We start from the raw sequence: 115,343 nt of genomic DNA, 5'->3' as shown, positions 1-115,343 counted from the left end.
GAGTCAAAATCCTTCCTGAAGAATTACAGCCTCAGGAAGAAGCTTCTACAACACCTACTGAAAAGGCAGCGCATCAAGGTGCTATCCCCGAAGGCACTGTCATTGGTGATGGCAAACTTAAAATTAACCTTGCACGTGTTGATACACGGCTTTTGCATGGACAAGTTGCGACTAACTGGACGCCGGCTTCTAAAGCTGACCGTATCATTGTTGCATCTGACACAGTTGCTAAGGATGAATTACGTAAAGGATTAATCAAGCAAGCTGCACCTGGCGGTGTCAAAGCCAATGTTGTACCCATTAAAAAATTAATTGAAGCAGCAAAAGATCCGCGTTTTGGAAATACACATGCACTGATCTTATTTGAAACACCGCAAGAAGCTCTTGAAGCAATTGAAGGCGGTGTTCCAATCACAGAATTAAACATTGGCTCAATGGCTCACTCAACTGGTAAAACCATGGTTAACAATGTAATATCTATGGATAAAGATGATGTTGCAACTTTTGAAAAGCTACGTGATCTCGGAGTTAAATTCGATGTCCGTAAAGTGCCAAACGATTCTCAAAAAGACTTGTTTGATTTAATCGAAAAAGCGCATGTGCAATAACTTTATTTATTAAACAACGAAAGGAACTATAATAATGTCAGTTATTTCTATTATTTTGATCCTTATCATCGCCTTCCTTGCAGGTCTTGATGGTATCTTGGATCAATTTCAATTCCACCAACCACTTGTATCTTGTACCTTGATTGGTTTAGCATCTGGTCACACAGTTGCAGGTATCATGCTTGGGGGAACCTTGCAGTTTCTTGCTCTTGGTTGGGCAAATATCGGTGCTGCTGTCGCTCCTGATGTCGCACTCGCTTCAACCGCAGCGGCAGTCATTATGATTAAAGGAGGAGATTTTTCACAAAAAGGTATTACCATTGCCTATGGTGTTGCAGTCCCTCTTGCTATTGCTGGTCTTGCACTAACAATGGTGGTACGCGCTATTTCAATTGGTATCGTCCATGGAGCCGATGCTGCTGCTAAGAATGGCAATATTCGTGCTGTTGAACGTTCACATTATTTTGCTCTTCTTCTTCAAGGTCTTCGTATCGTTTTCCCTATTGCCTTACTTCTTGCTCTCCCTGCTAATCATGTTAAATCAATACTGGAAGCTATCCCTAGTTGGCTATCTGATGGTATGACTATTGGCGGTGGTATGGTAGTCGCCGTAGGTTATGCAATGATCCTTAACATGATGGCTACAAGAGAGGTCTGGCCTTTCTTTATTATCGGTTTTGTTCTCGCCGCTATCCCAGATACACAAATTACTTTGTTTGGACTTGGTATGGTAGGTGTAGCACTTGCTATGATTTATATCGCCCTTACTAATCAAACTGGTAGAAACAGTAGTAATGGACAAGCGTCTTCCAGTTCAAACGATCCAATTGGCGATATCTTAGAGGACTACTAGAAGGGAGCATTATAATGTCAGAAAGAATTCAATTATCAAAATCTGATCGTCATAAAGTATGGTGGCGTTCAACCTTCTTGCAAGGTTCTTGGAACTATGAACGGATGCAAAATTTAGGTTGGGCATATGCTTTGATTCCAGCTATCAAAAAACTTTACAAAAACAAGGAAGACCGTGCTGCCGCCCTTGAGCGTCATTTGGAATTTTTCAATACTCATCCATATATTGCTGCTCCTATCTTAGGAGTAACACTTGCTTTAGAAGAAGAAAAATCAAACGGTACTAAAGTGGATGATGCTGCTATTCAGGGAATTAAAATCGGTATGATGGGACCATTAGCCGGTATCGGAGATCCCGTTTTCTGGTTTGTTCTTCGTCCAACACTGGGTGCCCTTGGGGCTTCTCTTGCAATATCAGGAAACATTCTGGGACCAATCATCTTCTTCTTTGCTTGGAATATTATCCGTATGGCTTTCCTATGGTATACACAAGAGTTTGGCTATAAAGCAGGTACAGAAATCACTAAAGATCTCTCAGGAGGGATTCTCAAAAATATTACTAAAGGGGCTTCAATCCTTGGTATGTTTGTTATTGGGGCACTCGTTCAGCGTTGGGTAACGATTAATTTCGCGCTGAAACTCCCATCAACTAAATTAACGAATGATAATGGAGCCACTTATATACAATTCCCTAAAGACAGCGAAGTTATTCATAGCGGTCAGCTTCAAAAGATACTTCAAGGTGTTAAAGATAATTTGAGCTTAACAAATGTAAAAGTGGAAACTTTACAAGATCAATTGGATAAATTACTTCCAGGTTTGATGGCTCTTCTACTTACACTTCTTTGTATGTGGTTGCTTAAGAAAAAAGTTTCTCCAATTGTAATGATTCTGGGACTGTTCGTTGTAGGTATTGTTGCTCACGTCATTGGATTGATGTAAATAAAAAATTAGAATTTTCCATATCTGATTTCAAAAAAATTGGGTATGGTTTTTTTGATATTTCCTAGTGAATGATACAAAAAATAAAATGCATCCCAACAATTAGAAAAAATCTAACAATTAGGATTGCACTTCACATTTGTGTAAAAGTTAACATTCAATTCTCCATTTATGAAGTAAGTTATCCTTGCCCACCTTGAGAGATGATAGAGAGCTCTTTCTTGATAAAACAGAGAAAAGCTTTAATGAAAATAATCAAAACAAGTACCAAGTACAACCAACACTGTCGGAAAATCATGGCAGCGGCGGTATGGTGTATTTCGGATAATTTTAAATTCATGATAATATTTCCCTTAGTTAAATAGCTTGTAGTAGAAGCCTTTATTATCCAAGAGTTCTTTATGGCTGCCTTCTTCCACAATCTTACCTTGATTCATAACAATAATCCGGTCTGTCCGTTGAGCAATACTCAAACGGTGAGCCACAAAAACAATAGTCTTATTGGTCATAGCCATAAGGTTATTGACGATTTTCTTTTCAGTCAGGACATCCAAACTGCTGGTGGCCTCATCCAAAATCAAAACTGGAGCTTGAGTTAAGAGAGCACGAGCCAGAGCAATCCGCTGCTTCTGACCGCCGGAAACTCCATAACTGTCAGATAACTCAGTTTGGTACCCCAGCGGCATTTGCTCAATGTCTGAATGAATCTCAGCAATTTTACAGGCTCGAATAATATCTTCCTGAATAGTGTCTTCCTTGGCTCCCAAGGTCAGATTATCCATAATGGTACCACTAAAGACATAAGCTTGTTGGGGGAGATAGTTAATATGCTGGCGTAAAACAGTCTTATCTATATCTTTTAGGTCATAGCCATTAAGACGGATAAGACCCTGTATAGGTTCATAAAAATTGACAATCATCTTGGCAAGAGTCGTTTTACCAGAACCAGAGGCTCCGACCAGACTGACCTTTGAACCTTTTTTAATAGTTAGATTGATATCTGACAGAGTATCACGACCATAACCATACTTGTAAGATAACTTTTCAAAAGAGATATCCCCATCCAAAAAGCTGGCTTCTGAAAGCTCCCCATTATTTTCAAACTCAGAATCGACCAGATAGACTTCATTGAGACGCGTATTAGCTATGCGGGCTGATTGGAGCTTAATTTGTAAATTAATCATATTTTCAATTGGGCTTGAAAAATATCCTAAAAGCACATTAAAAGCAATCATTTGACCCACTGAAATTTTTCCAATCATAACCAATCGTGCTCCATACCATAGAATAACGATATTCAAAATTAGCTTTGCAGCAGTTTTAATTGAGGCTTGAATCGCTCCATACTTATGCAGCCTAAAAGATTTCTCTAAAAAATCAACAAATTCCTTGTCAATTCTCTGATAGCTAACTTCTTCACTCGTCAAAGATTTGATAGTTTCTATTCCATTAATATCCTCAATAACAGATGAAGACATTATCGCATTACTTTCCATTACCTCATAGTTTAAGTAACCAAACATTTTCATAAATGCAAAAACAATGATAATGTAGATAGGAACGCAGAGCAAGGCTAGGAAAAATAAAACGACATTTTGAATTAATAATACTCCACCAACTATAAATACCATCGAAATGTCTAAGAAAATAGAAAAAATTGTTGACGCCACAGCATCAATAATTTGATTGGCATCAGTGAAGCGAGATGTGATTTCTCCCGTTCGTCTTGTCGAAAAAAAAGACATCGGAAGAATAAAAATGTGCTTAATATAAGTAAGTATAACATCAATTACCAGCCTTTGTCCTAATATAATTAATAAGTACTCTTTTGCAAAAGCTATTATTTGTTGGGCAACATAAGTTATTATCAATCCTAAAGTGATAAAGCCTAAAGTTGAAATTTTTTGACTGGGAATATACTCATCCAGCATTACTTGGAGATAAAAAGCTCCAATAATTTCTATTAAAGTAATGATTAAACTCGCCATTACAATATAGAACAAGAGGCTCTTTTGCTTTAAAAAGAAGGTATGAAACTTGTTAGTCCTCTTCTTTTATCTTTTTGAGGCTGATAATCATCCTTTGGAGAAAAGAAGATAGCTACACCCGTCCATTCATGTTGAAATCTCTCCTTAGACATGCGAATAACTTTGACAGAAGGATCTGGATCTCCGATGATTAGACTATCTCCTTCATCGTCATAAACAACATAGTAATGTTGAAGTCGTTTATTTTTAACAACATGAACAATAAAAGGATAAATAAGGTCATCATAATTAAATAAAGACATATCAGCATCTAGCGAGTAAGTTTCAAATCCAATATTTTTGGCAGCTTCAATGATGCCTAATGCTGTGGTGCCTTGTCGATCTGTCTTTGTAAGTTCACGCAGATGAACCATAATGTTTAGCGATAGAGGCTAGAGCAGCCGGGCCACAGTCTCTATTATCGACTTGTGGTACAAATTTAAAACGTCTAGTTCGACTCCACAAAAAAATTGAAGATTTCTTAGAATTTTCCTTATTCATTGCTGGAGTTGTTTTAAAAAAGTATTTTATAAATTCTAAGAATAAATTGACTAATAATACTAAAACTACAGTCAAAAGAAGATAAGAAAATATGTTCATATATTATTCCTTCTAATCAAAGGCACCTAGAAAACTCAAAAATTTCTTCTGCTTAACATTCGTAAACGTTGTTAAATCAAGCTTCTGATTAAAAAAGAGTTTTTAGAGGTGCCCTTAACAAACTATTCACAAAAAGCCTGACATCTGTATAGTCAGGCTAGTGCTCATATTAGAACTGATGTATTGTTAGTTAACCACCATTGCAGACTCGTTATGGATTATACTGCTCATGTTCAGAAACTCCTGAACATGAGGAACAAACCATCTGATGAAATTCCTGTTACGCTATATCCACAATTATTAAATCTAAGTTAAAATGATAGGAGGGGGACCACCTGTACCAGAAAACCTGCTAACGATACGCTCCATAATTTTTTCACATGAACTTTGAACAATTCCTCAGGTATAAATTACAGCATTTCCTATATACATAAGCCCAATTTTATGTATATACCTGCATCAACCTGAAAATAATTGTCATATTAGACTTTAGCCACTTGCACAGGTAAAATTATCAAGCGCTAATTATTCTATTAAAAAGAACTCCTCATCATGATAAAATCTGCTTGATTTAACTTTACCATCCAGAATTGAAACTCTGGTTATAATTAACGTAACCACCTGTCAGATTACTTGAACTACTGCTATTATCTGAATCCATAGAAACATCGTATGGATAATTACTAAATCCTCTATTACCTTGAGCTGAGTATCCTATAGAACTATTATAACCACCAATACCCCAAGACATGAGTGAATTCACCCAGCCATTTTGAATAATGTTCCAAGTATACATAGTAATTTCGCCCTTAGTAGCTTTACCTTGTAACATCCGATTAGCTATAATTTCACCATCAGTAGCTCCACCTGTCGTATAAGACAGCTTATTCAAACTTGTAGCTTTAAAATCTTCAAACGCTTGACATTTCATAATATTTCTCTCTTTCCATTTTTGCATACTAGTCTAACATAAAAATAACTTATAGTTTGATTCAATGGTTATTTTAGTCTTTTTTAGCATTACTGAAATATTATAATAAATATTCTGTTATTTTGATTATTTTCTTAGTATCTACTCACTATTATTTTTTTACTCAAGATAAATATGGCATAATCAATCAATAACAAGGTAGATTTGATATACTCCCCTAATGGCAATAGTGAATAATGTCATTGAGCCCACAGAGGAAGTTTTTTATGTCTAAAGGCTGTGCAGAGCTAGGGAACCTCAACTGTATAGCTGACTTCGCTAATTTTGCTATCTAAAATAGCGCAGCCCTCCGTTTTTTGATATAATAAAATATATTTAATCAGGAGTAAATTTATGGCACAGTCAATTAATACAAAAGTTGAATACACAGGCAAAGGTGTATCATATTTAGGCGTAGGTGGCAAAGTTGGAAAATTTCTTCTTGGCGATCGTAGCTTTGAATTTTATAACGATGCTAATGTGGAACACTTTATCCAAATCCCTTGGTCTAGTATTATTGAAATAGGAGCCAATGTCAATCGAAAAAAAGTCAGCCGACACTTTGAAATTGTTACGGATAAAGGAAAATTCCTCTTTGCCTCATCTGATTCTGGTAAAATTCTAAAAATTGCAAGACAGCATGTTGGCAACGATAAAGTGGTTCGCTACCCTAGTTTACTTCAAAAGATTGCTGGCTTCTTTAAACGAAAAACAAGGATTAGGATAAGAAATTGTAGAATGTTAAGTTAGACCAATCATCTAACAGCACATCCTGTTTCAATATTCTAATCTTTTTTTCTTCAGTTTTTTGTTATTTTAATTGCAAATCGAAAAGATCTAGTCAATTTCCTCTATAAATTCGCATAGGATATGCTGAAAATAAATAATATTCAACAGTTTCTAGACAACTTCATCAAAACCGAACCGTTATCAAGATAAAAGGTCATTAAACCTTTTAATTGTCAAATGGCAGATAAGTATCCAATTTAAGAATAAGGTGTCTGACCTTAAGATAAGCAAATAGTTTTATCCGTAAAAGCTCAACTAGAGTCGAAAGGAGGTAAATAAGGAGAGCCGTCCCTAAAATCAAAAAAGGAAAAAGCCATATAGGAGCAGTCACAAATGACTCAAAACCATCTTTCAAAAGAAATTTAACCAAAAGGGGATTTAGGTGAAAAAGATAAACTCCTAATGTTGCCGGTGCCATTCGTTGAATGATTCTAAACAATCTACCAGTCTTTTTAATATCTAAAGTGACAAAAAAGATAAAAATAGTCACTGCTTCACAAAGAAGAGTGGGAGAGGTATACCAGTACCAGATATCTCCAATAAATACTTTAGCTATAAAAGTCACTGCTATTGCCATTAAGCACAGAAAAAGCAAAAATTTACGACTGAATAAACGCTTCAAGTCAAGCCGCTTCAAATAAGCTCCAATAATGTAAAGTACACTCAGCCAATTCATACTAAAACCCTTAGCAAATGAAAATTCATCTACTTTGGTATTCAATAATGCAGGAAGAACAGAAAAGAAGATAATCGCTAAAAGGACAATATGTTTCAAATCCTTGGTATTAACTTTCTTAAAGCCAGATTCAAAATAGGCATAAAAATCAAGAGTCCAAAATAAGCCGTTACATACCAATATTGACCTGTGATAATAGGGAAGAAAGCCTGTATCCAGTCATGGTATGTTATAGGCTTTTGCAAAAAGTAAAAATAAGATAAATAATAAAGTATAGAAGAAGACCTGCAACCACAATGAGAGACATTTTGAATAACGATAAGGTGAATCAACACCGACATAACCACTAATCAAAGCATAGCAATTAACCGCACTATAGGCAGATACTTGAATTCCCCAGGTCACAAAATAATAAAGGTCAAAATTCTCTTTTACCGTTGAGCGAATGCCGCCTTTCCCCAAAACATGCGTCACCACAATCATAAACATAGCAAAAATACGTAAGCAATCTATTCCAGCATTATAAGGTAAACTTTTTATTTTTTCATTCTTCTTATTCATAATGCTTTATTTTAACATAGGAAAAAAGCGAGCGAGAAAATGTTTTCATTTTGAGAAACTTTGTTAATTGTCTTTCATAAATTGAAATTTTCCAATATCATTTTCTAAACAATCCTTATTTACATTCTTTTTTAATCCTGTATAATAAAGACAACGGATAAGTAAGTCCTTTTCTTTTGCAGAAAGTCTGCGGCAGCTGTGAGCAGATAGAGTGATTGACCGAAATTCTACCGTTATAGATGATTCCATCCAGTTTGCAAGGCTGAATGAGACAATCTTTATTAAGTGATTATCATAATTAAGAGCACAGTCATTGTGAAGCTGGATGGAACCGCGCCTAAGCTAAGCGCTCCAGCAAATCATAAACTGTGTTTTTTATAAAAAATAGAAAGGAAGGTTTGGTTAAGTAAGAGAACTTAACTGAACCTGCTCTATAAGCTGTGCAAAAAATAGTTTTTCCTAGAACGTAAGCGTTCGTTGCCAAAACTCCTATTTTGCTATGCTTGTTTGGGGCTTGGTATCTTAATTTATGTTAGACATTAAACGTATTCGTAACGATTTCGACCAAATTGCTGAAAAATTAGCAAAACGTGGGGTTGACGAAAAGATACTTCACAATCTGAAAGAACTTGATCTTAAACGCCGCCAATTACTAATCCAATCAGAGGAAGCTAAAGCTAAACGCAACACTGCCTCTGCTGCTATTGCGCAAGCTAAACGTAGTCAAGAAGATGTAACAGCGCAGATTGCTGATATGCAAACATTATCTGCTGAAATCAAAGCACTTGATACCCAACTAATCAAAATTGATGAGCAATTAAAGACACTTACAACAACTCTTCCAAATATTCCAGCAGATGACGTTCCTATTGGAGCTGACGAAGACGAGAATGTTGAAGTTCGCCGCTGGGGAAAACCACGTCAATTTGATTTTGATATCAAAGCGCACTGGGATCTTGGCGAAGAGCTTAATATTCTTGATTGGGAACGCGGTTCTAAAGTAACTGGCTCTCGTTTTCTCTTTTACAAAGGTTTGGGAGCCCGCCTAGAACGTGCTATCTATAATTTCATGCTAGATGAACATACTAAAGAAGGTTATACAGAAGTTATTCCACCTTATATGGTCAATCATGATTCTATGTTTGGCACAGGACAGTATCCAAAATTTAAAGAAGATACCTTTGAATTGGCTGACAATGATTATGTCTTGATTCCAACTGCTGAGGTGCCGCTAACCAACTACTACCGTGGTGAAATCATCGATGGCAAAGAGCTTCCTATTTACTTTACAGCCATGAGCCCTTCTTTTCGTTCGGAGGCTGGTTCTGCTGGTCGTGATACACGTGGACTTATCCGTCTCCATCAATTTCACAAAGTCGAAATGGTCAAATTTGCCAAGCCAGAAGATTCTTATAATGAATTGGAAAAAATGACAGCCAATGCTGAAAATATCCTGCAAAAATTAGAACTGCCATATCGGGTTATTACCTTATGTACTGGCGACATGGGCTTTTCAGCTGCCAAGACCTATGACTTGGAAGTCTGGATTCCCGCACAAAATACTTATCGTGAAATTTCATCTTGTTCCAATACAGAAGATTTCCAAGCACGTCGTGCGCAAATTCGTTACCGTGATGAAGCCGATGGCAGGGTGAAACTTCTTCACACCCTAAACGGTTCAGGATTAGCTGTTGGTCGTACCGTTGCTGCCATTCTTGAAAACTACCAAAATGCAGATGGTTCCGTGACGATTCCTGAAGTACTTCGTCCTTATATGGGCGGCACTGAGATGATTGTTCCTTAACTGGTCACAAAAAGAAAGTAACTGATTGCAACAATCTTATTAAGTTAATCCTTAATACTATATATAAAACATCATCTGAATGAACATCAGCAACATTCGTTCATTCAGATGATTTATTTTTTAGCGTGCTAAACAATAATCAAATTATAGGATTGCTATCTACTTATTATGAGGATTTTGTGGTATACATACATCACTCCCATTTGTGGCTACTCATAGTATAGAAAGTAGAAATTAAATATAAGAGATGAACTCTTTACAAGGGGCATAAAAGGCCTCAGTTTTTATCTGATAATACCTTTTGACAAAAGCAACATTAGAAATAGAAAGATTGAAGCCCAATAGTTCTTTGAATAAAGAAATCTCTTCTATGAGTAATAATAACCTGAATGCTATGTGAGAGACGTTAGGTTATTAGATGTAATATACAGTCATCTCCTTAAAGATAATTTAACACACAAAAAAGGACATCTACCATTTAGTGTAAATAGTAGATGTCCTTACCTTAATTGTACAAGCAACTTCTTCTTGTATTCAAAAATAAAGGTTTAACGAGTACTGCAGTTGAGAATCAACCAAATCTGCCAGTTTTATTCACAAGCAGTTGCACCTTGAAGGATACCACCAATTGCACCATAGGTTCCACCAAGTAAAGCAACTGATGCTGCACTAAGACCCCAGTAAGCTACTGCTCCCCAACCAATTGGACCGGTAGCCATACAAACAGCCCTAGTTGCAGCACCATAAACCGTAGCGCCAGCAAAAACACGATCCCAATTGACTCCGCCTTCTATACCGGCAAGCATATCATCTAACTTTTTATTTATAGTTACTATATTAAGTAATTTTAAGAAAAAATCAAGAAAATTTAAGGTTCAGTATAGATGTTTAATATATTTGAAACATCTAGAGCATTTTTCTTTAAATTAAAGTAAAATATAATTCTGATAACACTAAAATTAAATTTAAAACAGTTCAACTTCCTTTTCTTTCGACTCTAAAACTAACAGAGAAAGAACATGCTCTTGTTTCCCACAGATTTAACGAGACTTTACGATTAATCACAAAGAATCAAAATAGAGCTTACTATGAAAAATAAGGTGCAGATGAATGCAGCCTTTTTATAAATTAAATAAAGTAATGATATCAGTAAACGACGACTACAGGATTAAAGTATTTTAATACTTGATAAATAGCATATACCAAATCAATAAAAAGATAGAGTAATTAGACATGTTAATCACTACCATAAAATGATATTGTATGCACCTAATCTGAGAGCTTCATGAACAGGATTACCGCCAGTTCCAGAAAATATCACCCAATTTATCGCTAAAGACAGATTCGTCTGCACTTGGCCAGCCACAGCTTCCACCTTCAACACCAGAAAATAGATCCTTATTCATAAAACCCTTTTCATTTTTAGTTTCTTGCCTAGTTGCGCAATTAACATATCTAGTATAACAACTTGTTTTTGAAATGGAGTAAAGTATCCTAAATGATAAAGAAAAGAATAAAATACGTTATAAGATTTTGAACTACTGAGCAACAAGTATCATGCAATGCGTCACGTCATATCTAACCTTTTAAACGTTTAACTTTAATAAGGCATCGCGAATAAGTGATAATATTTGTGTGATAATCTTATTGAGTGTGAGTGACTTTTTACTTGTTTTGTCAGCTATCGTTTGAGAAAAATCTGATTTTTTTGCTATTGGAGCAGGTGTTCCCCCTCCTTTTTGGTTAGGTGCAGGTTCACCGCTTCCTGGAACAGCTTTAACCTTCTCGTCAATAACTTTGGTGTTCTCTTTATCTGTATTTGGTGCTTCTGCAGGAGCGATCCCATTATTTTCAGATTCAGGTTCTTTTTTCTGGATTGTATGACTATATAACTTGTTATACAGGTTTTGTTCCGTAATACCGCTACCTACCCAACCAGATATTAACTGACCTTTATCAATATATAAAGTAGTTGGAGTAGCAAACATACCTACCTTTTTAGTGAGAAATTCCTTGGCTGCAACCGTAAAATCGTCCCTATCTGTATTATAATAATAAAGTTGAGAACCTATTAAACCATTAAATTCTTTTAAAATTGGAGAAAAATCCCGACAGTAGTGACAGGTGGGACGACCGATATACAAAGTGTAATCGTTCTCTGAATCATCAAACATGTGATAAACATCTGCCATACTGACAGCTTTGAAATTAGCAACATTTGCTTCGTATTCTTCAACGGAAACTCCTTCTGATACTGTATTCTTGCTATCTGATGTTTTTTCAGTTGATGAGCTGGTATCCACCTCTTGTTGAGGCGGCTGAGAATTTTCTATAACTTGGTCAGATATCTCCAAAGAAGTTTCGCGAACACTATTTTCATCACTGCGTTCGCTCTTATTCTCAGAAGAAGTAACTGTCGAAGCAGTCGTTGCTGCTGGTGCTACTGTTTCCTGAACAACAGTAGCATCAGCACTTTGAGTTTCTGTTGTGACTGCAGGTGCAGACACTTCCGTTTTTTCTATTCCCTGAGGAGTTTCCTCCTCTGCATAAGCAACACCAGCTGCTAGTAATAATAGCGAGACCGAACATAATAATAGTGTTTTATAATATTTCATTGTTTCCTATTCTCCTTTTATGATTAGATTTAGCTTTAGCTTTATTCTTTAAATGTTAGAAACTAGCTCAATCTGTTATTTCCTAGAATCCAAAAAAGTTCAATTAATTATCATATTCCCAAACAATAGCTTCATACTATTCCAAAGAATTATTTTATAGGTCTTTTATTTTCGTTTTTGCCTTAATATTTCTAAAACAATTACTACTAATCATATGTATTTTTCCTAATGATAGCTGCTGATATAATAACGTATCAATATAAAAGTAAAATGTCGCAAAGGTAATAAGCAATCAAGTATATTTCTTTAATTTTAGAATAGATATTATCGTTATTTGGAAGAATCCCGAAAAAATAAATACAGAAGATAGAACTCTGCGCAAATCAAGGTTAAACTTACAAAAATATCAGTACTGCGAAAAATTCCAACTATCCCTAATATCATAAAAATAGCTAAACCTACTTTAGTTCTCATTGCTCTAACCTTTATCAGCAAAAACTAACTTCCCGCTGGCAATTGCACCGGCTGTCATGACAACTCCAACTCCAACAGAAATCTCCAACTGCTGCTAAGCCACCATAAATACTTGCTCCCACAAGGGTAACACACCTAGGATCTCGACCGACTTCTTGGATATTTCCCAATGCATCATTATTCAATATTTTAAAATTATTATATTGTTTTTCCATAGTAAGAGCCCCTTAATTATTTACATAAAGCAAAGCTCCATAATATCGAAAGTGGGTTGACCTACTATAGATATTATAGAGCCGTTTTTTCATTTTTTCTTCCAAAGACTATAAGCTAAACCAATAGCTAGACCAATCAAAAGGTATAATATATTAGACATATTAATTACCTCCAACAAATTTATCGTATGCATCTAAGCCACCAGCTATTCCAAGGACTCCACCAACGGGGTTACCACCTGCACCAATGAGACCACCTACGCCACCTGAAAAACCAGCTTTATCGGCTCCTTTCCAACTACATCCCCCACCTTCAATAGCTGAAGGTACTTGACTATCCATGACGTCAAATTGTTCCAATACGTGTGTATCCATATGATAAACACCCCTTTTTCATTTTAAATATTGTCTAGTTGTGCAACCAACATCTTTAGTATAACAATTTATTTTCAAAATGGAGCAAAAATATCCTAAATGGTAGCTATTTTGTCCTAAACGGTAAAAAATGCCAAATTTCTATCAGAAATTGACAAATTGCCCCTTCCTGACAAATTAGCAGCTTTGCCTGTACCGCATCAAGTTAGATATCTATGAAAAACGAAGTTTTTTTAGTTCTCATCTACTTTAATCAGCTTCTTTCAAAATTAAAATGATAAACAGGAAAAGAAAGACTAAAATGAATCTTAGACAAAAAATAGTTTTAGAAGATAGCAAAGCTTTTATCCCGAATAAAAGTAAGATTAGCAGAATCTTTAGTATTATCAACAAAATGTACCTATCCTTATTTTGTTTTTATCTTGCTGTATTCTCTAAAAACGCCAAATAAAAACAATAGCATACCGATAGATGCAAACACCATCTGCCAAATGTTATTTGAAGTCAAAAGAACCTTAACTCCTAAAAATATGATTATCAAAGCAAAAGGTACTACTAAATACTTTTTCATGGCTTACCTCCAAACATATTTTCTATAATTTTTCAATCAATTTACTAAAAGCAGAAAACTACTGCTCCGATCAGCGCCTCATTAATTATTCTTCATGGATCACCTACAAGAGGTATATTCTAATGCTATAGCGGTAACAACGCCCATAGGAGAACTACTCTATTAGTAATAATATCAAATTTAAAAATAATAATATTGACTTAAAAATTTTATTGTTCTCCTTTTATTATAGAGCGTAGATTTACTTTTTAATAAGTAATCCTGTTACTTAAACTTTAGAAGTTAGATTAATCAGTTATTTCTAAAATCGAGAATAAAACCAATCAATCATCATATTCCAAACAATAGAATAATACTATTCCAAAGAATTATTTTACAGATCTTCTGACCTGCACCCAAAAAGTTGGACAGAAAATCTAACGATTGGGGTGTATTTGATGAAATTAACGTACGAAAATAAACTCAAAATATATGAGCTGAAAAAGAATGGGATGTCGTGGTCCCAACTTAATCAAAAGTGTGGTGTGAGTCTGTCTAATCTCAAATATATGGTAAAACTCATGGATCCGTATGATCTTGAAAGAGTTAGAAAAGGCAACAACACTTACTATCCCCAGAATTAAAGCAGGAAATGATTGATACACTCCTGAAAGTCCAATTAATTAAAGTAAACTCTAATCAGTGGATACTTCAAGAAAATTACTTTACATTAATAATAATTTTTAACAATTGTTCCTATTCATCATTATATTGCCTGAAAGTAAAAACTGTTTAGCGTCTCTTATGCAGTTTAATAAGTTCAATTAGATTCCAGATGATAACAATAACTAAGAGTATATTTACAATAATTAAAGCAGTGCGCTGAGTCGTATCATTAGTTGTAACTGCTCGGTAAGAGCACACTAATAGAACTAAAAACGAAAAGACAGTCACGGCGGTTTGAGTTTGATACTGAGTAAATTGCTGTTCTGCTATAGGGCGTTGGTTTAGTTCTTTATAGGCAAGATAAGATACTAGGAAAACCAATAAAGACAGTATTCCAAGCGGAAACCAGAGCCAAATAGAACTTTTACTATCTATCATATGGAAACAAAGATCAAGAGTCAAAAAACCACTAAGAACAGCACCTAACCTAAGAAAACGTAATACTCTAGAACTGCATTTTGATAATCTCATTAACTTACCTTTCTACGATAGTTTATGCTAAACTAGTTCCCATATAAGGGTAAATATGCGACCTATAATTATTCTGAATTTTTTATTAGTGCGGAAAAGCGATATTTAAACCTGCACCAACTACTCCACAAGCTACAAGAGCAGCTGGAACAACGTAGACCCCCGTACTTGCGCACGCAGTTACACCCTTTGCTGCACCATAAGCACCTGAAAGGAATGTATCAGCAGCTTAACGGCTTCCACCAATTGTTTGAGATAATTCATCTTTTGTTAAATCATTATAACCATTCACATCAAAATTCATAATATTTTCCTCCACATTCATTTTGCTTTATCGCCTTAAAACTCCCCAACCAGCAGTGCAATACTGAGCCCCTAAGATAGCTCCCCCAACTGTTCCAACAACTGGAAAAGCTGAACCAATCATTGCTCCCGATCCTGTACAAATGGCTAGAGCTGAAGCAAATTCACCAAAACCTGGTTTACTTCCACCTTCAACAGCTGAAAGTGCTTCATTATCCATTACGTCAAATTGTTCAAATGTTTGTGTATTCATATGATAAATACCCCTTTTCCATTTTTAGTTTTTTGTCTGGCTGCGCAACCGACATCTTTAGTATAACAATTTATTTTCAAAATGGGGCGAAATATCCTAAACGGTAGCTATTTTGTCCTAAACGGTCATTTTTGATGTTCTGAAACTACCATTACCAGCTAATTTTACATTATGTGTCCTAAGGAAAAGATTACTTTTTCAAGAAAATCCATGATTTTTTCATAAAAAATAGTATACTAATTATAGTCAAAAAAAGGAGATATAAAATGAAAGAAACACTACCATTAAAAAATGACTTTAAAGAAATTAAGACTGATGAATTAGAGATTAGCATTGGCGGAAGCGGAAGCCTACCAACATTTTCCGACTGTTTAACAGAAGTTTTACACAAGCTTTGGGAAAATAAGATAGACTAACATTAGAATAAAACAAGGCTGGATTTGTTATTCCAGCCTTTTTAAATGTAAAATAAGAATACAGGGTTAAATAATCAAGTGTGCTGTCGTGGATGAAAGGATAAAACTATCTCTTAGAGAATAGGCCTCCTCTATTTCATTATTAGGATTTGCTTGAATAAATGATGATGACTGCTTGTTTGTAAACTGGTTTTGGGATAATGTTCAAGAATATGATTCACCTTTGCTAAACCAATACCGCGATTGGAGCCCTTAGTGGAATAGTTTTCTTTAAAAATGTTACTCACATCTATTTGTTTTTCTTTGGTGGAATTCTGAATGATAAAGACTATGTTGCCATTTTTCTTAAAAAAGGCTAACTGAACTTTAGGTTTTGGTGATTCGAGAGCGGCCTCAATAGCATTATCGCACAAGATAGAAAGTATGGTAATGAAATCAAGCAACTGCAACTCCATCTCAGGCAGCTGTATTTGACTTGAGACTTCTACATTGACAGCAATTTTTTTATTCTGAGCTTCTAAGATTTTTGCTGACAAGATACCCTTGACAGCATCGTTTTGGATATTAGCTAGATGGCCGATATTATAACGGGTATCCTGCAATTGAGGTCTTGTTTTTTCTAAAACCTGATGGTAAATCTTTTCAATACTAGCTAAATCTTTATTTTCAATGCCTAATCTGAGGCTAGTTAAAATATTCAGATAATCATGGCGGAAACTTCGAATATCCTTGTAAAGAGATTCTATCTGCTGACTATACTGGGTGATATTTCGAATCTGAGCTTCCTTTTGTGCCATTATCTCATTTTGAACCTTTTGTTTGGTATATTGGCTTAAAAATGAGATCAGAATCAAAAATAAAATAAGATAGACAATAACGACAAATTTACAAAATTTTAAAGTCGGTATCACATTATAACTCTCTATAACATACAATGCCTGTATTAAAAGGTAGTATAGAAGCATAGTAATATTCATTGGGATCAAGCGTTTTTTGACCTTCATCTTGGTCAAACTATCTTTAAGTCGACCAATATCAACATTGAACACACTTAGAAAGAGGTAACTTAGCGCTATTCCTGCAAACTCGATCATATAGGTGGTTATAATGCTACTGCCCATTACAATTCCTTGATTTCCATCCAAGATAAAGAATATGATTGCCCGTCTAAACAAGTCAGAACTGGCAACAGGCAGCAGACCATAAAATATATTTAGAGAAAGACTATTCTGTCTATTAAGATAAATTGATAAAACTATAAAATAAAGAGGCTCTGCAGGATAAAACAGGTTTACATTTACCATCGTAACAGCAATCATTATCAGAAAATTGCTTATCGAAAAAAGAGTTAATTCCTTTTTCGATAAAGTGACATTACTTACCTTAGAAAATAGAAACAAGAGAAATAGAACGGTTAGATAAGTTAATAAACCATTTGAAAGTATCATTAAGGCTTCATTCATTTTGCTCTCCTTTGATCAGCAATCACAGCTCTCAGTTTTGTTAACTTAGTTCGTGAAATAAGACAAGACTTATTATTTCGAAAATAGGCCAAGCGTTTTTTCCGATCAATACGGGTAATATTGGCAGGATTGACAATAAAAGAGCGATGGCACTGAAAAAGTCTCTTATCCATTTTAATAATGTCAGACATACTACCATAAAATTCAATCCGTTCATCATAAGTATAAAGGCAGAGCTTATGGGCTGTTGAAGATGTTTCAAAATACAGAATCTCAGCAAAAGGGACCTGAAACTGAGTTTCAGATGAATGGAAAATAAAAAGTTCCTCTGATTGACCATTCTTCTGGCTGTTTTCCATAGCATAATACAGCGCTGATACAATGCGGCTGGAGAACTCCTCAGGATTCAAAGATTTATCAATAAAATCCAAAGCAGATACCTGATACTGAAAAGTGAGGGGCATAAACTCAGAATGTGTCGTGACAAAGACAATAACCGCACTAGGATTATGCTGTCTAATCTGATTAGCTACTTCCAGTCCTTTCTTTTCCTCTTTTTTGATTTCAATATCCAAAAAGAAAATCTGGTGACTGCCCTTTTCTGGGATAGTATCAATAAGTTGTTGTGGTTTTCCAAAAATAGTCAATTCTTTATAAGACCAGTTTTTTTCTTCCATAATAGCTGCAATGGTGGTTTCAAGACGTCCTTGCTGTAAAAAATCATCTTCCAATACAAAAATAGAAATCATTATTTCTCCTTTAACTTCTGTTTATGTTAACTGATTAACACTATACACAGAAAAAGGTATAAAAAAAATATCACTCAATAAAATCTACTAACTTAATAACCCTACCCTACTTATCTATTCGCAATACAATCAGGTGATTAAGCATTTTTCATTCATTCTAGTGATAATAAACATTTTGCTAACCGCAAAAAAAGAAAAGTTTCTTCTATAAATATGAACCACTGTAAATTATGTTTGATTATATCACAGTTCTCTAAAACTGTTAACCACTTTGCCTCACCTATACTATTTTCAAAAAAGTGATAAGCAATAGATATAGTCTTAAGCCCTTGAAGATAACAAATCAATCCTAAAGAAGATTTTTTTGATCATGTTCAGCTCTTTCGAAATGTTTTATGCAGCAAAAAACGACTGATTAACAGCATTACTGCTTTTTTTCTGTTAATCAGCCGTTGTCAATTGATTTTATAATTATTTTCTCTTTCTGCTGGATTTGACGACAGTAATAATACTTGGTAGTAAAGTCACAAAAACAATGGCCAAGATAATAGCAGAAAAATGTGTTTTAACAAAGGGAATGTTACCAAAAAGATAGCCAGATCCTGCAGCAATCACTGTCCAAGACAAAGCAGCTATAAAACTGCGTTTAATAAAAGAAAGCACAGGGAATTGACTAAGACCAGCTACAAAAGGAACAAAAGTTCTGATAATCGGGATATAACGTCCTAAAATGATAGAAGTTGAACCGTATTTTTCAAAATAAAGCTCAGCATCTTTGATATTATCTTCCTTAATAAATTGACTGAAAAATTTGTGGTGAACCAAACGATGACCAGCCGTACGACCGATAAAGAAATTACAGGTATCTCCAACAAAAGCAGCTATGAAAAATAAAATACCAAAAAACAAAACACTAAAATGCATCTTAGGATTGGCCGCTAAAGCACCTGCTGCAAATAAGAGGCTGTCTCCCGGCAGAAAAGGAAGAATGACGGCACCCGTTTCCACAAAGATTACTAAAAAGAGAATTAGGTAAGTCCACGGGCCAACGGCATTAGCAATACTATAAATATAGTTGTCAATATGTAAAATAAAATCAATAAAAAACATCACTTTTTCTAATAATCCTAAATCCTTTTAGACTGCTGTTTAATACCTATGAGTTAGCTGCTCGATAATATGGCAGCAATTTATCAAAGCCATGAGCCAATTGATCAGTCAGTGTAACTAGATCTAATCCCTCTAATATAGGTATGTCATACTTGACCAAAACTTTTCGAACCCGACCGCTGGCAACTTTTTGCCGTAACATCTGACGATAAGCTTCTGTTCCTGAAACCCGATGACTTTCACCTTTCTCTTGAGAAAAATAATAAAGCGGTTCAGCAATCGGTATATCTAAAACTTTATGCTGTTTAGCCAGAGTCGCCTTTGATTTTTTACGTTCAATAAAACTGACCTCTACTGAAATACCAAAATCAGCTGAATTCCCATAAAGCCTGATGGCAAGCCCAACATCGTCCTGACTGTCTTCAGGTTGTTTATAGTAACACCAAAAATGCGGTCTGGCAACCTGTGCCTGATTAGCCCAATTACTAACACGTATCATCTCAAAAGGAGCAACTTTAAGAGCAAGCATCTTAGCTATCTCTGTAAATTCAGCACGCGCAGATTGTCCTAAGGTTTTCAAAGCTATCATTTCTTCAGCCAAGGGACCAGCCTTTTCTGGTTTAATATACTTAAAACCTTGCTGTGTCAAATAAGCTTTTAGATTTTCAAACATTTTTTCCTTTCCATACAGCTTATCTATGCTTACCTTATTGTTAAAAGCCTAAAAGAAAAGTAAGAAAGCAAAGACTGCTTTATTTTCGTTTCCTTGCAATCAAGCGGATAGGGGTTCCCTCAAAGACAAAAGCTTGGCGAATTTGATTTTCCAAAAAACGCAAATAAGAAAAATGCATCAGCTCTTCTTCATTAACAAAAATAACAAAGGTTGGCGGCTTGACCGAAACCTGTGTTGCATAAAAAATTTTGAGGCGCTTTCCCTTATCTGTCGGTGTGGGATTGATTGCCACAGCATCCATAACAACATCATTTAAAACAGCTGATGGAATACGGGTATTTTGACTTTGGCTAATTTGTTTAATCATGTCTGGCAATTTATGCAGTCGTTGTTTGGTAACTGCTGACACAAAAACAATGGGGGCATAGGGGATATATTGAAAATTGTCACGAATATCTGCTTCCCATTGCGCAACAGTACGTTTATCTTTCTTAATCGCATCCCACTTATTCACAACGATAACGATCCCTTTACCAGCTTCATGAGCAAAACCAGCGATGCGCTTATCATATTCACGAATACCTTCTTCGGCATTCAACACCATCAAAACAATATCTGAACGATCAATCGCACGCATGGCACGCATAACAGAATATTTCTCTGTATTTTCATAAACTTTACCTGACTTACGCATCCCAGCTGTATCAATCATGGTAAATTCTTGGCCTTCTTCATCCGTGAAGGTTGTATCAATCGCATCACGGGTCGTACCAGCTACTGGTGATGCTATAACACGATCTTCTCCTAAAATAGCATTGATTAAACTGGATTTACCAACATTGGGGCGTCCGATCAAACTAAACTTAATAATGTCTGAATTCTCTTCTTGCGCTTCTGTCGGTAAATTGTCAACGATAACATCAAGAATATCTCCTGTACCAATACCATGAGCAGAAGAAACAGGATAAGGATCTCCCAGTCCCAAGGCATAGAAATCATAAATAGCACTGCGCATTTCAGGATTATCAACTTTATTAACAGCTAAAATAACCGGCTTGTGTGTCCGATAAAGAATCTTCGCCACATATTCATCGGCATCTGTGATACCTTCTTTAGCAGATACCACAAAAACAATCACATCGGCCTCTGTCATAGCAATATCAGCTTGATGCTTAATCTGTTCCATAAAAGGGGCATCAACATCGTCAATACCACCTGTATCAATGATTGAAAATTGGCGATTAAGCCATTCCGCATTTGTATAAATGCGGTCTCTTGTTACTCCTTCAACATCCTCAACGATGGAAATACGCTCACCAGCTATACGATTAAAAAGCGCTGACTTGCCGACATTTGGACGTCCGACAATAGCAACTGTTGGTAAAGCCATTATTTCTCCTTCTTATCTTCTATTTTCACCTTCAAGGTGAATTTCTTTTGCTAAATAACGAATACGCTCCATCACACGCTTAGCCTGCCAAGTTTCATCGCTCCCTTTTATATTCGCTAATTTCGCCTCTAAATCCTTAAAACTATAATTAGAGGTAAAAAAGGTTGGCAATTCTTCTAACATCCGATATTGTAAAATAACCTGCAGAACTTCATCACGAATCCAAGAAGTGCTTTGTTCAGCACCAATATCGTCAAGAATCAGAATATCAGCCGTCTTGACAGCATCAATTTCTTCCTTAACCGTTCCTGTGTTGATGGCATTCTTGACATCAATCGTAAAACTCGGAAAATGCAGCAGCGTCGTTGCAGCTCCTCTTTGTTCTGACAATTCATGAGCCATGGCTGCCATGAGGTAAGACTTGCCAATTCCCATATCACCATAAAGATAAAGTCCTTTTTGCTCAGGATTTGGATACTGCTCCACAAAATCAGCTACCATTTTAAAGACATCTAGTCGCTTGACATCATCAAGATTGATATCATCAAAGGAGATGTTCTTATAAGATCTCGGTAAACTAACCACATTAATCCGGTCAGAAATCGCTTGAGTCTTCCTGGCAGCAATCAGTTCTTTGGTCTCTTTATAGGCGACATCTGCATAACCTTCATTCATCACAAGAAGCGGCTGGTAGCCCTTGGCAATATAGGCTTGATCATGATTTTCAAAGCGAGTACGCTCTAAGCGATATTGATTAAATTTAGGTAAACTAATTTTAATTTGTTCTTTCGACAGGTGGTAAGCAGCAATAAAATCAGCAATTTCCTGATCTGATAAAATGGCCTGAGTCATTTTTTCTGTATCATACTTATGGTTATCTTTTTTAGCCAATGTCTGTCCAATTGTTTCCACTTACTCACCACCCTTTCTCAATCTTGCTAAAGTTTTGCGTTTAATCTCGTCTAAACGAGCCTGCTCATCTGCAGTTGTTTTATTTTGATAGTCTTGATTGCTCCATTCAGGAACATTGCTTCTTGAGCTTTCTTTTATTTTTTTCTGATTTTGCTTTGTTTTACGTTCGGCAAAACTACGTAGTTTAAGGACTGCTTTTTCTGCACTGTCTATCTTTTGAAAAGCAAAATCATTCGCAATTTTCATGATATAAGTCTTGTTAATATTAGCTGTACTTGTTTTATCAAGAGTATACAGCAGCATAATATTAATAACTTCATCCAAAAAGCCCATCTCTGCAAGCTCTGCTAACAGGCTGCGTTCATCCTTTGTAATAGCAGCATGTTTTGTTTTTTTTATTTTAGCAAGGAAAACTTCAGCTTTGTCAGCTTTAGCCTCTTCTATAATAATTTGTTCCTTTTTAGAAAAAGAGTTATCTGCATCAATATGGTCCCTTTGTTCTTGTTTAGTCTGCATACGTTTTAGAGAAATTCTATAATTGCTAGCAGTTTCTTTAGCTAAAAGATAGGTCTCATACCAAGTAAGCTGATATTTCTCAGAAAGGATGTACAGCGCAATAACATCTGTTTGTTCATCAGTAAATTGCAAGTTATCTCGTATCATTAAATCCTTAAAATGATCTAAGTCAAAATCCGTCTTACTCTTGGGTATTTTCAAATCGAGTTGACCTGCAGCAGTAAAAACTTCAGAAAATTGTTTAGAAAGGTCTTGAGCTTCTCGGGGAAGATATAAATCCAAATGTTCAACTGCAACTTGTCCAATTTTTTGTTTTAAAAGATTGCGATAAACAGCATTTTTTAGAAAAGTTTCTGCATTTAAAGGAGCTTTTAGTTTAATGTAATAAAGATTTTCTTGCCGATAAAAAGCTAACAAGTCCATAGCCGTCAGTACAGATAAAGCTTTCTCAAAACAAACCATTCCAAATTGAGTATGATTGAGAATCTCACTAAATTTGTGTTTCTTTTCACCGTTATCAAAAAAACTGACAAAATATTGATAAAGCCCAGCAGCATCACTGCCAATAATTGGAAAATAAAGGCGCATCAAACTATTTGTATCAGAAGTCAAATAATTTTGCTTGACATAGAGAAATTCATCAATCGGTTTCATCTGCTTTTCTCTTTTTCTTACTTCTTACACGATTTGTGATTTGCTGCAGGAGAGCTTCAATCTCATCAACATCTTTGAAACTGCGGTAAACACTAGCAAAACGAACATAGGTAATTTCATCAAGTTCTGCCAACTCATCCATAACTAAATTCCCAATGACAACGCTAGATACCTCACTATCATAATCACTGCGAATTTTTTGTTCAATATCATTGACAACTTTTTCAATAGCACTACTAGATACTGGACGTTTTTGAGCACTTCTGATAATACCATTGAAAATTTTATCACGAGAAAATTGCTCTCTAGTGCCATCTTTTTTTACAACTAAAAGCGGTAATTCCTCAATTCTTTCAAAAGTTGTAAAGCGGGTATGACAATTTTCACATTCCCGACGGCGTCTAATGGTGTTTCCTTCCTCAGCTTGACGGCTATCAACAACACTGGATTTTAGATAATTACATTTTGGACAACGCATGAAAACACCTCAATTCTAAGACTCAATTAATACTTTATTTTACCATATTTTTCATCATAACAAAAGAAAATGAAATGAGTCTTTATATTCGCTACAAAAGCTTGACTGAGGTGAAAAAATGTAACTAATCGTGAATTCATATAGTCTTTTATGTCTATTTGAAATAAAAACTTAAGCAACGGCTAAAATCGTTGCTTAATCATTCATTTTTAATGATACCTATGAGATCCAATTTCTAATCTTACCGCACATCATGGTTGTAACCGTTCGCCTTAAGCAGTCCAGAACAGACTTAACTTGTTGAACCATTTAACAAAAGTTAGCCCCTATTTAAAATAGCAATTGAACCACTTCAACAGACCTAGACATTAATTATTTTCGCGAATGATATACCCCATGCCGCGGACAGTCTGAATATAACTTTCTTTACCGGGAACATCAATTTTCCCACGAAGATAGCGAATATAAACATCGACAACATTAGTTTCAGCTTCTTGATCATACTTCCAAACACGGGCCAAAAGCTCTTCTCTAGTCATGACTTGATTGACATTTTCTACAAGAGCATTTAATAAATCAAATTCACGCTTAGTTAAAGGAATTGTCTCACCATTTCTAATGGCAGCTCGGTTATGAACATCTAATTTCAAATCACGGTAGGTAGTGTCATTGTTAGAAGAATGCTTAGCTTTCTCAATATCTTGACGACGAAATATGGCACGAACACGAGCTAGTAATTCTTCAATAGCAAATGGTTTAACGATATAGCCATCCGCTCCACGATCAAGACCAGTCACAATATCCATAATGGAGTCACGAGCAGTGATAATAATAACATAAGTTGTCTTTTCCAATTGTAAACGACGAATCACTTCATAACCATCCATCTCTGGTAACATTAAATCAAGAAGGATGAGATCGAAATCTTTTTCAAGTGCCCTTTCCAGTCCAGAACGCCCATCATATGTCACTTCAACCTCATATCCTTCATGCTGTAATTCTAAAGAAACAAACTTTGCAAGTTTTTTTCATCTTCAATAATTAAAATGTCCTTAGCCATATACTCCTCAACAAAACTCTAACATTTTCTATAATAATTTTTAATTAAATAAAACTTTTATAATCAAACTATAAATTCTAAGCAACAAACTTATTACAGTTCTATAACATCATTGTTTTTTATTATTATAATGGGAAACTCCTTATGTTACCAAGGAAAAACAAAATCTATCAAAATCTTTTAGGTATTTTATTTTTCAAAATAACCCATTAGTTTTTTCATTATACTATTTCTAGTTTCATTTTTCAATGGGTAGAGGACATCTTTCTATACTTTTTCTAAGAAAAAAATTTGATTTATCGAACAATTTGAAGCTTTGAAGCTATTTTTAACATCACTTAAAAAGAAGGTCTATTTCTCATCAAATAGACCTTCTAAAGCTGCAAAAGGGCTGCTTTTTTCTTTCTTTTCTTTTTGTAAATTTTGATATTGCTCTTCACTAAGAAGACTCCAATTTTGCCCAGAAGGTAAACTTTGTTCCTCTTCCTCTTCTTTAGTCAAGACTTTTAGAGGAATATTGAGTAAAATATTATCAATAACACTTTCTTCAAGGTCAATCCCATCATCTTCTAAAATTAAAATAAGATCCTCATCCATGAAATCTTTTTTGACTTCTAGCTGACTATTTTCGACAAAAACTTCATTAATGAAAAAAGTTTTCTTTTGTGCAACAGGTTTCATAGAACGGCTAGAAGGTAAAGTGATGATGTAGCTTAACTCGTAGTTTAATAAATAAAAGCCATCATCATAAGTCACTTTTCCTTTAGCAAAGACATCTTTTAGAGCCAATACGTCGGGATTTCGTTGTTGCACAGCTTCCTCAATGTCTAATTTCTCATTAAAGGAAATACCTTGTGCCTGCTTTTTGATATCAATAACATTAAACATTGACTTTTTCTCCTATTAATTCTACTGGTGATAAAAACGCGTTTGAATTATTATATCAATAATCTCTTGACTTGTCCGAGGAGTTTCTTCATCAAACCAAGTATAGATAATAGAAACGACACTCATCGTCAACAAATCTAAAATGTAATCTTTAGGAATATTAAAATGTTGATCATTTTTGTCAATATTTCCAACAATAAATTGTTTGATGAGATTAATCAAACGTTGTTCAAAATTTTTGTCTCCGTTTTTTCCAATTAAAATTTGAAAGATAGCATAATTTTTTTCAACATAAGCAATAAGATAACGAAGTTTACTTAAACCACTGTCATAAAAAAGGTCATCTTGCAAATTTTCTTCAATGACTAAAAATAAGTTCTCTTCTATTGTCCTAATAAAATCGTTTATATCCAAATAATGCAGGTAAAATGTCCCTCTAGAAACTCCTGCCTTTTGAGTTAGAGCAGACACGGTCAGTTGACTCAATGGCGTCTCTTTTAAAAGGTCCGCTAAGGCCTCCAGAAGATAAGATTTCGTATTTTCTTTTTGGTTTCATAACTAGACATATTAACCTCTTGCCAAATAAACAGAATATTTATTTTTGTTCATTGAAATTGATATACTGTATAGTATAATCTACTGCATCAATAAATTAACATAAAGGAGAAAGAAATGTCAAACCTTATTAGCTTAAAAGATGTTTATAAAATATATAATGAAAATAAAGAAGACGAGGTCCGTGCCAATAATAAAATCAACTTTACGATTAAAAAGGGGGAATTAACGATTATCGTCGGTAATAGCGGTGCTGGGAAATCAACCCTGCTCAACATTTTAGGCGGTATGGATCAAGCGACTCGCGGACAAGTTCAGGTAGGAGAGAAAAATTTAACAGACTTATCAGAAAGAGAACTTACAACTTATCGCCGCTTGGATGTTGGTTTTGTGTTTCAATTTTATAATTTAGTTCCCAATTTAACAGCTCTTGAAAATGTTGAACTAGCCAGCGAAGTTGTTAAAGATGCCCTTGATCCAAAAGACGTCTTAGACAATGTTGGCCTTGCCAAACGAACAAACAACTTCCCAGCTCAATTGTCCGGTGGTGAACAGCAGCGTGTTTCCATTGCCCGGGCAATGGCCAAGAATCCTAAATTACTATTAGCAGATGAGCCAACTGGTGCCTTGGATTATAAAACAGGTAAACAGATTTTACAACTCTTTCAAGAGTACGTCCGTACAACTGAGAAAAATGTTATTATCGTGACTCATAATTCAATGATTAAGCCGATGGCTGATCATGTTCTTGAAGTATCTGACGGGCAAATCAAGGCAGACTATTACAATAAGAAGCCAATTCCTATTAAAGATTTGGAGTGGTAATATGAAAACATTAACAAAAAATATCTTCCGTACATTTAGACGGACTTGGACACGTTTTTTATCGGTAAGCTTATTGATTGGTCTTGCTATTTTTGTTTTTGTTGGGCTCTTCTCAGCTGGGCCTGATATGCGGCAAACCGTCATCAGTCAATTTAAAAAAGAGAATTTAGCTGATGTTCAGGTTATAGCCAGTGATAAATTTACCGATGCTGATAAAAAGACACTTAATCATATCCATGGTATTCGTGCAATTTCCTATGGTAAGCAGACTGATGCTGAACTGGCTGACAAGGGTATTCATATCATCAGCAATCCTAAAAATATCTCAACTTTAACAGTTATCAAAGGGCGGCTAGCAAAATCTAACGATGAGATCGCCATTGGCGAACAATTCCATAAAAACATTGGTGAGTACATTACGCTTAAAACGAATAACTTGAAGATAAAAAAAGTGAAAATTGTCGGTATTGTCCGTACATCTGAATTTATGTCTAAAACTAAGTTAGGACAAACAAATGTTGCCGATGGAACCTTAAGTTACTTTGCTGTTATACCTGACTCCAACTTTACGATTTCAGACAATCTTGCACGTGTCACTTTTAAAAATACCAAACACAAGAGAGCCTATACCAAAAACTATTCAGATACTGTCTCTGAAAATATCGAAAAATTGGAACGCGTCACGCAAAAGCTGACTAAAAAGAATCAAGAACAAGCTTTAGCAGATATTTCAAAACAAGAAGAAAACCTTAAAATGGCTGAGGTAACGCTCAAACAAAAAGAACTTCAACTTAAAGAAATTGAGGTTCAACTCAATGCAACTGCCCACACTGCAGCTTCTTATCAAGCTCAACTTCAAATAGCTAGTCAAAGCGCTCAGCTTCAACAAGAAAAGGATAAATTAAAAAAGCTTAAGACAGATTTAGCTCAAAAGAAAATAAACTTGAATAAGGCAAAAAAACAAGTTAGCCTTTTGAACATTACTGTTCAAGAACGCTCTCAGTTTGCTCATGGTTACTCTGATTACGGCAGTTCAGCAACACGAATGGATGCCTTGGCACTCGTACTTCCCGTTATTTTCTTTGCTATTTCGCTTATGGTATCCTTTACCACCATGAGACGCATGGTAACAGAAAAACGTATTGAATTGGGGACACTGAGAGCTCTTGGTTTTACTAGAAAAGAGGTCATGAGGGAGTATATTCTCTATAGCACAGCAACAGCGATTTTGGGCACATTCTTTGGAAGTTTATTGGGAACCTTCTTCCTACCAAGCAGAATCTACAATATTTTTGCCGATGGTTCTTATCAGCTAGGTAACATAACCTTTGTCTATAACCTCCCTCTTCTTCTAATTTCACTGGCGCTTTCTCTTATGAGTACACTCTTTGCAGCCTACTGGGCAGCCAGACAAGAGCTCAAGGAAAAACCAAGTAGTCTTATGCTAGCTAAACCACCAGCGATCACCAATAAAATTTTTCTGGAACGTCTTACCTTTATTTGGAAAAAACTTTCCTTCTCAAATAAAGTGACACTTCGTAATGCCTTTCGTTATAAATCGCGTATGTTTATGACTATTTTTGGCGTTATGGGGTCTATTTCCCTACTGATTTTAGGAATCGGCATCAGGGATAGTTTGATAGGACTTGTCCCCAGCCAATACGAGCATATTTCAGCTTATGACATGATTGCAGTTTACAATCCTAGTTCTTCTGATGTGCCTTCTTACCAAAAGATTATTAAGAATAATGCCAATCATGAGCTTGCTATTGGCTATGAGACCTTTTACGCTAACTCCAAAGATCTTCTTGATAGCCAATCTATCCAAGTTTTCACTGCTAATAACTTTAAAGACTATATCAAGTTAGATAAAGAGCCAACGGCAGACGGTGCTATCTTGTCACAAAAATTAGCACATGCCTTTCATTTAAAAGTAGGTGACAAACTGACTGTCAAAAATAGTGAAGGGAAATCGTATCACATTAAAGTCGCAGGCTTTACAACAAACTATGTTGGCCATATGATTTATATGAAACCAAGTTACCATGAAAAAGTCTTTCATGAAAAGTATGAAAACAATGCCTATTTGATTAGAACCAAAAAGAATATCGAAAACCTAGCAAAAAAATCAATAAAAACAAGGCGAGTCTAACCATTGTTAAAAGCAAAGTTCTTCGTCAAACAATCAGTGACTTCCTAAACGGCTTAACTAACATTATCTTAATTATTATTTTTGTTTCTATTATGCTAGCTTTTATCGTTCTTTACACTCTAACAAGTATCAATGTCGCTGAGCGGGAAAAGGAATTAGCAACCATCAAAGTTTTAGGCTTTTATCAAAAAGAAGCCCTCATGTATATCTTTAAAGAAACCTTCCTTCTGACAGCTATCGGTATTTTATCTGGTTTAGCTCTAGGTTACTTCATTCATAAATACGTTATGACTGTTATTCCTCCTGAATATGTCATGTCAATTCCCGGTATCACTTGGACTAATATCCTTATCTCATCTGGATCTGTTCTCTTCTTTACTGTTATTGTTATGATTATTATGAATCGACACATTAGAAAAATTGATATGTTAGAGGCTTTAAAATCAGTTGATTAACAAGAAAAAACAAACTGGGAGCAATTGTTTCCAGTTTGTTTAATGATAAAGCTTTAGCAAAGACTCTAATATGAGAAACCTTCTCATCCAAAGTTAAAACTTATAGAGTCCCTGATTTTGAACACTGATTTCTCTCTACACTTGTTCCAAACGTCTAATTCTATCAGCAATTGGCGGATGAGTATAAAAAAGGTGCTTTAAACCCGATTTTTTCTTAGGATCATTGATATACAGCGCAGCACTGGCATCATCAACAGGGTGAGCCATGGGCTGAGACTGTTCTAATTTTTGCAGAGCCCTAATCATTCCTTGCGGATTGCGCGTTAGTTCAACAGAACTGGCATCTGCCAAATATTCTCGCTGACGTGAAATCGCTAATTGAACCAGACTGGCTGCCAAAGGAGCTAAGATAATGGCCAGAAGAGAAAAAATAAGAAGGATAATCTGCAGGTAACCGCCGCCTTCATTATCATTAGAACGACGGCTTCTGCCACCGCCAAACCACAACATTCGACCGCCTATACTCGAAATCAAGGTGACAGCACTAGCAAGAGCAACAGCAATAGTTGAAATGCGAATGTCATAATTTCTGATATGACTAACCTCATGCCCAATAACGCCTTCTAATTCTTCACGATTCATAATAGCTAAGAGTCCAGTGGTTGCAGCCACTGCAGCATTTTGGGGACTGGATCCTGTAGCAAAAGCATTGAGCGAAGGATCGTCAATCACATAAACACGAGGCATAGGGATTTGTGCCACCATAGCCATATCCTCAACAATATGATAATAGTCTGGCATTTCATCTACTGTAATCTCTTTGGCATTATTCATAGCCATGACAATATTGGTTGACTGAAAAATCATACTAAAAGCATAAATAAAGCCGATAATCAAAGCAATAATCATTCCGCCTACCAAACTATCCAACCAGAGATAACCGACTGCCGCACCAATGGCAGCTAAAAGCATAAAGAAAACAATCAGAAGAACGATTGTTTTTCTTTTATTGCTAGCAATTTGATTAAATAGCATGACACACTCCTAAGCCATATCTCCAAAGTCCACTTTTGGCACTGATTTTTCTTCTTCAGGTGCTTCTAAAAATTCCTTAGCCTTAAAACCAAATAAACCAGCAATAAGATTACTTGGAAAGGTTTCTAACTTAACATTGTAGTTAGCTGTGGTGGAATTGAAAAGTTGACGTGAATAAGAAATTTTATTTTCTGTATTTGTCAGTTCTTCTTGCAACTTAAGAAAATTTTGGTTTGCTTTGAGATCAGGATAACTTTCTGCAACTGCTAAAATACTAGCCATTTGTTTTCCGAGAGCATCACTAGCTTTCATAGCTTCATTAGGCGTACTGGCATTGGCTACCTTACTGCGCAGTTCGGTTACTTTTTCTAAAGTGCTTTGTTCATACTTAGCGTAACCTTTGACTGTTTCAAGCAAATTAGGAATCAAATCATTGCGGCGTTTCAACTGAACATCAATCTGACTCCAAGCCTCTTGCGTTTGCATACGGCTTCTTACAAGGCCGTTATAACCGACAATCACCCAAATCACAAGAAGGATGACAATAACTAAAATAATCCAAATCAACATGTATTATTCTCCTTAAAAATTCTTCTTACTATTATATCAGAAAAAGAAGATTTATGTTAGAATAAATGATGATATAAAGGAGACATCATGACCCCTGAAGAATTTTACCAAGCTTTGGCCAAACTTCACATCAATTTATCTGATAAACAAAAAGAGCAATTTGACCTTTATTTTAAATTATTGGTGGAATGGAATAATAAAATCAATCTTACTGCCATTACTGAGGAAAAAGAAGTCTATCTTAAACATTTCTATGACTCTATCGCACCACTTTTAGCAGGTTATATTCCTAACAAACCTTTGAAGATTTTGGACATCGGAGCAGGAGCTGGTTTTCCCAGCCTGCCAATGAAAATTATTTATCCCCAGTTAGATATCACTATCATTGACTCACTGAATAAGCGTATCAAATTTCTTAATTTATTAGCGGATGCTTTAGGACTTGACAAGGTTCATTTTTACCATGGCAGGGCTGAAGATTTTGGACAAGATAAGAATTTTCGAGCTCAATTTGACCTTGTTACGGCCAGAGCTGTTGCTCGTTTGCAAGTGTTATCCGAACTGACCATCCCTTTTTTAAAAGTCGGCGGTCAATTGTTGGCCCTTAAGGCTAGTGCTGCTGACGAAGAATTAAAGGCTGCTCAAAATGCCCTAAATTTATTGTTTAGTCAAACGGTCAATAGTGACAACTATCAGCTTCCCAATGGAGATGGACGTAATCTCACTATTATCACTAAAAAGAAAGAAACACCGAATAAATATCCACGTAAGGCCGGAATACCTAACAAAAAACCCTTGTAGTTCGTCTTGTAATCAATTTCTGAAATAAAAAGGCTCTAGAATGTCTATAGTGGGACAATCCACTTGGATTATAGAGCTTTTTGATTATATAAAAAGATTCTTAAAAAGACGATGACAAATGAACTGACCTCAAAAAATTGAACAGAAAAATTAACTTCGAGAAGGCAATTCACATGAATCATCTTTTTGTTTTTATCTATTGAGAAGAAAGTGTTTTCTCACACTTAACTTGCCCATGGGTTATAAAATCGGCCTTTATTAAGAGCAAATAAACTTAGACTGATGAGTAAAATCAAACAGGCTAGAAATATAGTAAGAAAGTCATTTTTTCTAAAAGGCTGATAAGTATACCAAGTTCTCTTCTTATTTTTACCAAAGCGACGAAGTTCCATGGCAGTGGAAATGGTATCTATCCTATCCAAAGAGCTGAAAATAAGCGGAACAATAATTTGAACATTGCCCTTAATACGACTCATTAATCTGGCCTTTTTTGATAATTCCAATCCACGCGCTTCCTGTGACGTTCGAATCATGTAAAATTCTTCCTGAACATCAGGAATATAACGCAGTGTTAAACTAACAGCATAGGCTATTTTATAAGGAACTCCAATTTGATTAAGACTAGAGGCAAACTGACTTGGATGAGTCGTCATCAAAAATAAAATAGCCAGAGGTACTGTACAGAAATACTTGAGAACCAAATTTAAAAGATAAAAGATTTCCTGACTGCTTAAGTAAAACCTGCCAACCCCTTCAAATAATAAGGTCTTTGCTCCATAAATTTTTTCTCCATAATCAGGTGCAAAAAGATAAACCATGACAACATTCAAAACCGCAAATACGGTTATGAACTTCATGACGAAAGAAATATCCTGCCAATGAATATCTGCCATTTTAAAGAGAAAAATCGAAAGGATACTTACTGCTGCAATCAAACGCGTATCATAGGTTGTCATACAGGCAATAGAAACAAGGAGAAAGAAAAGTAATTTACTAGCACCTGATAGCTTGTAGAGAAAACCTTGACCATCATGATAGCCAATTAAGTGTTTATTCATCTTCTCCTCCTTGCTGGTCAATATAGTAATGCGTCAGAGCAATTGGATCACAACCCAATCTTTGAGCCAAATCAAAAATGCTAGTTTGTTTAAGATTGGCCATTCTTAGTATGTCCGGTTGGCTAAAGAGGGTAATGGGACTTTGATCAGCTAAAATGTGACCATCACTAATAACCAAGGCTCGATCAGAATATTCCAACATGAGTTGCATATCATGTGTAATCATGATAATAGTATGCCCCAAAGCATGCAAATCATTTAAGAAAGACATCATTTCTGTATAATGCTTCTTGTCTTGTCCTGCTGTCGGTTCATCTAAAAGAATCACCTCTGGATTCAATACCAAAATAGACGCAATGGTCACACGTTTTTTCTGTCCGAAGGAAAGAGCTGAAATGGGCCACTTGCGAAACTCATAAAGACCGCAAATCTTTAAAACCTTCAAAACGCACTCTTCGATCTGACCGTCATCAATACCGCGTAAACGCAGACCCAGAGCGACTTCATCAAAAATCATCGTTTGACTAATCATTTGATTAGGATTTTGGAGAACATAGCCAATACGCTCAGAGCGTTCCTTGATGGAATCAGATGCAATATCCTGGCCTTGATAAAAGATCTGTCCTTCATAGGAAATAAATTGACAAAGCGCTTTGGCCAGTGTCGATTTACCTGCACCATTTTTGCCAACAATAGCAAGACGTTCTCCTTTATTAAGAGTAAAAGAGAGATCCTTCAAAATAGGACACTCTGGACTATAGGCAAAATTAAGGTGTTGAATATCAAACAAGACTTGTGGCTCGTAAGATTCTCTTTGAGAAACATTGCCTGTAAAACTGACTCCAGAGAGATCAAGTTGCTCAAGATTAGCTAAATGAGAAGTATTTTTGATATCCAAACCAAGATGACGTAAAACAGTTAAATAGAGGGGCTCACGAATACCATTTTCTTGTAAAAGACTTGTCTTTAAAAGATGAGCAGGACTTCCATTAAAAAGAACTTGACCTTCATTAATCAGTATAACCCGATCAACAGGTCGATAAAGAACATCTTCTAAGCGATGTTCGATAATAATAGTAGTTGTTTTTGCCGTCTGATGAAGGCGATCAATCAAATCTATAGTGTCCTGACCAGATTTTGGGTCTAAATTAGCTAAGGGTTCGTCAAATAATAAAACAGGACTTTCATCAATCAGGACACCTGCCAAACTGACTCTTTGCTTTTGTCCGCCTGATAGATCCTGCGGACGATGTTGGAGAAAGTCTTTTAAATCCCAATTGTCTGACCAAATATCTACCTTTTCAATCATTTTTTCATGGCCTACACAGTCATTTTCCAAGGCAAAGGCAAGATCTTCTGCTACTGTTAAGCCAATAAATTGCCCGTCTGGATCTTGTAAAACAGTTGAAACAAGATGAGATTTTTCATAAATAGATAGGTCAAAGACATCCTTGCCAGCTATTGTCAAAGAGCCTTCAGCCTGCCCTTTATAAATATTAGGAATAATGCCATTTAAACAGTGCCCTATGGTTGACTTTCCACTTCCAGAAGGCCCAATAATCAGTACCTTTTCCCCTTTCTCAATAGAAAGTGTGATTTCTTTCAAGGTTGGCTCTGCCTGAGCATCATATTTAAAGGAAAAATCCTTGAATTCAATAAATGGTTTCATAAAAATGATTTTCCTAATCTTCTAGGAGGTTAATCTTTTGATAAACTTCCTGCTTGTGTCCGACTTTTTGCATAAATAGCCAGGAGAATGGTAGCGCCAACTCCGACTGTCAATGCATTGGCTACGCTAGCCAGCAAACCTTGAACAAAGACTTTGCTTACTGGCTCTTTAAAAATAATGATATCGCCAAGAGGTGCGATGATTCCCCAAGCAAGAACGTTTACCAGCACTTGAACAATATTAAAGGCAGCAACATCTTTAGTTGAAAAGATCCCCTTTTCAACACGAAGACGATTTTTTAAAAAGCCGATGCCAAGACCAACAAGACCGCTTGGAATAACCCATGACCACCAAATACCATAACCGGCAAACATATCTTTTACCATATGACCGATTAAACCAATAAAGAAGCCAACAGCTGGACCAAAAATAACAGCCAGAAAGGCTTGAACAGCATATTGCAACTGAATACTTGTGTTAGCAAAGAGAGGAATATTAACGAACATGCCAATAATGACAAATAAGGCTGCTCCAATCCCTGTTGCAACTACTGCTTTAATTGAATGATTTTTCATTTTTTCTCCTTAATCTAATTTTTTGATTTCAATATGCCACTGAGGTCCAACACCGACATTGTAGGCATTAGCAAAAGAACCTTGGTTAATCGCAACACCCACGCGGTAAAGAGAATTAATATAAATAATGGGCTGACCGATACGAACAGCTGCAAATGATTTGCCATAGGTCACTTGATTTTGATAAACGAGCATATCATTATTGTAGATAGTTACTTCAAAGCGATCATTGAATTCTGGCTTAAGCATGTAGAATTCTTCACGTGTAATAGAAGTCCATAAAGAACCAAAACGAACATCTAGAATATCAACAGCACCACAAACAAGATTATCTTCAATAATGGTTTCAACCACTGGTAATTCTACTATGGACTCAATAGCTAACTCTGGACCAACTTCTTCAAAAGAAATATGACCACTTGCTAACCTAGCTCCTGTAAAGGCATAAACATCACGACCGTGAAATGTATAAGATAGTTCTGTATGACGACGTCGATTTTCAATTTCTGAAATTTCACGAACCGCTTTAATACCAACATGCTTTTTGATATAAGATAAAGTCCCATTATCAGGCGTCACAATATACTGATTTTTTGACGTTAAAGCCACAACGCTTTTTCTGTCTGAGCCAACTCCCGGATCAACCACTGATACAAAGGTAGTTCCTTGAGGCCAATATTCAACTGTCTGAAAGAGACGATAAGAAGCTTCAAAAATGTTGTAAGGAGTTATTTCATGAGTTAAATTGTGAATACCAAGTGTTGGATCTTCTTGCAGAGCGACACCAATCATCGCAGATACAGCACCATCAACCAAACCAAAATCTGACTGCAAGACTAATAAATTATTACTCATTTTTAATAATTGCCCTTCTTTCTTATTTTATCTTATCACAAGATTATTGTTTTTTGTAGACTGTAAAAGAGTAGAAACAGCTATAGTTTTTACCTATAACTGTTTCTTCATTTAATAAAATAGGATTAGTAAAGTTCCAAATGTCTATCTTTGAAAACAGGAATTTGACCACGAACCTTTTTAACTTGGCTTAGATCTATCTGAGCACTAAAAATTCCTTCACAATCATTTGCCTCTAAAAGAATTCTTCCCAAAGGATCAATGATTAAAGAATGACCGTCAAATTGGTCCTTGAGTCCTTTTCCGACACGATTAACAGCAATGACAAAGGCCTGATTTTCAATAGCACGCGCCTGCAAAAGGATCTTCCATTGTTCGATGCGGCTGCTGGGCCACTGGGCTGAGACAAATAAAAGAGCAGCATCTTGACTCATCAAATGACGAATCCATTCAGGAAAGCGGATATCGTAACAAATAACATGGCTAGCACCAACAGTTCCAATTTGAAAATGACTTTCTCTTTGTCCAGCAGTCAAAAATTCATCTTCAGCCATTAGACCAAAAAGATGAACCTTATCATAAGTATTTATCAGCTGTCCTTTCGAAGAAAAACTATAAGCTGTATTGTAAAAATGGCCTTTTCGTTTGGTCGCTACAGATCCAGCAACTAAAGTAACTCCATGCTTCTCAGCAAATTGACTAAGCCAAGAACGATTGGCTTTCCCATCTTCATCAGCAATTTCTTCTAATTTATCCAACGCATAACCACTGTTCCATAATTCCGGTAAGACAATGACATCGGGCTCTTCTAAGAGTGCTTCTTGTAAAAGATTTTGGACGTTTGCCTGATTAACATGAGGCTGACCATCTTTTATATCTAATTGCAACAGACTAATTTTCAAAAAAACACCTCCTCAAGCAAGGTCACAAGAGACAAAACCGTCATCGCAATTTTTCCTACCCTAAGTTTTAACGATGACTTACTTTTCGAGTTAGCGTATCTCCGATAAACTGGATTGTGAAAATAAGCAAAAGAATAAGTAAAGTTGCAACCCAAGTGACATCATTATTAAAACGATTATAACCGTAAGAAATAGCAACATTTCCAAGTCCCCCAGCTCCGATTGCTCCGGCCATAGCCGTTTCACCAACAAGAGAAATCAAGGTTACCGTTGAGACACGAATAAGATCCGGAAAACCTTCACTGAGATAGACCTTTACAATATCCCAAAAGGTAGCTCCAGAAGCTTGTGCTGCCTCAATAACACCGCGATCCAATTCAGAAAAGACAACCTGTACTTGCCGTGCAAAGAAAGGAAAAGTCGCAAAAGATAAAGGAACTAAGGCTGCTGTCGCACCTAAATTCGTTTGCATCAAAAGCATGGTTAATGGTGCTAAGACAGCAATCAAAATAACAAAAGGAATGGCGCGGAAAACAGATGTTACTTTGTCAATGATCCAACAAACAACCTTATTTTCAATAACACCTTCAGGTCCCATTAATACTAAGAGGAGACCAAAAACCAAACCAACGCCTCCTCCAATAACAAAAGGAACAATCGTCATATAAAGTGTATTCAGAATTGCTGTTAACCAACCAGCATCGCCTGTCAAACCAAGCTCATAAGCATTGGGTAAATAGGTTTGAATAAAATGCATTTTAAACTCCTCTCTTCAAAACCGTTACTGTTAAATCTGAATATTTTAACTCATTAAGTGCTTGTTCAATATTAGTAGCTGCGCCCTCTAAAATAACAATCATCTCACCAACAGGTGTTTTTTCTAAAATTTCTATATTGCCATACAGAATATTAGCAGTGACTTGATATTTTTTATAAAGGTTATTTAAAATAGGCTCATCCGTGGTTTTACCCGCGTATTTTAACTGCACCAAAGCAGCATTAGCTGGCAAGTTTTTAACGATTTCTTGCTGTTTAATCTTTATCAAAGCTTCTTCAATTCCCGTTGCTGTTTTGATGAAGTCTTTGGTTAAGTCTTCTCTAGGATTTGAAAAAATATCTAAAACGGAGCCTTCTTCAATTAGAGATCCTTCCTGCATGACAGCCACACGATTGCAAATATCTTTAACAATTTGCATCTCATGCGTAATCATGACAACAGTCAATCCCAATTTTTTATTTAAATCTTGTAAAAGTGCTAAAATTTGCTTGGTTGTTTTGGGATCTAAGGCCGAAGTGGCTTCATCTGAAATCAGAATTTTAGGATCATTAGCAAGAGCTCGAGCAATCGCAACACGTTGTTTTTGACCGCCAGAAAGCTGTGAAGGGTAGTTCTCTGCACGATCAGTTAAGCCCACCAATTCTAATAATTCTGTTACTTTACGTTCTTTTTCCGCTACACTGAGATTGGAATGACGCAAGGCGAAAGCAACATTTTGGCGCGCAGTCTTTTGAGCCATTAAATTGAAATGCTGGAAAATCATACCAATTTCATGACGCTTCTTTCTGAGTTCCTGACTGGATAACTGCTTTTCACCATTTTCAAAAATCACATCTTGATCTACTGTAATTTTTCCCTTTGTTGGGGTCTGCAAAAGATTAATCACACGAACAAGAGTGGACTTACCGGCGCCAGAATAACCAACAATGCCATAAATATCACCTTGATTAATATGTACTGTGACACCTTTAACCGCTTCAATGGTTCGCTTCTTTTGATGAAAGGTAATATCAATATGGTCAAGTTTTATAATCGCTTTACTCATAACTTCTAATTAACTCCTTAATTAATTCAATATGGGTATAATAGTCTGCTAAATTAACATTTTCATCACCACCGTGATCGCGACTATTGGGATTGCCAAGTCCAAAAGCTAACATAGGAATACCTAAAGCATCATAAACCGTATGCATAGGACCTGTACCAGCAGCAGTGGGCAGAACAGACACACCAGCTTCATAAAACTGCTTAGCCAAGTCAATAATGGTCAAAATAGCCGGAGCACTCATATCACTGCGATAAGATTCTTCGCCCAAGGTATAGGTTACCTTAACATGTTCAAAACCTAATTTTCTCAGATGACTATTAATCTTCTCAAAAACGTGCTGGGGACTGAGACCGGGAACTAAACGCATTTCCATCTTAGCACTGGCAGCAGAAGGCAGAATTGTTTTCACACCTTGTCCTTGATAACCAGAAGAAAGTCCTTCTATGGACAAGGCGGGTTCAAAAAGTAGGTCTTAAGAAAATCACGACGCTCTTTTTTCAAAGTTGGTAATTTTAAACCATAAACTTTGCGCAAGCCTTCACTATTTTCAAGAGCATAACGCTCTACTAAATCCAATTCACGCTCATTGGGCTCCAAGACCTGATCATAAATACCATCAATTAAAATCTGACCATCATCTGCTCGCATACTGGAAATCGCATTTAAGAGATACCATGTTGCCGATTCAACGACCGCACCATATTTTGAGTGAATATCAACTTCTGCACTGGAAACAGCGAGATTGAAAGTAATGATACCTTTATTACCACCTGTAATTTCTAACTGGCCCTGACTATTTTTAACACCTTGTTCCCAAATCAAAACATCGGCAGGAAGCAAACTATCCGCATATTTTTTTAAATACTTATCAAGATCTGTTGAAGCAGATTCTTCAGCCCCTTCCATTATAAAAGTAACATTAACAGGAAGATCCCCAACCTCACGAATATACTTTCGAACAGCTGTCAAACGAGCTGTAATATGCCCTTTGTCATCATCAACACCGCGGCCATACATATACCCCTTTCTTAAGGTCAGTTTAAAGGGATTATCTGTCCAAATCTGATCATTATCTGCCGGTACTGTATCATAATGGTTGTAAAAAATAATCGTTTTAGCCTGAGGTTTGGAACTTTTAAATTTAGCAATAACAAAGGGAGCCGTATAGGTTTCATCAATGGTCACTTCGGCACCGACATTGGCAAAAATTTCGCCCAAATAGCCTGCAACATCCTGCAGACCTATCTGTTGTGCAAAAATAGATTTTTTGGAAATCAAAGTCCGTAAAACCTCAAAATAATGCTGAGCAACTTCATCCTGCCAAAATTTAGCAATTTGCTCTTGTTCACTTGAAAATGCCATTTTTCTCCTTTTATATGACTGAGAGGTGAGACAAACTCATTATCTTATAATAATTTAGCGCTCTCATATCCCAAAGCTAAAGAAAAGCTCACTCACTGATGAGTTTTTCTACCTCTGAATTGAATTATTGAATTGTCATTATCTTAAAATAAGTCTGGGCAGCTTTTTTCCCAGACTCATTGTTTATTTGCCTTTACCACTCTTACCAAACAGGTTCATCAACGCCTTTAGCAGTCTTTTTAATAACTTTTTTAACAGCATCTGTATGATAAGCCTTAATCAATTTCTTAATCGCTGCTGCTTTCTTTGATTTTTTCCAATTCTTTTGAGCTGCAATGATATTAATCCATTGTTTAGAGCCTTCGTTTACTTTTCTTTATAAAGAGACGTTTTGAAATCAATTTTTGCCGGAACAGCGTAACTGTTATTAACAACAGCCGCATCAACGGATGCTAAATTACGAGCTGTTTGACTGGCATCCACTTCTTTAATATCAAGATTTTTGGGATTTGACTTAATATTTTTAACGGTAGCCAATTCATCACCAGAAACATTTAATTTAATTAAGCCAGCATCTTGAAGAACGTAAAGAGCGCGACTTTCGTTTGTCGCATCATTAGGAATAGCAATTTGACCGCCATCTGGAATTTCCTTAGCACTGCTGTATTTTGCTTTGCCATTTTCTGTGCCTGAAAAAAGATTAATCGGGCTGATATATGTCTCAGCTACAGTAACTAAATCCCCCTTGTTTTCCTTGTTCCAATTATTCAAGAAATTATAATGCTGGAAAGCATTGATGTCAATTTCGCCGTTTTTTAAAGCTTTATTAGGCTGTGAGTAATCTGTAAACTCTTTAAATTTAAGTTTGATATTTTCTTTTTTAAGCAGTTCCTCAATTTTATCCCACCGTTCTTTATCAGAATCAGTCATGGTCATCACACCAACAGTTAACGTGTTTTTATCATTTTTTTGGCCGCAAGCTGCCAAAACAAATGCCGCAGCTAAAGCCAAGCCTAAAAGACCTAATATTTTTTTAGTTTCATCGGTTATCCACCTTTTCTATTAAAGTAAGCCTATTCTCTCATATTTAATGATAGCTATCAAATTGTTATTTCAAAGATTTCCTTATAGTTAATAACTATAGCCATATCGTTAAAACACTGGTTTTCTCAATTCCAAAAAATCAGGTAAAAACCTGATTTTTAACAAATTACTTCATATCTTTTTTATCTGGCAGGTAGCTTCCTCCAAGATATTTTTTCGATAATTTTTCAAGTGTGCCATTTTCATAAAGTTTTTTGAGGCGTTTATTGACAAACTTTTGTAAGTCTTTTTGGTCTTGCGCAAAAATAAAGTAAACATATGGTTTTTGGTCTGAAGGAAGATCAATGACCTTCAAGTTATCAAGTCCCTGATCCCTAATAATAGTTTCTGCTGAAATTTTTTCAAAAATTTTAAAATCATACTTACCATCACTGACATTACGGATTTGATGCGCAAGGTCTTCACTGGTAAAGTTTAGTTTAACTTGATTGTTTTCATGTTTTTATTGAATTTCTGCAGCATAGACACTGTTGTATTTCCTTGAACAACTTGAGTGCTATGCCCAGCAATATCATTATAAGACTTAATATCACTATCTTTTGGAACCACTAATACCAATGGATTGGAAGCCGTTGGATTAGAATAAAGGTATTTACCGGCACGTTCTTTAGTATAACTGATATTGTTAGCTCCGATTTGATATTTGTCACTGTCTAGACCAGAGAAAATGCTGGTCCACTCTGTTTTTTGATATTTGACATCGTATTTATCAGAAGCTTTGAAAACTTCCTTAGCAACCTCAATATCATATCCCGTCAATTTTCCCTTTTTCTCATAAGAAAACGGATTTGTTGTCCCAACAGTCGCAAGGGTTACCGTTTTTTTAGATGATTTTGATCCGCAGGCAGTTAACAAAAGAATTGAGGCAAAAGCGACCGCTCCAATTCTTAAAATATGTTTCAATTTCATAATTTTCCTCCAAGAATATGATTATATCCATCTTATCACTAATTGAAAAGCTTGCCTATTATATAATTCCTATCACGGTGATAAGAAAATTCTATCACGAACTCAAGGTTAAATCTTTATCTTAGAAAAGGAAAGAAAATAAAAATTAAAGTTTCTATCTTTTTGTTGCCCAAATAGACTAGGTGTCAAATCATAGACAGCATTGGAGTATAATAACCTATTATTTGATTTTTGAAGAGTGTAACTAGGCTTTCACCTTATTTCCATAAAGAAAGAGGATGGGAATATCTTACCCAATCCTCCTAAAAATCATAAATAACAGCATTCATTTTTTAAGTTCAAATCTCATTTAATCACGACATTAACCAATTTGTTAGGCACTGCAATAACTTTTACAATATCCTTTCCTGCAATCTCTGCTTGGATTTTGTCGTTGGCAAGAGCAATTTTTTCAAGTTCTTCACGGCTGGAATCCTTAGGAACAACAACCTTGGCACGAACTTTTCCTTTGATTTGAAGAACAATCTCGATTTCATCTTCGACCAATTTGGATTCATCATAGCTTGGCCAAGTAACATAAGAGAGAGATTCACCTGATTGCGTCAATACTTGCCAAAGCTCTTCAGCTAAATGCGGTGCAAACGGCGCCAATAATTGAATAAATCCCTTAGCATAATCAAGAAAGAGTTGTTCTTCCTTGTTAGCGGCATTGACAAAAATCATCAATTGAGAAATAGCTGTGTTAAAGCGCATAGCTTCAAGATGCTCTGTTACGGTTTTAACTACTTCATTATAAATCTTGTCTAAGTGTCCATTGTTTTTGGCAACTATTTCTTTTGTTGTGATAAGACGGTAGACACGATCAAGGAATTTGCGGCTGCCTTCAAGGCCTTCTTCAGACCATGCAATAGAAGCATCAAGCGGTCCCATAAACATTTCGTAAACACGAAGGGTATCAGCACCATATTGTTCGACAACATCATCAGGATTGACAACGTTTTTGAGTGATTTGGACATCTTAGCCGGTGCTTGTTCCAACTCTTCGCCTGTTTCGATGTTGAAGAAAGAACCATCACGTTTTTCAACTTTATCCGTTGCTACTAAAGCACCACGATGATCGCGATAGCTGGTTCCCAAAATCATCCCTTGGTTAAAGAGTTTTTGGAAAGGTTCTTTGGTTGGTACGGCACCAAGATCATAGAGAAACTTATGCCAGAAACGTGCATAAAGCAAGTGGAGAACGGCATGTTCAGCACCGCCGACATAAACATCAACTGGCAGCCATTGTTTCAGAAGATCCTCATCAGCCAATTTTTGGTCATTATGTGGATCAATATAGCGCAAGAAGTACCAGCTAGAGCCTGCCCACTGTGGCATAGTATTGGTTTCTCGGCGACCTTTAACACCATCTTCACGCGTCACTTCCAACCAGTCTGTCAAGTTAGCAAGCGGAGACTCACCTGTCCCAGAAGGTTTGATATCATTGGTTACTGGTAAGACAAGTGGCAATTCATTTTCAGGAAGAGCTGTAATCGTTCCATCTTCCCAATGAATGATTGGAATAGGCTCACCCCAGTATCGTTGACGGCTAAAGAGCCAGTCACGCAAGCGATAGGTCACTTTCTTATTACCGACACCTTCAGTTTCAAGCCAAGCAACCATCTTGTCAATAGCAGCAGCCTTGTCAAGACCGTTTAAGAAACCAGAATTAATGTGCAATCCGTCATCTGTATAAGCTGCTTCTGCTACATTTCCACCTTCAAGAACGGGAATGATATCAAGATTAAACTGTTTAGCAAATTCCCAGTCACGTTCGTCATGAGCTGGAACGGCCATGATGGCACCCGTTCCGTAGCTAGCAAGCACGTAGTCGGCTATCCAAATTGGAATTTCTTCGCCATTGACAGGATTGATAGCATAGCTACCTGTCCAAACCCCTGTTTTTTCCTTAGCAAGGTCTGTACGGGCTAAATCCGATTTGAGACTAGCTTGATGTTTATAATCAGCAACTGCTTGCGCTTGACCAGCAGTAGTAATAATATCTACCAAATCATGCTCAGGAGCAAGAACAGCATAAGTAGCACCAAAGAGCGTATCGGGGCGAGTGGTAAAAACGGTAAATTCCTCATCTGTGTCCTTGACTTTGAAAGTTACATTGGCCCCAGTTGATTTACCAATCCAATTGCGCTGCATATCCTTGATAGATTCAGGCCAGTCCAGATCTTCCAAATCTTCTAAGAGACGTTCAGCATAAGCTGTGATTTTCAACATCCATTGGCGCATAGGCTTGCGGACAACTGGATAACCACCGCGTTCAGAAGTTCCATCTGGCAGCACCTCTTCATTGGCAATAGCTGTCCCTAGTTCTTCAACCCAGTTGACTGGTACTTCAGCTTCATATGCTAGGCCTTTTTCATAAAGTTTAGTAAAAATCCACTGAGTCCATTTATAGTAGTTAGGATCTGTCGTGTTAATTTCACGCTCCCAATCATAAGAGAAACCAAGTGATTTAATTTGGCGTTTAAAGGTCGCTATATTTTGCGCTGTAAAGTCAGCAGGATCATGACCCGTGTCCATAGCATATTGCTCAGCAGGTAAGCCAAAAGCATCCCAGCCCATGGGGTGAAGGACATTATAACCTTGCGCACGTTTGAAGCGGCTAAGAATATCCGTCGCAGTATAACCTTCTGGATGACCAACGTGTAGACCAGCTCCAGATGGATAAGGAAACATATCAAGGGCATAAAATTTTGGTTTTGAGGCAGCCGTTCCAGTCTTAAAAGTATGGTTATCTTCCCAGAATTTTTGCCATTTATTCTCAATTGCTTTGTGATTGTAGTAAACCATAATATTCTCCGATAAAAGTATAGTCTCTTTATTATATCATTTTTATAAGGAATGAACAGAGCTAATAAGAAACTTGCAAATGAAAAAGCATCTAGCAACTGCTGATTGAGTCTCACTAAAAAAGCTTATCTACTCCAAATGATAATGACAAGCTATCTACATTTTAAAGAATATACTTTTTGGAAAAAATACTCTAGTTTAGACTTAGGAATTGACAAGAAAAAAAGACAAGTGTAGAATAGCACAAAGATATTTTACAAGCGTAATAATATCTATATGCTTAATAATGCGGCATTCCAATTCTTTACTGATTATCCCTCTACAAAAAGCTTAAGATAAGAGAATAATGCCATATTTTAAGTATAATCTATAAGACAAATGCAGAAAGAAGGACTATCATGTTAAATGAAACTATCCAAAAAGAGTTCCAAAGAAAAGAAATCAAATATTTAATTGAAGCTGACACCTTTGAACAATTACAAAAAGAATTTCAAGATTATCTTACTCCGGATCGCTTCACTCATTCCTCCATTACCAATATTTATTTTGATAATCCCGACTTTCAATTGATTAAGGATTCAATCAACCATCGCCATGCCAGTGAAAAAATTAGAATGCGTACCTATGACCCAAAACCTACTCAAAAAAGTCAAGCTTTTTTAGAAATCAAGAAAAAAGAATATCAGGGTGAACAAGAAATCGGTTATAAATACCGTCTGACATCCACTCCTTTATCTCTTTGCAATTATGTTCAGCAAGGAATAATGGACAATAACATAAAACAAGATGACAGAGCTAATCATGAGCTTGCTATTTTACGAGAACGTTATAGAAAACTAGTACCAAAAATGTTCATTCACTATGAACGCTTTTCACTAAAAGGAATTGAAAATCCTAAACTTCGCGTTACTTTTGACCGCAATGTTATTTATCGCCACGAAAATGTTAACCTCACTTCAGGTTTTAATGGTTATCCACTTCTAAAAAATAATCAAATCGTTATGGAAGTCAAAGTTAAAAACGGGCTTCCTGCTTGGATGGAAAAAATATTCCATAAACACCAGCTCATTTCACAATCTTTTTCAAAGTATACTACTGCCTATTTAAAGGCCTATGGGCTAACACCTGAAGATATCAGAGAGGAGCCTACATCAATTGCTTAATCAGATTTTTAACAGTGTCTTCTCAAATCGAGATATTACTATTAGTCCCACCATGTTCGCCTTATCTATCTTAACCAGCCTGCTTTTGGGATTATTACTGGCTAAAATTTATAAATACAAGACTATCTATACTAAAGAATTCATTATTACCTTAGCTACCTTGCCTGTACTCATTTCCATGATTATTTTTCTTGTTAATGGTAATTTAGGGACCAGTGTTGCTGTTGCAGGAACTTTTGGTCTGATTCGTTTTCGTTCAGCTGCAGGCGGTGCTAAAGAAATTCTTTATATTTTCTTTGCGACTGCTATTGGTATTGCAACAGGTATGGGCTTTCTTGTTCTAGCCATCCTGTTTACCCTGACCTTGACCCTTGTGCTTTGGCTTTATGAGAATTCAGGCTTTTCACAAGTCAGCACAAGCAGACGACAGGCAACTTTTATTGTACCTAATAATGAGATTGATTATATCCCTATACTGGAAAAAATTCTAAACAAAACCTGCCGTGAAATAAATCTCATTTCTGTTAAAAACATTAACAAAAACAACACTATTCAAATGGAATATCATTTAGACTTAAAACCAGAAGTGAATGATATAGGACTCATCAATAGTGTCATGACTTACAACCCTGATATTGAAGTCACTCTTGATACCAGCGCCAAAAAAAAGAAAATTTTATAACTTATGACATGAAAAAAGTCTCTTGGTAACACTACCTCGAGACTTTTTGCTTCTTCCAATTGATAAATGACTCTTTATACCCTTCAACAAGTAAAATGATAGATTGTCAGACTGATGATACCAGCTGCACTGCCTCTATTTCCCACTTTCACGTTGATTAAGCGCTGACGCTGACATGGGGTTCAGAATACAAGCCCCGAAAGTTTTTTATAGTTCTGCAATTTGATACAGTTCAAGTTCAGCTTGGGTTTCTGCTCCGAACATATTAATCATAATTTTAACTTTATTATTTTCAATTTCAACAACACGGCCCTCTTGACCTACAAAGGCACCATCAATAATTTGCACTACATCTCCTTCTTTGATGTTGGTATCAATAATATCAACTGTTTGTCCCATAGACAAGAGAATAGAACGAATTTCTTCTTCAAGAAGCGGAGTTGGTTTAGAACGATTACCGTGTGAGCCGACAAAACCAGTAACGTTTGGTGTGTTACGCACAACAAACCAAGCCTCATCTGTCATAACCATCTCAACCAAAACATAGCCTGGAAAGCGATTTTCTTCAACTTCTTTAGTTTTGCCGTTTTTTTCGACATTAACAGTCTGTGTTGGAATTTCTACGCGTAAAATATTATCCAACATGTTATAAGTCTGTGCCCGTTGCAGCAGATTTTCCTTTACTTTATTTTCATAGCCAGAATAAGTTTGCAGCACAAACCATCCTTTATCAAATGAATCCATGATTTACCTCCATTTTTGTATTATAAAAAAGCCTAGGTGGCTTTTGGAAATTTTCGTACATTATTATATCATAAAAGCTTAAGAACCCCTAGTCTTTTTTATTAAATAAACAAATTTCTTCATAAAAAAACAGCCCTTTTCAGCTGTTTTTATTTTCAAAAACGTTTTAATAATTCAGCCAAACCCAGAGTCAATAGCTTATCAAAAATAAAGATGACAAGAGCAAAGAATGCAGAATACTCCAGAATTGAAATAAAATCATGCCATGATTGTTTACGTGTTGGCCATGTCGTATGCTTTAGAACTGAAAAAACGCCACCGATGAATTTCATAGTTTTTTCTCCTAACGTGTTTCCTTATGCAAGGTATATTTTTTACAATATTTACAAAATTTATTAACTTCTAGTCGGCTTGGTTTAGGATTGCCACTCACGCCAATAGAATAATTCCGTGAGCCGCATTCTACACAAGCCAGACTCGCTTTCTTCTGCGCCATAATACCTCCATAACTTTTTCATTTTAACATGGTTTTTTTATTCTTGCAAGTTATTCAAAATAATTCACAACACTATCCCAAACTTTCTTGGCCTTGTCAATAATATTTGAATCATCCACTTTTTTCTTAATAGAATCCGTAGCATTTTGAGCTTTCTCGCGAATACCATCAATGATATTTTGGGAATTAGAATTAGTTTCATCCGAAGTATCATCTGAATCATAGGTAGATTTAATGCCGTCTTGGAAATAAGCATTTTTAACCTTAAATTCCGTTCCTTTAGTATAAGGCAAAATATAACTTGCCTGAGTGCTAAAGATATTAGAAGCCGTTCCTGAACTAGAATCATTCAAATAGTGATTCTCATCAGTCTTATTGAAACCTAACCATTGACTAATAACCACATCAGGTGTATAACCAATCACCCACTGGTCACTGGCAAGGTTGGCATCAAAATTTGTTTCAGTTGTTCCTGTCTTACCAGCTAAAGTATAGCCATAAGCATTGGCATTAACACCTGTCCCGTTAGAAAAAGTTCCTAACATCATACTAGTCATTTTGTCTGCCACAGATTTACTGATAACACGTTTATCATTGGGTGTGAATTTCTTCAAAATTTCACCGCTGGCAGTTTCAATGCGACTAATCAAGTGAGCAGTTGGCATCACTCCTCCATTAGCAAATGTTGCATAAGCCTGAGCCATTTCAAGTGGATTAGTTGTGACGCTTCCTCCCAAAGCAACACCTAATTCTTTTTTAGCAGCATCCATATTAAGACCAAACCTTTTACCATAAGAAAACGCCTTATTGATACCCAATTTATCAAGCGTATAAACAGCAGGAATGTTATAGGAATTGGCTAGTGCCTGATACATAGGAATGTCTTCTGTTTCAATATTCCCATAGTTATTGGGTTTGTAACCATCAAAATCACGGGAAGTATTGGGTAATAGTTTATCCATAGACCAGCCTGAAGCGATTGCGGGAGTATAGACAGCTAGTGGTTTAATCGTTGAACCCGGACTTCTATTAGACTGAGTCGCATAGTTATAATTTCTAAACGTAACATTTTTTGTGCTATTAACACGTCCAACTAACCCCCTGACACCACCTGTTTTAGGATCCAAAGCCACACTAGCGGCTTGAGCACTGGTGTTATCATAAGTTGATACAGGAAAGAGATTTTCCTCATCAAAGGTTTGTTGCATGCCAGTTTGGTAATTCTGGTCTAATTCAGTATAAATTCTATAACCATTGTTTACAATGTCTTTTTCACTGATACCATAGACAGAGCTAGCCTCACTAATAACAGCATCAAAGTAAGAGGGATATTGATAGTCATCTGTCTTAGCAACATAAGTATCACTTACACGGTTCCCCATTCCCACTTTTTTAGCCTCATTGGCCTGTTTCTGTGATATTTTTCCCGCAGCCACCATATTTTGCAGGACAGTATCGCGTCGATTGGTTGCATTCTCAATAGAATATAGTGGATTGTAGATACCCGGTCCCTTCAACATACCTGCCAAAGTAGCCGCCTCATCAAGTGTCAGCCGACTAGCAGAAGTTCCAAAATACTTTTGACTGGCATCTTCGACCCCCCAAACACCATTACCAAAGTAGGCATTGTTAAGATACATGGTTAAAATTTCTTTTTTGCTATATTTTTTAGTCAATTCCAGAGCGAGGAAAAATTCGCGTGCTTTTCTTTTAACCGTTTGTTCTTGGGTTAAAAAGGCATTTTTAGCCAATTGCTGTGTAATCGTCGATCCTCCGCCCGAATAACCTAAGGTGACTATCGCTAAAAGCATCCGCTTGTAATTGATGCCACTATTTTTATAGAAGCTTCTGTCTTCTGTTGAAATCACTGCATTTTCTAAATCGTCGGAAATAGCATCAAGTTCAACATAAGTGCCCTTTTGCCCATAAAGAGTGCCAGCTTGTTTTTCATTTTTATCATAAATAACCGTTGTTGCCTTCAAAGCCTGTTTTAAATCAGAAACTTTGGTTGTCTTAGCTAGATAAAACAGGTAAGAACCTGTCAAAAGTACAAAAACACCTACCGCAATCAGCAAAATCTTACCGACATGATAACGGCGCCAATATCTTCTAACCAGACCATTTTTAGAAAGGCCTATCTTGCTCAAAACGTTGCTGAATTTACTAGTCTCTTCTTGTGCATGACGACGATGATAATGGCTGTCAGAAGCTTGACTGGCTTGATTATCAAGATTTTGAGGCATCCCGTTTTCAACCTCTTTGGAGTCACCTTGATGATCAATATTTTTATTTGGAAAAAATTTCTTTTTTAACAGTTCTAATATACTCATGACCTTATTATATCAATTTTAAAGAAAATGATATAATAAAATCATGACTTTTACTGTAAAAATTATAAACCCTTATCCAACAGGACCCCTTAAAAAACTTCTGGAAGAGTATTTCTTAATTCCAAGAAAGATCAGACACTTTCTAAGAATAAAAAGAATGTCACAGTTAATAGTCAAGCCGTCAATTGGCAAAGTCTTGTCAGGCGGGGAGATCTTATCCAGTTGAACTTTGATAACACAGACTATCCTGTCAAGAAAATTCCTATGGGAAACAAGGCTTTAATAGACTGTCTCTACCAAGATGAACATCTTATTATTGTAAATAAAATAGAAGGTATAAAAACACATGCTAATGAACCTAATGAAATCGCACTTCTCAATCATGTTTCTGCTTATGTCGGACAAACCTGCTATGTTGTTCATCGACTTGATATGGAAACCAGCGGTGCTGTCTTGTTTGCTAAGAATCCGTTTATCCTGCCGATCCTTAATCGTCTTTTAGAAAAGAAGGCTATCAAGCGCGAATACTGGGCTTTAGCACAAGGTCAATTTTCTGAACGTACAATCATTTATAGAGAGCCAATTGGACGCGATCGTCATGATCGACGTAAACGTGTTGTAGACCACGAGCATGGTCAAACCGCTATTACGCAAGTTGCTCTTTTAAAACAATATCCTAATGCCAGCCTTGTTAACTGTCAGCTACAAACAGGCCGTACCCATCAAATTCGTCTTCATCTAGCCTATCATGATCATGCTATTGTTGGTGATCCCCTCTACAGCCAGCAAACGGCTCCCAGACTAATGCTTCATGCTCATCAGTTAAGTTTTACTCATCCTCTTACACTTGAAAAAATCAATGTTGAGGCTCCGTCCGTTACATTTGAAAAAGGGCTTCCAAATAATGTACCGCACTCCAAAAAGTTGGACAAATAATTATTGAAAGGATTTCGTTCTGTATTGCACAGGGCTAAGTCCTTTTTCTTTCTGACTTATTTCTTAGTTAAGCTAATGCCCGTTTTAGGACTGCCACTGGTATCGCCTGATTCCCAATAGACAGTCGTAATGCTAGAGCCACTAATTTTAACACCATAAGTGTATTGATCATTTGCACCGATATCATCTAAAACGGTAAAAGCAGCACGATCTCCTGATTGATAGTAATAGCGATAAGTACCATCTGAAGTCTTTTCTGTTTTTTCAACTTTTGCTGTCTTAGTCGTATCTTCCTTTTTATCATCCTTGTAATCCGTTTTTTTGATTACTGTACCATCTTCTGAGAAGGTCATGGTAATGGTCTTATCATCCTGCTTCGCTTCCCAAGTTCCTATTAATTCTTCTGGTAATGGCATCGGACTTTTCACCTGATTGTCTTCACTGACAACTGTCGGACCACTAACGGATTTACTAATGGTATAGCCAGTCTCTATTTTTTTAACTTGAATCTGTCCCGTAATATTTTGTAATAAATGACCTGACGTTTTCTTCTCTTGATCAGTCGCTTCATCGTAGTAATAATCATAAGTGAGAGCATAAGATAAAGTATAAGTTTTCATACCTGTTTGATGTAAATCACTGAGACTGACCGAAGTAATGGTAAAGCTAGATGGCTTACGACTATCTACCATCATTTTTTGTTTGATACTCTCTTTTAAAGCCTTGTAAACATCATTATTAGAACCATTTTCAAAGACTGTGTTTAAATCTGTTGGATCTTGTTGATTACTAGCATGAACAGAAAATTTTTCAAAAGCAGTATTTAATAGTTGCTGAGCCGTATCCTGATTCAACTGATTAGGAACATCAAGCTGAACTGTGCTGCCGTCTGCAATATCCTTTAGAGATTGCTTGTTAGACTTAATTGTCCCATCTGAAAATTTTTTCTTAACATAAACCGATTTATTTCCCATAATAGGATAGTTATCAACATTATATTGTCCATTTGAAAGGGAAGAAATTTTCTTTTACCAAAATAAAGATTGCCATCAGATAGATTACTCTTAACTGTAAAGTTTTTGAAGGCTAAATCCATATTAACCGTCTGATGTTTACCATCATAATTTTTACTAAATTCCACCTCTTTACCATTATGGATACCATCAAGAGCAAAGGTATAATTATCTACAGGTAGGTGAGCAACCGTAACATGATAATTATCTGAATCACTAGTAGCAATTTTTTTACCATTTAAAAGAACATCTAAGCCTGAAATATTCGTCTTTAACGTTAATTTCAATGGCTTCATGGCAAGACGATAATCAGGGAAAAAGAAAAATTTATGACCAATACTTTTGAGATAAAGTTTATCCGAAGCTTTTGCTGACAATAGTTTCTGTCGGAGACTGCGTTTTTTAGCACTTGTCTTCAGACGTGAAAACTTTGTATATTGAGCTTCATCGTTGGTTATCAATTCATTCGTATCATCCCAAACCATATACTCTTTAATATTTTCAAAAGTATGACCAGAAGCACTTCTAGCCTTTAAATAACGATCAAGGGTAGCTGCTTTTGAATAATGAATACTTCCCCATAATCCAAAAAGAACAAAGAAGCTCCCTATAATGATTAAAGTCTTACGTATAGGTTTTTTCTTAAGAAGATCTTGCAGCTGCTGCTTTAATTTCCCCACAAGAGGAGCAACTATTTCTTGTGCTTTTTTAAAGTATTTCTGCCACTTTTCTTTTAAACTATCCATCTTGAACTCCTTGAATCAATTAAAATTTTATAATAGACTTTAGAAAATATATTCTTATCTGATTGACTTCTTTTTTGTCAGTCAGCTCTTAGTATTCGGTACGCAAGTAACTTCCTCAAAGGGTTCACCTATATTTCAAGCCTTAGGGTATCGAAAGACCCCTCAAATATTGTCTTCTGGCTTCAATAACTTTTTACCACGGCATAAGCTATTCTTTCACTAAGATGGCGTTTGTCTCATAATAAAAATAGTTTTCTGTGATACAGGTTCTAAATTTGCCCCCTTGGCAAATCACTTCTTTTGCTGATAGGTCAAAATTAATGTACTTTTGCATTATACTTTTTTTCTTTTTTTAAATGATAACAAATTAATAACAAAACATCAAAATCAACTGTCTTTAAACAACTCATATGCTTAAAAAATTGAAACAGCATCTTTTACTGTAACAAAGTTAACTACAAGATAAAATATCCATAAAAACTATAGCAATAACAGACAGCAAGCACTTACTTTTAAATATCATAGTATGCCATCACTATTTTAGGCAAAATAAAGAGAACCTAGCCTTGAACCAGATTCTCTTAAAAATATTACTGACCAGCATTAAGCCGTTTTACGGACTTGCCATGAATAAGAAGCTAAATTACATCATGCCACCCATCATGCTTGGATCCATAGCAGGAGCTGCTGCTGGTGCTTCTGGAGCTGGATGATCCGCCACAACAGCTTCCGTTGTTAAAATGAGACTAGCTACAGATGCTGCATTTTGAAGGGCTGAACGAGTTACCTTAACAGGATCAATAATACCAGCATCAATCATGTCAACCCATTCACCGTTAGCAGCATTGAAACCTGTACCTGCTGAACTGTTCTTCAATTTATCAATAATGACAGAACCTTCATAACCAGCATTTTTAGCAATTTGACGGACAGGCTCTTCAAGAGCACGCAGAACAAGATTACGACCTGTTGCAGCATCATCTGTTAAATCAAGTGCTGCTACTTTTTCAATGACATTGATAAGTGCCGTTCCACCACCTGCAACAATTCCTTCTTCTACAGCTGCTCGAGTAGCATTAAGGGCATCTTCAATGCGAAGTTTCATTTCTTTCAATTCTGTTTCTGTTGCTGCGCCAACTTTGATGACGGCAACACCTCCAGATAATTTAGCCAAACGTTCTTGTAATTTTTCACGATCAAAGTCTGAAGTTGCTGTTTCAATTTGAGACTTAATGAGACTGACACGATTAGCAACAGCTTCTTTACCGCCAGAACCTTCAACAATAACAGTTGAATCTTTATCAACAGTCACACGAGCTGCTTGACCTAACGCATCAATAGTCGTATCTTTCAATTCTAGACCAAGATCTTCAGTAATAACAGTACCACCTGTTAAAACAGCAATATCTTCAAGCATGGCCTTGCGACGATCACCAAAACCAGGAGCTTTGACTGCAACAACATTGAAAGTACCGCGAATCTTATTCAAAACAAGCGTTGGGAGAGCTTCACCATCTACATCATCCGCAATGATTAAAAGAGGACGATTGGTCTTAAGAACTTCTTCTAGAAGCGGAAGAACATCTTGAATATTTGAAATTTTCTTATCTGTAATCAACAAATAAGGATTTTCAAGATCTGCCACCATTTTTTCATTGTCAGTTACCATGTATTGGGAAAGGTAGCCGCGATCAAATTGCATTCCTTCAACAACATCAAGCTCTGTTTCCATACCACGAGATTCTTCAATAGTGATAACACCATCGTTACCAACTTTTTCCATAGCTTCAGAAACGTATTCTCCAACCTTGTCAGAACGTGATGAAACGGCTGCAACCTGAGCAATAGCTTCTTTGCCAGAAACAGGCTGTGCAATAGCTTTCAACTCATCAACTGCTGTTGCAACTGCCGTTTCGATCCCTCGACGAATCCCGATTGGGTTGGCTCCAGCAGTCACATTTTTCAAACCTTCACGAACAATAGCCTGAGTTAACACAGTCGCTGTCGTTGTCCCATCACCGGCAATATCATTAGTTTTAGAAGCAACTTCTGAAACTAGTTTAGCTCCCATATTTTCAAAGTGATCTTCTAATTCAATTTCCTTAGCAATGGTCACACCATCATTAGTAATGAGCGGTGAACCAAACGACTTTTCAAGAACAACATTGCGTCCTTTAGGGCCTAAGGTTACCTTAACTGTATCTGCTAAAATATCAACGCCACGCACCATGCTGCTTCTTGCATCTGCTGAAAATTTAATATCTTTTGCCATAATTAATCCTCTTATTTCTAAATAATATGAAACACTTTCATTCGCACTGCCACTACAATACTAAAAGTGTACAAATAATCTCAAATAACTATAAAGTTAAACTGCTATTTATTAATCGTTTACAACTGCTAAAACATCTGCTTCACGAATGATAAAGTAATCTTTACCATCATCTTTAACAGGCGTTCCTACATGATTTTCAATTAAAATAGTATCGCCTTGTGCTAAACTGGATGCAACCAATTCCCCAGCTAAAGTACGAACACCTTCACCAACAGCTACTACTTGAGCTTTTTTAGTCTTTTCTTGACTAGCACCAGCAAGGACAAAACCACCAACTGTTTGTTCCTTTTCTTCTTTCAACTGTACGACCACTCGGTCTCCTAAGGGTTTTAACATAATATACCTCCATAGATTTTTAGCACTCCAATATCTCGAGTGCTAATTACATATATTATTGTATCACTTGGTCAAAAATAGTCAAGAAAAAACCTTACCTTTCGGTAAAGTTTTTTTCAGCTTATTTAGAATTGGCAAGCCGCAGTTTTTCTTCAAAATCATCAACGACTTTTTGAACATTGAGGCGACCCTTGTAGATACCATAACCAAAGACTAACATAGCTAAGAATCCTAAGGCTGTCAAAACAATTCCAATAGTAAACCCAACGAGATTAGCTGAGAATAAGTAAATCAAAACGACACCGATACTAGCAATGATAAACATTAAAGTAAACCAACGTCCTAGGTTTTCAATCATATGTTTTTGATAAGCGATTTCATTTTCATATCCTTTGATGAATTCTTTTTCTGTTAGCATAATCTCTCCAACCATTTCTAATTTTAGTATTTCAAGCCTGGATCAAAGAATCCTGTAATAACACCAACAAAAGCAATAACAACTAAAAGAAGCATAACTTTAATTGGAGACATATTTTTCTTAGCCATTAACCACCAACAAAAAACGGTAAATAGAGCGGTTAAAAGCCCTGGATAAACACCATCAAGTTGTTTTTGTAAAACCAAGAAAGCCTTTCCAGAAGAATTTTTAAGCTCCAGAGCAGTTTTGATAGGCACCCAAGTAGCTGCAACAGCCCCAACAACCATACCACCGACAATAGCAACGGCTTTACGAATGGCTTGTCCTTGTGTTCCAACTAAGACTTCAACTGCTTTATCACCAAGTTCATAACCTTTGAAATAGGCAAATCTCATACCAAAGTAGGCCAATAAGTTCCAAACAATGATATAGAAGATGGCACCAATTGGTGAGCCATCAGTAGAAAGTCCAAGAGCAATTCCCAAAATAATTGGAATTAAAGTACCAACGACAAGTGAATCACCAATACCTGCAATTGGTCCCATAAGACCTGCACGCAAGCCATTAATAGTTTCGTCATCTACACCATCAGCACCATTAGAACGCGCTTCTTCAAGACCTGCTGTAATACCAACTACCAGTGAACCTAACTGTGGTTCTGTATTAAAGAAAGCTGTATAAGTTTGCATAGAACGTGCTTGATCATCTTTATTGTCATAAAGTTCTTCTACGATTGGTAACATGGAAGTCAAATAACCAAATGTTTGCATATGTTCTTGTGAGAAACATGTCAAATTACCATAATACCAATGATGGAAAGATTTCGTTAAAGTTTTCTTTGAAATTTTCTTTTGAGCCATTTTAAATATCCTCCTCATCATCGTCATCGAAATCTGAAGCTTCAGCTGAAGCTGTTGTCCTCATATTTTTTATTGTTTCAAGTTCATAGAACAGTACTGCAAAAATTAAAGAAATGACTGCACATGATACTAAGTTTAAACCAAGTGAAGCTGCCAAAGTGAAACCAACAAAGAATGGAATAAAGTCAACTGCTTTTTCAACAATTTGTTTTAATAAAATAGCAATCCCTACACATGGAAGAAGTGAACCTACTGTAAAGAGGGTCTTCATTGGAATACCATCCATTGGAAGGGCATTCTTAAGAGCAGTAACGGCATCTGCACCTAATTTACACATAATCAATGTAGGAATGAATGAAAAGACGATATGTGAGATCCATGGAAGTCCCCAGTCTACAACATAGAGTCTCTTGAATTCTCTTTTTTCAACGGCTTGCCATCCAATATGTTGCCAAACAAGGTTCATTGTTGCAGTACCATAGAAAAGCACTGTACCAATAGTACCTACAAGGGTTCCCATTGATTTAGCAAGGTTAGCTGCATCTGATGAAGTTGCTGATAAACCTTGAGAATGAATCGCAACCATTGCTAATGGAATACCGATATAAGATACTGCACGCACATCAGCAGAAACAGTACCACCGGGTGTTACAAGAGCAATATAAACAAGCTGCATAGCAACACCGCAAACAATACCTGTCTTAATGTCTCCGAGGATAAGCCCACAAACCAAGCCACCGACTAAAGGGCGTCCCAAAGTATAGTTACCAATTGTTGTACCGCCAAGACCAGGCATTGAAGACAAACAGGCAAACAATCCTAGCAAGGCTGCTTGAAACCAAGAAATTGTCATAATAATTCTCCTTTTATTAAGATACAAAGACGGTAAAGCGACACACCGCAAAATAAGAAAGCTAACGAAGATGCACCAGCATCTAAGCAGTTTTTGTCTTTTTGCACAGTGTTGTAGCCGTGTTCAATTTATTAAAATACAGATTAGACTACTGTAGTCTATCAAGTGCGTTAGCATCTAGATAAACTTTCTACGTTAAGTCAATAACCAAATTTTGATTTAAAGTCTGACCAATAACCAATTGAAACATCAGGAAGAAGTTGAAATTTAACTTTATAGCCAGCCTTTTCAATTGCTTCAATAGCATCCGCTTCTTCTTGAGTTATAGATTGATTATTACCAAGCTTAACAGCTCCGGGGCGGTCGTTGGCAGGACCAACAATAATTTCCTTAACTTCACCCGGAACAAAACCTTGGTCAACCAAAATTTCTTTCATATCAACCGGATTTTTAGTAATTAAAAAGTAACGACTATCTGAATCCGATACCTTTTGTGATTTAGCAGCAAAGGCTTCTTTAGACCAAACAAAAGTCTTCTTATCTGAAGCACCTTTGTATGCCTGAATTAAAACTTTATTTTTTGCTGCAGCATCATTAACAGCAATTAAACCATCGCATGGGTATTCTTTTGCCCAACGTGTTACAGTTTGTCCATGAATCATACGGTCATCAATTCTTACAAATGATACAGTCATTTTCTTCTCCTTCTTTATTTAAATGTCATCGTCATCATCTTCTTCATCAGAAGTTATCTTAAATTCTTGTAAGGCGCTTTTAGCTTCACCCAAAACAGTGGTTACAAAATCCTGACCTTCAAGCATATCTTTCATAACAACGGCATTGACTGCCATTGGTAAGTTCATCCCCCCTAAGACAATAGCGTCATCTAACTTACCCAAATCCGCTAAAACATTGCAGGCTGTTGTCAAAGGGCTTCCCCCGACAATATCAGCTAAAACAACAACTGAATCCTCATCCTTTAGATTAGAAAGAGCTTGTCTAAAAGTTTCCGCAAAATCATCTACTGATTTACCATTTTCCAATCCGACAGCTATAACTTGATTTACTTTATCCTCAGCAAACATAGCTAAAGAAGTCTTCAAGCCCTGCGCAAAACCGCCATGGCTTACAAGCAATAGGTATTTCATGAATACACCCTACTTTCTTTTAATTTCATTCTTATTTTACATTTTTTGAAAACGCTTTTGCAGTGTCATTTGTCATTTTCACACCCCTGACAAATGTCATTCAACAGATGACAATTGTCATTGATTTAATTTTTTAAACTGATCAAAGAAAATACTGTAAATACCCAAAATATAAAGAAACTGCTCAAAAAGTCTGGAAAAAATTCCCAGACTTTTTGATGTTATTGACAGCAAGTAGAACACCCTTTGTATCTTTTAGATTTTTTCTCTCAATTCCCAGTTTTTTTTGTTTGTTTCACCTACTTTAATTCTTCTTCAATTTCTTTTTGAATATCAGATAAATCATTTTCTACAGTATTTCCTTCTAGCGATTTGGTAATAAGATAGCCTGCTTTTTCATAAATAGTATTATAAGATTTAAATTTAGGAGTCGTTTTCGCTTTTCGCATCATATTATCCAAGGTATTAACAGTCAAAGCTTTTGAACCAAAGCTATCATTTTGCAAAAGGTTCTTACTTTCTTGACTGTTCATTACTGATTTTAAAACAGATGCTCCTTGTGATTCTTCAAATAATTGCTGTTGTGTTTTTTTATTGGCACATAAAAGTTTAAGAAACTCCCAAGCTAATTTAGACTGTGAGGTTTTAGACGACATAGCATATAAAGATGTATTAATTTGTATCTTCGCTGTATTCGGTTTTTGTGAAGGCATTTCAACACAAGACCACGAAAAGGAAGAGTATTTTGCAACATGATAAGGATAGGGTTTATAGGTACGATATTGGGCTAGAGTCATAGGGTAAAAAGCAACCTTACCCTCATCAAAATCTTTAAGAGTAACATTATAATTACCATTTAAACTCTTTAATTTTGTGACTAATGCTAAAGCCGAACGAACTTTTTTGGTGTTAAAGTAAGCCTCTGTACCAGCTTCATTAAATAATTTAACATTATAGGCAGCTAAAGCCTCTTCCCAACCATAACCCAGACTGCCATATTGATCAATAACACCATCACCATCTGTATCCTTAGTAACTTTTTTACAAATACTATAAAAATCGTTTAAGGTCCATGAAGAGTTTGGCAACTCTATCCCCTCTTTTTTTAAGAGATCATTATTGATGCACATCATAACAGGATTGCTTTCAAAGGGAAGGGCAAATTGCTTCCTTTCAAATTGACCTGAATTATAGGCTGAATGATAAAAGAGTGAAGGGTTCAAATCCTTTTTAATATAATTATCTAAATTAGCTAAAGTTTTTGTTGAAGCTAAGAGATTAAAATCATTTTCAGGAACCATAAAAACATCTGGCTGCTTTCCCTCAACAATTTTTTTAGACAGCCAAGAAGAATAATCTTCTTTTAAAATACCACTCTCATATTGAACATCAACATTTGGATGAGTCTTTTCAAACCGTTTAATGACACTATCTAAAAATTGATAATCTTTCCCACTGGGTACATCCCAGCTACTGCCAGCATAAACACCTAATCTCAAGATTTTTTTTGCCGCGATTGTACAAGAAATAAGATTAGCAGGGCTCCTAAAAGTGCCAACAAAACCAATAAGTGAAATTTATACTGGTAAAGCTTTTTTTAATCATTTTCATCTCCAAAATGTCTAGTAGTAACACCCGTTTGGACTGCCCAAATCGCTAATTGCGTTCGATCACGCAAATTCAATTTAGATAAAATGGTCGATAGGTAATTACGGATAGTACCTTCTGACAAAAAGAGCTTCGCTGCAATTTCTTTATTTGATAAGCCAAAACCAATTTGCTGAATAATTTTCCATTCAGCCTTTGAAATATTTTCGACACTATTTTCCTGTACTTGAATAGCAGAATTAGATTGCGCCATTTGTGAAAACAGCTTAACAACCTTAGTTGCAACATCTGGATTAATCATGGCATTTCCTTTATTGACTGTAACAATAGCCTGATATAAGTCTTCCATAGAGATCCCCTTTAAAATGTAACCAGAAGCACCATATTGAAGCGCTTTAAAAATAAAATCATCATCATCAAAGGTTGTTAAAATAATAACTTTAACATTAGGGTAGTTTTCCTTAACGGCCTTGGTACATAAAACACCATCCATTTTAGGCATGCGGATATCCATCAAAATAAGGTCCGGCTGAACTTTTTTCAGACTCTCTAAAACCGCAAAACCATCATCGACTGCATCAACCACTTCAATGTCTTTATAGGATGACAAAACAATTTTTAAAGATTCTCTGATGAGTTCTTGGTCATCAGCAATCAAGACTTTAATCACTTTTCTTCTCCTTTTTTCTTAGGTATTCTTACCATTGTTTGAAAACCATCATCACTTTCGAAGTCCGCATAGCCTCCAATAATAGCTAACCGTTCTTGCATTTGTGTTAAACCATACCCCAATTTAAAATCCTCACAGCCAATACCATCGTCCTTAATCTTAATAATATAGAAATCCTCATTGAGCATATCAATACTGACATGACGGGCATGTCCATGTCGAAGGGAATTGGTAATGGTCTCTTGAATAACACGAAAAATAATATCTTCCTTAGTAATGTCTAAATCAACGTTATCCCAATCATAATGCAGACTAACCTGTAGCTTGGATAATTTTTCATAATCTGCAATCATTTTTAATAAAGCCTCTTTAAGGCTTCCCTTTTCAAGGGCTCCTGGTCTCATTTTTCTAAAGACCTTCTAACATCTTGAATACCTTCTCTAACAACATCTGACACATTTTTTAGTTGGCTTTTAGCATGATTAGGATCAAAATCAACCAAAACAGTAACTGCGTCAATTCCTGCTGAAATACCCGTTAAAGCATGCCCCAAGGTATCATGAATTTCTCTGGCAATTCGCTTACGTTCTTTATCCTCAGCGATTTTTTCAGCCAAAGAAACATAATCATTCAGTTCAATATTAGCACGTGCAGCCATTCTCAGTTCTTCTTCTATCTTATGATTTTCAGCTACTGAATACATGATATAAGCTACTAAGGAAATTAGAAAAACAATGATATTAAGCGAGTAAAGAAAGTTTTTAATAAACATAACAATCAGACGACTGCCACTAGGAAAAAAGCTAATGTAAACATCTAAAGAAGGTAGTCTCATCACTAGAGATAAAAGATCGAAATTTGAGATCAAAAGCATACCAAAACCTAGAATGATGAAAAGAAGCCAATACTTTTGCTCCTTAACATTATAAAAATTAGCATAACTATAAAAAATATCTGCAAAAACGAGGAGGAATAGGCCATTGTAAGAAAACTGCAAGGAAATAAAGGTGAGAATCATTAAGACAATTTCTGCAACAATCAGCCAATCATTAATCTCTTCCTTTTTATTAAGAATACTTTCTCTATAAAACATGACAATGAGAAAAATAGCAAAAAAGAAGAGTGTTGTAAAAAAGATATTTTCAGGAGCTATAGGGACAACATCCAGTTTATCCAAAAGTACATGACTTAAATTTTTAGCCACAATATATTTGCTAGCAAAAAGATAAACAAAAACATAATAAGTAACTGCCAAAAAATTAATAAAAATTAAAGCCTGTTTAGCATATTGACTGTATTTTAAATACTTATAACTATTCATCATTGCCATCCTGTTAAATCATACTTCCCGATCGTTTTCTTTGTGATTAATTCAACGGGCACAATAATTCTCTTAGGGTAAGTCTGATTTTTAGATAATTTAAGACTTGCCTTTGTAACTTCCTGTCCCATAGTATAAGGTGATTGAGCTACCGTTGCTTGCACTTCTGAAGTAGTTGAAAGCAGATTTTTCATATCTGGTGACCCATCAATACCATAAATATAAGGATTAGTTGGTAATTTTTCACCTTTTACTGCTGCTAAAGCACCTATGGCTGCTCTATCATTGAGCGCCATGACAGTATCAAAAGTTAAACCCTTTTCAATAAGTTTTTTTACTTTGGGCATGGCAATTTCTGTCTGTCCTAAACTATCAATTCGTGCAACAACCTGATAGTCCTTATGTGTTTGAATGGCATCAAGAAAGCCTTGAATCCTGCTTGTGGCAGATAAAGCATTGCGATGCTCTAAAAGAAGAATTTTAGCAGCTTTTTGTTTTTGCATCATTTCTCGAGCACACAATACACCCGCCTTATAATTATCTGAAACAATGGTTGTGTTAATAGCAGAATTATCTTTAAACTGACTGTCTACTGCAATGACTTTAATACCTTGCTTTCTAGCTCTTTTAAGACTATTAATCAAGCGTTTGCTATTACCATCAACCGGATTAATAATGATAACATCAACTTTCTCCTTAATAAAAAAACGAATTTGTTCAACCTGTTTTTTAATACTAAGGGCCGGATCTCGCGTATAAAGTAAATCGTGTTGCTCATTAACATTTTTTTCCACTTCAGCATTGAGATACTTATAAAAATCATTATTCATCGTCATATAAGTAGCACCAATCTTAGTTTGCCTTGGAAAAACAGGTTCCTCTTTATAATAAAAAAACAGACTTGAAATAATTAGCACAACAAAAAGGCAGGCTAGAGACTTCACTAAACTCTGTATTTTCATTACTTCCTCCGTATTCTTTTATCTTTCAAACAAATCTTTTTCATTAGTTTAACACTTTCACTACTTCCTGGCAAACACTCCTCTTATAAGTTAATAAAACTCTTCTCGCCTTAACCAATTTATTTAATAATTAGAAAATAACATCATTTATTTGAACTAAAAAGAATGATTACAGTCCAAAAATAAAGTTTTTGGACTATAACCACTCTCTTACTTTAGCTAGTAAACTACACGAGCTCATTTTTCTGCTCAATTATTGATCTCTATCGGTTTTAGAACTCTTAAAATCTAAAATATAATATCTTCTGATCATTAGTAATAAAATAAAACAATAGAATAACTTGCAGAGATTAGGTTTTTATCTTATCTCAATGGTAAGTCTTAGAAAATTCATAGTCTAAACCTTACTTTTGACTTGAAATTTTAAAAAGGGAGCTCCTCCTCTTCTAGAACCAAATCGGTCAAATCATTTTCAGCATTACTTTCACGCATAGCACGTTGAGCACGGCTTTCCAGTAATTGAAAAGAGTGTCCCAAAACTTCAGTCACAAAATGAGTGACACCATCTTTTTCATATTTACGGGTGCGCAATTCTCCATCGAGAGAGATGAGACTTCCCTTACTACCATAGGAAGCTATTGTTTCTGCCAATCTGCCCCAAAGAACAACATTGACAAAATCAGCCTGCCTTTCCCCATCTTGACTTTTAAATCGCCGATTGACAGCCAGTGTCACGCGCGTAACAGACTTATCCTTTGGTGTTTTTACCATTTCAGGTGTCGCAACTAAACGACCAATCAAAATAACTTTATTATACATAATACATCTTTTTCCTCCTATCTTATTATTCGCAAAAAAGAAAGAAAAATGATGCTAAAATTGAAAAAATCTACAATTACCTTATGTCAGCATTTTTCTGTTGGCAAATGCATGCCTTTCCATCCTTCAAAAGCTCCTGCTAATTCATATGCTTTAAAGCCTGCCTTCAAAAGAATAAATAAGGCGTGCTTACCTAAAACACTGCCGCCATTCCAATCATAGACGATATAGGTTTTGTTTTTATCAAGCTCTGTCAAATGATTAGCTAAGTCCTTAGCTGGCATAACCTTTGCTCCTTTAATTTGCTCTTTCTTAATCTGTGATGGAGCATTTCTAATATCTAACACCACAATATCCGGGTTTTCTGCTTTCATGGCCTCCAAAACTGTAAAATGATTCCTATATAAATCAAGATACATTTCTAAAAATGCAAGTTTATCCATCAGTTCAACTCTCCTTCCTTAATCGCTTTTACCATCGTTAAAAGCGTTTCTTTTTGCTTAGCAGACAAATGCTTAAGAACGTCTTTTTCTATCTCTTTCATTTCCTGCCACATTTCTTCGACCAAAGAGCCCCCTGTTTTAGTTAAAGCCAATAAATTTTGCCGTCTATCTTTTGGATTCTTTTGTCTTACCACAAAGTCTTTTCTTTCTAATAAATCAACAAGCTGCCCAATTGTCGTACGATCAACCTTGTTCAGTTCACCAATCTTAAGCTGTGTTAATAGTGCATATTGATGGATTGTCAACAAAATACCGTATTCTCTGGAACCGATATCATATTTTGCTAACTTCTTCGAAAATTGACTGTCCATCTCTTGAGCAATCTTACTAATCTGAAATCCCCAAGAATCTTCTAACTCCAATATAGTCACCTTTTCTGATTATCAGTTGAATTGATTATATAACAAAAAAGAATTTCTGCAAGAAAAACCTCGTCATTTCATGACGAAGTTTTTTCTCACCCCTTCCAATGTTTCTCAGCGTCAAAAGCTTGGCCTATAACAGTGTCTGTACTTAATTCAATAATCCCACGTTTTTTAGGAGCTTTAGGCAAAGCCAACTCGCGAGGAGAACACATCATACCACAGCTCTTTTCGCCACGCAGATTGCCTGAAAAAATAAGGCTACCGTTTGGCATCATCGCACCTGGCAGAGCGACAATGGTTTTCAATCCTAGTCTGGCATTTGGTGCACCGGCAACAATTTGGACAGTCTTGTCCTCAGCAATTTTAACTTGACAAATATTAAGATGATCACTATCTGGATGAGCAACTATTTTTACAATTTCACCAACAACAAACTTAGCTGCGGCATCATTTTCTAGTTTTTCTTCAAAACCTTCTTTGGCAAGTTCAGCATTTAAAACCGCCAGCTCTTCATCTGTCAAAAATACCTGTCCATTGCCATTAAGCTCAAGCAAATTTGATACCGCAAAAATATTCCAGGCCACTGTCTCCTTATTTTTTTCAAGAAAAATACGAGTCACCTTGCCCTTGCGTTCACAGTCTAACTTTGCGCCCTTACTATCTTTAACAATAACCATAAGGACATCTCCAACGTGTTCTTTATTATATGTAAAAATCATAATTTCTCCTCGGTTAATTCAGCCAAAAAGCTGTTAATCTCTGCTTGTGTTTTACGTGATTTATTGACTAAACGGCCAATTTCTTTACCATTTTCTACAACAACAAAACTTGGAATACCAAAAATATGCCAGCGCTGCGCGATTTCCATGAAATTATCACGGTCTACACGAAGAAAAAGAAAGTCTGGATTTGCCAGCTCAATTTTAGGCATGGCTGGGTAGATAAATTGACAATCAGGACACCAATCTGCTGTAAAGAAAAGGACAAGCTTGTCAGGCTTTTCAAGATAAGCAGCCAATTCTTCATACGTTTTTGGAACAATCACGTTTATCCTCCTCATAGCTTATCTGACCATTCTCATAAGTAAAGAGATAGATAGTATCATCATTCATGACAAGACCACCTCGTATCGTATCCTTGTCAGATTCAAATTCATTGACGTAGAGGACAGCAATCTCACCCAACTGATTAAAAAACTGGCGAAGCTCTGCCTTAATACGTTCACGCTTTCTTTCTTCCAATTGTTTTTTTACAACCGCTCCAAACAAAACTGCTCCGCCTATTCCTATAAGACAAGCACTTGAAGCAAGTTTGAAGTTTTTACTTTCCATAACCTCTTTATTTTATCATAAAACATGCTAAAATAGAACGTATAGAATTGAGGTTAAATATGACGGAATTATTTGACAAAATCAAAGAAATCACCGAACTTGATGGCATTGCTGGTTATGAGCACAAGATCCGTGACTTTTTAGGCCAAAAATGACGCCTTTTGTTGATGAAGTTGAAACGGATGGCCTCGGTGGCCTTTTTGGTATCAAACATAGCAAGTCGGAAAGGGCCCCTCGTGTTATGGTTGCTGCTCACCTGGATGAAGTTGGTTTTATGGTCAGCGATATCAAAGAAGATGGCACTTTACGCGTGGTGGCTATTGGCGGCTGGAATCCTCTGGTTGTTAGTTCACAGCGTTTCACTCTTTATACACGCACTGGACAGGCGATTCCTGTCATTTCAGGTTCTGTCCCACCACATTTTCTACGTGGTAATAATGGCGGAGCTTCTTTACCCAAGATCGAAGATATTGTTTTTGATGGTGGTTTTGCAGATAAAACAGAAGCTGAAAGCTTTGGGATAACCCCAGGTGATATCATTATTCCTAAATCAGAAGCCAGTCTAACAGCTAACCAAAAGAATGTCATTTCCAAGGCTTGGGATAATCGTTATGGTGTTCTCATGGTTACAGAACTTCTTCAAAGCCTTAAAAATGAACAGTTAGGCAATACCCTCATTGCTGGTGCTAATGTTCAAGAAGAAGTCGGTCTTCGCGGTGCTCAGGTTTCAGCAACCAAATTCAAGCCAGATATTTTTCTGGCAGTTGACTGCTCACCTGCTGGTGATGTCTATGGCAATCAGGGTAAAATCGGCGAGGGCACTCTCATTCGCTTTTACGATCCGGGTCATATCATGCTTAAAGACATGCGCGATTTTTTGTTGACTACTGCCCAAGAAGCTGGTGTCAAATACCAATACTATTGTGCTAAAGGGGGTACAGATGCTGGTGCTGCTCACCTCAAAAATAGCGGAATTCCTTCAACAACAATCGGCGTTTGTGCTCGTTATATTCACTCTCATCAAACACTCTATGCTATGGATGATTTCATACAGGCTCAAGCTTTTCTGCAAACTATTGTGAAGAAACTTGATCGCTCTACAGTTGATTTAATCAAAAACTATTAGAAAGGAAAAACACAGTCTAAATAACTATTCATTTAATTCTGACTGTGGCATTTGACTATGAAAATTGGATTTATTGGTGTTGGTAAAATGGCCAGCGCTATTATTACTGGACTCAAAAAAACAGATTTTGAATTAATCATATCAGATAGTAGTTTGAAAGCCGGTCAAGACAAAGCAGAAGCACTTGGAGTTTCTGTGGCTCAATCTCATCAAGACTTGGTTGACGAAGTTGATTTACTTGTATTGGGTGTTAAACCACAAGTTCTTGCTTCTGTTTTGAACCCTTTAATATTAACAAAACCGATTTTATCCATGGCAGCCGGTATCTCATTAGAATATCTGGATAAACTAAGCCAGACTGATTTACCGATTATCCGTATTATGCCTAATCTTAATGCTAAGATTCTTCAAAGTAGCACTGCTATCTGCCGAAATGATAAAGTTTCTGATCAGCTTTTTGAAATTGCCAAACAGATTACGGACTCATTCGGAACAACTTTTGAAATCGCTGAAAAAGATTTTGATACTTTCACCGCACTTGCAGGATCTAGTCCTGCCTATATTGCACTCTTCATTGAAGCTTTGTCCAAATCAGGATTGAAACACGGATTTCCCAAAGATTTAGCTTTTAAGATTGTCAGTCAAACTGTTCTAGCAACTACGAGCAATCTCATCCAAGGGCAAGATAAGCCAAACGATCTGATTGATAAGGTATCCAGTCCCGGTGGAACAACTATCGCTGGACTTCTTGATCTAGAGAAAACCGGCTTTACGGCCAGTACCATTTCAGCCATTGATGCGACAATTGACAAATCAAAAAACATGTAAAAAACTAGGAACTGAATGGTTTCTTAATAGGTAAATGTATCTTTGACTATTAATAAACTGTTCATTCCTAGTTTTTTTAATCATTTATCTAAATAACAATAGCAGAAAGCCGAGACCATTGTTAAGTGCATGAGTCCAAATACTGTATTCCAAATGTTTAAGTTTATAACAAATAAAAGCTAAAATAGTACCCATTCCCACATAAAGAACAAAACTACCAATATCACTTGGACCATGAAGTAAACCAAAAAGCAAAGCCCCAAGTCCAAAACCAAGTCCTTCAAAACGTTTGGAAAATAGTTGAGGAATAAGTCCCCTAAAGATAATTTCTTCTGTTAAAGGAGCGATAATAACAATAAACATGAACATCAGCAATAACGATGAATTGTTAAACATTTGAGTGATTGTCTCTTGATTATTGGTTGTTGTTTTTCCTTCATAAGTCAAAATGATACCAGCAATAATTTTGACAATAAAGAGAGCAACAAAACCCAAAGAAGCAATTCCCAATGTTTTCCAACTCAACCAATACTTGATTCCCGAACTAATTAACTTTCTCTTTCTAGCCAAAATATAAAAGCCAATAAGAACCATTAGCTGCAAAATCAAAATAACAATGGATTGCCATAATTCTAACTGATGTTGATTTCTCTGCCAAAGTGCCATCACAATACTTGGCAGTTGACTAATGATAAACAAACCAACAATAGAAATAACTGCTGCTGTTTTCTTTAAAATTGTTTTCATATTTCTCCTTTTTCTTTATATAATTAATTCTAATAATTAGCATCTTTCACATCACAATAAGCGATTGAAGAACACTCTAAGTAAAATGCCACAGATGATTGTCCCATAAAGAAGAATCATCAGAGTAATCAGATAGCTGAAAGCAATATGCCAAAAAGCATATAAAACAACTAAAGCTACCATCAACAACATTAAAATAGCCAAAGTTAACTGTGCTGTCAAACTACGGATTCGTTTATTACGCTCATCATAAGCTGCTATGTAATAGTGTGTCAATGTCTTATCAGTTGCAACCCTTGCAAGAACTATGACTCCCAATAGGTTCATACAAATGCTAATTCCTATTAAAAATCCCGCTGCAAAATCTGACATTGATACACTTAAAGATAAAACCAGCAGTAAACCACCAATACATATCAGACAGCTGCCGATTGCCTGCTGTGATTTTTTATATTCTTCCTTACTTTTTTCTTCCTTAAATTGCTAAACATTGTTAACAGCCTCCTATTTTTCATTTTCAAAGATAAAGACATCTTCAATGGCTTTACCAAAATACTTGGCAATCTTATGTGCTAATCCCAAAGAAGCATTATAGCGCCCCTTTTCCAAGGAAATAATGGTTTGCCGAGTCACACTGAGAGCATCTGCTAATTCCGATTGACTCAACTTATTAACCTTTCGTAATTCTTGAATTCTCGTCTGCATCATTGTCCTCCAAGAAAGTTTAATGGGCTTTATAAAATCTAACTTAAAGTTTGACTAACTTTGTCTGATTTTTTCCAGAGCCCTATTGAATAGACCCATAAAAGAGATAAACCGATACTCGCTCCTGCTAAAAGCTTGTACAAAAATCTAAATAGCACTTGTATAATTGTTACGACAATAAATAAGCCAACTAATGGCAGTGTTAATTAACTATTTGACTAAGGTTGTACTGAAATATTCTTGACTAGATATCTTTTTAATGATCATAGCATATCTTATCCCCCATAATTACTATTTTAGGAACGATGTTAAATCTCCTTTACATTTATAGTATAGTTTACTTTACATATTTTATCAAGCTTATTTTACATTTTTTATAAAATTTAATTTAAGTCTTGTCAAAAAAACCTTTTGATCTTCTGGACAATGATGAGTATTCACTATTGTACCACATACAAAGCGAGATGGACTAAAATCGTCAATCAAAAAGCTGACCAAATACTCAGTCAACTTTTCTGGTCTTATCATATTAAAATTGATAACTTATTTAGTTTTCAAACGCTCGACATCACGTGCAATAACAAGCTCTTCATCAGTGGGAATCACCAAAACTTTAACTTTAGCGGCATTCGATGATATGACCCCGTAAACTGGGCGCTTTTCGTTCTTTTCGGCAACGATATCAGCTCCAAGCCAATCAAAGTGTTTCATAATTTCGCTTCGAATATGAGCATCATTTTCACCAATACCCGCCGTAAAGACAATAGCATCAACTCCATTCATCACAGCAGCGTAAGCACCAATATGCTTAATAATACGGTCAATGAACATGTTATAAGCCAAGGCAGCATCCTTATTACCAGCTGCTGTAGCCGCCTCAATTTCCCGCATATCATTTGATAACTCGGAAATCCCCAGCAAACCTGACTCATTATTGAAAATACGGCGAATATCTCCTGGCGTTTTAAAATCTTCTGTATTATCCATTAAATAAGGAATAACAGCTGGATCAAGATCTCCCGTTCGTGTTCCCATCATCACACCACCAAGTGGTGTAAAGCCCATTGACGTATCAACTGATTTTCCGCCATCAACTGCTGTAAGAGAAACCCCGTTTCCCATATGAACCGTAATCAATTTAAGTTCTTCAATCGGTTTTTCTAATATCTTGGCTGCTTCATGAGCAACATAATAATGGCTAGTCCCATGAGCTCCATATTTACGAACCTGATTTTCTGTAAAATACTTATTCGGCAATGGATAGCGGTAGGCAACCTCCGGCATCGTAGTGTGGAAAGCAGTATCAAAGACAACGACACTGGTAATATCTGGTAGAATTTTCTTAAATGCTCGAATCCCTGCAGCATTTGCTTTATTATGCAAGGGCGCTAAGAGTGCTAACTCTTCAACCTTTTTAATGACTTCTTCACTATCAACTAAAACGGATTCATTAAAGTAAGTTCCACCAGCAACTACACGGTGCCCTACACCTGTGATTTCATCATACGATTTAATAATATCCAAATGGATTAAATCATCTAAGAGAATTTTCACTGCTGCAGTATGGTCTTTAATAGCTAAGGTTTCTGAAGCTTCTTGACCATTAAATTTTACAGTAGAAATAGCATCATCCTTGCCAATACGCTCAATTAACCCCTTTGCAAGTACTTTTTCTTCAGGCATCAAGTATAGCTGCCATTTAAGGCTAGAAGAACCTGCATTAATTGAAATAGTTTTTGACATAATATACCTCTCATGAAATCGTTTACGATAATACAAAGTTATTATAACAAATTATCTCTTAAAAGACATTATCTTCCTTCCACTTTTTAAAATTTTTCATAAATCGTCTTAAAACTTCGGGGTCTTGTAAATCTGTCAAAGGATAGACAAAACTTTCCAAACTTTGTTGCGATTGTTTCGTTAAGACAAAGATTGACTTTATATTAGTTTTCTGATTAAAAATTGCCTCAGGTAAAGAAATAACGGCTAAAATAGTTACATTGTTCTGTAACCATTTTTTAAGCAGAGGACTCTGCTCACTAGTTAAAAGATCCACTGGCGCTAAAAAAATAGCAAGCCCCTCTTTTTTTAAATACTTAAGCGATTGTTCCATCAAAAGATGATGCGCATAAGTATGTCCTAACTTGGCTGCGACCTGATAACGCTGAGCAATTTTATCATTGGGATAAAAACCAACTGGCAGATCACTGATAATGACATCACTTTCTTTTAAAATCTGTGGCCGCACTGCATCTTCCTGAACAAAATGCACAGAAGAATCCAATACATCGGCAATACTTGCTGATAAATCAATTAACAGATCGTCAACCTCAATCCCCATATAATCAATGCTTTTTGAACTGTTATTCACAATAGTCTCTGCAAGATTTCCTGTCCCAGAACCAATTTCAATGATGTCTAACTGACTCTTATTTGTTAAACCTTCCAATAAATAAAGAATAATAAAGCCAATGCTATCTGGTGTAAACTGGTGATTTGACTGTAATTGCTGACTTTGAGTAGCCTTAATAAAATAAATTGAAAGCTACGACGCCACTCCTCTTTACTTAGATTAAGCTGACGCAGTTTATTATTATTTTCTTTAATAAAATCATCAGCACCTTCAGCACCTAGATAGCAAGCATTTTGCTCAATTAAGGCATCATAAAGGTGAGTATGAAGTTGAGTTTCCAGCTTTTGGCAATTGTCTAACAGTAAGTTATAGGCTGCTTCTATTTTTTCAAAATCCATGATTTCCTCCACGATTATCATATCAAAAATGACTTAAAGTCGCAAAGGCAGTAACTATTTTTGCAAATGACGTTTTTCTATAGATTCAGTAAAAGTTTTATTAGCCACACTAAATTTTCTTTTTTCCTTATTTTCTGTTACACAGTTAAAACGATATTGGTAGGACTGACCATCTGTCAAATGGACTTTTATCAGAAGTTCCCCTTCCTGTTTATGATAACTAGACCTTCCGTGATTAAAAATCAACTGCCCAGAGTTGTCTTTGGCCAAATCTTGAGTTAGATCTGCTATAAGATAAGCTTTACTGGCCGATAATTGTGCCTGATTTTGTCTCTCAGTTGCTATAACACGATTAAGATAAAACTGTAAGAAAAGACTAAAAATTGCTGACATAAACAGAGCATATAGAAGTACACCTGCTTTAATTTTTTTCATGAAAAGCATAAACAAAAGTCCTCTCTAAACCATCTTTGAAAGTAACGTCTAATTTAATAATTTTTCCTGATTGACTAAAATTAGCAGCTTTGATCCCCATCAACATAGGCTGATAACCACGTCCATCACTGTTAGTTTTTCTAAAATCACTTACTTTTGATTTACCAAATGCTAAACTTTGATTATTTTTTTGAATATAAAGCTTATTGCTATCTAATTTTTGCAAAGTCGTTCCTTCAAGTTCAGACCGAAATTGCTGACAAAAAAGTAACCAAGCATCCTCTTGATTTTCTGATAAATAATGAATATTACTACTAATAGCTTTAGTTAGACCATTATAAACAGATACACTACCAGCAATTACAAGCAAAGCAAGAAGACACTCTAAAAGTGTGAAAGCTTTCAATTTACTTTTTAACAAGATTGATAACCTCCTCATGATCATGATAAACTATAGTTTCTCCTTGATTTTTAATAACTGTAACACTGACGCCATTGAAACTTAAATGATCTTGCTGAGTTTGAAGAGCCATTATTGCTAAATTCAATATTTCCTGTTTTTGTATATTTTTAGCTGTCCTTTCCTGATGATGACTCAACTGAGTAAGAATTAAAGTTGTGATGGCTACGAAAAGCCCCAAAGCAACTAAACTTTCTAGAAGAATATAAGCTTTAACTTTCTGTTTTTTTATACTGACCACTTCCTATATATAATTGATAAGTAACTCTTTTTTCATCAGATGTTTGAAAAACAAGTTTTTCTAAAGAAGAATTTCCTCCTGCCTGATCAAAGTGCAAAGTTTCATTCCTCTCTAGTTTAACATTCTTAGGGATTTTAAGTCTTTCAACACCATTTGAGATATATTCGCTTTTTAATATTAAAGTCATATCTTGTCTTTGATAAACACTAAGTTTTTGCGTGTCACGGTAAAGATGTTCAAAAGAAAGAAAAAAGAGACGCTCTTCTACTTTGGCAAACGTTTGAATTATACCACCTGAAAAGCTTAAAATCAAAAAACTAGTAATTGCCAAAGTCACTAAACTTTCTATAAGCGTAAAAGCTTTAATTCGCGACATGCCGTGTTTTACTTGGGTGTTTTGCATAGTAATCCTTGTATGAATTTGCCTGTTCTTGTGTAATATCACCACTAGCTACTAATTTAGAAAGAGTAGCAGAATCGGTTTTATTAAGTTCATAAAGCTCAGCCTGACTTTCTACAACTTTAACCACGGCAGAACCGCCAGTATCTTTGACCTTATCTTTTTGCTTAGTTAAATTAGGAACAAACAATAGTAAAAGAATACTAATAATGAGAAGGACTACTAACATTTCAATAAGCGTAAAAGCTCGTACACAGACTCTCTTGATCTTTTTCATTATAAATTAACCTCCATATTCTGATAAATTGGCAAAAGCATGGCTGCATAAATCATAACAATAACAATAGCTACAAAAACAAAGATGAGTGGCTGAACAAACTGTGTTGCTTTTTTTAACTTCGCAAAAAAGTGTTCCCATGTTTCCTCAGCATAAATTTCCAATTCATTTCCCAATTTTGACTTTACTTCTCCATATTCAATCATAAGACTGAGTTCTTTTAAAAAGAAAGGATAATCTAAAACTTTTTGATGAAACTCTTGACCTGATAGCAAGGCCTTCTCCATATCATAGCCAATTTCTCTAAAAAGCTGTGACTTTTGATCTTGCATCAATCTAACTATCTGAGCCATTTCTACTCCTTGCCCAATAAGATTACCCCATTCACGCGCATAATAAGCTGTTAAATAAAGTTGCAAATACTTACCAGCAAAAGGCAAATGGCTGCAAAAACCAATTAAATGCAGACGACTGAGTTTTCGTGAAAAGAAAGCAAAAATACCAACTAGCAAAATAAAAAAGCAACAGCCCAGCAAGAAAAGTGTTGGAAAATTAGAAATCAACCGAGTTGCAAAATTCCCTTTTTCAAGTTGTGGTAATAAATAATTCTTTAATCCCAACATAATAACGACAAGAAAAATCAATAAAATGATTGGATAAGTGATAACCTCAACTAATTTCTTTTTAACAAGTATCAGGTTATTTAGATAGGATTCAATCTTTAAAAGACTTTTTTGAGTGTTTCCATGAATTTCAGAAAGTGCTAATTGAGTAACAACATCATCTGAGAATCCCAAAGAACTCATTATTTCAGCCAAATGCAGACCACTCAACAACCCTTGGCGCATTTTCTTTGTGTATACTTCTGCTAACAAGTGACTTCGTTCTAAAAAATCTATAATTTCTGTTAAATTAAAACCACTAGTAAAGAGATTATTAAAAAGCTGAATAACTTTTCTTTGCTTTTTAATCTTCAATTTCTTCTGCTTGTGCTTCTCCTTCAGTAATATATCCTGCTGTAAAAAGGTCATAAATTTGTTTGTTCCACTTTTTTGCTGAGTGGTTTTGATAATCCCCTTTGGCAAAGTCAATAATCCCTCCTCCTCCTATTAAACGTTGATAGACAATACCACGCAAAGCATTTTTTAATTCTTCTGAACTAGTACCCAATTCTAACATCCTAGCATAAACACCTGGAATACTTTTAGCATGGATAGTTGAGAATACCATTGCCCCTGTTAGACTAGCTCTGATAACAGCCCTTGCGGTTTCTTTATCTCGAATTTCCCCAATAATCAAAATATCCGGACGATGCCTCAGAGATAATTTAATTAAATTATCATAAGTCATATCAATGCTTTCATTAAGCTGCAGTTGTAACATATTATCTTGCTTAATTTCCACAGGATCTTCAATGGTAATTACCTGTTTGGTCTCAAATTTTAGTTTTACCAATTGATACATCAAACTTGTTTTGCCACTTCCAACTGGACCTGAAAAAGGTAAAGCCCTCGCCCCTTGATTTCATTTAAAATCAAATCCATACTGTTAAACCAGAATTTTAAATCGTGACGTCCAGAAAAAGTAAGCGAATAACCAAACTTTCATAACCGCGATAATCTCCTACACTTGATAACCTTAATGAAATAACCTTCCCTTCATCATAAGAATAGTCACAAGAGCCCAGCTGACTTCGTCTTTTCTCACCTACATTCATTCCTGCAACAAATTTAAAGTGACTAATAAGATTAGCCATGAAATGATGGTCATAAACATCAATAAACCTCCTTTCATTTCCTATTCTCATATAAAGCTCATAAGATTCTTTTTTAGGAATAATATAGATATCCTGTGCTTTATTTTGAACAGCTTTTGCAATGATTTTTCTACCTAATTTTTGAACCATAAAACCTCCCATCTTATCTATTCGAAAAAGTCAAGAGAAATTAAGTCTTTTATTTATTTTGAATAAAAAGAAAAAACTGAGAACGAATCTCAGCCTAAAACGATATACAAATACTGAATTAACTTTTCTAATTTTGTCCTTGTTCATTCTTTTGCTTAATAAAACATTTGGGACGAAAAGGGGTATCATTTCGTTTAGTAAATGCTGGTCGAAACCAAGAGCTAGGGATTTCCTGCCAGTCTGTTAAAAGCGCAAGAGAATGATACCGCTGTACATAGTCACCACATTCTTCACACCAATGTTGATCTTGTTTATTCCAAAAAGCTGTCATAATATCGCCATGACTATTAAAGTTGGAATAACGGCGACGTAATTTTACCCATTCTTTTTGGTAACACTGCAAAGCTTCATGATAATTGTCAAATTCAAGGACCTTGATAATATCTTCTTTCCAATCATCCAAAAACCACCACGGCTCCATAGCCCCATACATTCTGATTACTTGATACATAGTTTTATTTCCTTATTGCTTTTATTATATAGGAAAATTCTCATTTTTTAAAAAATTTTGCTCGTTTATGAGAAAAATAAGAAAAAGCATACCTATCTTTTTAAGAGATAAGTATACTTTTAAATAGTTACTCTTCTACTGTGTCCTCTTGTTCTTCAGAATCTTCAATGACTTCAATTTCATTGACAGCCAATGGTTCAAGATTACGGTAACGCGCCATACCAGTACCAGCCGGAATGATCTTACCAATAATGACATTTTCTTTAAGCCCCAGAAGATGATCTTTCTTACCACGAATAGCTGCATCTGTAAGCACACGTGTGGTTTCTTGGAAGGAAGCTGCAGATAAGAATGAATTTGTTTCAAGTGATGCCTTGGTAATTCCCATAAGAACTGGACGGCTTGTTGCAGGAATACCACCAGCAATAACAATATCTCTGTTGGCATCTGTAAAATCGGCAATATCCATAAGAATACCTGGAAGCAAACCTGTATCTCCCGGATCCATAACACGTACTTTGCGAAGCATTTGGCGTACCATTACTTCAACGTGTTTATCACCGATTTCTACCCCTTGACTGCGATAAACCTTTTGCACTTCTGCAAGAAGATAAGTTTCAACAGATAAGGTATCACGAACTTCAAGTAAATGCTTAGGTTGGATAGAACCTTCAGTCAGTGGTGCGCCACGATGAACTTCATCACCTACTTGAACTTTCATACGAGCAGTAAATGGTACTGTGTATTCTCCTTCACCTGTTGCTCCTTTGACATAAACCTTCTTCGTCCGAGTAGCAGCATCTTCTTCAATATCCGTTACTTGCCCTTTGACTTCTGTAATAACGGCTTCACCTTTTGGATTACGAGCTTCAAAGATTTCTTGAATACGAGGCAAACCTTGTGTGATATCAGCATTTGAAGCCACACCTCCCGTGTGGAAAGTACGCATGGTCAACTGTGTACCCGGTTCACCAATGGATTGAGCTGCAATTGTACCAACTGCTTCACCAACTTCGACAGCATCCCCAGTAGCAAGATTTATTCCATAACAGTGACGGCAAACGCCATGTCGCGTATTACATGTAAAGACAGAACGGATAGTCACTTCACTGACACCAGCTTCAGCAATATAATGGGCCATATCTTCTGTAATCAATGTATCAGGACTAGCGATAACTTCTCCGGTTTCAGGATGTCTTACCGATTTTTTAGTGTAACGGCCAACCAGACGTTCTTCAAGTGTTTCAGTAACTTCTTTACCATCAGTAATAGCTGTAATAGTAAGACCGCGATCTGTACCACAATCATCTTCGCGAATAATGACATCTTGAGCGACATCAACCAAACGGCGAGTTAGATAACCTGAATCGGCAGTCTTAAGGGCTGTATCAGTCATCCCTTTACGTGCTCCATGAGTTGAGAAGAACATTTCCAAAACAGATAGACCTTCACGGAAATTAGAAAGGATAGGCAATTCCATAATGCGTCCATTAGGAGCAGCCATCAGACCGCGCATACCAGCAAGCTGAGAGAAGTTGGAAATATTACCGCGAGCTCCTGAATCCATCATCATAACAATTGGATTCTTAGCATCCTGCGTTTCAACCAAACGTGCTTCCAATTGCTCCTTAGCATCACGCCATGTCGCTGTGACAGCTTCATAACGATCATCGTCAGTCATAAGGCCTCGGCGAAAGGCTTTTGAAATTTCTTCAACACGATGGTGAGCAGCATCAATAATCTCTTGTTTATTATCAATAACAGGAATATCAGCAATACCAACTGTCAAACCAGCTAAAGTTGAATGATAATAACCAAGATCCTTCAACCTATCAAGGAAAGCTGATGTTTCTGTTGTACGGAAACGTTTGAAGATTTCAGCAATAATATTTCCAAGATTTTTCTTTTTAAATGGAATATTTAAATCAAGATTTTTAATAGCTTTTTGGATATCGGAGCCCGGTGCTAAGAAATACTTATCAGGTGTTTTATCCGTCAGATTAGCATTGTTTGGTTCTTGAAGGTAAGGAAGATCTGCCGGCATAATATCATTAAAGAGAATCTTACCAACAGTCGTTATCATGATCTTATGCCGTTGTTCATTCGTCCATGGTTTATCAGGCATACTATCAACAGCAATACCTACACGACTGTGGAGATGAACATAACCATTGCGGTAGGCCATAACAGCTTCATCACGATCCTTAAAGACCATACCCTCGCCTTCACGATCAACACCTTCCATGGTCAAATAATAATTCCCAAGAACCATATCTTGAGATGGTGTAACAACAGGCTTTCCATCTTTAGGATTCAGAATGTGCTCTGCTGCCAACATGAGAAGACGGGCTTCTGCTTGCGCTTCTTCTGACAAAGGAACATGGATAGCCATTTGGTCACCATCAAAGTCGGCATTATAGGCTTCACAAGCAAGTGGATGAAGACGAAGTGCCTTACCGTCAATCAGAACTGGTTCGAAAGCCTGAATTCCCAAGCGGTGAAGCGTTGGGGCGCGGTTAAGCAGAACAGGGTGCTCTTTAATAACTTCCTCAAGAATATCCCAAATACGGTCATCTCCACGTTCAATTAATCGTTTAGCAGCTTTTACATTTTGGACAATATCCCGATCAACAATTTCACGCATCACAAATGGTTTGAAGAGTTCAATAGCCATTTCACGCGGTACACCACATTGGTACATTTTAAGCGTCGGACCAACAGCGATAACAGAGCGTCCTGAAAAGTCAACACGTTTACCCAGCAAGTTTTGACGGAAACGTCCTTGCTTCCCTTTTAACATTTGACTGAGAGATTTCAGAGGACGACTACCTGGTCCAGTAATTGGGCGACCACGACGGCCATTATCAATCAAAGCATCAACTGCTTCCTGCAGCATCCGTTTTTCATTTTGAACAATAATTCCCGGTGCATTAAGCTCCAAAAGGCGAGCCAAACGATTGTTCCGATTGATCACTCGACGATAAAGGTCATTAAGGTCAGATGTCGCAAAACGACCACCATCCAATTGCAACATTGGGCGAAGATCTGGTGGGATAACCGGTAAAATGTTTAATACCATCCATTCAGGTTTATTACCTGATTTTTGGAAGGCATCAAGCACATCTAAACGACGAATGGCCTTTACACGTTTTTGTCCTGAAGCTGTTTTTAATTCCTCTTTTAATTCAGCAATTTCAGCATCAAGATCTACCCGTTTAAGCAGATCCTGAATAGCTTCAGCTCCCATCTTAGCAATAAAAGAACCCGATCCATATTCTTGAAGTTTTTCGCGATACTCACGTTCTGTCAAAAGTGACTTCGCTTCAAGCGGTGTTTCCTTAGGATCAATAACTACATAGGCCGCAAAATAAATAACTTCTTCCAAGGCACGTGGACTCATATCAAGTGTTAAGCCCATGCGAGATGGAATTCCTTTAAAGTACCAAATGTGTGATACCGGAGCCTTTAACTCAATATGGCCCATACGTTCACGGCGAACTTTAGCGCGCGTTACTTCAACACCACAACGGTCACAAACAATCCCTTTATAACGAATACGTTTATATTTACCGCAGGCACATTCCCAGTCTTTAGTAGGCCCAAAAATGACTTCGTCAAAAAGACCTTCACGCTCTGGTTTCAGTGTACGGTAGTTGATTGTTTCAGGTTTTTTAACTTCACCATAGGACCAAGAACGGACTTTATTAGGCGAAGCTAATGTGATTTGCATACTTTTAAAACGATTTACGTCAACCACTAATTTTACCTTTCTTATAATTCTCATCAGCTAGACTGTTCCAAAAAATCATTTCAAATACAGCTAGCTTACCATAGTGTTTTAGTTTTCTTTTAATAAAAGTGTTAACACCTTAAAACAGTTTCTTAAGCTATTAATTGACACGATCAATAACGAAAATAAGACTTTCTCCATTAGTATCAAATGATAAATTAAGGTGGCACCAATCATAAAAGATAAACTAAGTTACTAAATCACTTATTTCTCATCACTGTTTGCAAATTCAGCAGCCTCAAGTGCTTGCTTTTCACGTGCCTTTTCAAGATCATCAACATGCATGACATCATCATCTTCGCCTTCATCAAGATCACGAAGGTCTACTTCTTTATCATCTTTATCAAGAACGCGCATGTCAAGCCCAAGTGACTGCAATTCTTTCACAAGTACACGGAATGATTCTGGCACCCCTGGTTTTGGAATTGGCTTACCTTTTGTAATAGCCTCATAAGCTTTAAGACGACCGGTGACATCATCTGATTTATAAGTTAAAATTTCTTGAAGAACGTTTGAGGCACCATAAGCTTCCAAAGCCCAAACTTCCATTTCTCCGAAACGTTGACCACCAAATTGAGCCTTACCACCAAGCGGCTGTTGAGTAATCGTTGAGTAAGGACCGACTGAACGTGCATGCAATTTATCATCAACCATGTGGTGAAGTTTAATCATATACATAACACCGACTGATACACGATTATCAAACGGCTCCCCTGTGCGACCATCATAAAGAACAGTTTTAGCATCGGAATCCATACCGGCTTCTTTGACTGTTTCCCAAAGATCGTCAGAAGTTGCTCCGTCAAAGACAGGCGTTGCAATATGAATGCCCAAATTACGGGCAGCCATGCCAAGATGGAGTTCCATAACTTGTCCAATGTTCATCCGTGATGGCACCCCAAGCGGATTAAGCATAATATCAACAGGTGTTCCATCTGGAAGATATGGCATGTCTTCCACTGGTACAATACGGGAAACGACACCCTTATTACCATGACGTCCGGCCATCTTATCTCCGACCTTGATTTTACGTTTTTGAGCGATATAAACACGAACCAGCATGTTAACACCTGATTGAAGTTCATCTCCATTAGCACGTGTAAAGATTTTCACATCACAAACAACACCGTCGCCACCATGTGGTACACGAAGAGAAGTATCACGAACTTCACGTGATTTATCACCAAAAATGGCATGCAAGAGGCGTTCTTCTGCAGAAAGATCTTTTTCTCCTTTAGGAGTTACTTTACCAACTAGAATATCACCTTCTTTAACCTCAGCACCAATGCGAATAATTCCCATTTCATCAAGGTCTTTCAGGGCATCTTCACCAACATTTGGAATTTCACGCGTAATTTCTTCAGGTCCAAGTTTTGTATCACGGGTTTCAGATTCAAATTCTTCTAAATGAACAGAAGTATAAACATCATCCTTGACAAGACGCTCACTCATGATAACAGCATCTTCAAAGTTGTAACCTTCCCAAGTCATGTAGGCAACTACTGGATTTTGCCCAAGAGCCATCTCACCTTTTTCCATAGAAGGACCATCTGCAATAAAGTCCCCCTTTTCAACACTATCGCCTACCCTAACAAGAGTGCGCTGATTATAGGCAGTTCCAGAGTTAGAACGACGGAATTTGGTAACATGATAAACATCTAGTGAGCCATCTTCACGGCGAACTTCAATCTTATCTGCATCGGAATAAACCACTTTTCCATCATGTTGAGCGATAATAGCGGCCCCAGAATCATGGGCTGCTTGATATTCCATACCAGTTCCAACAAAAGGTGCTTTAGGATCAATCAATGGCACAGCTTGACGCTGCATGTTAGCTCCCATGAGGGCACGGTTGGAGTCATCATTTTCAAGAAAAGGAATACATGCTGTCGCTACCGCAACTACCTGCTTAGGAGAAACATCCATATATTCAACAGAACTTGCTGGAAACTCTTGGTTATTCCCTTGATGACGTCCCATGACGATTTCTTCAGCAAAACTTCCATCTTCATTGAGTTTTGAGTTAGCCTGAGCTACAGTGAATTCATCTTCTTCATCAGCAGTAAGCCATTCAATTTCATTAGTTACTTTACCTGTCTCACGGTCAACTTTACGGTATGGCGTTTGGATAAATCCATATTTATTAAGATGACCATAGGAAGACAAGTTATTAATCAATCCAATGTTTGGTCCTTCAGGTGTTTCAATTGGACACATGCGACCATAATGCGTATAATGCACATCACGAACTTCATAACCAGCACGGTCACGTGTTAAACCACCGGGACCTAAAGCTGACAAACGGCGTTTATGAGACAATTCAGACAGTGGATTGTGTTGGTCCATAAACTGTGACAATTGAGAAGAACCAAAGAACTCTTTAATTGCCGCTGTTACAGGGCGAATGTTAATAATCTGTTGTGGTGTTAAGACTTCATTATCTTGAACGGACATACGTTCACGAACATTACGTTCCATACGTGCCAATCCAATACGGAATTGATTAGCCAGCAATTCACCAACAGCACGAATACGACGGTTGCCTAAATGGTCAATATCATCAACTTTACCTAGACCCTCAGCCAAGTTAAGGAAATAAGACATTTCAGCTAAAATATCGGCTGGTGTCAAGTGACGTACTTTGTCATCTGGACTGGCATTACCAATAACAGTAACCGTGCGGTCTGGATCATTTGGAGCCACAACTTTGAATTTTTGAAGAACAACAGGTTCTGTCAAAACAGCGTATTCATTTGGCGTATAAACAATTTTATTGAGATCTCCATCAAGATAATCTGCTATCGAATCAATTACACTGCGTGTCATTTCAGTCCCAGCTTCAACAAGAATTTCACCTGTTTCAGGATCTACCAAGTTTTCAGCAATGACTTGATTCAAAAGACGTGTTTTGACGTTTAATTTTTTATTAATCTTATAGCGACCAACAGCTGCTAAATCATAGCGGCGCGCATCAAAGAAACGGGCAATCAGAAGACTGCGTGAAGAATCTGCCGTCTTAGGTTCACCTGGACGAAGACGTTCATAAATTTCCTTGAGCGCTTCATCTGTACGAGAGTCATTAGGATTTTTATGAATATCTTTTTCAATGGTATTACGAACCAATTCGCTATCACCAAAGATATCAATAATCTCATCATCCCCGGAAAAACCGAGTGCACGAACCAGCGTCGTGAAAGGAATTTTACGAGTACGGTCAATACGAGTATAAGCAATATCCTTAGAGTCCGTTTCAAGCTCAAGCCAGGCACCGCGGTTAGGGATAACAGTTGAACCATAGCCAATTTTCCCATTTTTATCCACTTTATCATTAAAATAAACACCTGGTGAACGTACCAACTGAGAAACGATAATACGTTCAGCACCATTAATAATAAAAGTACCCATTTCAGTCATCAAGGGAAAATCACCAAAAAATACTTCTTGTGTCTTAATTTCACCTGTTTCTTTATTGATGAGACGGAAAGTAACAAAGATGGGGGCAGAATAATGTGCATCATGAGCACGTGCTTCTTCCAATGTATACTTAGGTTCTTTCAACTCATAACCCACAAACTCTAATTCCATAGTATCTGTGAAATTGGAAATTGGAAGCACATCTTCAAAAACTTCCTTAAGACCTGTATCCAAGAAATCTTTAAAAGAGTCCGTTTGGATTTCAATCAAATTTGGTAAATCAAGAACCTCTTTGATTCTTGAAAAACTACGACGCGTACGATGTTTCCCGTACTGAACTTCATGTCCTGCCAAGTTTTAGCTCCTTCTTCTTTCTAGATCTGCCAAGCAGATCGGTACATTAACAATTTGTCTTTTATGCATAATTTTTAGAATTTTTAAATATAGATTACATTTGTCTTTTTTTCTAAAATTAAGCATAAAAAGAGCAGCTAAATCGGACTTCATTAAAGCTTGATTTAACTGCTGTGAGCTTTGTTTGGACAATATTTCAACCAAAGCAAACGACAAATAATAATAAATTATACATTATATTGACTGATTTGTCAATATTTCTACTTACCTCCAATGCTGGCCCAAGCTTTTTGATAATCACTATCTGAACCGCCTATAGCAAATTTATAGACGGTATCTCCGGGACCGTTTTTCGCCCAATAGCTGGTCGTCGTCTCTCCACTAAGAGAAATATTCTTACCATTGACATTAACAGTAGCTGGTTTGAGACCGGTTGATTTTAAGACATCTGCTTTGATGACACTCGGATCTAGGCTAAAACGCTGATTTGTTCCCAAAATATTTGGATCTGCCTGATTAATGGCATTAACTAGATACGCCATATACTGAGCATTGTTATTATACCCTGACATCTTGTCTAACGAAGCATTGTTATCATGACCAGCCCAACCACCCAGTGTTGTTTTAGGAGTAGACAAGATTAACCAAACATCTGTATAGTCATCTGTTGTCCCTGTCTTTCCTGTCCATTCAGCTCCTGCAAGATCTGAATTAAGACCCTTCAATTTATCCTTGAAAGTCGTTGTTTTACCTGAACTAATTGGTCCCTTAAGCAAATCATTCAAAATACTGGCAGTGGCTTGCGAATAGACACGAACTGGTTTAGACTCATGCTGATAAATGACTTTCCCCTTGCTGTCTGTAATTTTATCAACCATGTACTGCTTTTGATAAATACCACCATTAGCAATCGTTTGATAACCATTGGTTTGTTGAGCTACTGTTGTCTCAACACCGCCGCCCAAGGGCAGGCTCTCAATAGAGTATTCAGGAATATTATAGCCCATTTTTTCCATATAGCCTGGAACATCAACACCCTTTTGCAATAACATTTGATAGGTCCAGTAGGCTGGGATATTCCAAGAAACATCCAGCGCTTCCTGCAGATTTACCATGGCTGTCCCTTCATCGCCCGCGTGCATAATCTTTTGGCCGCTTGAAAAAGTCGTTGGGTAGTTGGAAAGCATACTTGAACTTCCCATTAAGCCTTGATCAATAGCAGGACCGTAAGCTAATAAAGGCTTAATGCTGGAACCAGGAGATCTGGCAGTATCAAAGGCGTGATTATTCTGATTACTCTTATAATCACGGCCGCCGACAAAACCAAGAATAGCTCCAGTTGAATTATCCATAAGGACATTGCCAACTTCAACATTTCCCGTTCCATCATCAAGTGAACCACCATGTTGAGCTACTGCCATCTGCATAGCATTATAAACCATCTTATTAATCGTTGTAGCAATCGTATAGCCACCTAAACGTATCTCACGTAGAGCTTTTTCCTTGTAGGCTGCCTTAGTTTTATCATTTTTCAAATCCTGCGGAGAAACATGATCCCGTTTGATTAAATAATCATACATAATTTTCTGTGCTTCTTCAAAGACAGAATAGTATAAGTAATCATGAGAATCTGTTTGAGATGCTTGAGGTCTCTTAAAGTCTTTTTTAAGATCGTATTTTTTATAATTCTCATAATCTACCTTAGAAAGAACACCCGTACGATACATATTGTAAAGAACATTTTGAGAGCGTTTTAAACCATATTCCATATCCTTCTTAGTTTTAAACTTACCATCTGCTGTATAAGGTGAATATGCAATTGGACTCTGTGGCAATCCCGCTAAAAAGGCTGCTTGGGGTACTGTCAAATCTTTAGCAGCAACACCAAAAATCCCTTTAGCAGCTTCTTCAATACCAGCAATATTTTGTCCCCTGTTATTTCGCCCAAAAGGAGATACATTAAGATAGTTGGTTAAGATACTGTCCTTACCAATATAACGTTCAAGGGCAAGAGCATAAATGATTTCCTTGGTTTTACGCTTAAAGGTTGGATCGTCTCCCAAAACTTGCTGCTTCAGTAATTGCTGTGTCAAGGTAGAACCTCCGCTATTCTCACCTAAACCCAAAACAGAAGCAAGAGTGGCTCGAAAAACCGCCTTAGGCACTACACCCTTATGTGTTTTAAAATTTTCATCTTCTGTTGCAATGACAGCTTTTTTAACATTGTCTGAAATATTTCGGCTCTCAATAGGTGTTCTTAACAGATCGGTATCAATTGTTGAAATAATAGACTTATCTGAGTAAGTCATCTTAGAAATCCTAGTAAAAGTACTAACTTGATTGACCAGATTAGCCTTACTTGGAACTTTAACACTCTCAACTTGGCTTGCCAAATAACCAAAACCCATACCGATTCCCATAAAAGCAATCAAAAGGATAAGAATATAAGCAAAATCAGATAGTAATTTAAAAGTCCGCAAAAAAACAGAAGCAAAATCCAGATAATCTGCTCGTTTTAAAATTTTAAGATTAAATTTTGTTACATCAATTTTTTTAAAATACGGTTTTTTAATATTTCTTTTCAATTTAGTTTTTATCTTATTTAGCAGGGACATAGCAATACCTCAGTTTACATTATATCAAATTTATGATTTTTTAGTAGATGGTTTCCTTTCTTCTCGTAATTAAGATAATAAACTACTTAACCTTCTTCTAAGAGCTTGCATAGCCACCAGTGTTTTTGATATAATGTCCTGTAATGTTATAAGAATATGGAGAACTCTATGACTATTTTTGAAGAACTCAAAGCACGTGGCTTAGTCTTTCAAACCACTGACGAAGAAGCCCTTAAAAAATCATTAGATGACGGACAAGTTTCTTTTTACACAGGTTATGATCCAACAGCTGATAGCCTCCATTTGGGGCATCTCGTACCTATCCTTGTTATGAGACATTTACAATTGGCTGGACATAAACCTTACGCCCTTGTGGGCGGCGCAACAGGTCTCATCGGCGATCCCTCTTTTAAAGATGATGAACGCAGTCTACAAACTAAAGAAACAGTGGAAAATTGGGTACAAAGTATCCGTAATCAATTAGAACGTTTCATTGATTTTAAACACGGTGATAACAAGGCTCAGATGGTCAATAACTATGACTGGATGGGAAAGATAACTTTTATTGACTTTCTTCGTGATGTCGGTAAATACTTTACTGTTAATTACATGATGAGTAAAGAATCTGTCAAAAAACGCATTGAAACAGGTATTTCATACACCGAGTTCGCTTACCAGATTATGCAAGGATATGATTTTTACGTCCTTAATCAAGAACATGCTGTTACACTTCAAGTCGGGGGGTCTGATCAATGGGGAAATATGACCGCAGGAACTGAGTTAATTCGTCGAAAAGCCAATAAAACAGCCCATGTCATTACTGTCCCATTAATTACAGATGCAACTGGCAAAAAATTTGGTAAGTCTGAAGGAAATGCTGTCTGGCTTGATGCTGATAAAACATCTCCTTACGAAATGTATCAATTTTGGCTTAATGTCATGGATGCTGATGCCATTCGCTTTCTCAAGATTTTTACTTTCCTATCTCTAGATGAAATAGAAGACATCCGAGTCAAATTTGAAGCAGCACCTCACGAACGCTTCGCTCAAAAAATATTAGCAAAAGAAGTTGTAACTTTTGTTCATGGGCAAACAGCTTACCAAGAAGCTGTCAAAATTACCGAACAACTTTTTGCAGGTCATATCAAGAGCCTCTCTGCAAAAGAACTTAAACAAGGCCTTAGTAATGTTCCAAATTATGCTGTTAAGTCTAATGACAATCACAATATTGTTGAATTATTAGTGACGGCTGGTATCGTTAATTCTAAACGTCAGGCGCGTGAAGATCTTCAAAACGGGGCTATTTATATTAATGGGGAACGTATCCAAGATTTAACTTATAACTTATCTCAACAAGATAAAATTGACAATGAACTCACTGTTATTCGTCGTGGTAAGAAAAAATACTTTGTCTTAACTTATTAAAATAGGAGTGAGCTTGAAAAACTCCCAAAATAGTAAAAAGGCTAAAAACCAAGTTACAAAAAACCTTGATTTTTAGCCTTTTCTTTTGTCGCTAGTTACTTAATTTCGACTAGAAACTAACTTTTTCCCCAGCCTCAGCTTTTTATTTTCCAATCAATCTTTCACCAATCGCTCCATTAATCCAATAAAAACGAAAATCGTAATAAAAATCAAGGTAATTGTAGCACTAGCAGGTGTTTCTGCCAAATAAGAAATAATAATTCCAGAAACCATACCAATAAAGCCAATTAGAATCCCTAAAACAATAACAGTTTTGAAACTTTTTCCCAATCTCATCGCAATACTTGCTGGCAAAACCATAATAGTTGATACTAAAAGAGCTCCTGCTGCCGGAATTGTAAGGGAAATAGCAATTCCTGTCACAATATTGAATAAAACAGACATTAAACGAACTGGCAAACCATCCACAAAAGCAGTATCTTCATCAAAAGTCAAAATATACATTGGTCTGATAAAACAAATTGTCAAAATAAGAACAATAATCGCAATTATAAATAAGGCAATGACCTGTTCAGGACTGATGGTGATAATAGAACCAAAAAGATATTGTTCAAGACTGACATTGCTAGCATTCCCAGCTTTACTCATAACAATTAAAGATATAGCTAGTCCTAGTGACATCAAAATAGCAGTCGCAATTTCCATATAATGACGATAAACAGTCCGTAAATATTCAAGTATAACAGCTGCTAACGTGACGACTACAAGAGTTGTCCAAGTAGGAGAAATTCCTAATAATACACCAAAAGCAACACCTGCTAAAGAGACATGACTCAAGGTATCACTCATTAAACTCTGACGACGTAAAATCAAAAATAATCCTAAAATTGGTGCAAAAAAACTGATTGCAGCAACAGCCAATAAAGCACGTTGCATAAAGTCATAAGCCAAAATGCTATTTAACATTATTTTCTTCCTCTCTGTCTTTTTCATGCACATTAAAACAACGCCAGGGGAGATTTTGATTTCTGACTAAATGGATATTACGGTCTGCGTACGCTTTAACCTCTTCCGGATCATGTGTAATCATCAAAACTGCTTTATCATGCTCATGAGCACTATGATGCATGAGTTTATAAAAGGTTTCCGTCGTTCCTGCATCCATTCCCGTTGTCGGCTCATCCAAGACAAAAATATCAGGGTCACTAGCAAACATTCTAGCAATAACCGCACGCTGTTTTTGTCCGCCAGAAAGACTTCCGATAGGTTTTTGGCAATTTTCCCACATACCAACCGACTCTAGACTAACTTTTATATGCTCATCATCATGCTTTGTTAGCCTTCTAAACCAACCATTTCTCGGATAACGCCCTGATTTCACAAATTCATAGACTGTACTAGGAAAGCCTGCGTTAAAACTGGCAATTTGCTGAGGTAAATAAGCCAAACGTAATGCCTTGCCAGATACATTTTTTTTAGAAAAAATAACAGAGCCAATTTTAGGCTTGAGAATACCCAAAGTTGCTTTAATCAAAGTTGACTTTGCAGCTCCGTTTTCCCCAGTCAAAGTGACAAATTCGCCACTATCTAAATGATAGTTAACTCCCTCCAAAACAGGTTCTGCATCATACTGATAAGACAGATTTTCAACAGTAATGTATCTCACAATTATTCCTCTTCTAATTCCTTAGTTAAAGCCGTTAAAAAGCGACTAATCACAGACTTTTCCTTCTGAGAAAATCCTTGTGATAGACGATCATAAACGGATAACGTTGCAACATGGTGGTGCTCATGCTCTTTGGCGACTGGTTCTGCCAATTTCGTTAAACGAAAATAAGTGACCCTAGCATCTGTTTCATCCTTTGTTAATTCTAACATTTCTTGCCCAACAAGAGATTTCACGGCTTTTGTCACAGCAGCTTGACTAATATTTAACTCTTTAGCTAAATCAGAATTAGTTAAACTTTTTTCCTGTGATAATAACATAAGAATATGCTCTTGAGTATTAGTCAATTTAACATCACTCTGACAAGAGCCAATTAACAGTTCATGCTGATTTTCAGCTTTTAAAAGAATCTGATTGATCAAAGCATCAATTTGCTGTCCTAAAGTCATAAATACCCCTCCTTTTAATTAACCAGTTAATTATCTATCGTCTAATCTTATCATAAAAAAAAGAATCAAATAAATTGACTCTACTCATACGGTTAATCATGTTCATAAACAGAACTTCTTTCAATTCTAACTGGTCCATTTTCTTTTTGAATATTCTATCATTTTGATAGTCGCCTTAGCAGCAGTGCGAATCAAAGCTTGATTGCAACTCCCTCGATCTTTTTTTAAATCAGCTGATTTAAAATACTATGAAGGGTAAGAGGTATAAGCCATTATGCCAGTCTTACTTTTGCATAAGTTCCTATATACTTCTGCGTTAAATGTTACAGTAAACTTCCGGTCGCTATTTCTTGTTTAGGAAAATAATAGTTTAAATATCTCCCAAACCATTTGAGATAACAATAAGCTTGCCAAAATTAACCACATTCTAACTAACTTTGTGGGATGAACTGCCTACTTCAACCAGTGAACAATTTTTTACCCTTACCTTAAAAACAGAGGAGTGAAAAAATTCATTTTGAAAAAACCGCAGATCATGAGTTTCATTCGAAAAAATTTAAAGCAACGGTAGAGTATGATTTCAAAGTTCTCACAACAGTAAGCTTTAATAAATGATATCAGTTTCTATAACATTCTAACTTTATAAACTTCCTTACAAAAGCCTTTCATGCTATTAACAACACGATCCGCTCGTTTTTCTGTTCGACAGAGAGCAAAAACGGTTGGTCCACTTCCCGTCATTAAAGCAATATCCGCACCACACTTTATCATACGGCCTTTTATTTTTGAATAAAAGGTTTTTTAGCAATAGTAATATCTTCAAGAGAATTTCCCATAAATTGTAAGGCATTCTCATAAGAATCTGCTAAAAGTGCCTCTTTTAGAGCAGGAATATCAACTCGAGAAATTGTTGCCATATCAATTTCTTTAAAGATTGTTTTCGTTGAAATTCCAAAATCAGGTTTGACCAAGACCACCCAAGTTGACAAAGTAGTTGCTAAAGGTTCTACAATTTCACCTTTACCTGAAATTAAAGCACAGCCTGCTTCAATGCAATAAGGAACATCGCTTCCAATTTCAAAACCAACATCAATCAGTTCTTTTGTTGATAAATTAAGTTTCCACAAACAATTGAGAGCACGTAAAGTTGCAGCAGCATCACTGGACCCACCGCCTAAACCAGCACATATAGGTATCATTTTTTGGAGAGATATTTTGAGCCCCGTTGAGATATGATATCTCCTCTTTAGAAGATGAGCAGCTTTATAAACATCATTTTTTCGATTTAAAGGTAATTTGCAATTATTTGATTCTACAACTATCTTATCCTCAGCAATTTCTGTGATAGTCAAATAATCATTTAAATCAACACTGGCCATAATCATTGACAATTCGTGAAAACCATCTTGATATTTTCCAGCAATATCAAGTCCAAGATTGATTTTAGCCGGAGCTTTTTCAATAATTTCCATAATATGCCTTCCCTGAAAACTGTTAAACACATTATATCAAAAAGTTTGACGATATGGCGTGTTAAACCAATAATTTATAATAACTTTTCTTAATTTTCAACCAAAAAGAATGGTACAATCACATGTTCCATTCTTTCCCTTTCTAACTATTTCTCCTTAAAATCACTTAATTTTTTACGTAAATCTTTCAGCATACTTTGCCTTCCCAAAAAGTGCTCTCCTGCTACCAAGCGCTCAAACAGCTCTTGCTTTTCAGTACTCAGACCTTGTTTATATGCAAGCAAACTATCACGAAATAAAATATATTCATCCAATTGCATACCACCACTTGACAAACAGTGTTCAATCTCACCGACTTCTTCATAAGACATTCTATTAAAACGGCGTTTCTGACTTTCTTGCTGACGTAAAACATCTTTAATGTAATTAGAAAAACGTGTTTTAAAATAGATATACAATTTTGTATCATCCTCTTCTAATTCTGGATGTTCCCTTAATAATTGGTGCAAAATCAACATTCCCTCTTGTTGCCAATCTTCACGAGTCCACATTTTAATAAAGTAATAACGACTTAATTTCCATACAATTGGCTTAACCTTATTAAAACAATTTCAAAATCTTCTTCCATCTATTACGATGACCTCCTTTTATAATAAAATTATTATAAAACGAAAAAGATTTTAAGAACAGGACATAAATGTCCCATTTCACTGGCTATTTGTTTATAACCTCTGACTAACAAAAATAGACATTATTGACAGAATATTAAAGTGAGGCCTTATTAAATAAACAGTTTCTTTTAAAACAAAACGTCACCTCACATTACAAACTAATAAGACACTTAAGCAGATCCTTTATTTTACACAAAAAAGTTTTGATAAGTAGATCCCCGTGGTCCTCATTAATTGAAATTGGACAAAATCCCTGAAACGTTCAACTCACAGATTGAAAATTAAGAAGATCAAAATTCAAGATAAAGCAGGGTATGCAGAACACGTCCAATTCGAGAACAATATCAACAAATCAAAGTTCACGAGAAACAAAAAATAATCGCAAATAACTCGCGCATACAATCATATTTTTACCTCCATGCACTTAACCAATTTGGACAATGCATTCATTTATTAAATATAACAAAACTCAAAGCTGCCTACACTATTAAACAATCATTCTAACAGTTTAAAGAGAAACCACTAGTCATTCTTTATATGCTATTCGATTCCACTCAATACAATTGATAATAAAACTAAAAAAGCACCTAGGTAAAGATGCTCCATATCTATAATATATAAAACTCCGGCAGTAGGACTCGAACCTACGACATCATGATTAACAGTCATGCGCTACTACCAACTGAGCTATGCCGGAATTTTGCTAAGCGACGACCCTATCTCACAGGGGGCAACCCCCAACTACTTCAGGCGTGCTAGGGCTTAACTGCTGTGTTCGGCATGGATACAGGTGTCTCCCCTAGGCTATCATCACTTAACAAGCGTGATCGCTCACTCACGATTGAATAGCTAGCCACTAAAACCAACGCTGCGCCTGCTTCCTTTACTTAAGGAATTGTACTCGGGCTAAATCCTTGGAAAAAAGAGAAATGGTCTGGTGTTCATCGAACACTGCACCCATTTCCTATTTTTCAGGCGGATTTTACGCCTTTAGTAACTTATTTTTGGATAAGTCCTCGAGCGATTAGTATTGGTCCGCTTCACGTCTCACAACGCTTCCACTCCCAACCTATCTACCTGTTCTTCTCTCAGGGCTCTTACTAACTTGATGTTATGGGAAATCTCATCTTGAGGGGGGCTTCACACTTAGATGCTTTCAGCGTTTATCCCCTCCCTACTTAGCTACCCAGCCATGCTCTTGGCAGAACAACTGGTACACCAGCGGTAAGTCCACTCTGGTCCTCTCGTACTAGGAGCAGATCCTCTCAAATTTCCTTCGCCCGCAACGGATAGGGACCGAACTGTCTCACGACGTTCTGAACCCAGCTCGCGTGCCGCTTTAATGGGCGAACAGCCCAACCCTTGGGACCGACTACAGCCCCAGGATGCGACGAGCCGACATCGAGGTGCCAAACCTCCCCGTCGATGTGAACTCTTGGGGGAGATAAGCCTGTTATCCCCAGGGTAGCTTTTATCCGTTGAGCGATGGCCCTTCCATGCGGTACCACCGGATCACTAAGCCCGACTTTCGTCCCTGCTCGACCTGTCCGTCTCGCAGTCAAGCTCCCTTATACCTTTACACTCTGCGACTGATTTCCAACCAGTCTGAGGGAACCTTTGGGCGCCTCCGTTACGCTTTAGGAGGCGACCGCCCCAGTCAAACTGCCCGTCAGACACTGTCTCCGTAGATGATCAACCTACCGGGTTAGAGTAGCCATCACACAAGGGTAGTATCCCAACAGCGCCTCCAAGTAAACTAGCGTTCACTCTTCCTTGGCTCCTACCTATCCTGTACATGTGTAACAGATACGCAATATCAAACTGCAGTAAAGCTCCATGGGGTCTTTCCGTCCTGTCGCGGGTAACCTGCATCTTCACAGGTACTAAAATTTCACCGAGTCTCTCGTTGAGACAGTGCCCAAATCATTACGCCTTTCGTGCGGGTCGGAACTTACCCGACAAGGAATTTCGCTACCTTAGGACCGTTATAGTTACGGCCGCCGTTTACTGGGGCTTCAATTCACACCTTCGACAAATGTCTAAGCGCTCCTCTTAACCTTCCAGCACCGGGCAGGCGTCACCCCCTATACTTCATCTTGCGATTTCGCAGAGAGCTGTGTTTTTGATAAACAGTTGCTTGGGCCTTTTCACTGCGGCTGACCTTATAGCCAGCGCCCCTTCTCCCGAAGTTACGGGGCCATTTTGCCGAGTTCCTTAACGAGAGTTCGCTCGCTCACCTGAGGCTACTCGCCTCGACTACCTGTGTCGGTTTGCGGTACGGGTAGAGTATTCATTAACGCTAGAAGCTTTTCTTGGCAGTGTGACATCACTAACTTCGCTACTAAACTTCGCTCCCCATCACAGCTCAATGTTATAGATATAAGCATTTGACTCATATCACACCTCACTGCTTGACCAGACATTTCCAATCGTCTGGTTTAGTTAGCCTCCTGCGTCCCTCCTTCACTCAATACTCTAGTACAGGAATATCAACCTGTTGCCCATCGGATACACCTTTCGGTCTCTCCTTAGGTCCCGACTAACCCAGGGCGGACGAGCCTTCCCCTGGAATCCTTAGTCTTACGGTGGACAGGATTCTCACCTGTCTTGCGCTACTCATACCGGCATTCTCACTTCTATGCACTCCAGCGCTCCTTGCGGTACACCTTCTGCGCACATAGAACGCTCTCCTACCATCCCCTAAGGGATCCACAGCTTCGGTAAATTGTTTCAGCCCCGGTACATTTTCGGCGCAGGGTCACTCGACTAGTGAGCTATTACGCACTCTTTGAATGAATAGCTGCTTCTAAGCTAACATCCTAGTTGTCTGTGCAACCCCACATCCTTTTCCACTTAACAATTATTTGGGGACCTTAGCTGGTGGTCTGGGCTGTTTCCCTTTCGACTACGGATCTTAGCACTCGCAGTCTGACTGCCGGTCTTAACTCGTTGGCATTCGGAGTTTATCTGAGATTGGTAATCCGGGATGGACCCCTCAATCAAACAGTGCTCTACCTCCAAGAGTCTCACGACCGACGCTAGCCCTAAAGCTATTTCGGAGAGAACCAGCTATCTCCAAGTTCGTTTGGAATTTCTCCGCTACCCACAAGTCATCCAAACACTTTTCAACGTGTCCTGGTTCGGTCCTCCAGTGCGTTTTACCGCACCTTCAACCTGCTCATGGGTAGGTCACTTGGTTTCGGGTCTACATCTACGTACTCTGCCGCCCTTTTCAGACTCGGTTTCCCTACGGCTCCGTCTCTTCAACTTAACCTCGCACGTAAACATAACTCGCCGGTTCATTCTACAAAAGGCACGCTCTCACCCATTAACGGGCTCGAACTTCTTGTAAGCACACGGTTTCAGGTTCTCTTTCACTCCCCTTCCGGGGTACTTTTCACCTTTCCCTCACGGTACTGGTTCACTATCGGTCACTAGGGAGTATTTAGGGTTGGGAGATGGACCTCCCAGATTCCGACGGGATTCCTCGTGTCCCGCCGTACTCAGGATCCTGCTTGGCATCAAGTGAATTTCAAATACGAGGCTCTTACTCTCTCTGGCGACTCTTCCCAGAGTCTTCTTCTATTCCCTTGGCTGCTTTTGTGCAGTCCTACAACCCCAGAGTGTAAACACTCTGGTTTGCCCTCTTGCCTCTTCGCTCGCCGCTACTGGGGCAATCGCTCTTGCTTTCTCTTCCTGCAGCTACTGAGATGTTTCAGTTCACTGCGTCTTCCTCTGCATTACCTTAACAGTAATGAGTGACAGGCTTAACCTGCCGGGTTCCCCCATTCGGATATCTCTGGATCAAGGCTTACTTACAGCTCCCCAAAGCATGTCGTCGTTCGTCACGTCCTTCTTCGGCTCCTAGTGCCTAGGCATCCACCGTGCGCCCTTATTAACTTAACCTTATTTTCTCGTTTCTTTGGCTTTGCAGCGTCTCGGTTTCTTTCGTGTTGTCCCTATAGCTGCGCTATAGGGCTCTTTCTAGCTATTCAATTGTCAATGAACCATCGTATTTTATAGACTTCCTTGTCTTAAACAAGATATTAAGTTGAACTCTAGACTTACTTCTTTAGTATCCTGTTTTAATGGAGCCTAGCGGGATCGAACCGCTGACCTCCTGCGTGCAAAGCAGGCGCTCTCCCAGCTGAGCTAAGGCCCCACTTACCCTCTCAAAACTAAACAAGAAGCTCCCCTATCGTGCTTTCCTTTTTTCCTTAGAAAGGAGGTGATCCAGCCGCACCTTCCGATACGGCTACCTTGTTACGACTTCACCCCAATCATCCATCCCACCTTAGGCGGCTGGCCCCTTAACGGTTACCTCACCGACTTCGGGTGTTACAAACTCTCGTGGTGTGACGGGCGGTGTGTACAAGGCCCGGGAACGTATTCACCGCGGCGTGCTGATCCGCGATTACTAGCGATTCCGACTTCATGGAGGCGAGTTGCAGCCTCCAATCCGAACTGAGATCGGCTTTCAGAGATTAGCTTGCCGTCACCGGCTCGCAACTCGTTGTACCGACCATTGTAGCACGTGTGTAGCCCAGGTCATAAGGGGCATGATGATTTGACGTCATCCCCACCTTCCTCCGGTTTATTACCGGCAGTCTCGCTAGAGTGCCCAACTTAATGATGGCAACTAACAATAAGGGTTGCGCTCGTTGCGGGACTTAACCCAACATCTCACGACACGAGCTGACGACAACCATGCACCACCTGTCTCCGATGTACCGAAGTAACTTCTTATCTCTAAGAATAACATCGGGATGTCAAGACCTGGTAAGGTTCTTCGCGTTGCTTCGAATTAAACCACATGCTCCACCGCTTGTGCGGGCCCCCGTCAATTCCTTTGAGTTTCAACCTTGCGGTCGTACTCCCCAGGCGGAGTGCTTATTGCGTTAGCTCCGGCACTAAGCCCCGGAAAGGGCCTAACACCTAGCACTCAGCGTTTACGGCGTGGACTACCAGGGTATCTAATCCTGTTCGCTACCCACGCTTTCGAGCCTCAGCGTCAGTGACAGACCAGAGAGCCGCTTTCGCCACTGGTGTTCCTCCATATATCTACGCATTTCACCGCTACACATGGAATTCCACTCTCCCCTTCTGCACTCAAGTCAGACAGTTTCCAGAGCACACTATGGTTGAGCCATAGCCTTTTACTCCAGACTTTCCTAACCGCCTGCGCTCCCTTTACGCCCAATAAATCCGGACAACGCTCGGGACCTACGTATTACCGCGGCTGCTGGCACGTAGTTAGCCGTCCCTTTCTGGTAAGCTACCGTCACAGTCTAAGCTTTCCACTCTTACACCCGTTCTTCGCTTACAACAGAGCTTTACGATCCGAAAACCTTCTTCACTCACGCGGCGTTGCTCGGTCAGACTTTCGTCCATTGCCGAAGATTCCCTACTGCTGCCTCCCGTAGGAGTCTGGGCCGTGTCTCAGTCCCAGTGTGGCCGTTCACCCTCTCAGGTCGGCTATGTATCGTCGCCTTGGTAAGCTCTTACCTTACCAACTAGCTAATACAACGCAGGTCCATCTACTAGTGATGCAGTTGCATCTTTTAAGCTCCTAGCATGCGCTAAAAGCTAGCATGCGGTATTAGCTATCGTTTCCAATAGTTATCCCCCGCTAGTAGGCAGGTTACCTACGCGTTACTCACCCGTTCGCGACTCACTGACCTCGTGGAGCAAGCTCCCGTGAAATCAGTGCGTCCCACTTGCATGTATTAGGCACGCCGCCAGCGTTCGTCCTGAGCCAGGATCAAACTCTCATTATTAGTTCGTCTCTTCACTCATCTCTGCACTCTGACAGTTTTTTTCTTATTGACAGGTTACTTTCGTAACCCTGCACTTGTTTGGTTCGTCTTCTTGTTCAGTTTTCAAAGGGCTCTGCCTCTTTCTGAGACAACTTCTTTATTCTATCAGCTCTTCGCCCCTTTGTCAATAGCTTTTCCTTTTTTTCTATTTTAATTCCTTTATATACCTCTCTTCCCCAAAACCTCGCCGTTTTAAACCGCTTTCGCAACAGTCCAGAACTGCCTTCGAAAATACACTGATGAGCCTCTTGGCTTTTCATATTTATCCCTTAAACTTAAAGTATTAAGAAAAATTTTAATAATAAGTCTTTTAGTTGACTAACATTCATTGAAATTAGGTGAAACACTTTTTTGATAATAGTTAAAGAATGTATTTACCAAGTTTCCCTATTATTACTTCCGTATAATTTGTGTTAAAATAATGGATATGGATAAACTTATTAAGTCAATAGCAAAATCAGGATCTTTCCGTGCTTATGTACTTGATAGCACTGAAACGGTCAGAACTGCTCAAGAAAAACATCAAACCCTATCGAGTTCAACTGTTGCTCTAGGACGCACACTCATTGCCAACCAAATTCTCGCAGCTAATCAAAAGGGAGACAGCAAGGTTACTGTCAAAGTTATCGGTGACTCTTCTTTTGGTCATATTATTTCGGTTGCTGATACCAAAGGAAATGTAAAAGGCTACATTCAAAATGCCGGCGTTGATGTCAAAAAAACAGCTAGCGGTGAAGTTATCGTGGGACCTTTTATGGGAAATGGACAGTTTGTGGTCATCACTGACTATGGAACTGGCAACCCTTATACCTCATCAACGCCACTTGTTTCAGGTGAAATCGGTGAAGATTTGGCTTACTATCTAACTGAAAGTGAACAAACACCATCTGCTGTTGGGCTCAATGTGCTCTTAGATAAAAAGAATAAGGTCAAAGTAGCCGGTGGCTTTATGCTGCAAGTCCTTCCAGGAGCTTCTGCGGAAGAAATCGCTCGTTACGAAAAACGTATTCAGGAAATGCCTGCTATTTCAACTCTGCTAGAGTCAGATGATCACATCGAAGCTCTCTTGAATGCTATCTATGGTGAAGAGGACTATAAAGTTTTAGCTGAGGAAGACTTACAGTTTACCTGTGATTGCTCGCGTCAACGTTTTGAAGCAGCACTTATGACATTGGCCAAATCTGATCTTAAAGAAATGGAAGAAAACCACGGAGCAGAAATTGTCTGCCAATTTTGTGGTAAAAAATATCAATTTAAGGAAAGTGATTTAGAGGAGATGATTAATGGCAAAGCTTAATAGCTCATTTATGATTGACAATGTGGAAATTCCTCATCGTACCGTCTTAGCACCAATGGCAGGAGTGACAAATTCCGCTTTTCGAACTATCGCTAAAGAATTTGGAGCTGGACTTGTCGTGATGGAAATGGTATCCGATAAAGGCATCCAATACAATAATGAAAAAACACTCCACATGCTTCATATTGATGAAGGAGAGCATCCCGTTTCTATTCAGCTTTTTGGCAGTGATGGTGATAGCCTAGCACGTGCAGCCGAATTTATTCAAGCCAATACCAAAGCCGATCTTGTTGATATCAATATGGGCTGTCCTGTTAATAAAATCGTAAAAAACGAAGCTGGTGCTATGTGGCTGAAAGATCCCGAGAAAATTTATTCCGTGATTTCAAGCGTTAAGTCAGTTTTAGATATCCCCTTAACCGTAAAAATGCGTACTGGCTGGTCTGATGCATCTTTAGCAATTGAGAATGCCTTAGCTGCGCAATCAGCTGGTGTTGCTGCTCTTGCTATGCATGGTCGTACCAGAGAGCAAATGTATACTGGCTCATGTGACCATGAAACCCTTGCTAAAGTCGCTAAGGCTGTCACTAAAGTACCCTTTATCGCTAACGGGGATATTCGCAACGTTGAAGATGCTAGGTTTATGATTGAGCAAGTTGGTGCAGATGCAGTTATGATCGGTCGCGCAGCCAGAAGTAATCCTTATATTTTCTCTCAGATCAATCATTATTTTGAAACGGGACAAATGCTAGATAATCTACCATTTGTCAAAATGCTGGAAATTGCAAAAGAGCATCTTCGACGTTTGGTAGAGCTTAAAGGAGAAAAAATCGCTGTTCGTGAATTTCGTGGCTTAGCACCTTATTACCTTCGCGGTACATCTGGTGCTGCCAAAATTCGCTCAGCTGTCTCACGAGCTGAAACCATTTCGGAAGTCGAGAACATTTTCAATCAAGTCCATTGATACTCAGCAAAAATCAAAACGATAGATTGTTGTACTGATGATACTAGTTTGCTGTACTCTGTTATTGTCTGCGACTCGTCATCAGGTCTATTCTTGACTTTTGTTGAGTATGACTCGCTTAAACCCTTAATAAACATCTTTCTAAAGAATAAAGCTTCCATGACTTTCAAGCATGCATGGAAGCTTTATTGATGTGAAAATTTCAAAAAGTAGCAAAAATTCTTTCTCATGATTTGGACATCATTTAACCCAGAATGCTAATAACAGCTGTTAGAAGCTATCTTATATCATGCCCAATGGATAAGTCTCTTCTTATTTAGCTTTCTTTTCAATGTAAATTTGACTGGCAACCGCTGATGTCACTTGTAATTGTTCCCCATCTTTTTCAATGGTATAAGCACCTGCAAAAGCATCATATTCTAGGAGTCTTATTTCATCTCCGATCTTTAAATGATGCTGTTCCATATACTTTAATAACTGAAAGTTATCTTGAATACGTTTCAACAAGTAAACTCCCATCTCTGTTACACCCTTTAAAGTTGTACGATACTTCTCTACTAAGGGCTGTCCATGTTGAGGAATGGTTCCTCCATGCGGACAAACCTTAGGATAGTTAAGCAACTTATCTAAACGTTCAACAAACACATCAGAGACAGTATGTTCCAGCACTTCAGCCTCTTCATGAATTTCGTCTGCTGTGTAATTAAGATGATTCATCAAAAAAACTTCTATCAGACGGTGCTTGCGATAAAGAGATGACGCTAGAATCTGTCCTTTTTTTGTCAATAAATAACCCGCTTGTTTGTCTTTAAGAACCAGATCCTCCGATAGTAATTTTTTAACCATCTCTGAGACAGCCGGAGCAGATACAGACATTTTCTCAGCAATTTGCTTGTTGCTGATCTTCTCATCACGCTCACTGAGTTCATAAATAATTTTAAGGTAATCTTCTTTATTAGGTGTCATAGTTTATCCTCTTCTTTGTCAAAATCATTATATCAAAATGTCCGTAAAAAGTGGATAAAAGTTTTAAATAGCTATCATCCGATCAGGAAAGCTTGAATAGACTGTTTCCATATTAATTGGGTGATGATATTTATTATTAACAGCTTCATATGCTAAACAGCTACGAGAGTGAGCGGAAGCCTTTTCTCATTGTGACAGACCACCTACAATTTTATCTATATTCCACTTCATCATCGCATAGTAACTATCCCCAGCCTGTCCTTTTTTAGCAACTGAATCTGTAAAAATTTTAGCGGCAATTGGGATACTTGTATCTTTTGAAACAGTTCTCATTGGACGATCATCAACACTGCTTTCTACAAAAAGCGCAGACACCCGACTTTTCCTTAATTTTTTAACTAAAGCCTTAATTTGATTTGGCGTTCCCTCTTCTTCGGTATTAATTTCCCATATATAGGCAGAAGGAATGTCGTAAGCTTTAGAGAAATACTTGAAACAGCCTTCACTAGTTACGATCATCTTCTTCTCAGCAAGAATACGACTGATTCTTTCTTTGGCTGCTTTGTGCAGCTTTTCAAGTTTGGCGCTGTAAGCTTGAAAATTTTTCTGATAATAACTCTTGTTTTTAGGATCTTTTTCAGACAGACGTCTCATGATATTTTTAGCATAAATAATACCATTTTTCAGATCAAGCCAAGCATGCGGATCTTCTTTCCCTTTTTCTTTTGCATTTTCCAAATAAATGGTCTTAACACCATCGCTCACTGCAAAATAATCCTTGTCGGCCTTTTTATGAGCATTTTTAACTAATTTGGTAAACCAGGCATTGCCTCCATTTTCAAGATTAATCCCATTATAAAAAATGATATCAGCCTGAGAGGTCTTTTTAACATCTTCGGGAAGAGGCTCATATTCGTGAGGATCTCGACCAACAGGAACAATACTATGTAAGTCAACCTTATTACCAGCGATATTCTTAGTAATATCAGCAATAATAGAATTGGTGGCTACAACAGTCAATTTTTTGCCTGTTGTTTTTTTAGAAGTACAGGCAAATAGGCCCACCAAAGATAGACAAACTAGCAACAATAAGCTTAATTTCTTCATTAAAATTCTCCTTATTATAATAAACAATTGATAATAGTTAAGAATGATTATTTTTCTGCTTTTTTCTTAAAAGATCTTTGCTTGGGTGCAAAAACAAAAGAAAGCAAAAAGATAAGTGCTGAAGTTAAAACAATGCTTGAACCTGCTGCAATATTGAAACTATAGCCGATAAAGAGCCCGACAACGGAAGCAAAAGCACCTAAAGTTGATGATAATAAAATCATGATTTTTAAACTATTGGCATAAAGATAAGCTGTCGCCGCTGGAGTAATGAGCAAGGCAACAATTAAAATCGTACCAACACTCTGCATAGCTGTAACAGAAACCAGAGTCAATAGAATCATCAACAGATAATGGTAAAAATGAACAGACAGCCCCATAGACTTGGCCAAAACAGGATCAAAAGAGGTCAATAAAAGCGGTCTGAAAAATAAACAGATAAAAAGAAGAACAAGCAATGAAATGCCCAACGTAATCCACTTATCCAGATCTTGAACAGCTAAGATATTACCAAATAAAATATGAAACAAATCAGTTGAACTATTGGCAAGACCGATTAAAATAATACCCAATGCTAGGAAAGAACTAAAGGTTATCCCTATAGCTGTATCGCTTTTAATAATGCTATTTTCCTTAATAAGGGTGATAATGAACGAAGCCAAAAGACCAAAAACAATAGCTCCAATAAAAAAATTAATTCCCAAAATATAAGATAGGGCAACGCCCGGCAAAACAGCATGAGAAATAGCGTCTCCCATGAGAGACATTCCACGAAGAATGATAAAACAACCTACAGCTCCTGCTACAATACCAATAATAATCGCTGTCACCAAGGCATTTTGTAAAAAATGAAACTGTTGTAATCCTTGTATAAATTCTGTAATCATGAAGCATCACCTGCCATTACAAATTGTGATTGATACGTTTTGGTCAGATTTTCCTGTGTAAAAACAGTTTCTGTCTGACCAAAGGCAAGGGCTTTTTTATTCAAAAGCAGCACATGATCAAAGTAAGCTTTGACCTTGCTCAAGTCATGATGAATAATTAAAATGGTCTTTCCTTCTTTCTTGAGCCTTTGTAACAGTTCCACAATCATTTCCTCACTGATAATATCAATTCCTACAAAAGGCTCATCTAAAAAAATATAATCAGCATCTTGTACCAAACAACGCGCCAATAGCATACGTTGAAACTGACCTCCTGAAAGTTGACTAATCTGCCTATTGGCATAGCCTGCCAAATCAACCTGAGAAAGCGCTTCTTGAACACATTGCCAATCTTGTTTTTTCAAGGTTGATAAGGGTTTGACTTTTGAAAATAAACCTAAAGAAACGCATTCCTTAACTTTAATGGGAAAATTGTAATCAATATCCGCTTTCTGTTCAACATAGGAAATACTTCCTAGATTTTGGCTTAACATTTTACCATCAATAAAACTTGTCCCTTCATGATCAATCATGTCAAGTATCCCTTTAAACAAGGTTGACTTGCCCGCACCATTGGGGCCAATAATACCCGTAATTGTTGCATCGGGAATTTCTAAAGATATATTCTCTAAAGCAAGATGATCACGATAAGAAACGCTTAAATTTTTATCCTTAACATTTTGGCTCCTTTCATAAGTAATATAGCTTAATATTTAAATTAAGTCAAGTTAAATTTTATGTTGGATATAGTTAATTTTAAATCTCTATTTTCCTGTTTACACTTACTTTCTTTGAATACAAAAAGCACTGTCAAAGTTAGATCGGACATTTAACTTTGACAGTGCAATTCACTGATTAGTATCGTTTAAATGAATTTTCAATTAATATTAGAGATTTCCTAAATATTGGCACCATGCTTGCTTAGCACCTTGTTCTAATAAGGTTCTTGCTATCTTTTCTGCGTCCTCTTTATCTTTTGCGAGAGCAATGAGACAACCACCTCGGCCGCCACCTGTTAATTTGGCTCCCAAAGCTCCTGCTTGTCTAGCAACTTGAGCCAATCTGTCCAAGGTTTGATTGGAAACCGTTAGACTTGCTAAAAGTTGGTGGGCTTGATTCATCACTTCGCCTAATTCTAAAATGTGATTATCTAATAGAGCTTCCTTTGCCAATTTTGTCAATTGACCCAATTCCTTAATGGCTTGCTTAGGATCTGAAAGGTTATCAATTTGATAAGCTGCTTTGTTAAGAAGTGTTTTTACCGATTGAATAGCTTTTAAGGTCTGACCAGTCTGACCAGTGTCAGCAACAATCAAATAGGCATCCATATTGATTGACAACTGTTCAATAGGCTGATCTTTAACAAAAAAAACTGGAGATTTGCCACTAGTCGTTACGGTATCAATCCCAGAAGGATTACCATGTGCAATCTTTTCTGATGATTGAACAATTTCCCATAATTCCTTATCCGTTAATACCTTACCATAAAAGTTAAAAAGACTTCTAGCAATAGCTACAGCCACTGCTGCACTTGACCCCATTCCACGTTCAGCAGGAATGGTAGAGTGAATATCAATATGAATGGCTGGATCTTGCGGTGCTCCAATACGATAAAGGGAAAAACGAATGGCATGCTTGAGACTTTCCAAAATTTCAGGCATCTTATGAACAAGACCGTCATAAAATTCGCAGGTAACTGTTAAGGCTTCGCCATCTTCTTTAACTTCTGCCACGGTCTCAACAGCAGAAAAAGGGATAGCAATGGCTGGCTGTCCATAAACGACAGCATGCTCCCCCATTAAAATAATTTTCCCAGAAGCTTTGCCCAAAGCAATCTTCTTTTCAATAATGACTTTTCTTTTTCCTTTAATTGAGAATTAATCATACTCTTATTATATCACTTTTTGCGAACCTGCCCAATGTAAATATTTTTTATGATTAGAGTAGGCATTTAGTACAAAAATAAAAACATAGCTGACACTTAAATAATCAAAAAACTCCTCTCATAAGAGAGACGATTTGACGTCACTCATTATTTGAGGAGAATTTGCCAAAAAGGAATCGTTAAGTTTTTTAATCGAATACCACTTATTGGCAGCATTCTGTTACAGCTGTTTCTGCTGCAATACGCCCAAAAGTAAAGATATCAGCTAAGGCATTACCGCCTAAGCGATTGCCGGCGTGAATACCGCCTGTCACTTCCCCAGCAGCGTAAAGAGATGGAATCTTATTGCCATCTTCTTTAATAACATGAGCTTGTGTATCGATCTTTAAACCGCCCATCGTATGATGGGTTGCTGGTTTTCGAGGTGTTGCATAAAACGGTGCCTTTTCAACCTTGAGATCAAAAGCTCCTTTATCAAACTCAGGATCATAGCCCGCTTCGACATAGGAATTGTAATTGTTGATGGTTTCCACAAGGGTAGCGGGATCCACACCAATTTGCTCTGCCAAACTTTCTAAAGTATCAGCACGATAAAGCGTTCCTGCTGCAACTTGTTCTTCAATTTTTTCATTGCTGGTATTCATGGCAGTAGCTTTGATATTTTCATCAGCAATTAGATAGAAGAGACCTCCATTATCAATCGCAGCTTTAGAAAGCGTATCACGACTGCCATATTCATCCACAAAACGTTTGCCTTCTTTATTAACCATAACAAAGTTTGCCGGTGGAACTTGTAAGCCTGAGAAAATGGCTCCCGTATTCGGGTCTGACACTGGCATCATTTGGCTGAAGCCCATATCAACAAGAGCGGCACCAATACTTTGCCCTAAGCGAATGCCATCACCTGTTATAGCTGGTGAATTCGTTGTTTGAATATTATCATCAATATTACTCCAGTAAGTATTGTATTGTTGTAACATCTTAGTATTGGCACCAAAACCACCAGAAGCCAAAATAACTGCTTTGGCATGGACGGTAATGGTTTGTCCATTGCGGCCTTTAGCAAGTACTCCCTTAATAAGACCATTTTCCAAAATAAAATCTGTGACTTCAGTATCCGTTAAAATAGTACCACCATTCTTGCGAATATAGGTATCCAAAGCTTCAATAAAAGCATAACCCATCGGTTGTTTAGGTTTGTGAGAGCGACGCCATAAAGCCCCTACTGGCATACTAACTTCAGAGCGGTCAAAATCAACACCAATATCCGCTAACCAATGGACGGAATCAAGATCCTTATCTGTTAACACCTTTACAAGGTCATAATTGCCATAGACTTCACAACCATTACGGTCAGTTCTTTTGCCACCAATATAGGTTTGAATCCGATGGAGAATATTAGAATCAAATAAATAGCTTGGATCTTTCAAGTAGTTAGTTACTTGCTGCTTTAATTCTTTAAAGTCGGCTAAATATTCTGCTGCGATACTGGCTTCATCTGTTTGAATCAGCTCGGAAAGATTATGAGCTTCCCCGGGATTAGCGGGAAAAGTCTTTTGCCATTCAGGATCTGCTGCATTTAATAAGCCACCAGAACGTACAGTATTACCTCCAAGAGCAGGGAACTTTTCAAGCACCATCACTTGCTTACCTGCTTGCAGCACTCGAGCTGCTGCTGCTAAACCGGCCCCACCTCCACCTACGACAACCACATCTGTGCCGTAAGTCTTATCCTCTTTATCCAAGGCTGAGGGTGCCTTCGGACGTTTCCGCAAAACATCCGGATTGCCTCCTGCCAACTGAATTGCTCTGGCAACCCCATCTAAAACACCGTTGCTGGTCACCGACGCTCCTGACACAGCATCTACATTCAAAGTCTGACCTTCCAATATCTCATTTGGGATCCGTGTAAAGACAATATCGGCTATTCCTGAGGACTCTCCGGAACTATCAATATCAATCTTTTCAATTTTATCTTCTGATAAGGTAACAGTCATTGGCAATTTGCCATTATGCCCTTGAGTTGTCACCTGATAAGTCCCCGCTTCAAAGCTTACCTCTTCTGGTTCATTCAATTGATTAGCCACTTGCACAAACCGTAAGAATTTGAAGAAGCAAGACTCTAGAAAATCAACTGTTGCTTCTGACTTGAGGTTGCCTGCTTCGTCAAAAGCCTGATGGGCGCGTCCCAGTAAAAATTCACTGCCCGGCATGACGGCCGCATTGACACCCGGAGCATCTAAAATCTGCCGTAAATGCAATTGCGCTCGAGAAGATCCTTGCACATCATAAGAAGCCCCAACAATCATAAGGGGTTTGCCATCTAGGGGATGCACTTTAAAGGACAGCCATTCTAAAAGGCTGTTTAGACTTGATGGAATGGTGTGGTTGTGTTCGGGCGTTGCAATAATTACTCCGTCAGCTTGGCTGATTTTAGTGTTAAAGTTTTGGATAGCAGGTAAATCCGTTTGGTCCTCCGTTTCATTGAACATTGGAACATCAGCAATTTCCATGATGTCAATATCAGCCTTTTGAACAAAATGTCTCTTCATGAATTGCAGTAACATTCGATTATATGATTGCTTAGCATTGGTCCCAACAATAGCAATTAATTTCATTTTATTCACCTGCTTCCCATGCAAATGCCTTTTTGCGATCTGTATCAGCTTGTCTGACAATTTGATTTGTGACGGTCACAAAGTCCTGAAATTCTGTGAAATGCTCCTCCAGCTCAGCTGTTTTTTCCGGATTATTGAGATTAAAGTCATCATCCAAGACGTGTTCAGAGTGGCCTAGGAAAAATTCGGTTCCCGGCATGACACGTGCCTTCAATTCTGGTGCATCTAAGATTTGGCGCAAGTGAGCTTGAGCACGCGATGTTCCAAGAGCACCTAGCGAACAGCCCACAATCATAACTGGTTTATTAACAAGAACTCGACTGGTATAGGCAATCCACTCTAGAGCTGAGGCCAAGGGGGCAGGAATAGTATGATTATACTCAGGTGTTGCAATAATAACACCATCTGCCGCTGCAATCTTTTTAGAAAAAGCAGCCACTGCAGCCGGAGCTGTCTTGTTTTCTGGTTCATTAAAGGCAGGCAGATCTTTGATCTCCAAAACTTCAATAGCCGCCTGAGGAGCAAAATGTTCGGCCATGAAGCGCAGTAATTTGCGATTGGTGGAACGTTCGGAATTCGTCCCAACGATTCCTACTAAATTCATAGTTGTCACCTCTTTCTCATTGTTATATCATTCAAATTAACTATAGCATTCCTTCCTTTTAAAAGCAAGCGCTTACATGGTTCTGAAAAACTTATTGTTAAAGCAGAAACATCTTCCGTTATTGGAAGATGTTCAATTCTCTTAATTTTGATTTTTTGGTCCAACCTTTTTACGGTTGTTATTTAAAATATTTTCAGAAATCAAGTCTAAGACTTCCTTATTCGTTGGTAAATCAGAGTGCTCTGCTTCATTTCCTGTAACCGTAATTTGCGTGTATTGCTTTATTGTTTTTTGAAAAATGTACTTACCTGTCTCAACACTGGTAATAGGAACGATATAATCACCATCATAGCTATTAGTCCCTGCCACATTATAAACGGTCAAATCATCTGGTAATGCATCTTTAGCAGCAATCAGATCTTGCAGCATCTGGGTGTGATTGGAACTATTAACGACCTCAAAATTATAAGGTGTTCCAATTGTCATCAGAGTATTGAGGTGAAAATTTTCTTTTGTATAGTAATTTTCAAGGTAGACTGTCCAATCCAGACCGCCATTAGAATGTCCGATGGCATTAAAATTTTTAAAATGATATTTCTTTTGCAATTCATCAAGAGCATGATCCAACCATTTCGCTTGTTTTTTAATCGTTGCATAACTATCTTTATTATCAGCAAAAGCAATGACAATATAAAGACGATTATCACTAGCAGCAATCTGTCCGCTATAAGAAATTGAATTATCCTTATGGACAGTTAACTTGAGAATACTATGCTTTTTTCCTTGCTTATTTAAGGAAGCAAGTGTCTCATTAAACCGTTCCTGAGTGGCCTCTGAACCCGGAACCATAATGGTGGGGTTCATTCGAGAATTGTAAATTTTCATCTTCGTTTTAGAAGAAATATTAATATAATTTCTCCCCCAAAAAATCATGGTCAGTAAAAGAATTGCTACAAGGATGAGAGCACTACAATTCACTATTTTTTTCATTAAGAACCTCTCTGAACAAAACAATTTTAACAAAAGGCAAGTAAATCATGACTGAAATAACTAAAATAATAACCGTAACCACTAAATACCGCCAATCACCATTAGATGCCAAAAAGCCAAAGAGAAAGTTAGGTGTTCCAGTAGGTACTTCATAAACAGCTGGATTGACAAGACCAATTGCAAGGCAGCATGCTCCTAGCAATTCTGCAACAAGTGTCGTTAATAACATTGGAATCAAAAGCAGAGGCTGAAATAAAATGGGGAAACTTAATAAAAGAGGCAAAGGCTGATCAAACAACAAAGGAACAAAAGAAAGACCAGCCATTTTATAAGAAGTATTTATGCGATACCGTCTGCTAATAAGCAAGATGGCGATTCCTAAAGCTAACAATAGTCCTACTCCGCCATATAAAGCAAAAGCATCTTGTACAGTATAAAGGGTAAACAGATGAGGTACCTTATGAATCGAATGATTCAAAACCGCATCCAAATTTTCACTGACAACATTTAAAGAAAAATTAGGAGATGCTAACACTTCAGGTACAATTAAACCTAGAGAAAATAAGATGACGCCACCAAAAGATAAAAATATGATAAGAAAGAGGTGACTAGGTCCATTACCCAGTAAATTTGAAAAGCCTTCTTGAACATAGTAATTAATGTTTAAAAAAGGGATCTTATAAGTAGTAATTCCCCAAAAAAGTGTTACATAAACAAAAAGGGACAGAAAAAGCCATTTTAATAATTGAAAATGATGATGCTTTAACTTCTTATTTAATAAAGCTGCACCGCAAAACACCAGTGCCCCCAATACTTGAAACAGCCAAATAGGCTGAGCAATATGGTTATCCACATCAAAATTAACTTCACCAAAAAGCAGCCATACGAGCAAAAAACTAACAATACTTGGTATAAACGAATCTACTTGACGTCTTTTTAGGAGTAAACGTATAAAATAAGCCATACATAAACCAACTAACAAACACAGAACAATTCGATCAAACTCCAAAAAGCGTTCTGTAAAGGACAAAATCCACTTATTTTTATATAAATTCAAATCAGCTGTTACTGAGAAAAAGCTGGTTGGTGATAAAAAAAGATTGTGAATAAGCACCGAAAAAGAGTAGATAAGGGCCAAAGGGAAAACCTGATGCATACTCTCATATAGCAAACTCCGACATTCATAAAACCAGCGCATTGTTTTCTTACCTCCATCAGTAACAAAAATATAATACTCCCCTTAGCTTAACGTTTCATAAACAAGCAAAATAATCTATTCCCCATTATAACAATTAAGAATCAGATTGAAAAGACAGATGCTATTAAGGTTTATTTTAGGTGCTGAAACTGGCAAGGTGACAGATTGATCATAACTATCAACTCCTGTCTCACTAACTGTTTCTGGCACTCCCAAATTACGTGGAATGATTTTTGTCAATCTATTTAAAGCTCATTTCCAAAATGAAAACCAAGTAACCTTGCCTCTTTCATTAAACGAACCAGCCAACGATTTGGCAACCAAAGCGGAAACTATCTCTAGAAAACTTAAATTTTTTGAAGAGAAGAAACATATTAAAAAGACTAAGAAATACTAGAACTTGCTTCATAAGCTGTTTAATCGTTTGCCTAGGTAAAAAGATACCTACTATTTTTTACTGCAGCGGAAAGTGTTCTTTTACTGAGGTGCTGGAACAAAAAAATCAAAATAGCTTTAATATAGAGTCTTTCCCCAATGTAACCATGCTCAAACATTAGCCAGTCACTTATTCTTATAAACAACTTTTACGAAACTGCCCATTTTTTATTGACAACCAAATTTAAAAGGATTAGAATACCTCTGTTATTAGACTATATTATACATAGGGGGATAGAAATGACATTTTCTAATCGTTTGTTGATATTTTTTTCAGGGATTATTTTCTTCTTGTAGCACTATTTCTCTTCACTAACCCTGAAGCAAATCTCATCGTCTACAGTTGGTTAATAGCCTTTGGTTTCCTTGTCAGTGCAGTTGCTGCTGTGGTTGCTTACTTCTCAGTACCAAAAGAACTGCGTTCTCCAATCTACCTTTGCCAAGGGATAATCAACCTACTATTAGCTGTTTATCTTATCACTTATGGCTTTATAGCACTTCCTATCGTTATCCCTACCATTTTAGGAATCTGGCTAATCGTGGAATCCTTCGTCGCTTTCTTCAAGGGAAACCGTCTGGGACTAATTTTCCCTATTATTGGAAACCATATCATGTGGATAGCAATTCTCACTTTTGTATTGGGATTAGTTATTCTGTTTAACCCAGTTGCAACCGGTGTATTTGTTATTTATTTAATCGCCTTTGCTTTCTTAATAGCTGGATTTGTCTATATTATTGAAGCTTTCCATAAATAGCTAAAGAGGTTGGAGCAAAAATGTTTCAACCTCTTTAGCTATTTAGTGGTTTTAATTTTTTTATAAGCAAACATTACGAGAAAATGATCAATGGAGTACAACAAAAAATTATCCAAACATCTTCCTATATTGAGGTGTGGGAATATGAAAAACCGATAAGATATGGATTTTCAAAAAAAGATCAGTTTTTATACAGAAAGAATGAATCCGATGAACTAACGAGATACAAACGCCTTGCAAAGACAAGGCAAAATGCAAGGTACGAACTCATGAGACTTATTGATACGAATTATTGTGATAAAACGACCAAATTTTTAACACTCACAACACAAGAAAATATCCAAAATCGCCAAGAGTTCAATCTGCTGTTTGATAAATTTATGAAACGTCTGAATTATAATGCCTTTAAATCCAAAAAGAAACTTTTAAAATATGTAGCTGTTTTGGAAAAACAAAAGCGCGGTGCCTATCATATTCATATCTTACTTTTCAATCTTCCCTATATCCCTTATGAAAAACTTCAAAAGATCTGGAAATTAGGAAGCGTATGGATTAACATAGTTGATATAGATTCAAAAGATAACCGAGGAAAGTATATTACAAAATATATGGAAAAAGGAATCGCTCAAGAACTTCTTGAGCACAAAGGAAAAAAATCCTACTATTCCTCAAATAACTTAACAAAGCCTACCCAACTTAGAATTCTTGATGATGAGAGTATAGATAATCTAGTTTCTGATAAACACATTGCTTATCAAAATGAATATACAGCAAAACTTAAAATCAATGGTGAATGGGTTGAAAACAAGGTCATATATCATAAAATTAAAATTTGACAGGGAAATTATACTAGTTATTTTACCTGATGAGCAAATACATGAAATCCAATTACTGGTTTCATATATGATAAAATCTAAGTTCAATTATTTTTAACAAAATAAGGATCTAAAAAGCCTTTAATGATTCAGAAATTTCAAATAAGACTTGAGAAACTTTTGAATTTTAGATAAAAAGAACACCCCAAGAGGTGTTCCAAATAATATAGGCTTCTTTCCAAATTAACGTTTTGAGAACTGGCTAGCCTTACGAGCTTTCTTAAGACCTGGTTTCTTACGTTCAACCATACGAGCATCACGTGTAAGGAGACCAGCGCGTTTGAGTGAGTCGCGAAAGTCTGGATCAACTTCAAGCAACGCACGTGCAATTCCGTGACGGATCGCTCCTGATTGACCTGCATAACCACCACCAACAACGTTAACGAAAACATCATATGAACCTTCAGTAGATGTTACTGCAAAAGGTTGGTTGATAACAAGGCGAAGGTCAGCATGTGGAATATATTCTTCAACATCTTTTTTGTTTACTGTAATTTTACCAGTACCCGGTACCAAGCGAACGCGTGCGACAGCGTTTTTACGGCGACCAGTTCCTGCATATTGTGCTTGTGCCATTATTATATTTACGCTCCTTTCCTCTTAGATAAGTCCTGTAATATCAAGTACTTCTGGTTGTTGTGCAGCATGCGTGTGCTCAGAACCAACAAAGACTTTCAATTTCATACCTTGCGCACGTCCAAGAGTGTTATGCGGAAGCATCCCTTTAACAGATTTTTCAATCAAACGCACAGCATTTTTAGAACGCAATTCACCAGCAGAGATTTGCTTTAATCCACCTGGATACATTGAGTGAGTGTAGTAGATCTTATCAGTTGCTTTTTTACCAGTTAATTTAACCTTTTCAGCATTAATAACAATAACGAAGTCACCTGTATCTGTATGAGGTGTGAATGTTGGTTTGTTTTTACCGCGAAGTACGCCGGCAACAACTGCTGATAGGCGTCCAAGAGGGACATCAGTCGCATCAACAATGTACCATTTACGTTCAACTTCACCTGGCTTAGCCATGTATGTTGTTTTGTTCATGATTTCTCCTATACGAATCTTTATGTTTACAATGTGGATGTTCCGGTCCACAAATTATTTGAAGGGTTCCGGGGCCTTTCAAATGGGGCAAACAATACCGCCTTATATAATATCAAAAAATCAGCCCCAAAGTCAAGACTTACAGGCTGATAATTATAAATTTTTCCTCTCTTGTCATTATTAAAGTAAGTTCTGCTTCACTTTCCAAACCAGAAGTCAGCATGAGACAGATTTTTATGATGAAATTACGTTCGAGACGAACTATACTGCTTTTACACTTTTGTTCAAATGAGCTTCCACTATCCTGCGCGGTGAAACTTACTTTAAAAATTTAGCAATTTTTCCCACTCTTTAA

At 37.0% G+C, this 115,343-nt stretch carries 87 protein-coding genes, 2 tRNA genes, 3 rRNA genes and 23 pseudogenes (1 of these 115 running past the window's edge); 20 read left to right on the top strand and 95 right to left on the bottom strand.

What is annotated here, in order from left to right; all coding sequences use genetic code 11:
- The 3 genes in view from SRT_RS01500 to SRT_RS01490 are tightly spaced (at most 34 nt apart) and all read left to right on the top strand, a layout consistent with a single transcriptional unit that may run on beyond the window.
- Positions 1 to 608, top strand: partial view of a PTS sugar transporter subunit IIB gene (locus tag SRT_RS01500; protein ID WP_128832804.1) — the 3' portion only. Its footprint begins 385 nt before the window's first position; the window shows 608 of its 993 coding nt (coding positions 386-993); its start codon lies beyond the left edge, outside the window; the stop codon is at positions 606 to 608.
- A gap of 34 nt (positions 609 to 642) precedes the next feature.
- Positions 643 to 1,461: a PTS mannose/fructose/sorbose transporter subunit IIC gene (locus SRT_RS01495; protein ID WP_128832803.1), complete on the top strand. Its 819-nt coding sequence runs from the start codon at positions 643 to 645 to the stop codon at positions 1,459 to 1,461.
- Between the two features lie 14 nt (positions 1,462 to 1,475).
- A complete protein-coding gene (locus SRT_RS01490) occupies positions 1,476 to 2,402 on the top strand; it encodes a PTS system mannose/fructose/sorbose family transporter subunit IID (RefSeq protein WP_002265465.1) in 927 nt (308 codons plus the stop codon).
- 353 nt (positions 2,403 to 2,755) lie between these two features.
- Here the strand turns inward: SRT_RS01490 and SRT_RS01485 are convergent.
- Both SRT_RS01485 and SRT_RS01480 read right to left on the bottom strand, forming a co-directional pair.
- Positions 2,756 to 5,029: pseudogene (locus SRT_RS01485) on the bottom strand (peptide cleavage/export ABC transporter).
- Positions 5,030 to 5,606: 577 nt separating this feature from the next.
- On the bottom strand, positions 5,607 to 5,960 hold the full coding sequence (locus tag SRT_RS01480; protein ID WP_128832802.1) for a hypothetical protein: 354 nt from the start codon (positions 5,958 to 5,960) through the stop codon (positions 5,607 to 5,609).
- A gap of 393 nt (positions 5,961 to 6,353) precedes the next feature.
- Here SRT_RS01480 and SRT_RS01475 point away from each other — a divergent pair, with 393 nt between their 5' ends.
- On the top strand, positions 6,354 to 6,749 hold the full coding sequence (locus tag SRT_RS01475) for a DUF956 family protein (RefSeq protein WP_128832801.1): 396 nt from the start codon (positions 6,354 to 6,356) through the stop codon (positions 6,747 to 6,749).
- Between the two features lie 205 nt (positions 6,750 to 6,954).
- On the opposite strand, the pseudogene SRT_RS01470 reads toward SRT_RS01475, so the two are convergent.
- Positions 6,955 to 8,025: pseudogene (locus SRT_RS01470) on the bottom strand (acyltransferase family protein).
- Between the two features lie 529 nt (positions 8,026 to 8,554).
- Between SRT_RS01470 and serS the strand changes: the two are divergent.
- Positions 8,555 to 9,829: a serine--tRNA ligase gene (gene serS / locus SRT_RS01460; RefSeq protein ID WP_128832800.1), complete on the top strand. Its 1,275-nt coding sequence runs from the start codon at positions 8,555 to 8,557 to the stop codon at positions 9,827 to 9,829.
- Positions 9,830 to 10,419: 590 nt separating this feature from the next.
- On the opposite strand, the gene SRT_RS01455 is transcribed toward serS, so the two are convergent.
- The 5 genes and pseudogenes from SRT_RS01455 to SRT_RS10390 form a co-directional block, all read right to left on the bottom strand.
- Complete coding sequence (locus SRT_RS01455; RefSeq protein WP_128832799.1) at positions 10,420 to 10,635, bottom strand: hypothetical protein; 216 nt, start codon at positions 10,633 to 10,635, stop codon at positions 10,420 to 10,422.
- A 780-nt stretch (positions 10,636 to 11,415) separates the two neighbouring features.
- The gene (locus SRT_RS01450) at positions 11,416 to 12,444 is read right to left on the bottom strand and encodes a DUF6568 family protein (protein WP_128832798.1); all 1,029 of its coding nucleotides are present in this window, start codon (positions 12,442 to 12,444) and stop codon (positions 11,416 to 11,418) included.
- Positions 12,445 to 12,922: 478 nt separating this feature from the next.
- Positions 12,923 to 13,133, bottom strand: a pseudogene (locus SRT_RS01445) (Blp family class II bacteriocin).
- 162 nt (positions 13,134 to 13,295) lie between these two features.
- A complete protein-coding gene (locus SRT_RS01440; RefSeq protein WP_128832797.1) occupies positions 13,296 to 13,508 on the bottom strand; it encodes a Blp family class II bacteriocin in 213 nt (70 codons plus the stop codon).
- A gap of 406 nt (positions 13,509 to 13,914) precedes the next feature.
- A complete protein-coding gene (locus SRT_RS10390) occupies positions 13,915 to 14,079 on the bottom strand; it encodes a hypothetical protein (RefSeq protein WP_128832796.1) in 165 nt (54 codons plus the stop codon).
- A gap of 437 nt (positions 14,080 to 14,516) precedes the next feature.
- On the opposite strand from SRT_RS10390, the pseudogene SRT_RS10540 reads away from it, so the two are divergent.
- Positions 14,517 to 14,728: pseudogene (locus SRT_RS10540) on the top strand (IS3 family transposase); the annotation flags it as partial.
- Between the two features lie 122 nt (positions 14,729 to 14,850).
- Here the strand turns inward: SRT_RS10540 and SRT_RS01425 are convergent.
- Both SRT_RS01425 and SRT_RS01415 read right to left on the bottom strand, forming a co-directional pair.
- Positions 14,851 to 15,255: a hypothetical protein gene (locus SRT_RS01425; protein ID WP_128832795.1), complete on the bottom strand. Its 405-nt coding sequence runs from the start codon at positions 15,253 to 15,255 to the stop codon at positions 14,851 to 14,853.
- Positions 15,256 to 15,586: 331 nt separating this feature from the next.
- Complete coding sequence (locus SRT_RS01415; protein WP_128832794.1) at positions 15,587 to 15,811, bottom strand: Blp family class II bacteriocin; 225 nt, start codon at positions 15,809 to 15,811, stop codon at positions 15,587 to 15,589.
- A 266-nt stretch (positions 15,812 to 16,077) separates the two neighbouring features.
- On the opposite strand from SRT_RS01415, the pseudogene SRT_RS01410 reads away from it, so the two are divergent.
- Positions 16,078 to 16,217: pseudogene (locus SRT_RS01410) on the top strand (ComC/BlpC family leader-containing pheromone/bacteriocin).
- Between the two features lie 141 nt (positions 16,218 to 16,358).
- Here the strand turns inward: SRT_RS01410 and SRT_RS01405 are convergent.
- From SRT_RS01405 to SRT_RS01355, 11 genes and pseudogenes are all read right to left on the bottom strand, one after another.
- Positions 16,359 to 17,690 (bottom strand): sensor histidine kinase, encoded by a 1,332-nt coding sequence (locus SRT_RS01405; protein WP_128832793.1) that lies wholly within the window; start codon positions 17,688 to 17,690, stop codon positions 16,359 to 16,361.
- Complete coding sequence (locus tag SRT_RS01400; protein WP_128832792.1) at positions 17,687 to 18,439, bottom strand: response regulator transcription factor; 753 nt, start codon at positions 18,437 to 18,439, stop codon at positions 17,687 to 17,689. Before SRT_RS01400 ends, SRT_RS01405 begins: the two co-directional genes overlap by 4 nt.
- Before the next feature lie 471 nt (positions 18,440 to 18,910).
- Positions 18,911 to 19,549 (bottom strand): VTT domain-containing protein, encoded by a 639-nt coding sequence (locus SRT_RS01395; RefSeq protein WP_128832791.1) that lies wholly within the window; start codon positions 19,547 to 19,549, stop codon positions 18,911 to 18,913.
- A gap of 46 nt (positions 19,550 to 19,595) precedes the next feature.
- Entirely contained in the window at positions 19,596 to 20,222 is a 627-nt protein-coding gene (locus tag SRT_RS01390) for a ribonuclease P (RefSeq protein WP_128832790.1), read from the bottom strand.
- Positions 20,223 to 20,301: 79 nt separating this feature from the next.
- Positions 20,302 to 21,612: a ribosome biogenesis GTPase Der gene (gene der, locus SRT_RS01385; RefSeq protein ID WP_128832789.1), complete on the bottom strand. Its 1,311-nt coding sequence runs from the start codon at positions 21,610 to 21,612 to the stop codon at positions 20,302 to 20,304.
- Between the two features lie 12 nt (positions 21,613 to 21,624).
- The gene (gene dnaI, locus SRT_RS01380) at positions 21,625 to 22,524 is read right to left on the bottom strand and encodes a primosomal protein DnaI (protein ID WP_128832788.1); all 900 of its coding nucleotides are present in this window, start codon (positions 22,522 to 22,524) and stop codon (positions 21,625 to 21,627) included.
- Complete coding sequence (locus tag SRT_RS01375) at positions 22,525 to 23,694, bottom strand: DnaD domain protein (RefSeq protein ID WP_128832787.1); 1,170 nt, start codon at positions 23,692 to 23,694, stop codon at positions 22,525 to 22,527.
- Positions 23,681 to 24,172: a transcriptional regulator NrdR gene (gene nrdR / locus SRT_RS01370; RefSeq protein WP_128832786.1), complete on the bottom strand. Its 492-nt coding sequence runs from the start codon at positions 24,170 to 24,172 to the stop codon at positions 23,681 to 23,683. Before nrdR ends, SRT_RS01375 begins: the two co-directional genes overlap by 14 nt.
- Positions 24,173 to 24,540: 368 nt before the next feature.
- A pseudogene (gene gcrR / locus SRT_RS01365) lies at positions 24,541 to 25,232 on the bottom strand (response regulator GcrR).
- A gap of 351 nt (positions 25,233 to 25,583) precedes the next feature.
- A complete protein-coding gene (locus SRT_RS01360) occupies positions 25,584 to 26,120 on the bottom strand; it encodes a DUF177 domain-containing protein (RefSeq protein ID WP_128832785.1) in 537 nt (178 codons plus the stop codon).
- Positions 26,113 to 26,686: pseudogene (locus tag SRT_RS01355) on the bottom strand (TetR/AcrR family transcriptional regulator). Before SRT_RS01355 ends, SRT_RS01360 begins: the two are co-directional and overlap by 8 nt.
- A 106-nt stretch (positions 26,687 to 26,792) precedes the next feature.
- Between SRT_RS01355 and SRT_RS01350 the strand changes: the two are divergent.
- Both SRT_RS01350 and SRT_RS01345 read left to right on the top strand, forming a co-directional pair.
- Complete coding sequence (locus SRT_RS01350; RefSeq protein ID WP_128832784.1) at positions 26,793 to 27,500, top strand: ABC transporter ATP-binding protein; 708 nt, start codon at positions 26,793 to 26,795, stop codon at positions 27,498 to 27,500.
- A 1-nt stretch (position 27,501) separates the two neighbouring features.
- Positions 27,502 to 30,107, top strand: a pseudogene (locus SRT_RS01345) (FtsX-like permease family protein).
- Positions 30,108 to 30,242: 135 nt separating this feature from the next.
- On the opposite strand, the gene htpX reads toward SRT_RS01345, so the two are convergent.
- Together htpX and SRT_RS01335 are read right to left on the bottom strand one after the other, a co-directional pair.
- Positions 30,243 to 31,142 (bottom strand): zinc metalloprotease HtpX, encoded by a 900-nt coding sequence (gene htpX / locus SRT_RS01340; protein WP_128832783.1) that lies wholly within the window; start codon positions 31,140 to 31,142, stop codon positions 30,243 to 30,245.
- 9 nt (positions 31,143 to 31,151) lie between these two features.
- Positions 31,152 to 31,712 carry a LemA family protein gene (locus SRT_RS01335; protein WP_128832782.1) on the bottom strand — a complete coding sequence of 187 codons (561 nt, stop codon included), beginning with the start codon at positions 31,710 to 31,712 and terminating at the stop codon, positions 31,152 to 31,154.
- An 87-nt stretch (positions 31,713 to 31,799) separates the two neighbouring features.
- Between SRT_RS01335 and rsmG the strand changes: the two genes are divergently transcribed.
- Positions 31,800 to 32,513: a 16S rRNA (guanine(527)-N(7))-methyltransferase RsmG gene (rsmG, locus tag SRT_RS01330; protein ID WP_128832781.1), complete on the top strand. Its 714-nt coding sequence runs from the start codon at positions 31,800 to 31,802 to the stop codon at positions 32,511 to 32,513.
- 224 nt (positions 32,514 to 32,737) lie between these two features.
- Here the strand turns inward: rsmG and SRT_RS01325 are convergent, their stop codons facing one another.
- From SRT_RS01325 to leuS, 11 genes and pseudogenes are all read right to left on the bottom strand, one after another.
- Complete coding sequence (locus SRT_RS01325; protein ID WP_128832780.1) at positions 32,738 to 33,571, bottom strand: energy-coupling factor transporter transmembrane component T family protein; 834 nt, start codon at positions 33,569 to 33,571, stop codon at positions 32,738 to 32,740.
- Complete coding sequence (locus tag SRT_RS01320) at positions 33,564 to 35,240, bottom strand: ABC transporter ATP-binding protein (protein WP_128832779.1); 1,677 nt, start codon at positions 35,238 to 35,240, stop codon at positions 33,564 to 33,566. Before SRT_RS01320 ends, SRT_RS01325 begins: the two co-directional genes overlap by 8 nt.
- A 29-nt stretch (positions 35,241 to 35,269) precedes the next feature.
- Positions 35,270 to 35,815, bottom strand: a complete 546-nt coding sequence (locus tag SRT_RS01315) for an ECF-type riboflavin transporter substrate-binding protein (protein ID WP_128832778.1) — start codon at positions 35,813 to 35,815, stop codon at positions 35,270 to 35,272.
- Between the two features lie 9 nt (positions 35,816 to 35,824).
- Complete coding sequence (locus SRT_RS01310) at positions 35,825 to 36,670, bottom strand: SAM hydrolase/SAM-dependent halogenase family protein (RefSeq protein ID WP_128832777.1); 846 nt, start codon at positions 36,668 to 36,670, stop codon at positions 35,825 to 35,827.
- Between the two features lie 125 nt (positions 36,671 to 36,795).
- Positions 36,796 to 37,572 carry a carbon-nitrogen family hydrolase gene (locus SRT_RS01305; RefSeq protein ID WP_128832776.1) on the bottom strand — a complete coding sequence of 259 codons (777 nt, stop codon included), beginning with the start codon at positions 37,570 to 37,572 and terminating at the stop codon, positions 36,796 to 36,798.
- A gap of 67 nt (positions 37,573 to 37,639) precedes the next feature.
- Positions 37,640 to 38,329 (bottom strand): methionine ABC transporter permease, encoded by a 690-nt coding sequence (locus SRT_RS01300; protein WP_002262134.1) that lies wholly within the window; start codon positions 38,327 to 38,329, stop codon positions 37,640 to 37,642.
- A gap of 1 nt (position 38,330) precedes the next feature.
- Positions 38,331 to 39,395 (bottom strand): methionine ABC transporter ATP-binding protein, encoded by a 1,065-nt coding sequence (locus SRT_RS01295; RefSeq protein ID WP_128832775.1) that lies wholly within the window; start codon positions 39,393 to 39,395, stop codon positions 38,331 to 38,333.
- Positions 39,388 to 40,760 (bottom strand): annotated as a pseudogene (locus SRT_RS01290) (M20/M25/M40 family metallo-hydrolase). Before SRT_RS01290 ends, SRT_RS01295 begins: the two are co-directional and overlap by 8 nt.
- Positions 40,761 to 40,962: 202 nt before the next feature.
- A pseudogene (locus tag SRT_RS01285) lies at positions 40,963 to 41,810 on the bottom strand (MetQ/NlpA family ABC transporter substrate-binding protein).
- A gap of 160 nt (positions 41,811 to 41,970) precedes the next feature.
- A pseudogene (locus SRT_RS01280) lies at positions 41,971 to 42,773 on the bottom strand (amino acid ABC transporter substrate-binding protein).
- Positions 42,774 to 43,118: 345 nt separating this feature from the next.
- A complete protein-coding gene (gene leuS, locus SRT_RS01275; RefSeq protein ID WP_128832774.1) occupies positions 43,119 to 45,620 on the bottom strand; it encodes a leucine--tRNA ligase in 2,502 nt (833 codons plus the stop codon).
- A gap of 398 nt (positions 45,621 to 46,018) precedes the next feature.
- Between leuS and SRT_RS01270 the strand changes: the two genes are divergently transcribed.
- Together SRT_RS01270 and SRT_RS01265 are read left to right on the top strand one after the other, a co-directional pair.
- Complete coding sequence (locus SRT_RS01270) at positions 46,019 to 46,783, top strand: polyphosphate polymerase domain-containing protein (protein WP_128832773.1); 765 nt, start codon at positions 46,019 to 46,021, stop codon at positions 46,781 to 46,783.
- Positions 46,776 to 47,465, top strand: coding sequence for a DUF4956 domain-containing protein (locus tag SRT_RS01265; RefSeq protein ID WP_128832772.1), 690 nt, complete (start codon positions 46,776 to 46,778; stop codon positions 47,463 to 47,465). The genes SRT_RS01270 and SRT_RS01265 overlap by 8 nt, the downstream gene beginning before the upstream one ends.
- Positions 47,466 to 47,672: 207 nt before the next feature.
- Here the strand turns inward: SRT_RS01265 and nusG are convergent, their stop codons facing one another.
- The 4 genes from nusG to pbp2a all read right to left on the bottom strand — a co-directional run bounded on the left by nusG (position 47,673) and on the right by pbp2a (position 51,035).
- On the bottom strand, positions 47,673 to 48,209 hold the full coding sequence (nusG, locus tag SRT_RS01260; RefSeq protein WP_002262142.1) for a transcription termination/antitermination protein NusG: 537 nt from the start codon (positions 48,207 to 48,209) through the stop codon (positions 47,673 to 47,675).
- A gap of 155 nt (positions 48,210 to 48,364) precedes the next feature.
- Positions 48,365 to 48,541 (bottom strand): preprotein translocase subunit SecE, encoded by a 177-nt coding sequence (secE, locus tag SRT_RS01255; protein WP_002262143.1) that lies wholly within the window; start codon positions 48,539 to 48,541, stop codon positions 48,365 to 48,367.
- Between the two features lie 11 nt (positions 48,542 to 48,552).
- Complete coding sequence (rpmG, locus tag SRT_RS01250; protein WP_128832771.1) at positions 48,553 to 48,705, bottom strand: 50S ribosomal protein L33; 153 nt, start codon at positions 48,703 to 48,705, stop codon at positions 48,553 to 48,555.
- Between the two features lie 50 nt (positions 48,706 to 48,755).
- Positions 48,756 to 51,035: a penicillin-binding protein PBP2A gene (gene pbp2a / locus SRT_RS01245; protein WP_161940007.1), complete on the bottom strand. Its 2,280-nt coding sequence runs from the start codon at positions 51,033 to 51,035 to the stop codon at positions 48,756 to 48,758.
- A 43-nt stretch (positions 51,036 to 51,078) separates the two neighbouring features.
- Between pbp2a and SRT_RS01240 the strand changes: the two are divergent.
- Positions 51,079 to 51,971: pseudogene (locus SRT_RS01240) on the top strand (RluA family pseudouridine synthase).
- A 56-nt stretch (positions 51,972 to 52,027) separates the two neighbouring features.
- Here SRT_RS01240 and SRT_RS01235 read toward each other — a convergent pair.
- The 19 genes and pseudogenes from SRT_RS01235 to SRT_RS01145 form a co-directional block, all read right to left on the bottom strand.
- Positions 52,028 to 53,730 (bottom strand): annotated as a pseudogene (locus SRT_RS01235) (zinc ribbon domain-containing protein).
- 643 nt (positions 53,731 to 54,373) lie between these two features.
- Positions 54,374 to 56,002: a chaperonin GroEL gene (gene groL, locus SRT_RS01230; protein WP_128832770.1), complete on the bottom strand. Its 1,629-nt coding sequence runs from the start codon at positions 56,000 to 56,002 to the stop codon at positions 54,374 to 54,376.
- A gap of 111 nt (positions 56,003 to 56,113) precedes the next feature.
- Positions 56,114 to 56,401, bottom strand: a complete 288-nt coding sequence (gene groES, locus SRT_RS01225) for a co-chaperone GroES (RefSeq protein WP_128832769.1) — start codon at positions 56,399 to 56,401, stop codon at positions 56,114 to 56,116.
- A 121-nt stretch (positions 56,402 to 56,522) separates the two neighbouring features.
- Positions 56,523 to 56,819, bottom strand: a complete 297-nt coding sequence (locus SRT_RS01220) for a hypothetical protein (RefSeq protein ID WP_002262150.1) — start codon at positions 56,817 to 56,819, stop codon at positions 56,523 to 56,525.
- Positions 56,820 to 56,842: 23 nt separating this feature from the next.
- Positions 56,843 to 57,679, bottom strand: coding sequence for a PTS system mannose/fructose/sorbose family transporter subunit IID (locus SRT_RS01215; RefSeq protein ID WP_002262151.1), 837 nt, complete (start codon positions 57,677 to 57,679; stop codon positions 56,843 to 56,845).
- 1 nt (position 57,680) lies between these two features.
- Complete coding sequence (locus tag SRT_RS01210; RefSeq protein WP_128832768.1) at positions 57,681 to 58,532, bottom strand: PTS mannose/fructose/sorbose/N-acetylgalactosamine transporter subunit IIC; 852 nt, start codon at positions 58,530 to 58,532, stop codon at positions 57,681 to 57,683.
- A 200-nt stretch (positions 58,533 to 58,732) separates the two neighbouring features.
- The gene (locus SRT_RS01205) at positions 58,733 to 59,227 is read right to left on the bottom strand and encodes a PTS sugar transporter subunit IIB (RefSeq protein WP_002276036.1); all 495 of its coding nucleotides are present in this window, start codon (positions 59,225 to 59,227) and stop codon (positions 58,733 to 58,735) included.
- Positions 59,228 to 59,245: 18 nt separating this feature from the next.
- Positions 59,246 to 59,680: a PTS sugar transporter subunit IIA gene (locus SRT_RS01200; protein WP_128832767.1), complete on the bottom strand. Its 435-nt coding sequence runs from the start codon at positions 59,678 to 59,680 to the stop codon at positions 59,246 to 59,248.
- Positions 59,681 to 59,711: 31 nt separating this feature from the next.
- Positions 59,712 to 59,914, bottom strand: a pseudogene (locus SRT_RS10535) (hypothetical protein).
- A gap of 65 nt (positions 59,915 to 59,979) precedes the next feature.
- A pseudogene (locus tag SRT_RS01190) lies at positions 59,980 to 61,247 on the bottom strand (extracellular solute-binding protein).
- 30 nt (positions 61,248 to 61,277) lie between these two features.
- The gene (locus SRT_RS01185; RefSeq protein WP_128832765.1) at positions 61,278 to 61,958 is read right to left on the bottom strand and encodes a response regulator transcription factor; all 681 of its coding nucleotides are present in this window, start codon (positions 61,956 to 61,958) and stop codon (positions 61,278 to 61,280) included.
- Positions 61,955 to 63,279: pseudogene (locus SRT_RS01180) on the bottom strand (sensor histidine kinase). Before SRT_RS01180 ends, SRT_RS01185 begins: the two are co-directional and overlap by 4 nt.
- On the bottom strand, positions 63,279 to 64,241 hold the full coding sequence (locus tag SRT_RS01175; RefSeq protein WP_128832764.1) for a sugar ABC transporter substrate-binding protein: 963 nt from the start codon (positions 64,239 to 64,241) through the stop codon (positions 63,279 to 63,281). The pseudogene SRT_RS01180 and the gene SRT_RS01175 overlap by 1 nt, the downstream one beginning before the upstream one ends.
- Positions 64,242 to 64,664: 423 nt before the next feature.
- Positions 64,665 to 65,060: a single-stranded DNA-binding protein gene (locus SRT_RS01170; protein WP_128832763.1), complete on the bottom strand. Its 396-nt coding sequence runs from the start codon at positions 65,058 to 65,060 to the stop codon at positions 64,665 to 64,667.
- An 86-nt stretch (positions 65,061 to 65,146) separates the two neighbouring features.
- The gene (locus tag SRT_RS01165) at positions 65,147 to 65,503 is read right to left on the bottom strand and encodes a rhodanese-like domain-containing protein (protein ID WP_002264000.1); all 357 of its coding nucleotides are present in this window, start codon (positions 65,501 to 65,503) and stop codon (positions 65,147 to 65,149) included.
- Entirely contained in the window at positions 65,503 to 65,934 is a 432-nt protein-coding gene (locus SRT_RS01160) for a MarR family winged helix-turn-helix transcriptional regulator (RefSeq protein ID WP_128832762.1), read from the bottom strand. The genes SRT_RS01165 and SRT_RS01160 overlap by 1 nt, the downstream gene beginning before the upstream one ends.
- Before the next feature lie 86 nt (positions 65,935 to 66,020).
- Entirely contained in the window at positions 66,021 to 66,647 is a 627-nt protein-coding gene (gene ytpR, locus SRT_RS01155) for a YtpR family tRNA-binding protein (protein ID WP_128832761.1), read from the bottom strand.
- The gene (locus tag SRT_RS01150; RefSeq protein WP_128832760.1) at positions 66,644 to 66,973 is read right to left on the bottom strand and encodes a thioredoxin family protein; all 330 of its coding nucleotides are present in this window, start codon (positions 66,971 to 66,973) and stop codon (positions 66,644 to 66,646) included. The genes ytpR and SRT_RS01150 overlap by 4 nt, the downstream gene beginning before the upstream one ends.
- Positions 66,951 to 67,259 (bottom strand): DUF4651 domain-containing protein, encoded by a 309-nt coding sequence (locus SRT_RS01145; RefSeq protein WP_128832759.1) that lies wholly within the window; start codon positions 67,257 to 67,259, stop codon positions 66,951 to 66,953. The genes SRT_RS01150 and SRT_RS01145 overlap by 23 nt, the downstream gene beginning before the upstream one ends.
- A gap of 59 nt (positions 67,260 to 67,318) precedes the next feature.
- On the opposite strand from SRT_RS01145, the pseudogene pepA reads away from it, so the two are divergent.
- Positions 67,319 to 68,385, top strand: a pseudogene (pepA, locus tag SRT_RS01140) (glutamyl aminopeptidase).
- Positions 68,386 to 68,442: 57 nt separating this feature from the next.
- Positions 68,443 to 69,213: a pyrroline-5-carboxylate reductase gene (gene proC / locus SRT_RS01135; protein WP_128832758.1), complete on the top strand. Its 771-nt coding sequence runs from the start codon at positions 68,443 to 68,445 to the stop codon at positions 69,211 to 69,213.
- Between the two features lie 84 nt (positions 69,214 to 69,297).
- Here the strand turns inward: proC and SRT_RS01130 are convergent, their stop codons facing one another.
- From SRT_RS01130 to pbp1b, 16 genes and pseudogenes are all read right to left on the bottom strand, one after another.
- Positions 69,298 to 69,960, bottom strand: coding sequence for a type II CAAX endopeptidase family protein (locus SRT_RS01130; RefSeq protein ID WP_128832757.1), 663 nt, complete (start codon positions 69,958 to 69,960; stop codon positions 69,298 to 69,300).
- 51 nt (positions 69,961 to 70,011) lie between these two features.
- Positions 70,012 to 70,451 (bottom strand): annotated as a pseudogene (locus SRT_RS01125) (hypothetical protein).
- 13 nt (positions 70,452 to 70,464) lie between these two features.
- On the bottom strand, positions 70,465 to 70,665 hold the full coding sequence (locus tag SRT_RS01120; RefSeq protein ID WP_128834002.1) for a helix-turn-helix transcriptional regulator: 201 nt from the start codon (positions 70,663 to 70,665) through the stop codon (positions 70,465 to 70,467).
- 543 nt (positions 70,666 to 71,208) lie between these two features.
- Positions 71,209 to 72,408 (bottom strand): acetate kinase, encoded by a 1,200-nt coding sequence (locus SRT_RS01115; protein ID WP_128832755.1) that lies wholly within the window; start codon positions 72,406 to 72,408, stop codon positions 71,209 to 71,211.
- 58 nt (positions 72,409 to 72,466) lie between these two features.
- Positions 72,467 to 73,419: pseudogene (locus SRT_RS01110) on the bottom strand (class I SAM-dependent methyltransferase).
- A gap of 54 nt (positions 73,420 to 73,473) precedes the next feature.
- Positions 73,474 to 73,863 (bottom strand): competence type IV pilus minor pilin ComGG, encoded by a 390-nt coding sequence (comGG, locus tag SRT_RS01105; RefSeq protein WP_128832754.1) that lies wholly within the window; start codon positions 73,861 to 73,863, stop codon positions 73,474 to 73,476.
- On the bottom strand, positions 73,841 to 74,275 hold the full coding sequence (gene comGF, locus SRT_RS01100; RefSeq protein WP_128832753.1) for a competence type IV pilus minor pilin ComGF: 435 nt from the start codon (positions 74,273 to 74,275) through the stop codon (positions 73,841 to 73,843). Before comGF ends, comGG begins: the two co-directional genes overlap by 23 nt.
- Positions 74,262 to 74,555: a competence type IV pilus minor pilin ComGE gene (gene comGE / locus SRT_RS01095; protein WP_128832752.1), complete on the bottom strand. Its 294-nt coding sequence runs from the start codon at positions 74,553 to 74,555 to the stop codon at positions 74,262 to 74,264. Before comGE ends, comGF begins: the two co-directional genes overlap by 14 nt.
- The gene (gene comGD, locus SRT_RS01090; protein ID WP_161940061.1) at positions 74,527 to 74,931 is read right to left on the bottom strand and encodes a competence type IV pilus minor pilin ComGD; all 405 of its coding nucleotides are present in this window, start codon (positions 74,929 to 74,931) and stop codon (positions 74,527 to 74,529) included. Before comGD ends, comGE begins: the two co-directional genes overlap by 29 nt.
- On the bottom strand, positions 74,918 to 75,232 hold the full coding sequence (gene comGC / locus SRT_RS01085) for a competence type IV pilus major pilin ComGC (RefSeq protein ID WP_128832750.1): 315 nt from the start codon (positions 75,230 to 75,232) through the stop codon (positions 74,918 to 74,920). Before comGC ends, comGD begins: the two co-directional genes overlap by 14 nt.
- Positions 75,232 to 76,263, bottom strand: coding sequence for a competence type IV pilus assembly protein ComGB (comGB, locus tag SRT_RS01080; protein ID WP_256376016.1), 1,032 nt, complete (start codon positions 76,261 to 76,263; stop codon positions 75,232 to 75,234). The genes comGC and comGB overlap by 1 nt, the downstream gene beginning before the upstream one ends.
- Positions 76,199 to 77,138: pseudogene (gene comGA / locus SRT_RS01075) on the bottom strand (competence type IV pilus ATPase ComGA). Before comGA ends, comGB begins: the two are co-directional and overlap by 65 nt.
- A 127-nt stretch (positions 77,139 to 77,265) precedes the next feature.
- Positions 77,266 to 77,649, bottom strand: a complete 384-nt coding sequence (locus SRT_RS01070; protein WP_128832748.1) for a DUF1033 family protein — start codon at positions 77,647 to 77,649, stop codon at positions 77,266 to 77,268.
- A gap of 127 nt (positions 77,650 to 77,776) precedes the next feature.
- Complete coding sequence (gene rpoC, locus SRT_RS01065) at positions 77,777 to 81,406, bottom strand: DNA-directed RNA polymerase subunit beta' (protein ID WP_161940060.1); 3,630 nt, start codon at positions 81,404 to 81,406, stop codon at positions 77,777 to 77,779.
- Between the two features lie 237 nt (positions 81,407 to 81,643).
- Positions 81,644 to 85,207, bottom strand: coding sequence for a DNA-directed RNA polymerase subunit beta (rpoB, locus tag SRT_RS01060; protein ID WP_128832746.1), 3,564 nt, complete (start codon positions 85,205 to 85,207; stop codon positions 81,644 to 81,646).
- A gap of 260 nt (positions 85,208 to 85,467) precedes the next feature.
- Positions 85,468 to 87,822: a penicillin-binding protein PBP1B gene (gene pbp1b / locus SRT_RS01055; RefSeq protein ID WP_128832745.1), complete on the bottom strand. Its 2,355-nt coding sequence runs from the start codon at positions 87,820 to 87,822 to the stop codon at positions 85,468 to 85,470.
- 168 nt (positions 87,823 to 87,990) lie between these two features.
- On the opposite strand from pbp1b, the gene tyrS reads away from it, so the two are divergent.
- Positions 87,991 to 89,247: a tyrosine--tRNA ligase gene (gene tyrS, locus SRT_RS01050; protein WP_128832744.1), complete on the top strand. Its 1,257-nt coding sequence runs from the start codon at positions 87,991 to 87,993 to the stop codon at positions 89,245 to 89,247.
- Between the two features lie 153 nt (positions 89,248 to 89,400).
- Here the strand turns inward: tyrS and SRT_RS01045 are convergent, their stop codons facing one another.
- The 10 genes and pseudogenes from SRT_RS01045 to SRT_RS01000 form a co-directional block, all read right to left on the bottom strand.
- Positions 89,401 to 90,213: a metal ABC transporter permease gene (locus SRT_RS01045; protein WP_128832743.1), complete on the bottom strand. Its 813-nt coding sequence runs from the start codon at positions 90,211 to 90,213 to the stop codon at positions 89,401 to 89,403.
- Positions 90,203 to 90,913, bottom strand: a complete 711-nt coding sequence (locus tag SRT_RS01040; protein WP_128832742.1) for a metal ABC transporter ATP-binding protein — start codon at positions 90,911 to 90,913, stop codon at positions 90,203 to 90,205. The genes SRT_RS01045 and SRT_RS01040 overlap by 11 nt, the downstream gene beginning before the upstream one ends.
- 2 nt (positions 90,914 to 90,915) lie before the next feature.
- Positions 90,916 to 91,362 (bottom strand): zinc-dependent MarR family transcriptional regulator, encoded by a 447-nt coding sequence (locus SRT_RS01035; RefSeq protein WP_128832741.1) that lies wholly within the window; start codon positions 91,360 to 91,362, stop codon positions 90,916 to 90,918.
- A gap of 624 nt (positions 91,363 to 91,986) precedes the next feature.
- Positions 91,987 to 92,834 (bottom strand): annotated as a pseudogene (ispE, locus tag SRT_RS01030) (4-(cytidine 5'-diphospho)-2-C-methyl-D-erythritol kinase).
- A 146-nt stretch (positions 92,835 to 92,980) separates the two neighbouring features.
- Positions 92,981 to 93,462, bottom strand: a pseudogene (locus tag SRT_RS01025) (sigma-70 RNA polymerase sigma factor region 4 domain-containing protein).
- Between the two features lie 666 nt (positions 93,463 to 94,128).
- A tRNA-Asn gene (locus SRT_RS01020) sits at positions 94,129 to 94,202 on the bottom strand.
- 5 nt (positions 94,203 to 94,207) lie between these two features.
- A 5S ribosomal RNA gene (gene rrf / locus SRT_RS01015) occupies positions 94,208 to 94,323 on the bottom strand.
- A 186-nt stretch (positions 94,324 to 94,509) separates the two neighbouring features.
- Positions 94,510 to 97,411: ribosomal RNA gene (locus SRT_RS01010) — 23S ribosomal RNA — on the bottom strand.
- Positions 97,412 to 97,594: 183 nt separating this feature from the next.
- Positions 97,595 to 97,667, bottom strand: a tRNA-Ala gene (locus SRT_RS01005).
- A 59-nt stretch (positions 97,668 to 97,726) separates the two neighbouring features.
- A 16S ribosomal RNA gene (locus tag SRT_RS01000) occupies positions 97,727 to 99,282 on the bottom strand.
- The 16S, 23S and 5S rRNA genes sit together here with 2 tRNA genes alongside, the layout of an rRNA operon.
- A gap of 466 nt (positions 99,283 to 99,748) precedes the next feature.
- Between SRT_RS01000 and hslO the strand changes: the two genes are divergently transcribed.
- Both hslO and dusB read left to right on the top strand, forming a co-directional pair.
- A complete protein-coding gene (hslO, locus tag SRT_RS00990; protein ID WP_128832740.1) occupies positions 99,749 to 100,618 on the top strand; it encodes an Hsp33 family molecular chaperone HslO in 870 nt (289 codons plus the stop codon).
- Positions 100,605 to 101,582 (top strand): tRNA dihydrouridine synthase DusB, encoded by a 978-nt coding sequence (dusB, locus tag SRT_RS00985; protein WP_128832739.1) that lies wholly within the window; start codon positions 100,605 to 100,607, stop codon positions 101,580 to 101,582. Before hslO ends, dusB begins: the two co-directional genes overlap by 14 nt.
- A 312-nt stretch (positions 101,583 to 101,894) precedes the next feature.
- On the opposite strand, the gene sloR is transcribed toward dusB, so the two are convergent.
- The 10 genes from sloR to SRT_RS10275 all read right to left on the bottom strand — a co-directional run bounded on the left by sloR (position 101,895) and on the right by SRT_RS10275 (position 112,116).
- The gene (gene sloR / locus SRT_RS00980; protein ID WP_128832738.1) at positions 101,895 to 102,548 is read right to left on the bottom strand and encodes a metal-dependent transcriptional regulator SloR; all 654 of its coding nucleotides are present in this window, start codon (positions 102,546 to 102,548) and stop codon (positions 101,895 to 101,897) included.
- A 186-nt stretch (positions 102,549 to 102,734) separates the two neighbouring features.
- Positions 102,735 to 103,655 (bottom strand): metal ABC transporter substrate-binding protein, encoded by a 921-nt coding sequence (locus SRT_RS00970; protein WP_128832737.1) that lies wholly within the window; start codon positions 103,653 to 103,655, stop codon positions 102,735 to 102,737.
- A 47-nt stretch (positions 103,656 to 103,702) separates the two neighbouring features.
- A complete protein-coding gene (locus tag SRT_RS00965; protein ID WP_128832736.1) occupies positions 103,703 to 104,542 on the bottom strand; it encodes a metal ABC transporter permease in 840 nt (279 codons plus the stop codon).
- On the bottom strand, positions 104,539 to 105,282 hold the full coding sequence (locus tag SRT_RS00960) for a metal ABC transporter ATP-binding protein (protein ID WP_128832735.1): 744 nt from the start codon (positions 105,280 to 105,282) through the stop codon (positions 104,539 to 104,541). The genes SRT_RS00965 and SRT_RS00960 overlap by 4 nt, the downstream gene beginning before the upstream one ends.
- Before the next feature lie 186 nt (positions 105,283 to 105,468).
- Positions 105,469 to 106,380, bottom strand: coding sequence for a mevalonate kinase (mvk, locus tag SRT_RS00955; RefSeq protein WP_230401489.1), 912 nt, complete (start codon positions 106,378 to 106,380; stop codon positions 105,469 to 105,471).
- A 289-nt stretch (positions 106,381 to 106,669) separates the two neighbouring features.
- Positions 106,670 to 109,084 carry a flavocytochrome c gene (locus tag SRT_RS00950; RefSeq protein WP_128832734.1) on the bottom strand — a complete coding sequence of 805 codons (2,415 nt, stop codon included), beginning with the start codon at positions 109,082 to 109,084 and terminating at the stop codon, positions 106,670 to 106,672.
- Position 109,085: 1 nt separating this feature from the next.
- Positions 109,086 to 109,688: an NADPH-dependent FMN reductase gene (locus SRT_RS00945; RefSeq protein ID WP_128832733.1), complete on the bottom strand. Its 603-nt coding sequence runs from the start codon at positions 109,686 to 109,688 to the stop codon at positions 109,086 to 109,088.
- A gap of 141 nt (positions 109,689 to 109,829) precedes the next feature.
- Complete coding sequence (locus SRT_RS00940) at positions 109,830 to 110,678, bottom strand: alpha/beta hydrolase (RefSeq protein WP_128832732.1); 849 nt, start codon at positions 110,676 to 110,678, stop codon at positions 109,830 to 109,832.
- Positions 110,656 to 111,876, bottom strand: a complete 1,221-nt coding sequence (locus tag SRT_RS00935; protein WP_128832731.1) for a PTS sugar transporter subunit IIC — start codon at positions 111,874 to 111,876, stop codon at positions 110,656 to 110,658. Before SRT_RS00935 ends, SRT_RS00940 begins: the two co-directional genes overlap by 23 nt.
- 75 nt (positions 111,877 to 111,951) lie before the next feature.
- Positions 111,952 to 112,116, bottom strand: a complete 165-nt coding sequence (locus SRT_RS10275) for a hypothetical protein (RefSeq protein ID WP_154662699.1) — start codon at positions 112,114 to 112,116, stop codon at positions 111,952 to 111,954.
- Positions 112,117 to 112,551: 435 nt separating this feature from the next.
- Here SRT_RS10275 and SRT_RS00925 point away from each other — a divergent pair.
- Together SRT_RS00925 and SRT_RS00920 are read left to right on the top strand one after the other, a co-directional pair.
- Positions 112,552 to 113,066 (top strand): annotated as a pseudogene (locus tag SRT_RS00925) (DUF308 domain-containing protein).
- 83 nt (positions 113,067 to 113,149) lie between these two features.
- On the top strand, positions 113,150 to 113,902 hold the full coding sequence (locus SRT_RS00920; RefSeq protein WP_161940005.1) for a rolling circle replication-associated protein: 753 nt from the start codon (positions 113,150 to 113,152) through the stop codon (positions 113,900 to 113,902).
- 222 nt (positions 113,903 to 114,124) lie between these two features.
- On the opposite strand, the gene rpsI is transcribed toward SRT_RS00920, so the two are convergent.
- Together rpsI and rplM are read right to left on the bottom strand one after the other, a co-directional pair.
- A complete protein-coding gene (gene rpsI / locus SRT_RS00915; protein WP_128832729.1) occupies positions 114,125 to 114,517 on the bottom strand; it encodes a 30S ribosomal protein S9 in 393 nt (130 codons plus the stop codon).
- A 24-nt stretch (positions 114,518 to 114,541) separates the two neighbouring features.
- On the bottom strand, positions 114,542 to 114,988 hold the full coding sequence (gene rplM / locus SRT_RS00910; protein ID WP_128832728.1) for a 50S ribosomal protein L13: 447 nt from the start codon (positions 114,986 to 114,988) through the stop codon (positions 114,542 to 114,544).
- Between the last annotated feature and the right edge of the window lie 355 nt (positions 114,989 to 115,343).

Source organism: Streptococcus troglodytae, from assembly GCF_002355215.1.
Lineage (GTDB): Bacteria > Bacillota > Bacilli > Lactobacillales > Streptococcaceae > Streptococcus > Streptococcus troglodytae.
The sequence above is the reverse complement of the archived record's forward strand: the minus strand, read 5'-3'. Positions and strand labels throughout refer to the sequence as shown.

Bases quoted from the DNA above. Each gene is read 5' to 3' on its own strand.
- SRT_RS01115 (WP_128832755.1), bottom strand. From the start codon at position 72,408: ATGTCAAAAACTATTTCAATTAATGCAGGTTCTTCTAGCCTTAAATGG.
- SRT_RS01375 (WP_128832787.1), bottom strand. From the start codon at position 23,694: ATGAAACCGATTGATGAATTTCTCTATGTCAAGCAAAATTATTTGACT.
- SRT_RS00935 (WP_128832731.1), bottom strand. From the start codon at position 111,876: ATGCGCTGGTTTTATGAATGTCGGAGTTTGCTATATGAGAGTATGCAT.
- SRT_RS01035 (WP_128832741.1), bottom strand. From the start codon at position 91,362: ATGACTTTAGGACAGCAAATTGATGCTTTGATCAATCAGATTCTTTTA.
- SRT_RS00940 (WP_128832732.1), bottom strand. From the start codon at position 110,678: ATGAAAAAAATAGTGAATTGTAGTGCTCTCATCCTTGTAGCAATTCTT.
- SRT_RS01310 (WP_128832777.1), bottom strand. From the start codon at position 36,670: ATGAGTAATAATTTATTAGTCTTGCAGTCAGATTTTGGTTTGGTTGAT.
- SRT_RS01475 (WP_128832801.1), top strand. From the start codon at position 6,354: ATGGCACAGTCAATTAATACAAAAGTTGAATACACAGGCAAAGGTGTA.
- tyrS (WP_128832744.1), top strand. From the start codon at position 87,991: ATGACTATTTTTGAAGAACTCAAAGCACGTGGCTTAGTCTTTCAAACC.
- SRT_RS01300 (WP_002262134.1), bottom strand. From the start codon at position 38,329: ATGCATTTTATTCAAACCTATTTACCCAATGCTTATGAGCTTGGTTTG.
- SRT_RS01130 (WP_128832757.1), bottom strand. From the start codon at position 69,960: ATGAAAACAATTTTAAAGAAAACAGCAGCAGTTATTTCTATTGTTGGT.
- SRT_RS01400 (WP_128832792.1), bottom strand. From the start codon at position 18,439: ATGATTTCTATTTTTGTATTGGAAGATGATTTTTTACAGCAAGGACGT.
- SRT_RS01425 (WP_128832795.1), bottom strand. From the start codon at position 15,255: ATGAGATTATCAAAATGCAGTTCTAGAGTATTACGTTTTCTTAGGTTA.
- ytpR (WP_128832761.1), bottom strand. From the start codon at position 66,647: ATGATTTTTACATATAATAAAGAACACGTTGGAGATGTCCTTATGGTT.
- SRT_RS01170 (WP_128832763.1), bottom strand. From the start codon at position 65,060: ATGTATAATAAAGTTATTTTGATTGGTCGTTTAGTTGCGACACCTGAA.
- SRT_RS01220 (WP_002262150.1), bottom strand. From the start codon at position 56,819: ATGCTAACAGAAAAAGAATTCATCAAAGGATATGAAAATGAAATCGCT.
- SRT_RS01415 (WP_128832794.1), bottom strand. From the start codon at position 15,811: ATGAATACACAAACATTTGAACAATTTGACGTAATGGATAATGAAGCA.
- mvk (WP_230401489.1), bottom strand. From the start codon at position 106,380: ATGGGGGAGCATGCTGTCGTTTATGGACAGCCAGCCATTGCTATCCCT.
- SRT_RS01070 (WP_128832748.1), bottom strand. From the start codon at position 77,649: ATGTATCAAGTAATCAGAATGTATGGGGCTATGGAGCCGTGGTGGTTT.
- SRT_RS01325 (WP_128832780.1), bottom strand. From the start codon at position 33,571: ATGAATAAACACTTAATTGGCTATCATGATGGTCAAGGTTTTCTCTAC.
- SRT_RS00950 (WP_128832734.1), bottom strand. From the start codon at position 109,084: ATGAAATTAATTGCTATTGTTGGGACCAATGCTAAGCAATCATATAAT.
- SRT_RS01480 (WP_128832802.1), bottom strand. From the start codon at position 5,960: ATGAAATGTCAAGCGTTTGAAGATTTTAAAGCTACAAGTTTGAATAAG.
- comGD (WP_161940061.1), bottom strand. From the start codon at position 74,931: ATGTCGCGAATTAAAGCTTTTACGCTTATAGAAAGTTTAGTGACTTTG.
- SRT_RS01450 (WP_128832798.1), bottom strand. From the start codon at position 12,444: ATGAAATATTATAAAACACTATTATTATGTTCGGTCTCGCTATTATTA.
- SRT_RS01175 (WP_128832764.1), bottom strand. From the start codon at position 64,241: ATGAAAATACAGAGTTTAGTGAAGTCTCTAGCCTGCCTTTTTGTTGTG.
- rplM (WP_128832728.1), bottom strand. From the start codon at position 114,988: ATGAACAAAACAACATACATGGCTAAGCCAGGTGAAGTTGAACGTAAA.
- dusB (WP_128832739.1), top strand. From the start codon at position 100,605: ATGGCAAAGCTTAATAGCTCATTTATGATTGACAATGTGGAAATTCCT.
- SRT_RS01405 (WP_128832793.1), bottom strand. From the start codon at position 17,690: ATGAATGAAGCCTTAATGATACTTTCAAATGGTTTATTAACTTATCTA.
- SRT_RS01495 (WP_128832803.1), top strand. From the start codon at position 643: ATGTCAGTTATTTCTATTATTTTGATCCTTATCATCGCCTTCCTTGCA.
- SRT_RS00945 (WP_128832733.1), bottom strand. From the start codon at position 109,688: ATGAATTTAGTAGGAATCGTTGGGACGAATTCCGAACGTTCCACCAAT.
- SRT_RS01350 (WP_128832784.1), top strand. From the start codon at position 26,793: ATGTCAAACCTTATTAGCTTAAAAGATGTTTATAAAATATATAATGAA.
- secE (WP_002262143.1), bottom strand. From the start codon at position 48,541: ATGAAATTCATCGGTGGCGTTTTTTCAGTTCTAAAGCATACGACATGG.
- SRT_RS01205 (WP_002276036.1), bottom strand. From the start codon at position 59,227: ATGACTGTATCATTTGTAAGAATTGATGACCGTATGATTCATGGACAA.
- pbp2a (WP_161940007.1), bottom strand. From the start codon at position 51,035: ATGAGTATATTAGAACTGTTAAAAAAGAAATTTTTTCCAAATAAAAAT.
- SRT_RS10390 (WP_128832796.1), bottom strand. From the start codon at position 14,079: ATGAAAAAGTATTTAGTAGTACCTTTTGCTTTGATAATCATATTTTTA.
- groES (WP_128832769.1), bottom strand. From the start codon at position 56,401: ATGTTAAAACCCTTAGGAGACCGAGTGGTCGTACAGTTGAAAGAAGAA.
- groL (WP_128832770.1), bottom strand. From the start codon at position 56,002: ATGGCAAAAGATATTAAATTTTCAGCAGATGCAAGAAGCAGCATGGTG.
- SRT_RS01490 (WP_002265465.1), top strand. From the start codon at position 1,476: ATGTCAGAAAGAATTCAATTATCAAAATCTGATCGTCATAAAGTATGG.
- htpX (WP_128832783.1), bottom strand. From the start codon at position 31,142: ATGCTATTTAATCAAATTGCTAGCAATAAAAGAAAAACAATCGTTCTT.
- SRT_RS01200 (WP_128832767.1), bottom strand. From the start codon at position 59,680: ATGAAATACCTATTGCTTGTAAGCCATGGCGGTTTTGCGCAGGGCTTG.
- SRT_RS00920 (WP_161940005.1), top strand. From the start codon at position 113,150: ATGATCAATGGAGTACAACAAAAAATTATCCAAACATCTTCCTATATT.
- proC (WP_128832758.1), top strand. From the start codon at position 68,443: ATGAAAATTGGATTTATTGGTGTTGGTAAAATGGCCAGCGCTATTATT.
- hslO (WP_128832740.1), top strand. From the start codon at position 99,749: ATGGATAAACTTATTAAGTCAATAGCAAAATCAGGATCTTTCCGTGCT.
- sloR (WP_128832738.1), bottom strand. From the start codon at position 102,548: ATGACACCTAATAAAGAAGATTACCTTAAAATTATTTATGAACTCAGT.
- SRT_RS01395 (WP_128832791.1), bottom strand. From the start codon at position 19,549: ATGTTTTTTATTGATTTTATTTTACATATTGACAACTATATTTATAGT.
- nusG (WP_002262142.1), bottom strand. From the start codon at position 48,209: ATGGATTCATTTGATAAAGGATGGTTTGTGCTGCAAACTTATTCTGGC.
- SRT_RS01295 (WP_128832775.1), bottom strand. From the start codon at position 39,395: ATGAGTAAAGCGATTATAAAACTTGACCATATTGATATTACCTTTCAT.
- SRT_RS01455 (WP_128832799.1), bottom strand. From the start codon at position 10,635: ATGCTTGCCGGTATAGAAGGCGGAGTCAATTGGGATCGTGTTTTTGCT.
- rpmG (WP_128832771.1), bottom strand. From the start codon at position 48,705: ATGGCGCAGAAGAAAGCGAGTCTGGCTTGTGTAGAATGCGGCTCACGG.
- rpsI (WP_128832729.1), bottom strand. From the start codon at position 114,517: ATGGCACAAGCACAATATGCAGGAACTGGTCGCCGTAAAAACGCTGTC.
- der (WP_128832789.1), bottom strand. From the start codon at position 21,612: ATGGCTTTACCAACAGTTGCTATTGTCGGACGTCCAAATGTCGGCAAG.
- pbp1b (WP_128832745.1), bottom strand. From the start codon at position 87,822: ATGTCCCTGCTAAATAAGATAAAAACTAAATTGAAAAGAAATATTAAA.
- SRT_RS01210 (WP_128832768.1), bottom strand. From the start codon at position 58,532: ATGACAATTTCTTGGTTTCAAGCAGCCTTGCTAGGATTGTTTGCCTGT.
- SRT_RS01145 (WP_128832759.1), bottom strand. From the start codon at position 67,259: ATGGAAAGTAAAAACTTCAAACTTGCTTCAAGTGCTTGTCTTATAGGA.
- SRT_RS00965 (WP_128832736.1), bottom strand. From the start codon at position 104,542: ATGATTACAGAATTTATACAAGGATTACAACAGTTTCATTTTTTACAA.
- SRT_RS01335 (WP_128832782.1), bottom strand. From the start codon at position 31,712: ATGTTGATTTGGATTATTTTAGTTATTGTCATCCTTCTTGTGATTTGG.
- SRT_RS01045 (WP_128832743.1), bottom strand. From the start codon at position 90,213: ATGTTAAATAGCATTTTGGCTTATGACTTTATGCAACGTGCTTTATTG.
- rsmG (WP_128832781.1), top strand. From the start codon at position 31,800: ATGACCCCTGAAGAATTTTACCAAGCTTTGGCCAAACTTCACATCAAT.
- SRT_RS01270 (WP_128832773.1), top strand. From the start codon at position 46,019: ATGTTAAATGAAACTATCCAAAAAGAGTTCCAAAGAAAAGAAATCAAA.
- comGG (WP_128832754.1), bottom strand. From the start codon at position 73,863: ATGCTTTTCATGAAAAAAATTAAAGCAGGTGTACTTCTATATGCTCTG.
- SRT_RS01390 (WP_128832790.1), bottom strand. From the start codon at position 20,222: ATGTTTGAAAATCTAAAAGCTTATTTGACACAGCAAGGTTTTAAGTAT.
- SRT_RS01360 (WP_128832785.1), bottom strand. From the start codon at position 26,120: ATGTTTAATGTTATTGATATCAAAAAGCAGGCACAAGGTATTTCCTTT.
- nrdR (WP_128832786.1), bottom strand. From the start codon at position 24,172: ATGCGTTGTCCAAAATGTAATTATCTAAAATCCAGTGTTGTTGATAGC.
- SRT_RS01120 (WP_128834002.1), bottom strand. From the start codon at position 70,665: ATGCAGACGAGAATTCAAGAATTACGAAAGGTTAATAAGTTGAGTCAA.
- leuS (WP_128832774.1), bottom strand. From the start codon at position 45,620: ATGGTTTACTACAATCACAAAGCAATTGAGAATAAATGGCAAAAATTC.
- SRT_RS01320 (WP_128832779.1), bottom strand. From the start codon at position 35,240: ATGAAACCATTTATTGAATTCAAGGATTTTTCCTTTAAATATGATGCT.
- SRT_RS00970 (WP_128832737.1), bottom strand. From the start codon at position 103,655: ATGAAGAAATTAAGCTTATTGTTGCTAGTTTGTCTATCTTTGGTGGGC.
- SRT_RS01215 (WP_002262151.1), bottom strand. From the start codon at position 57,679: ATGGCTCAAAAGAAAATTTCAAAGAAAACTTTAACGAAATCTTTCCAT.
- SRT_RS01315 (WP_128832778.1), bottom strand. From the start codon at position 35,815: ATGAAAAATCATTCAATTAAAGCAGTAGTTGCAACAGGGATTGGAGCA.
- SRT_RS01165 (WP_002264000.1), bottom strand. From the start codon at position 65,503: ATGGATAAACTTGCATTTTTAGAAATGTATCTTGATTTATATAGGAAT.
- SRT_RS01440 (WP_128832797.1), bottom strand. From the start codon at position 13,508: ATGGATACACACGTATTGGAACAATTTGACGTCATGGATAGTCAAGTA.
- comGB (WP_256376016.1), bottom strand. From the start codon at position 76,263: ATGACCTTTTTACAGCAGGATATATTACTGAAGGAGAAGCACAAGCAG.
- comGC (WP_128832750.1), bottom strand. From the start codon at position 75,232: ATGAAAAAGATCAAGAGAGTCTGTGTACGAGCTTTTACGCTTATTGAA.
- serS (WP_128832800.1), top strand. From the start codon at position 8,555: ATGTTAGACATTAAACGTATTCGTAACGATTTCGACCAAATTGCTGAA.